General features: G+C 39.7%; 98 protein-coding genes, 1 tRNA gene and 2 riboswitches (1 of these 101 only partly in view). Of the genes, 65 read left to right on the forward strand and 34 right to left on the reverse strand.

Annotated features, from left to right (window positions below):
* Nucleotides 1–851 carry the 5' portion of an electron transfer flavoprotein subunit alpha/FixB family protein gene (locus H9565_RS16015; protein ID WP_215441139.1) on the reverse strand. The gene continues 118 nt to the left of window position 1, outside the view, so the window shows 851 of its 969 coding nt (coding positions 1–851); its start codon is at nt 849–851; its stop codon lies off the left edge, out of view.
* Nucleotides 852–941: 90 nt separating this feature from the next.
* Nucleotides 942–1,682, reverse strand: coding sequence for an electron transfer flavoprotein subunit beta/FixA family protein (locus tag H9565_RS16020; RefSeq protein ID WP_215441141.1), 741 nt, complete (start codon nt 1,680–1,682; stop codon nt 942–944).
* A gap of 174 nt (nt 1,683–1,856) precedes the next feature.
* Here H9565_RS16020 and H9565_RS16025 point away from each other — a divergent pair, with 174 nt between their 5' ends.
* The 4 genes from H9565_RS16025 to H9565_RS16040 all read left to right on the forward strand — a co-directional run bounded on the left by H9565_RS16025 (nt 1,857) and on the right by H9565_RS16040 (nt 8,775).
* Nucleotides 1,857–2,834, forward strand: coding sequence for a pyruvate dehydrogenase complex E1 component subunit beta (locus H9565_RS16025; RefSeq protein WP_215441143.1), 978 nt, complete (start codon nt 1,857–1,859; stop codon nt 2,832–2,834).
* A 220-nt stretch (nt 2,835–3,054) separates the two neighbouring features.
* Complete coding sequence (locus H9565_RS16030; RefSeq protein WP_215441145.1) at nt 3,055–5,556, forward strand: DUF5686 family protein; 2,502 nt, start codon at nt 3,055–3,057, stop codon at nt 5,554–5,556.
* A 207-nt stretch (nt 5,557–5,763) separates the two neighbouring features.
* Nucleotides 5,764–6,291: an inorganic diphosphatase gene (locus H9565_RS16035; protein ID WP_215441147.1), complete on the forward strand. Its 528-nt coding sequence runs from the start codon at nt 5,764–5,766 to the stop codon at nt 6,289–6,291.
* A gap of 108 nt (nt 6,292–6,399) precedes the next feature.
* On the forward strand, nt 6,400–8,775 hold the full coding sequence (locus tag H9565_RS16040) for a sodium-translocating pyrophosphatase (protein WP_215441149.1): 2,376 nt from the start codon (nt 6,400–6,402) through the stop codon (nt 8,773–8,775).
* A gap of 58 nt (nt 8,776–8,833) precedes the next feature.
* Here H9565_RS16040 and H9565_RS16045 read toward each other — a convergent pair whose 3' ends face one another.
* The gene (locus tag H9565_RS16045) at nt 8,834–9,538 is read right to left on the reverse strand and encodes an energy transducer TonB (RefSeq protein WP_215441151.1); all 705 of its coding nucleotides are present in this window, start codon (nt 9,536–9,538) and stop codon (nt 8,834–8,836) included.
* A gap of 189 nt (nt 9,539–9,727) precedes the next feature.
* Between H9565_RS16045 and H9565_RS16050 the strand changes: the two genes are divergently transcribed.
* Nucleotides 9,728–10,744, forward strand: a complete 1,017-nt coding sequence (locus H9565_RS16050; protein ID WP_215441153.1) for an App1 family protein — start codon at nt 9,728–9,730, stop codon at nt 10,742–10,744.
* Here the strand turns inward: H9565_RS16050 and H9565_RS16055 are convergent.
* A complete protein-coding gene (locus H9565_RS16055) occupies nt 10,741–11,355 on the reverse strand; it encodes a deoxynucleoside kinase (protein WP_215441155.1) in 615 nt (204 codons plus the stop codon). The two genes, H9565_RS16050 and H9565_RS16055, sit on opposite strands and share 4 nt — an antisense overlap.
* Nucleotides 11,356–11,554: 199 nt before the next feature.
* On the opposite strand from H9565_RS16055, the gene H9565_RS16060 reads away from it, so the two are divergent.
* The 6 genes from H9565_RS16060 to H9565_RS16085 all read left to right on the forward strand — a co-directional run bounded on the left by H9565_RS16060 (nt 11,555) and on the right by H9565_RS16085 (nt 22,954).
* Nucleotides 11,555–12,412, forward strand: a complete 858-nt coding sequence (locus H9565_RS16060) for a GLPGLI family protein (RefSeq protein ID WP_215441156.1) — start codon at nt 11,555–11,557, stop codon at nt 12,410–12,412.
* Nucleotides 12,413–12,463: 51 nt separating this feature from the next.
* Nucleotides 12,464–15,142 (forward strand): carboxypeptidase-like regulatory domain-containing protein, encoded by a 2,679-nt coding sequence (locus tag H9565_RS16065; protein WP_215441157.1) that lies wholly within the window; start codon nt 12,464–12,466, stop codon nt 15,140–15,142.
* A gap of 299 nt (nt 15,143–15,441) precedes the next feature.
* On the forward strand, nt 15,442–16,698 hold the full coding sequence (gene metK / locus H9565_RS16070; protein ID WP_215441158.1) for a methionine adenosyltransferase: 1,257 nt from the start codon (nt 15,442–15,444) through the stop codon (nt 16,696–16,698).
* 76 nt (nt 16,699–16,774) lie between these two features.
* Nucleotides 16,775–16,886: riboswitch (SAM riboswitch) on the forward strand.
* A 125-nt stretch (nt 16,887–17,011) separates the two neighbouring features.
* Nucleotides 17,012–18,286, forward strand: coding sequence for an O-acetylhomoserine aminocarboxypropyltransferase/cysteine synthase family protein (locus tag H9565_RS16075; RefSeq protein WP_215441159.1), 1,275 nt, complete (start codon nt 17,012–17,014; stop codon nt 18,284–18,286).
* Between the two features lie 74 nt (nt 18,287–18,360).
* Nucleotides 18,361–21,747, forward strand: a complete 3,387-nt coding sequence (thrA, locus tag H9565_RS16080) for a bifunctional aspartate kinase/homoserine dehydrogenase I (protein ID WP_215441160.1) — start codon at nt 18,361–18,363, stop codon at nt 21,745–21,747.
* A 37-nt stretch (nt 21,748–21,784) separates the two neighbouring features.
* Nucleotides 21,785–22,954: a trans-sulfuration enzyme family protein gene (locus H9565_RS16085; protein WP_394370258.1), complete on the forward strand. Its 1,170-nt coding sequence runs from the start codon at nt 21,785–21,787 to the stop codon at nt 22,952–22,954.
* Between the two features lie 72 nt (nt 22,955–23,026).
* Here H9565_RS16085 and H9565_RS16090 read toward each other — a convergent pair whose 3' ends face one another.
* The 7 genes from H9565_RS16090 to H9565_RS16120 all read right to left on the reverse strand — a co-directional run bounded on the left by H9565_RS16090 (nt 23,027) and on the right by H9565_RS16120 (nt 30,181).
* Nucleotides 23,027–23,740: a hypothetical protein gene (locus tag H9565_RS16090; RefSeq protein ID WP_215441162.1), complete on the reverse strand. Its 714-nt coding sequence runs from the start codon at nt 23,738–23,740 to the stop codon at nt 23,027–23,029.
* Nucleotides 23,737–26,478 (reverse strand): T9SS type A sorting domain-containing protein, encoded by a 2,742-nt coding sequence (locus H9565_RS16095; protein WP_215441164.1) that lies wholly within the window; start codon nt 26,476–26,478, stop codon nt 23,737–23,739. The genes H9565_RS16090 and H9565_RS16095 overlap by 4 nt, the downstream gene beginning before the upstream one ends.
* 284 nt (nt 26,479–26,762) lie before the next feature.
* Nucleotides 26,763–27,155, reverse strand: coding sequence for a nuclear transport factor 2 family protein (locus H9565_RS16100; RefSeq protein WP_215441166.1), 393 nt, complete (start codon nt 27,153–27,155; stop codon nt 26,763–26,765).
* A 68-nt stretch (nt 27,156–27,223) separates the two neighbouring features.
* Nucleotides 27,224–28,114 (reverse strand): MBL fold metallo-hydrolase, encoded by an 891-nt coding sequence (locus tag H9565_RS16105; RefSeq protein WP_215441168.1) that lies wholly within the window; start codon nt 28,112–28,114, stop codon nt 27,224–27,226.
* Between the two features lie 86 nt (nt 28,115–28,200).
* On the reverse strand, nt 28,201–28,782 hold the full coding sequence (locus H9565_RS16110; protein ID WP_215441170.1) for a Crp/Fnr family transcriptional regulator: 582 nt from the start codon (nt 28,780–28,782) through the stop codon (nt 28,201–28,203).
* A gap of 135 nt (nt 28,783–28,917) precedes the next feature.
* On the reverse strand, nt 28,918–29,574 hold the full coding sequence (locus H9565_RS16115; RefSeq protein WP_215441171.1) for a DUF1129 domain-containing protein: 657 nt from the start codon (nt 29,572–29,574) through the stop codon (nt 28,918–28,920).
* 190 nt (nt 29,575–29,764) lie between these two features.
* Nucleotides 29,765–30,181, reverse strand: a complete 417-nt coding sequence (locus H9565_RS16120) for a hypothetical protein (protein WP_215441172.1) — start codon at nt 30,179–30,181, stop codon at nt 29,765–29,767.
* A 277-nt stretch (nt 30,182–30,458) separates the two neighbouring features.
* Here H9565_RS16120 and H9565_RS16125 point away from each other — a divergent pair, with 277 nt between their 5' ends.
* The 16 genes from H9565_RS16125 (at nt 30,459) to H9565_RS16200 (ending at nt 47,745) form a co-directional block, all read left to right on the forward strand.
* Nucleotides 30,459–30,869: an RrF2 family transcriptional regulator gene (locus tag H9565_RS16125; protein WP_215441173.1), complete on the forward strand. Its 411-nt coding sequence runs from the start codon at nt 30,459–30,461 to the stop codon at nt 30,867–30,869.
* A 179-nt stretch (nt 30,870–31,048) separates the two neighbouring features.
* On the forward strand, nt 31,049–31,312 hold the full coding sequence (locus H9565_RS16130; protein WP_215441174.1) for a DUF2061 domain-containing protein: 264 nt from the start codon (nt 31,049–31,051) through the stop codon (nt 31,310–31,312).
* 7 nt (nt 31,313–31,319) lie between these two features.
* Nucleotides 31,320–31,943, forward strand: coding sequence for a phosphoadenosine phosphosulfate reductase domain-containing protein (locus H9565_RS16135; RefSeq protein ID WP_215441175.1), 624 nt, complete (start codon nt 31,320–31,322; stop codon nt 31,941–31,943).
* Between the two features lie 70 nt (nt 31,944–32,013).
* Nucleotides 32,014–32,916, forward strand: a complete 903-nt coding sequence (gene cysD / locus H9565_RS16140) for a sulfate adenylyltransferase subunit CysD (RefSeq protein ID WP_155597688.1) — start codon at nt 32,014–32,016, stop codon at nt 32,914–32,916.
* 57 nt (nt 32,917–32,973) lie between these two features.
* Nucleotides 32,974–34,221 (forward strand): sulfate adenylyltransferase subunit 1, encoded by a 1,248-nt coding sequence (locus H9565_RS16145; protein ID WP_155597687.1) that lies wholly within the window; start codon nt 32,974–32,976, stop codon nt 34,219–34,221.
* Between the two features lie 120 nt (nt 34,222–34,341).
* Nucleotides 34,342–36,432 carry a HEPN domain-containing protein gene (locus tag H9565_RS16150; protein WP_215441176.1) on the forward strand — a complete coding sequence of 697 codons (2,091 nt, stop codon included), beginning with the start codon at nt 34,342–34,344 and terminating at the stop codon, nt 36,430–36,432.
* A 2-nt stretch (nt 36,433–36,434) separates the two neighbouring features.
* Nucleotides 36,435–37,229: a uroporphyrinogen-III C-methyltransferase gene (cobA, locus tag H9565_RS16155; protein WP_215441177.1), complete on the forward strand. Its 795-nt coding sequence runs from the start codon at nt 36,435–36,437 to the stop codon at nt 37,227–37,229.
* A gap of 5 nt (nt 37,230–37,234) precedes the next feature.
* On the forward strand, nt 37,235–38,296 hold the full coding sequence (locus H9565_RS16160; RefSeq protein ID WP_215441180.1) for an NAD(P)/FAD-dependent oxidoreductase: 1,062 nt from the start codon (nt 37,235–37,237) through the stop codon (nt 38,294–38,296).
* A 155-nt stretch (nt 38,297–38,451) separates the two neighbouring features.
* Nucleotides 38,452–38,559, forward strand: a riboswitch (SAM riboswitch).
* A gap of 132 nt (nt 38,560–38,691) precedes the next feature.
* Nucleotides 38,692–39,690 carry a homocysteine S-methyltransferase family protein gene (locus H9565_RS16165; RefSeq protein WP_215441182.1) on the forward strand — a complete coding sequence of 333 codons (999 nt, stop codon included), beginning with the start codon at nt 38,692–38,694 and terminating at the stop codon, nt 39,688–39,690.
* A gap of 44 nt (nt 39,691–39,734) precedes the next feature.
* Nucleotides 39,735–42,470 (forward strand): methionine synthase, encoded by a 2,736-nt coding sequence (gene metH, locus H9565_RS16170; RefSeq protein ID WP_215441184.1) that lies wholly within the window; start codon nt 39,735–39,737, stop codon nt 42,468–42,470.
* Nucleotides 42,463–42,714, forward strand: a complete 252-nt coding sequence (locus tag H9565_RS16175) for a hypothetical protein (protein ID WP_246560716.1) — start codon at nt 42,463–42,465, stop codon at nt 42,712–42,714. The genes metH and H9565_RS16175 overlap by 8 nt, the downstream gene beginning before the upstream one ends.
* 142 nt (nt 42,715–42,856) lie before the next feature.
* Nucleotides 42,857–43,810: a methylenetetrahydrofolate reductase [NAD(P)H] gene (gene metF, locus H9565_RS16180; RefSeq protein WP_215441186.1), complete on the forward strand. Its 954-nt coding sequence runs from the start codon at nt 42,857–42,859 to the stop codon at nt 43,808–43,810.
* Between the two features lie 102 nt (nt 43,811–43,912).
* Entirely contained in the window at nt 43,913–44,977 is a 1,065-nt protein-coding gene (locus H9565_RS16185) for an acyloxyacyl hydrolase (RefSeq protein ID WP_246560719.1), read from the forward strand.
* Between the two features lie 79 nt (nt 44,978–45,056).
* On the forward strand, nt 45,057–45,809 hold the full coding sequence (locus H9565_RS16190; RefSeq protein ID WP_246560722.1) for a head GIN domain-containing protein: 753 nt from the start codon (nt 45,057–45,059) through the stop codon (nt 45,807–45,809).
* Nucleotides 45,810–45,895: 86 nt separating this feature from the next.
* Nucleotides 45,896–47,167, forward strand: a complete 1,272-nt coding sequence (locus H9565_RS16195; protein WP_215441192.1) for a serine hydrolase domain-containing protein — start codon at nt 45,896–45,898, stop codon at nt 47,165–47,167.
* A 110-nt stretch (nt 47,168–47,277) separates the two neighbouring features.
* Nucleotides 47,278–47,745, forward strand: coding sequence for a hypothetical protein (locus tag H9565_RS16200; RefSeq protein ID WP_215441194.1), 468 nt, complete (start codon nt 47,278–47,280; stop codon nt 47,743–47,745).
* Nucleotides 47,746–47,804: 59 nt separating this feature from the next.
* Here H9565_RS16200 and gldA read toward each other — a convergent pair whose 3' ends face one another.
* Nucleotides 47,805–48,701: a gliding motility-associated ABC transporter ATP-binding subunit GldA gene (gene gldA / locus H9565_RS16205; protein WP_215441196.1), complete on the reverse strand. Its 897-nt coding sequence runs from the start codon at nt 48,699–48,701 to the stop codon at nt 47,805–47,807.
* A gap of 430 nt (nt 48,702–49,131) precedes the next feature.
* On the opposite strand from gldA, the gene H9565_RS16210 reads away from it, so the two are divergent.
* Genes H9565_RS16210 through H9565_RS16225 form a run of 4 tightly spaced genes read left to right on the forward strand, consistent with a single transcriptional unit; the run spans nt 49,132 to nt 53,067 of the window.
* Nucleotides 49,132–49,959 carry a prephenate dehydratase gene (locus tag H9565_RS16210; protein ID WP_215441198.1) on the forward strand — a complete coding sequence of 276 codons (828 nt, stop codon included), beginning with the start codon at nt 49,132–49,134 and terminating at the stop codon, nt 49,957–49,959.
* Nucleotides 49,956–51,101, forward strand: coding sequence for a pyridoxal phosphate-dependent aminotransferase (locus H9565_RS16215; protein ID WP_215441200.1), 1,146 nt, complete (start codon nt 49,956–49,958; stop codon nt 51,099–51,101). Before H9565_RS16210 ends, H9565_RS16215 begins: the two co-directional genes overlap by 4 nt.
* A gap of 23 nt (nt 51,102–51,124) precedes the next feature.
* Nucleotides 51,125–51,985: a prephenate dehydrogenase gene (locus H9565_RS16220; protein WP_215441202.1), complete on the forward strand. Its 861-nt coding sequence runs from the start codon at nt 51,125–51,127 to the stop codon at nt 51,983–51,985.
* A complete protein-coding gene (locus H9565_RS16225) occupies nt 51,985–53,067 on the forward strand; it encodes a bifunctional 3-deoxy-7-phosphoheptulonate synthase/chorismate mutase type II (RefSeq protein WP_215441204.1) in 1,083 nt (360 codons plus the stop codon). Before H9565_RS16220 ends, H9565_RS16225 begins: the two co-directional genes overlap by 1 nt.
* A gap of 60 nt (nt 53,068–53,127) precedes the next feature.
* On the opposite strand, the gene H9565_RS16230 is transcribed toward H9565_RS16225, so the two are convergent.
* Nucleotides 53,128–53,571: a hypothetical protein gene (locus tag H9565_RS16230; protein ID WP_215441336.1), complete on the reverse strand. Its 444-nt coding sequence runs from the start codon at nt 53,569–53,571 to the stop codon at nt 53,128–53,130.
* Between the two features lie 175 nt (nt 53,572–53,746).
* Here H9565_RS16230 and rsgA point away from each other — a divergent pair, with 175 nt between their 5' ends.
* The 9 genes from rsgA (at nt 53,747) to H9565_RS16275 (ending at nt 64,396) form a co-directional block, all read left to right on the forward strand.
* On the forward strand, nt 53,747–54,700 hold the full coding sequence (gene rsgA, locus H9565_RS16235; RefSeq protein WP_215441206.1) for a ribosome small subunit-dependent GTPase A: 954 nt from the start codon (nt 53,747–53,749) through the stop codon (nt 54,698–54,700).
* Between the two features lie 35 nt (nt 54,701–54,735).
* Nucleotides 54,736–55,188 (forward strand): D-aminoacyl-tRNA deacylase, encoded by a 453-nt coding sequence (gene dtd, locus H9565_RS16240; protein WP_215441208.1) that lies wholly within the window; start codon nt 54,736–54,738, stop codon nt 55,186–55,188.
* 79 nt (nt 55,189–55,267) lie between these two features.
* A complete protein-coding gene (locus tag H9565_RS16245) occupies nt 55,268–57,178 on the forward strand; it encodes a DUF3857 domain-containing protein (protein WP_215441211.1) in 1,911 nt (636 codons plus the stop codon).
* A gap of 29 nt (nt 57,179–57,207) precedes the next feature.
* The gene (locus H9565_RS16250; protein ID WP_215441212.1) at nt 57,208–59,268 is read left to right on the forward strand and encodes a DUF3857 domain-containing protein; all 2,061 of its coding nucleotides are present in this window, start codon (nt 57,208–57,210) and stop codon (nt 59,266–59,268) included.
* Nucleotides 59,234–59,560 (forward strand): nucleotide pyrophosphohydrolase, encoded by a 327-nt coding sequence (locus H9565_RS16255; protein ID WP_215441214.1) that lies wholly within the window; start codon nt 59,234–59,236, stop codon nt 59,558–59,560. Before H9565_RS16250 ends, H9565_RS16255 begins: the two co-directional genes overlap by 35 nt.
* A gap of 103 nt (nt 59,561–59,663) precedes the next feature.
* Nucleotides 59,664–60,893 (forward strand): 3-phosphoshikimate 1-carboxyvinyltransferase, encoded by a 1,230-nt coding sequence (gene aroA, locus H9565_RS16260; protein ID WP_215441216.1) that lies wholly within the window; start codon nt 59,664–59,666, stop codon nt 60,891–60,893.
* Nucleotides 60,894–61,064: 171 nt separating this feature from the next.
* Complete coding sequence (gene queA / locus H9565_RS16265; protein WP_215441218.1) at nt 61,065–62,114, forward strand: tRNA preQ1(34) S-adenosylmethionine ribosyltransferase-isomerase QueA; 1,050 nt, start codon at nt 61,065–61,067, stop codon at nt 62,112–62,114.
* A gap of 85 nt (nt 62,115–62,199) precedes the next feature.
* Nucleotides 62,200–63,240, forward strand: a complete 1,041-nt coding sequence (gene rlmN, locus H9565_RS16270; RefSeq protein WP_215441220.1) for a 23S rRNA (adenine(2503)-C(2))-methyltransferase RlmN — start codon at nt 62,200–62,202, stop codon at nt 63,238–63,240.
* Nucleotides 63,241–63,418: 178 nt separating this feature from the next.
* Complete coding sequence (locus tag H9565_RS16275) at nt 63,419–64,396, forward strand: polyprenyl synthetase family protein (protein ID WP_215441222.1); 978 nt, start codon at nt 63,419–63,421, stop codon at nt 64,394–64,396.
* 62 nt (nt 64,397–64,458) lie between these two features.
* On the opposite strand, the gene H9565_RS16280 is transcribed toward H9565_RS16275, so the two are convergent.
* Nucleotides 64,459–65,067 carry an SIMPL domain-containing protein gene (locus H9565_RS16280; RefSeq protein WP_215441224.1) on the reverse strand — a complete coding sequence of 203 codons (609 nt, stop codon included), beginning with the start codon at nt 65,065–65,067 and terminating at the stop codon, nt 64,459–64,461.
* Nucleotides 65,068–65,123: 56 nt separating this feature from the next.
* Nucleotides 65,124–65,549 (reverse strand): hypothetical protein, encoded by a 426-nt coding sequence (locus H9565_RS16285; protein WP_215441225.1) that lies wholly within the window; start codon nt 65,547–65,549, stop codon nt 65,124–65,126.
* Nucleotides 65,550–65,720: 171 nt separating this feature from the next.
* On the opposite strand from H9565_RS16285, the gene dnaG reads away from it, so the two are divergent.
* Nucleotides 65,721–67,700: a DNA primase gene (gene dnaG, locus H9565_RS16290; protein ID WP_215441226.1), complete on the forward strand. Its 1,980-nt coding sequence runs from the start codon at nt 65,721–65,723 to the stop codon at nt 67,698–67,700.
* 86 nt (nt 67,701–67,786) lie between these two features.
* Here dnaG and H9565_RS16295 read toward each other — a convergent pair whose 3' ends face one another.
* The gene (locus H9565_RS16295; protein ID WP_215441227.1) at nt 67,787–68,416 is read right to left on the reverse strand and encodes a response regulator; all 630 of its coding nucleotides are present in this window, start codon (nt 68,414–68,416) and stop codon (nt 67,787–67,789) included.
* Nucleotides 68,417–68,585: 169 nt separating this feature from the next.
* Nucleotides 68,586–69,374, reverse strand: a complete 789-nt coding sequence (gene nadE, locus H9565_RS16300) for an NAD(+) synthase (protein WP_215441228.1) — start codon at nt 69,372–69,374, stop codon at nt 68,586–68,588.
* A gap of 71 nt (nt 69,375–69,445) precedes the next feature.
* Between nadE and gldB the strand changes: the two genes are divergently transcribed.
* Both gldB and gldC read left to right on the forward strand, forming a co-directional pair.
* A complete protein-coding gene (gene gldB, locus H9565_RS16305; RefSeq protein WP_455436027.1) occupies nt 69,446–70,429 on the forward strand; it encodes a gliding motility lipoprotein GldB in 984 nt (327 codons plus the stop codon).
* 1 nt (nt 70,430) lies between these two features.
* Entirely contained in the window at nt 70,431–70,766 is a 336-nt protein-coding gene (gene gldC, locus H9565_RS16310; RefSeq protein ID WP_215441230.1) for a gliding motility protein GldC, read from the forward strand.
* Between the two features lie 5 nt (nt 70,767–70,771).
* On the opposite strand, the gene H9565_RS16315 is transcribed toward gldC, so the two are convergent.
* Genes H9565_RS16315 through bla form a run of 3 tightly spaced genes read right to left on the reverse strand, consistent with a single transcriptional unit; the run spans nt 70,772 to nt 73,881 of the window.
* Entirely contained in the window at nt 70,772–71,485 is a 714-nt protein-coding gene (locus H9565_RS16315) for a pirin family protein (protein ID WP_215441231.1), read from the reverse strand.
* 4 nt (nt 71,486–71,489) lie between these two features.
* Nucleotides 71,490–73,115: an alkaline phosphatase D family protein gene (locus H9565_RS16320; RefSeq protein ID WP_215441233.1), complete on the reverse strand. Its 1,626-nt coding sequence runs from the start codon at nt 73,113–73,115 to the stop codon at nt 71,490–71,492.
* Nucleotides 73,116–73,140: 25 nt separating this feature from the next.
* Nucleotides 73,141–73,881, reverse strand: coding sequence for a subclass B1 metallo-beta-lactamase (gene bla, locus H9565_RS16325; RefSeq protein WP_215441337.1), 741 nt, complete (start codon nt 73,879–73,881; stop codon nt 73,141–73,143).
* A gap of 49 nt (nt 73,882–73,930) precedes the next feature.
* Between bla and H9565_RS16330 the strand changes: the two genes are divergently transcribed.
* Nucleotides 73,931–74,311: a GTPase gene (locus H9565_RS16330; RefSeq protein ID WP_215441235.1), complete on the forward strand. Its 381-nt coding sequence runs from the start codon at nt 73,931–73,933 to the stop codon at nt 74,309–74,311.
* 2 nt (nt 74,312–74,313) lie between these two features.
* Here H9565_RS16330 and yihA read toward each other — a convergent pair whose 3' ends face one another.
* Entirely contained in the window at nt 74,314–74,925 is a 612-nt protein-coding gene (gene yihA / locus H9565_RS16335) for a ribosome biogenesis GTP-binding protein YihA/YsxC (protein ID WP_215441237.1), read from the reverse strand.
* 33 nt (nt 74,926–74,958) lie between these two features.
* Nucleotides 74,959–75,723, reverse strand: coding sequence for an alpha/beta fold hydrolase (locus H9565_RS16340; protein WP_215441239.1), 765 nt, complete (start codon nt 75,721–75,723; stop codon nt 74,959–74,961).
* 255 nt (nt 75,724–75,978) lie between these two features.
* On the opposite strand from H9565_RS16340, the gene mraZ reads away from it, so the two are divergent.
* The 15 genes from mraZ to H9565_RS16415 all read left to right on the forward strand — a co-directional run bounded on the left by mraZ (nt 75,979) and on the right by H9565_RS16415 (nt 92,118).
* Nucleotides 75,979–76,452 carry a division/cell wall cluster transcriptional repressor MraZ gene (gene mraZ, locus H9565_RS16345; RefSeq protein WP_215441241.1) on the forward strand — a complete coding sequence of 158 codons (474 nt, stop codon included), beginning with the start codon at nt 75,979–75,981 and terminating at the stop codon, nt 76,450–76,452.
* Entirely contained in the window at nt 76,430–77,356 is a 927-nt protein-coding gene (rsmH, locus tag H9565_RS16350; protein ID WP_246560739.1) for a 16S rRNA (cytosine(1402)-N(4))-methyltransferase RsmH, read from the forward strand. Before mraZ ends, rsmH begins: the two co-directional genes overlap by 23 nt.
* A gap of 17 nt (nt 77,357–77,373) precedes the next feature.
* Complete coding sequence (locus tag H9565_RS16355) at nt 77,374–77,700, forward strand: FtsL-like putative cell division protein (RefSeq protein ID WP_215441242.1); 327 nt, start codon at nt 77,374–77,376, stop codon at nt 77,698–77,700.
* Nucleotides 77,700–79,706 (forward strand): penicillin-binding protein, encoded by a 2,007-nt coding sequence (locus H9565_RS16360; RefSeq protein ID WP_215441243.1) that lies wholly within the window; start codon nt 77,700–77,702, stop codon nt 79,704–79,706. Before H9565_RS16355 ends, H9565_RS16360 begins: the two co-directional genes overlap by 1 nt.
* Nucleotides 79,703–81,166 (forward strand): UDP-N-acetylmuramoyl-L-alanyl-D-glutamate--2,6-diaminopimelate ligase, encoded by a 1,464-nt coding sequence (locus H9565_RS16365; RefSeq protein ID WP_215441244.1) that lies wholly within the window; start codon nt 79,703–79,705, stop codon nt 81,164–81,166. The genes H9565_RS16360 and H9565_RS16365 overlap by 4 nt, the downstream gene beginning before the upstream one ends.
* A gap of 37 nt (nt 81,167–81,203) precedes the next feature.
* On the forward strand, nt 81,204–82,424 hold the full coding sequence (mraY, locus tag H9565_RS16370; protein WP_215441245.1) for a phospho-N-acetylmuramoyl-pentapeptide-transferase: 1,221 nt from the start codon (nt 81,204–81,206) through the stop codon (nt 82,422–82,424).
* 1 nt (nt 82,425) lies between these two features.
* On the forward strand, nt 82,426–83,760 hold the full coding sequence (gene murD, locus H9565_RS16375; RefSeq protein ID WP_215441246.1) for a UDP-N-acetylmuramoyl-L-alanine--D-glutamate ligase: 1,335 nt from the start codon (nt 82,426–82,428) through the stop codon (nt 83,758–83,760).
* A gap of 12 nt (nt 83,761–83,772) precedes the next feature.
* Nucleotides 83,773–84,972 carry an FtsW/RodA/SpoVE family cell cycle protein gene (locus H9565_RS16380; RefSeq protein WP_215441247.1) on the forward strand — a complete coding sequence of 400 codons (1,200 nt, stop codon included), beginning with the start codon at nt 83,773–83,775 and terminating at the stop codon, nt 84,970–84,972.
* On the forward strand, nt 84,959–86,062 hold the full coding sequence (gene murG, locus H9565_RS16385; RefSeq protein ID WP_215441248.1) for an undecaprenyldiphospho-muramoylpentapeptide beta-N-acetylglucosaminyltransferase: 1,104 nt from the start codon (nt 84,959–84,961) through the stop codon (nt 86,060–86,062). The genes H9565_RS16380 and murG overlap by 14 nt, the downstream gene beginning before the upstream one ends.
* A 20-nt stretch (nt 86,063–86,082) precedes the next feature.
* Complete coding sequence (gene murC, locus H9565_RS16390; RefSeq protein WP_215441249.1) at nt 86,083–87,435, forward strand: UDP-N-acetylmuramate--L-alanine ligase; 1,353 nt, start codon at nt 86,083–86,085, stop codon at nt 87,433–87,435.
* Nucleotides 87,425–88,144, forward strand: a complete 720-nt coding sequence (locus H9565_RS16395; protein ID WP_215441250.1) for a cell division protein FtsQ/DivIB — start codon at nt 87,425–87,427, stop codon at nt 88,142–88,144. Before murC ends, H9565_RS16395 begins: the two co-directional genes overlap by 11 nt.
* A gap of 3 nt (nt 88,145–88,147) precedes the next feature.
* Complete coding sequence (ftsA, locus tag H9565_RS16400; protein WP_215441251.1) at nt 88,148–89,497, forward strand: cell division protein FtsA; 1,350 nt, start codon at nt 88,148–88,150, stop codon at nt 89,495–89,497.
* A 36-nt stretch (nt 89,498–89,533) separates the two neighbouring features.
* Nucleotides 89,534–91,495: a cell division protein FtsZ gene (gene ftsZ / locus H9565_RS16405; protein WP_215441253.1), complete on the forward strand. Its 1,962-nt coding sequence runs from the start codon at nt 89,534–89,536 to the stop codon at nt 91,493–91,495.
* Between the two features lie 98 nt (nt 91,496–91,593).
* On the forward strand, nt 91,594–92,040 hold the full coding sequence (locus tag H9565_RS16410) for a GatB/YqeY domain-containing protein (protein ID WP_215441255.1): 447 nt from the start codon (nt 91,594–91,596) through the stop codon (nt 92,038–92,040).
* A 4-nt stretch (nt 92,041–92,044) separates the two neighbouring features.
* Nucleotides 92,045–92,118 (forward strand) — tRNA-Arg (locus H9565_RS16415).
* Nucleotides 92,119–92,197: 79 nt separating this feature from the next.
* On the opposite strand, the gene H9565_RS16420 is transcribed toward H9565_RS16415, so the two are convergent.
* Nucleotides 92,198–93,160 carry a tRNA dihydrouridine synthase gene (locus tag H9565_RS16420; RefSeq protein WP_215441257.1) on the reverse strand — a complete coding sequence of 321 codons (963 nt, stop codon included), beginning with the start codon at nt 93,158–93,160 and terminating at the stop codon, nt 92,198–92,200.
* Nucleotides 93,161–93,385: 225 nt separating this feature from the next.
* On the opposite strand from H9565_RS16420, the gene H9565_RS16425 reads away from it, so the two are divergent.
* The 6 genes from H9565_RS16425 to H9565_RS16450 all read left to right on the forward strand — a co-directional run bounded on the left by H9565_RS16425 (nt 93,386) and on the right by H9565_RS16450 (nt 104,542).
* The gene (locus H9565_RS16425; RefSeq protein ID WP_215441259.1) at nt 93,386–93,694 is read left to right on the forward strand and encodes a DUF6660 family protein; all 309 of its coding nucleotides are present in this window, start codon (nt 93,386–93,388) and stop codon (nt 93,692–93,694) included.
* A gap of 127 nt (nt 93,695–93,821) precedes the next feature.
* A complete protein-coding gene (locus H9565_RS16430) occupies nt 93,822–98,159 on the forward strand; it encodes a CusA/CzcA family heavy metal efflux RND transporter (protein ID WP_215441261.1) in 4,338 nt (1,445 codons plus the stop codon).
* A 2-nt stretch (nt 98,160–98,161) separates the two neighbouring features.
* Nucleotides 98,162–99,358, forward strand: a complete 1,197-nt coding sequence (locus H9565_RS16435) for an efflux RND transporter periplasmic adaptor subunit (RefSeq protein WP_215441263.1) — start codon at nt 98,162–98,164, stop codon at nt 99,356–99,358.
* 142 nt (nt 99,359–99,500) lie between these two features.
* Entirely contained in the window at nt 99,501–101,495 is a 1,995-nt protein-coding gene (locus H9565_RS16440) for a heavy metal translocating P-type ATPase (protein WP_215441264.1), read from the forward strand.
* Between the two features lie 134 nt (nt 101,496–101,629).
* Nucleotides 101,630–104,011 (forward strand): outer membrane beta-barrel family protein, encoded by a 2,382-nt coding sequence (locus tag H9565_RS16445; protein WP_246560729.1) that lies wholly within the window; start codon nt 101,630–101,632, stop codon nt 104,009–104,011.
* A 21-nt stretch (nt 104,012–104,032) separates the two neighbouring features.
* A complete protein-coding gene (locus H9565_RS16450) occupies nt 104,033–104,542 on the forward strand; it encodes a PepSY domain-containing protein (RefSeq protein WP_215441266.1) in 510 nt (169 codons plus the stop codon).
* Here H9565_RS16450 and H9565_RS16455 read toward each other — a convergent pair whose 3' ends face one another.
* The 11 genes from H9565_RS16455 to rpsO all read right to left on the reverse strand — a co-directional run bounded on the left by H9565_RS16455 (nt 104,543) and on the right by rpsO (nt 115,292).
* Nucleotides 104,543–105,187: a response regulator gene (locus tag H9565_RS16455; protein ID WP_215441268.1), complete on the reverse strand. Its 645-nt coding sequence runs from the start codon at nt 105,185–105,187 to the stop codon at nt 104,543–104,545.
* On the reverse strand, nt 105,177–106,844 hold the full coding sequence (locus H9565_RS16460) for a tetratricopeptide repeat-containing sensor histidine kinase (protein ID WP_246560730.1): 1,668 nt from the start codon (nt 106,842–106,844) through the stop codon (nt 105,177–105,179). The genes H9565_RS16455 and H9565_RS16460 overlap by 11 nt, the downstream gene beginning before the upstream one ends.
* A 331-nt stretch (nt 106,845–107,175) precedes the next feature.
* The gene (locus tag H9565_RS16465) at nt 107,176–107,670 is read right to left on the reverse strand and encodes a hypothetical protein (RefSeq protein WP_215441270.1); all 495 of its coding nucleotides are present in this window, start codon (nt 107,668–107,670) and stop codon (nt 107,176–107,178) included.
* Nucleotides 107,671–107,771: 101 nt separating this feature from the next.
* Nucleotides 107,772–108,752 carry a YpdA family putative bacillithiol disulfide reductase gene (locus H9565_RS16470; RefSeq protein ID WP_215441272.1) on the reverse strand — a complete coding sequence of 327 codons (981 nt, stop codon included), beginning with the start codon at nt 108,750–108,752 and terminating at the stop codon, nt 107,772–107,774.
* On the reverse strand, nt 108,731–109,411 hold the full coding sequence (rpe, locus tag H9565_RS16475) for a ribulose-phosphate 3-epimerase (protein WP_215441274.1): 681 nt from the start codon (nt 109,409–109,411) through the stop codon (nt 108,731–108,733). The genes H9565_RS16470 and rpe overlap by 22 nt, the downstream gene beginning before the upstream one ends.
* A gap of 97 nt (nt 109,412–109,508) precedes the next feature.
* On the reverse strand, nt 109,509–110,528 hold the full coding sequence (locus H9565_RS16480; protein ID WP_215441276.1) for an adenosine deaminase: 1,020 nt from the start codon (nt 110,526–110,528) through the stop codon (nt 109,509–109,511).
* A gap of 126 nt (nt 110,529–110,654) precedes the next feature.
* Nucleotides 110,655–111,107 carry a tRNA (cytidine(34)-2'-O)-methyltransferase gene (locus H9565_RS16485; protein WP_215441278.1) on the reverse strand — a complete coding sequence of 151 codons (453 nt, stop codon included), beginning with the start codon at nt 111,105–111,107 and terminating at the stop codon, nt 110,655–110,657.
* Nucleotides 111,108–111,115: 8 nt separating this feature from the next.
* Nucleotides 111,116–111,355: a VF530 family protein gene (locus H9565_RS16490; RefSeq protein ID WP_215441280.1), complete on the reverse strand. Its 240-nt coding sequence runs from the start codon at nt 111,353–111,355 to the stop codon at nt 111,116–111,118.
* 221 nt (nt 111,356–111,576) lie between these two features.
* On the reverse strand, nt 111,577–112,440 hold the full coding sequence (locus H9565_RS16495; RefSeq protein ID WP_215441282.1) for a sigma-70 family RNA polymerase sigma factor: 864 nt from the start codon (nt 112,438–112,440) through the stop codon (nt 111,577–111,579).
* A gap of 164 nt (nt 112,441–112,604) precedes the next feature.
* A complete protein-coding gene (locus tag H9565_RS16500) occupies nt 112,605–114,836 on the reverse strand; it encodes a polyribonucleotide nucleotidyltransferase (RefSeq protein ID WP_215441284.1) in 2,232 nt (743 codons plus the stop codon).
* A gap of 186 nt (nt 114,837–115,022) precedes the next feature.
* On the reverse strand, nt 115,023–115,292 hold the full coding sequence (gene rpsO / locus H9565_RS16505; protein WP_215441286.1) for a 30S ribosomal protein S15: 270 nt from the start codon (nt 115,290–115,292) through the stop codon (nt 115,023–115,025).
* Nucleotides 115,293–115,343 lie beyond the last annotated feature (51 nt).

The raw sequence follows: 115,343 nt of genomic DNA on the forward strand, positions 1-115,343 counted from the left end.
TTAATGACCACTTTGGTTTTTGAGGCACTTACTCCTGCCAAATGTTGTATAGCTCCTGAAATACCAATAGCTATGTATAAGTTGGATGCAACCGGCTTTCCGGTTTGCCCAACGTGCTCTCCGTGGGGTCTCCATCCCATATCGGAAACAGGTTTTGAGCAAGCTGTAGCGGCACCAAGAACTTGGGCAAGATCTTCGATCATTCCCCAGTTTTCAGGACCTTTAAGACCTCGTCCTCCGGAAACCACAATCTCTGCGTCCGCAATGGTTACCTGACCGGCAACCTTGTCTATTTCAACGGACTTAACGGAGAAATCAGCATCGCTTAAATCTGCATTAAAAGTTTCAACCGCTGCGGTTGTAGGATTTTCTTTTATGCCAAATGCGTTGTTGGAAACACCAATAATCTTGGTATCCGTAGTAATTTCTGTATGAGCAAAGCCTTTATTACTAAATGCGGTACGCTTTACACTAAATGGAGATGTGCTTTCCGGCGCGGCAACAACATTGGGTACGTATCCTGCTTTTAATTTCGCAGCTAGGATTGGCGCCAAGAATTTGCTGTTGGTGCTGGAGCTTACGATAACTACCTGTGCACCTTCACTATTGGCGGCCTGCATAATACTATTAGCGTATGCGGCGGCACTGAAAGTGGAAAGTTTGTCATCGGCTATGTTCAATACTTTGGAAACACCATAAGTTCCCAAGGCTTCGTTATCACTAGCGTTAAATGCAATTGCAGTAACTGATGAGCCTAACTGGTCTGCCACAGCTTTGGCATATGATGCCACTTCAAAGGCACTTTTTTTGAATTTTCCGTTTTCGGATTCTGTATATACTAATACTGACATGTGGTGTATTGTTTAATTTTTAGAGATAAAGTTAAGCTGAATAGGGTTTTGTGGGCTTGTGGCCCGTGGTTGAGAACCTATCTAGCGTAATTAAATTACCTTAGCTTCGTTGTGCAATAAATCTACCAACTCATCTGCGGAATTCACCAATTTTACACTTCCTTTTGCGGTAGGCTTGTCAAATTTCGCATCTTTGGTCGCAATGGTAGCATCAATAGGCTCCACTGCGGTAAGTGTCTTTTTTCGTGCCATCATAATACCTCTCATGTTAGGTATTTTTAGGTCACTTTCCTGTACAAGGCCTTTTTGCCCACCAATAACTAGAGGTAGGGAAGCCTGTACGGTTTCTTTTCCGCCGTCTATTTCTCTTATAGCCGTTGCCGTATCGCCTTCTATTTCAAGACTTATACAAGTGTTTATAAAATTCATTCCTAAAAGAGTTGCCAGAATTCCGGGAACCATTCCTCCGTTGTAATCAATACTTTCCCTGCCTGCTATAACAAGGTCGTAGGCTCCGTCCTTAACAATGTTGGCCAGTTGTTCGGCAACAAAAAATCCGTCTACCGGAGCGGCGTTAACCCTAATGGCTTCATCAGCGCCAATGGCAAGTGCCTTACGCATAGTTGGTTCTACGCTGGCTTCGCCTACTGTAGCAATGTGTACGGTAGCTCCTTGCTTTTCCTTGAACCACATGGCACGGGTTAAACCAAACTCATCATTAGGGTTTATGACAAACTGTACGCCATTGGTGTCAAATTTTGTATCACCGTCCGTAAAGTTTATTTTTGAGGTCGTGTCAGGAACATTACTTATGCAAACTAATATTTTCATGTCTATAAAGCTATTTATAATCTAGACGAAGATATGGAAACTTTTTCGAAAATACTATGCATGCATAGTATTTTTTATAACTTTTTTTGATTCTGAGAGCCCTTTAATTGATATATATTTTCCTATTTTTGCTTGCGTTTTTAACGATCATAATAAAAAGATACTCCATATAATATGAAGACATTACAATTTAGGGAAGCCATTGTCGAGGCGATGTCGGAAGAAATGAGAAAAGACGAGTCAGTTTATCTGATGGGAGAAGAGGTTGCCGAATATAACGGTGCTTACAAAGCTTCTAAAGGAATGCTAGACGAGTTTGGTGCCAAACGAGTTATAGATACGCCAATTGCCGAACTAGGTTTTGCTGGTATAGGTGTAGGGTCTACAATGACCGGTTGCCGTCCTATAATAGAGTTCATGACGTTTAACTTTGCTTTGGTAGGTATCGATCAGATCATCAATAATGCGGCTAAAATCCGTCAGATGTCTGGTGGGCAATTTCCTTGTCCAATAGTTTTTAGAGGTCCTACGGGTTCTGCAGGTCAATTGGCCGCAACACATTCCCAGGCTTTTGAAAGCTGGTATGCTAACTGTCCTGGGTTAAAGGTTGTAGTGCCTTCCAATCCTGCAGATGCAAAAGGGTTATTGAAATCGGCTATTCGCGATAATGATCCTGTTATTTTTATGGAGTCTGAGCAGATGTACGGAGATAAGGGTGAGGTTCCAGAAGGGGAATATACAATTCCTTTAGGTGTTGCCGATATCCGAAGAGAGGGTAGCGATGTTACTATTGTATCTTTTGGTAAAATAATTAAAGAAGCCGATAAAGCTGCGGACGAACTTCAAAAAGAAGGTATTAGCTGTGAAATCATTGATTTACGTACCGTTAAACCATTGGATTACGAAGCTGTATTAAAGTCTGTAAAGAAAACAAATCGTTTGGTTATTCTTGAGGAGGCATGGCCGTTTGGCAATGTGGCAACGGAATTGACCTTTCATGTGCAGTCCAATGCTTTTGATTATTTGGATGCACCTATAGAGAAAATAAACACTGCCGATACACCGGCGCCATATTCTCCAGTATTGTTGGAAGAATGGTTGCCAAACCATGAAGATGTGGTTAAGGCTGTTAAGAAAGTGTTATACAAATAGATATAACTAATTTGTAAAGGTACTTTTGCTTCACCGACTTAGTGTCGGTGAAGCATTTTTTTTTAGGATTTCAGTTTGGTGTTTTTTGGCTTGGATTTAGATTTTTAGCTTGAAAACAGTAGCGGACTTTATTTTGAATGCAAAAAAAACTAATCAACAATTGTACTATAATCTGTTCTGGTACATTATTTGTTTATAGAGTACAGAGAAAATTTCTTAGATGAAGAACCTCCTTTTATTTGTTTTACTGCTTTTTTCTTTGGTTGTCGGTGCACAAACAAAAGTAGGCGGTACAGTTGTAGACGAAGATAACCAGCCGGTAGCGTTCGCTAATATTCTTTTTAAAGGTTCATATGAGGGTACCATTACGGATGATAATGGTAATTTCTATATGGAGTCGGATGGGGGCCATACCACGCTTGTAGTCTCCTTTATTGGTTATGAGAATGTAGAGATTCCGCTAGAGTCTAAAGTAACCTATAAAATGAAGGTTGTCATGAAAGAGGCCTCCCAACAATTAGATGAAGTTGTGCTTGTTGGAGGAAAACAACCTAAGAAAAACAATCCTGCGGTAGAAATACTGAAAAAAATATGGGCTAAAAAAAGAGAGAACGGCCTGCGTAAGTTTGATCAATATGCCTTTGAGAAATATGAAAAGGTAGAATTTGACCTGAATACGATAGACAGCGCCTTGATGAAGAAAAAAATATTCAAGGGGCTAGAATTTGTTTTTAAGGATTTGGACACTTCGCGTATTACCGGTAAGACTTACCTGCCTATCTTTTTGAACGAAACCTTCTCCAAAGTTTATGGAGACAATCGCTTAGATGAGGAAAAGGAAGATATATTGGGTAACAAAAACTCAGGTTTTGACAACAATCAGGCTATAATCGCCTTTGTGGCAGACCTCTATCAGGAATATGATATTTATGATAATTATTTAAAGTTCTTCGATAAAAGTTTTACCAGCCCACTTTCAAGAACGGGTGTGGATGTTTATAATTATGCACTTAGGGATAGTGCTTTCATAGAAAATAAATGGTGTTATAATATTGTCTATTATCCAAGACGAAAGAACGAACTTACGTTTAAGGGAGACTTTTGGGTAAACGATACTACCTATGCCGTAAAGAATATCAATTTAGAAGTTACCAAAAGTGCCAATATCAACTGGGTAAAAGAAATTTATATTGAACAGGATTTTGAAGTGGTCAATGACTCCGTATTTCTGCTGAAGCGCGATTATATGATGAGCGATTTTAGTTTTCAGAAAAAGGAAGAGTCCAGAGGTATGTACGGAAAGCGTACTACCGTATTTGATAATTATGCCTTTGATCAAAAGAAACCCAAAGAATTTTATAAGACAGAGAGTAACCCGTATGACCCTGTGGTCTTAAACCGGGACAGTACGTTTTGGCAGAATAATAGGTTGGAGAGTTTAAACAAGGACGAAAAAGGAATTTACCAGCTATTGGATACCTTAAAGACGGTTCCTAAATTTAAGTCGTACTACAATCTAGTAAGTATTTTAGGTAGTGGGTATGTAGAGATTGATAAGTGGAATATGGACATCGGTTCGGTATACGATGTTTTTGGTTACAATCAAGCAGAAGGCCCACGTGTACGTATTGGAGCACGTTCCTATTTTGGTGAAAATGACCTTTGGCGTGTTGAAGGATATACCGCGTATGGTTTTACAGATAGAAAGTTTAAACATGGAGTGTCAGGAAAAATATTGCTTGACCAAAAGAGCAGGCTTATTGTTTCTGGGGGCAACCGGCGCGATATTGAGCAGCTGGGGGTAAGTCTAACGGCTACAAATGATGTTCTTGGCCGTAGCATTGCCTCGTCTTCGTTGGTTACCGTTGGTGCCAATAACAGGTTAACGAACATTAATCTAAGTAAATTCAGTGTAGAGATTGAGCCTATTACCAATGTAAGGTTTGGGGTTGGCGGAACGTTTAGAAAATTAAGCTCTGCTTTACCGGATGATTTTAGTTTGGATTATGTAGACCCCGATTCCCCAACGGGAATTTCATCTGAGATAAACCAGTTTGATTTTAATGCAATCATGATTTATACGCCTGGTAAAAGAACCATTGGCTATGGTGTGGAACGTAAGGGTATGAATGATGATTACAGTACGCTGTTATTAAGTTATACCAAAGGTGTAGATGTAGTCTTTGATAGCGATTTTAGTTATAGCAAACTTCAATTTTCATACAGTCAGCCATGGCAAATAGGTGGTTTTGGTAGACTTTTTTCTACCTTGGAGATGGGTAAGACCTTTAATACGGTACCACTTGGGTTGTTGAATGTAGTTCCTGGAAATCAGACATTCTTTTCAAACTACGGTACCTTTCCAAATTTGGATTTCTATGAATTTGTTACGGACACCTATGTGGCATTGCACCTGCAACATAATTTTAACGGGCGAATTTTTTCCCGTATTCCGTTGTTGCGAAAGCTGAATTTAAGGGAGATTATTGGCCTTAGAGGAGTTTGGGGAGATTTGTCAGATGAAAATATAGCTCTAAGTACGCCGGCAACCATAAATACCCCATTGCAGGCACCATCCGATAAAATTTATTACGAATATTCTTTTGGTATTGGTAACATATTTAAAATTCTTAGAATAGATTTTAACTTTAGAGGTAACTATTTGGATGCACCTGATGCACGTCCTTTTAGTGTTACGGGAACATTTGGTTTTGATTTTTAATTGAAGTTTCTAGTCTAGTCGTATTTATGTAGTTCGTTCATTACGAATTATTTATAATTATGCATTTGTTGTTTCTTATTCGGGCCATGGAGCTTGTAAGAATTTCCAAATTCTAATAATTGTCAAAAAAGCCGATGTTTTTTCAATATTTGCGGGTAGACACGTATGCATTTTTGTACCTTCGCAGCTGTAAAATAAACCTAAAAAATGGGAAAAAAAGCTGACATAACTTTTGACGTTTTAATTGAGATTCCAAAAGGAAGTAGGAATAAATATGAATACGATTTTGCACTACATAAGATACGTTTTGACCGTATGCTTTTTTCATCAATGATGTACCCTGGAGATTATGGTTTCATTCCAGAGACTTTAGCATTGGATAAAGATCCGCTAGATGTTTTGGTAATGGGTGCAGAACCAACATATCCTATGGTCGTTATGGAAGTAAGGCCAATTGGTGTGTTTCATATGACCGATGAAAAAGGGCCGGATGAAAAAATTATCTGTGTACCTGTTTCGGATCCTATTTGGAGCAATAACCATGATATAAGTGACCTAAATCCACACCGTTTAAAAGAAATTGAGCATTTCTTTAAAGTGTACAAGGATTTGGAAAAGAAAAAAGTTGACACTGGTGGATGGGGCGATGCCGAAGAGGCCGTTAAAATTTACAAAGAATGTGTACAACGATATGATGAGAGCGATTTAAAAAAGAAGCGCACTTTTACGATATAAATAAAATTCACTCCTTAAAAAGCCTTTTTTAGCAATAAAAAAGGCTTTTTTTTATATGATCAATTTCATTACTTTAGTTGGCATTAGAAATCTTAAACAACAACTCGAATGGAATTAGTAGTGAAATTTCTGCCAGTATTTGGAATATTGGCTTTAGTATTCGTCTTTGCCAAAAACGTATGGGTGAGTAAACAAGACGAGGGTGATGCCAAAATGGCTCGTATTGCTAAGAATATTGCAGATGGTGCAATGTCCTTTTTAAAAGCAGAGTATAAGATCCTTGCAATCTTTGTGTTAGCTGTGGCGGTGCTGCTTTATTTTAAAGGTAGTAACGAGGTAGGCTCGCACGGAATGGTTGCCTTATCTTTTATTGTAGGTGCTATATGTTCTGCACTGGCCGGTTTTATTGGCATGAAAGTAGCTACTAAAGCTAATGTACGAACTACACAGGCTGCGCGTACCTCTTTAGGTAAGGCCTTGGAAGTTGCTTTTGCGGGTGGTGCCGTTATGGGGCTTGGTGTTGTTGGACTTGGTGTTTTGGGGCTTAGTGGTCTTTTTATGGTATACCAAGGTGTTTGGCCTGGTGCGGATAATTTAGGTTTGGTCCTAAATGTACTTTCAGGATTTTCTTTAGGAGCATCTTCTATTGCACTTTTTGCTCGTGTGGGCGGTGGTATATATACAAAAGCCGCAGATGTAGGGGCAGATTTGGTAGGTAAGGTAGAGGCGGGTATTCCAGAGGATCATCCTTTAAATCCGGCTACGATTGCAGATAATGTTGGGGATAACGTTGGGGATGTTGCAGGTATGGGGGCGGATTTGTTCGAGTCTTATGTAGGGTCTATTATTGGAACCATGGTTTTGGGTGCTTTTATCATAACTCCGGAATTTGGGGGTATGGGAGCGGTCTACTTACCGTTAGTGCTTGCGGCTGTTGGTATTGTCATGTCTATAATAGGAACCTTTTTTGTTAAGGTAAAGGATGGTGGAAATCCACAGACTGCTTTAAATATTGGAGAGTTCGGTTCTGCCGGTTTAATGGTGGTTGCCTCTTATTTTATTATAAACGCTTTAATTCCTGAGACTATTGAAGGTCTGCCAATGGGAGCAATGGGAATTTTCATTGCTACTATTGCCGGTTTAGTTGCCGGTCTAGGTGTAGGGAAGATTACGGAATATTATACGGGAACTGGTACCAAGCCGGTTTCTTCTATTGTTGAGCAATCCGAAACAGGTGCTGCAACGAACATTATTGCTGGTTTGGGAGTGGGAATGATGTCTACAATGATTCCTATTTTATTGATTGCGGCCGCTATTTTAGTTTCCCATCATTTTGCAGGTTTATATGGTATAGCTATTGCCGCTGTTGGGATGTTGGCAAACACTGGAATTCAGTTGGCTGTTGATGCATACGGACCTATTTCCGATAATGCAGGTGGTATTGCGGAGATGGCGGAGTTGCCTTCTGAAGTTAGGGAGCGTACCGATAAATTAGATGCCGTTGGTAACACTACTGCGGCCATAGGAAAAGGTTTTGCTATCGCTTCTGCTGCTTTAACGGCTTTGGCTTTGTTTTCGGCTTTTATGAAAGTGGCGAACGTAACTTCAATTGATGTGTCCCAACCTAAAATTATGGCAGGTCTTTTGGTGGGTGGAATGCTTCCGTTTGTGTTTTCGGCCTTGTCTATGAATGCTGTTGGTCGTGCGGCCATGGCAATGATAGAGGAGGTAAGACGTCAATTCAGGGATATTCCCCAGTTAAAAGCGGCCTTGCAGGTCATGCGTGAAGTAGATTCTGATATGTCAAAAGCTACCTCGGAACAAAGGGCTATTTTTGATGCAGCAGATGGATATGCGGAGTATGATAAATGTGTTGATATTTCTACAAAGGCATCTATTAAAGAAATGGTACTGCCCGGATTGTTGGCTATTGCTGTTCCGGTGGCAGTTGGCTTCATTGGTGGAGCGGAAATGTTGGGCGGTCTTTTGGCGGGTGTAACAACCTGCGGGGTGCTAATGGCAATTTTCCAGTCCAATGCCGGTGGTGCATGGGATAACGCTAAGAAGATGATTGAATCCGATGGCCGCAAAGGTACGGATGCACATAAGGCTGCAGTTGTAGGAGATACTGTTGGTGATCCGTTTAAAGATACATCTGGGCCTTCTTTAAATATTCTTTTGAAATTAATGTCCGTTGTGGCGTTGGTGATTGCGCCAAGTATCGCCATGAACGCAACGGGTATGGCCGATGTTGAAAACACGAAGGAAATCAAAATTGAGATGAATGCTATTGATACGAATATGGCCGAGGCAACAATTGCATATACTACAGTTGTAAACGGAGAAAAGCTTGTTCAAGAAAAAGTTTTTAAGGGTACGGAATCAACTGTTAAAAGCCAATTAATGGCTTTTGAAAAAGACGTTGAATTCAATAAAGGAACGGATGCTGAAATCACCATTGAAAAGGTGGATATTCGAAAATAATTTAAATATAGATTGAAATGAAAAGGGGGCTTGATTGCCCCCTTTTTTTATTTGTTTATTAGTGAAGTTTGAATGTAATGGGAATGCTAAAAGGCACCCGTACCGGGGTTCCTCTTTGTTTGCCAGGTTTCATTTGGGGTAGTTTATCAATAATTCTTTTTGCTTCTTTTTCTAAGCTTTTGTCCGGACCTCGTAATTGTACGTTGCCTATGCTTCCGTCTTTTTGAATCACGAACATAATGTTCACTCGGCCTTGAATTCCCATTTCTTGGGCAGATTCAGGGTATCTGAAATTTTTGGCAATATGTCTGTTTATCATTTTCTGGAAACAATCACGTTTGTCTTTTTGGGTTTCACAACCGGGGAAAACAGGAACATCTTCAATGACCATAAAAGACATTTCTTCAGGTTCATCGGTTTCCAAAACTTCAATATCGGACACTTCTAAAATCTCTTCGTCTTGATTGGTCTCGGTAGATTCAAATACATCTTCAACGGCTTCTTCCTCATCGTCAATTATTTCAATTATAGGAGGTGCCGTAATTTGTTTTGGGGGAGGAGGGGTTTTGAACTCCACTAAAATGGGGAGTTCTTCGGTTAGTTGGTCCTCTATGTTCATGGAGACGTCGTAATCATAAGTTTTGTCATAGGTCTTCCATTCAAAGGCCGCAAGGGTTAACATAAGAACGAACAATAGCCCAAATAGAAAATAGATAGGACGGTTTCTGTTTAGGTCTTTTTGTGGGTTTTTCTTTGGTTTCATCTTTTCTGGGTTTAGAGTGGATTTTTAAAAATCAACAGGGTTAAACATGATTAAACTTAAAGCCAACTCTTTTAGTTTGAAACCGGTACTGAGGGAAACGTACCTTTGGGTGCGTGAACGCTACTTTTGATTAGTCATAGATTTTTATTGTAGTCGGTCTGAGCACTATATTTAAGTATATTTGATGTCATGGGTTTATTCGGAAAGAAAGACAAGTTGCAGATTATGGCTTTTCAGGGCTATGGGACCAATTCGCACTTTTATGCGCGTGGCAGGGCTTTGGAAGACGAGGAAATAGATTTGTCAAAAAAGGGTTTCTTCAATTTAATCTGGAACAGTTACAAGCGTTTTGAAACCGATGAAATACGCAATACCTGCGTTAGGATAAAACTTCCTGATGGGAGAACCCTTACCGGAAAAACAGATGGTAGAGGGTATTATACTTTTGATGAGCCGCAAAATAATCTAGAGGAGCTTACCAATGGGGAAGGTTGGTTAAATTATGAGATTTCATACTCGGATGCCTCTCTCCGTAGGGAAGTTCTGCATCAGAATAAGTTTCCCGGAGAATTGTTAATACCTTCCGCTACTGCACAGTTTGGGGTCATAAGCGATATAGATGATACAATCTTGCATACGGGCGTGGTTTCTTCGTTAAAGTGGAAGGTAATCGTAAACACCATTTTTAAAAGGGTCAGTAACCGGAAACCCTTAAAAGGTACGGCAGAATTCTACAATTTACTGCACAGGGGGCAATCAGGAAAGGAGGCGAACCCTATTTTTTATGTGAGCCATAGCCCATGGAACATGTACAGGTATTTAGAACTTTTTCTACAAGAAAACGACTTTCCCAAAGGCCCCATATTGTTGCGAAATTTCCCAAGCTTGGGGCTGCGCAAAAGACCGGACGAAAAACCTCAAAAGCAAAAGGAGATACTCAATATTTTAAAAACATATCCCAATTTAAAATTTATTTTAATCGGGGATAGTGGGGAGCATGATGCAGATATTTATAAGGAAATAGCGGAGTTATACCCAAAACAGATAAGTGCTATTTACATTAGAAGTGTAGCCCATAAACGAAGAATGGAACGGGTTAGAAGTCTCTTTAGCGCATATAAAACAACTCCTGTGCTATTAGTGGAAACTAGTGAACAAGCTATAGAACATGCAAAAGCAAATGGTTTTATTGCTAATACTCCCTAAAATAATCCGTTGATTTCTGCGTCTATTTTATTGATGATAGTTCCCAAATCTTCAGGTTGATCTACAAAATCCAAATCGTCTACATCAATAATAAGGAGGTTCCCCTTGGTGTACCCATGAATCCAAGCTTCGTAGCGTTCGTTAAGTCGGCTTAAGTAATCTATGGAAATACTGTTCTCATATTCGCGCCCGCGCTTATGGATTTGTTTTACCAAGTTGGGAATGGAACTTCTTAAGTAGATAAGTAAATCAGGCGGTTGAACCAAACTCTCCATCAGTTCAAAAAGGCTCTTGTAGTTTTCAAAATCCCTATTGGTCAACAGGCCCATGGCATGAAGGTTGGGGGCAAAAATATATGCATCTTCATAAATGGTCCTATCCTGAATAATTTCCTTGCCGCTCTCCCTAATTTGTAGGATTTGACGGAACCTATGGTTTAAAAAGTAAATCTGAAGGTTGAAGCTCCAGCGCTCCATCTGATTGTAGAAATCATCTAAATAAGGGTTGTCTACTACATCTTCAAAGTTGGCTTCCCAGTTGTAATGTTTTGCTAATAACCTGGTTAAGGTTGTTTTTCCTGCACCGATGTTTCCGGCAACTGCTATGTGCATAGAGCTTTATAGATTAATGGTTGTGTGTTTTTATGCAAGGTAATTAGAAGGTACAAGATACGAGATAACTATAGGAAGTAAAAACATAATTTATTCACAATATGAAAAAAAATGCCAAGTTTCTTGATTTTCTTTTGGATGTTCAATTAAACCAATTGGGATTATAACAGTCTTAAAGCCATATTAATTATCTGGTAGTATGAAAAGTAGACGGTTTATAGGGTTGGTTTTTGTTTTGTTGTGTGGCAGCTTGTATGCCCAAGATTTTCAAGGAAAGGCAACTTATTTTAGTAAAACGCAGGTAAATATGGATTTTGGTAACAGGCAAATACCTGAGGACCGGAAAAAGGAGATGATGGAGCGTATAAAAAGGGCCAATGAAAAAACATTTGTTCTTAATTTTAACCAAACGGAATCTATCTATAAAGAGGAAGAGCAGTTAGAGCAACCCGGAGGTAGGGATGGGGGCAGAGGACCGCGATTTGGAGCTTTCTCCACATCAGGAGGTGATTTGTACAAGAATATTAAAGAAGGGAAATACTTGATCAAGAATGAGCTTTTGGGTAAGATATTCTTGATAGATGATGAATTGGAAAAACTGGATTGGGTGCTTGGTAGTGAAACTAGGCAAATAGGGAATTACACTGCTTTTAAGGCAACGGCTACAAAGACTATAAAACGCCCTAATATGCGGGCTATTTTTCGTAGACGAAATGATGATGATAAAAAAGAAGAGGCAAAAAGAGAAGAAGAATTTGAAATAAAAGAAGTGGAGATAGTAGCGTGGTATACACCAGAAATACCCGTTAACCAAGGTCCTTCTGAATACTGGGGGCTGCCGGGGCTTATCCTTGCCGTAAGCGATGATATAACAACTATAATCTGTTCCGAGATTACCTTGAATCCAAAAGAAAAGGTAGAAATAAAGGCGCCAAGTAAAGGGAAAAAAGTAACGCAGACAGAGTATGATAAAATCTCGCAGGAGAAAATGAAAGAGATGCGAGAAAACTTCAGAAACCGTGGTGGACGTGGGCGTGGAAATGGGCGTCCGCAATAACATTCCTATCTATTTTAAATTAAATACGTTTTCACTTCTAATACTAGAATAATGAGAAATGCATGGTTGCTTATTATGTTTCTTATGGTGGTCGCTATTGGCTTTTCCCAGGAAATTTCATTGACGGGTACGGTTAAGGACAGTTTGGGGACTGGTGTTGATATGGCCAATGTTATCGCCATAAATTCCGAAACCAAGGGCTTGGAATCTTATGGTATTACCAATCATGCAGGGCTATATAAACTAAAGCTGAAAACGGGCCATGAATATACTTTAAAAGTCAGTTACCTGGGATTTAAAACGGAATCGTTCACCTTTACCGCTACCACCAATGATGCCGTTAAGGATATTGTTATGCAGGAGCAGGCGGCCCAGTTAGATGAGGTGGAGGTTACGTATGAAATGCCGGTATCCGTAAAAGGGGACACCATTGTTTATGATACGGATGCTTTTGTTTCGGGTACGGAAAAAAAACTAAAGGATGTTCTTGAAAACCTTCCGGGCATTGAAATCAATGATGACGGGCAGATAGAAGTAGAGGGAAAGACCGTAAGCAAGGTTATGGTAGAGGGTAAGGATTTTTTTGATGGCGATTCTAAGCTTGCCGTTGAAAATATTCCGGCCAACGCATTAAGTAAAGTTGAAGTACTACGGAACTTTAATGAGGTTTCCCAAATGAAAGGGCTTACCAATGATGATGATAATGTGGCTTTGAACATAAAATTAAAAGAAGGGAAAAAGAACTTTTGGTTTGGAGAGTTAACAGCAGGTTACGGTCCTGATGACAGGTATTTGGCACATCCTAAATTGTTTTATTATAGTCCAAAATACAGCATTAATATAATTACGGACCTCAATAATTTGGGAGAGGTTCCCTTTACCCGGAATGATTATAGAAATTTTACCGGTGGCTTCAGAAATATAAATTCTAGGGGCGGAAGTTCAATTGCAACAGGGGTAGATGGCCTTGGTCTTTCTACCGCTCAAAACAATAGGGCCAACGACATAGATACAAAATTTGCTGCGGCAAATTTCAGTTATTCGCCAACCGAAAGTTTAGATTTAAGTGGTTTTGGAATTTACTCCTATACGGGAACCTTAATGAAGTCTGAGCGAAATACCGCTTATATTGCTAGTAATGATGTGGAAAATGCAACCACTAATACAGATCAGACCGTGCACCTTGGATTGGCAAAATTTAGTGCACGGTACAAACCCAATGCCAACTTTCAGTTAGACTATGATGCGCTATTAAAACAGTCCGATGATAATGAAGAGGTAGACGTACTTTCTATATCCAATATAACGGATGAAATATCCGAGGTGAAAAAACAAAAGCCTTTGGCGGTCAATCAAAATCTCAACCTCTACTATACACTTAACGAGAAGAACATATTTGCTGTAGAGGCGCAGCATATGTATCAAGATGAAGATCCGTTCTATGAGGCGATCCGTAATGAATTTGCTTTCGTTGATATTTTTCCCGTTGATGAAACTCAGGATGTATACAATATAAACCAGACCAAAAATGTGGTCACCAATAAAGTGGATGCCAAGGTAGACTATTACCGTGTACTTGGAACAAAGAGCAACCTGAATTTAACTTTGGGAACCACCCAGAGCCATCAGAATTTTAATTCGGGAATTTTTCAGATTTTGGATAATGGGGAAACGTTGGATATGGATGGGAGCGACTTTGGCAATGAGGTTAGCTTTAATGTTTCGGACTTGTACTTAGGGCTACATTATAAAGTTATTTCTGGAATTTTCACTTTTAATCCGGGGCTTACTCTGCATCAGTTTAATGTTACCAATGAACAATTGGGCACGGTAGTAGAGGATGACCTAACAGCTTTATTGCCAGATGTGTATATCAACGCTCAGTTGAAGAAATCGGAGAATTTGCGGTTCAACTATAGGGTAACCCGTTCCTTTACGGATGTAAGTAACTTTGCTCAAGGGTACGTGCTCAATAACTACAATTCACTCTATAATGGTAATAGGGATTTGGAAAGTGCCCTTAACCACAACCTTTCACTGAACTTCTTTAGTTTCAATATGTTCAATCTTACCAATATTTTTGCGAATGTTGCCTATACCAAAAGAATAGATGCATTAAAAAGTAGTGCGGATATCATTGGAATAAATAGGGTAAGTAGTACTATCAACTCTAATTTTGAAGATGAATCTTTATCCGCTAGCGGAAATTATGAGCGTACTTTTGGAAAGGTAAAAGCTTCCGTAAGGGGTAATGTGGGTTGGTCTACTACCAATAATTTAATAGACGGCCAGCAACGCATGTCCAATTCGTTCACACAGAACTATACGGGTGCGCTTAGTACTAATTTTAAGAATGCACCCAATTTAGAGTTGGGATACAGGTATACGATAAACAATTACGAAAACGGAAATTTAGAAACTACATTTTATACCAGTAGACCGTATGCCCGTTTTGATGCCTCTTTTCTTAAAAGCTTTATTTTTAATGTGGATTATGATTTTTATAATTACACGGATAAGGACAATACAATTGACAATACATATAGTTTCTTGGAATCTACCCTAACGTATCAGAAGCAAGGTAGCCGATGGGAATATGGAATTAAAGGCACCAATTTATTGAATACCACTACGCTTAACCGTGACAGTACCAATGATTTATTCTTTACTACGCAGGTTTACTATGTGCAGCCACGCTACCTGCTATTATCGTTAAAATATGATTTGTAATAGTTGATAAACCTGTGCAAAGAGCATGGTATTTACAAAAGGAAATAATAAATAACACGATATTAATATTTTGATCTGAACATTTTTTATACTTTTGCGTCCTAATTAAATTAAAGAGGAGGGATTTGACTGATTGCAACCTCTGTTTTAAACCTGTTTGAATTGCCAATTTAAGATTGGTTTTTGCCAAGCGGGATTGTAGAACAAAAAAATGCTAAAGCAGTTGATGTTGAAAATTTTCACATCATACTTCTTCCGGCATTCTTTCAAATCCTTTTTAGAAAAAATAAAAGTTTGTTATGCCATATTTGTTTACCTCCGAATCTGTTAGTGAAGGACACCCTGATAAAGTTGCCGATCAAATAAGCGATGCCTTGTTGGACCACTTTTTGGCTTTTGACCCAGAAAGTAAAGTTGCTTGTGAAACCTTGGTAACTACGGGCCAGGTTGTTTTGGCTGGTGAGGTTAAAAGTGATACTTATCTAGATGTTCAGACCATTGCTAGAGATGTAATTAATGCTATTGGTTATACTAAGGGCGAATATCAGTTTAGTGGAGATTCTTGTGGAGTTATTTCGTTAATTCATGAGCAATCGCAAGATATTAGTCAAGGTGTGGATCGTGGCGAGAAAGAGCAACAAGGAGCTGGTGATCAAGGTATGATGTTCGGTTATGCTACCAAGGAAACAGAAAACTACATGCCGTTGGCTTTGGATATTTCGCATAAAATTCTTCAGAATTTGGCGGAGTTGCGTAGGGAAGGTAGAATCATAGATTATTTGCGTCCCGATGCCAAATCGCAAGTTACTATTGAGTATTCAGATGATAATGTGCCGCAACGTATAGATACTATTGTTATATCTACACAACACGATGCTTTTCATAATGATGATGAGGTAATGTTGGCAAAAATCAAAGAAGACCTTGTAGAGATTTTAATCCCAAGAGTGGTAGAGCAATTGCCAAAAGCTATTCAGGATTTATTTGATGATAAAATAAAATACCACATCAATCCAACCGGGAAATTTGTAATCGGTGGTCCTCATGGGGATACCGGACTTACCGGAAGAAAAATTATTGTAGATACTTACGGAGGTAAAGGTGCTCATGGTGGTGGGGCTTTTAGTGGAAAAGACCCGAGTAAAGTAGATAGAAGTGCGGCCTATGCAGCGCGCCATATTGCTAAGAATTTAGTAGCGGGCGGTGTTGCGGATGAGATGTTGGTACAGGTAAGTTACGCCATTGGTGTGGTTGAGCCTACCTCTATATATGTAGATACCTACGGAACGTCTAATGTAGACCTTACGGATGGTGAAATTGCCCAAAAGACCAAAGCCCTTTTTGATATGCGTCCGTTTGCTATTGAAGAGCGACTAAAGTTGCGAAATCCTATTTATTTGGAATCTGCGGCATATGGCCATATGGGTAAAGAACCAAGAATGATCAAGAAAGTTTTTGAATCGCCGTATAACGGTCGTATCGAAAAAGAAGTGGAATTGTTCACTTGGGAGAAGTTGGATATGGTAGGTGAGGTGAAAAAAGCGTTTAATTTGTAAATTTTTCAAAAATGTTGGTGAATTTAAATTCACCAACTATATATTTGTAGTTCCAAAAGTTCAAACACGTATTGAATAGTTATCAAGAAAGGTGGAGGGAATAGACCCTTTGAAACCTTAGCAACCCTTTGCCACCTGTGCAGAGAAGGTGCTACATTCTATCTCTATAAAAATGAGACAGATAACAAATCAGATTACTCATACTAATCTTTTACTTTCTTATAACTTTTTTGATATTCTACCTAGCATCGGATTTTCGGTTCAAGGTATCGGGCTTTTAATTATTTTAAATAACAATTAAAAATCAAAGATTATGAGTGATCAAAAATTCTCAACCAACGCATTACATGCCGGACACGATCCCGCGCAAACAGGTGGTACACGTGCCGTGCCTATTTATCAAACATCCTCGTATGTTTTTAATGATACGGACCATGCCGCCAATTTATTTTCATTGGCAGAACTTGGTTTTATCTATACACGATTGAACAACCCTACCAATCAAATTCTTCAAGAGCGTTTAGCAGCTGTTGAAGGCGGAGTCGGAGCAGTAGTTTTCGCTTCGGGAACTTCAGCTATTTCAACGGGTTTATTAACGCTATTGAAAGCGGGAGACCATATTGTAGCTTCCAGTAGTTTGTATGGCGGTACCTTTAACTTGTTGAATGTTACCTTGCCAAGGTTGGGAATCACCACTACTTTTGTTGATGCTTCCGATCCGGAAAATTTTGGTAAAGCAGTTCAGGATAACACCAGGGCTATTTTTGTAGAATCTCTGGGTAACCCTAAATTAGATGTGCTTGATTTGAAAGCTATTTCAAAACAGGCCAAAGCTGCTCAGGTTCCTTTTATTGTTGATAATACGGTGGCTTCACCTGCACTTTTAAACCCTATTGAGCACGGTGCTAACTTGGTAATTCACTCACTTACTAAATATATTGGTGGTCAAGGTACTTCTTTGGGCGGTGCCATTATTGATGCCGGAACTTTTGATTGGACCAACGGGAAATTTCCGGAATTTACAGAACCTTCTGCAGGATACCACGGTTTAGTGTATAGCGAAGCTTTAGGTGCCGCGGCCTTTACTTTTAAATTGATTTTAGAAGGATTGCGTGATTTTGGTGGAGCTTTGAGTCCGTTTAATGCTTTCCAGATTATACAAGGTTTGGAAACTTTGAATGTACGTATAAAACAACACAGTGCAAATGCACTTGAATTGGCTACTTGGTTAGAAGGAAGAGAAGAAGTGGCATGGGTAAACTATCCAGGTCTTAAGAGTAGCAAATACTACGATCTTGCTCAAGAATATTTGCCAAAAGGTCAAAGCGGATTGGTAACATTTGGAATTAAAGGTGGTTTTGAGGCTGCTAAAAAAGTTACGGATGCTACAAAAGTTTTCTCATTGTTGGCCAATATTGGCGATACTAAATCATTGATCATTCACCCGGCCAGTACCACGCACCAACAGTTAAATGAGGAGCAATTGGTAGGCGCAGGTGTAGGTCAGGATTTAATTCGTTTGTCCGTTGGTTTGGAAGATATTGAGGACTTAAAGGCCGATTTGGAAAACGCATTCGCAGCACTTTAATCAATATAAATTTTCTGTTAGAAATTAATAAGGCCTGACCTGTTTAATTAGAGGTCAGGTCTAACATATATCGTATGCTTCATCATTTGAAATTAGCAAACTATACCACGATCAGTGGGGTAACTCAAGATATTGAGCTGTCTTATCAATTGTTCGGTCAAGAATTGCACACGGCGCCCATAGTTCAGGTAAACCATGCCTTAACCGGTAACAGTAATGTTACGGGAGATGAGGGCTGGTGGTCCGCACTTATTGGAGAGGGCAAGTGTATCGATACCAAAAAATATACAATCCTATCGTTTAATATTCCCGGTAACGGATATGATAAATTTGTGATTGATAATTATAAGGATTTCGTGGCAGGAGACATCGCAAGGATTTTCCTGTTAGGCCTTCAAAAGCTTGAAATCAAGAAATTGTTCGCTCTTTTGGGCGGGTCTTTAGGGGGTGGTATTGCTTGGGAAATGGCAGCCATAAACCCAAAGATTATGGATCATCTTATTCCTGTGGCATCAGACTGGAAGTCTACCGATTGGTTGATAGGTAATTGCCAGATTCAGGAGCAATTTTTGGTGAATAGTAAGCAACCGGTTCACGATGCACGCATGCATGCCATGTTGTGTTACCGTACGCCGGAATCTTTCAAGGACCGTTTTAAAAGAAGTACCAATGAGGAACTTCAGGTTTTTAACGTGGAGAGTTGGTTAATGCACCATGGTGAAAAATTACAGGAACGTTTTCAGCTTTCGGCCTATAAATTAATGAATCAATTGCTCAAGACTATTGATGTCATGAGAAATGGCGAACAGAATTTTATAGATCTGCAGAATAGTGATGCGAACATTCATATTATTGGGGTAGATTCTGATCTGTTCTTTACCGCAAAAGAGAATAAGGAAACTTTTAAGCGGTTGGCACAGGCCAATGGAAATGTAACCTATGGCGAAGTGCATTCGCTTCACGGGCACGATGCCTTTTTGATAGAGTTTGATCAGATGGAGCGGTTATTGGAACCCGTTTTCAGTAGAAACGGAAAGTCCAAGAACGCAAAGGTTTTAAAGTTTGGAGGAAAATCTCTTTCCAACGGAGAAGGGTTGGAGCGTGTTTTGGATATTGTTTGCAACAAAGTAAATGAAGGCGAAAATATTGCCGTAGTTCTTTCTGCGCGGGCAAAGGCAACCGATCAATTGGAAGCCATTTTGGAAAAGGCGGCAAAGGGAGAAAATTACTATAAAGGTTTTGAGGCTTTTGAAAAATATCAAAAGCATACCTTCAAAAATGTGAACCTTTCGGCGGAGTTCAAGGATTTGGCAAAATTGCTGGAGGGCGTTTCACTTTTGGGTGATTATAGCTTGAAAATTAAAGACCAATTACTTGCTTTTGGAGAATTGATCTCTGCCAAATTGGTAACTAAATTGCTCATAGGAAAAGGGTTGAATGCTGTAATGTTGGACTCTAGGGAATTGATTAAAACCGATTCTAATTTTGGTGATGCATCAGTAAACGAGGCGTTGTCTAAGGAAAATGTTATTCGCAGTTTTGCAAAACTAGATGCAGATGCCGTGCCCATTATTACAGGTTTTATCGCTTCCAATGAAAATGGGGAAACCACTACGTTGGGAAGGAACGGTAGTAACTATTCCGCGGCCTTGTTTGCCAATTTCTTGAATGCGGAGGAGCTTCAGAATTTTACGCACGTAGATGGTATTTATACCGCAAATCCTGATTTGGTTTCGGATGCCAAGCGTATTTCCCATCTTTCTTATGGCGAGGCTAATGAATTGGCCAACTTTGGGGCTACTATTTTACATGCCAAGACCATCATTCCTTTAATAGAAAAGAACATTCCGCTTCGTATTTTAAATACGTTCAATAATGATAATGAAGGTACGCTGATCAGTGCCAAAACTAAAGAGGGAGGTATAAAGTCGCTGTCCGTTATTGAAAATGTATCCATGATCAATGTGGAGGGAAGAGGACTTTTAGGAAAGGTAGGGATAGATGCCCGTATTTTTAGTGCACTTCAGAAAAGCAATATTAGTGTAAGTATTATTTCTCAAGGGTCATCTGAACGGGGTATTGGCTTGGTAGTAAATGCTGACCGTGCTTTAGATGCTAAAAGAGCGCTGGACAGAGAGTTTGAGAGTGATTATGAGTCTAAGGATATTAATATGATTACGGTCTTGGACGAGGTTTCTGTAATCTCTATCGTGGGGCAGGATTTAAGTACCTTCCATAGACCTTATAATGCTTTGATAAAAAATCAGATTGCGCCTTTGCTTTTCAATAATACCGTATCTGGTAAGAATGTGAGTCTGGTACTCAGAAAATCTGATTTGAACAAGGCATTGAACGTAATGCACGGACAGATTTTTGGCATAAGCCGAAAAGTAAATCTTGCAGTTTTTGGTCATGGAAATGTTGGTGGAACGCTAATCGACCAGATTCTAAAATCTACAAAGACCATTCAAAAACGAAAAGGAATTGATCTAAAGGTTTTTGCCGTAGCCAACTCAAGAAAGATACTTTTAAATAAAAAAGGAATTCCAAAAAATTGGAAGGCTGCCATAGAAGACAAGGGTGTTGCTTACAAGGTGGAGGATGTTATCACCTACGCCAAGGAAAATCATTTGGAAAACCTCATTGTGGTGGATAACACAGCAAATAGTGAGTTTGTGGCCCATTACTTTGAGTTTGTAGAAAACGGATTTGATATTGTTTCCTCCAATAAAATAGCGAATACACTTGGTTTTGATTATTACCAGTTGCTGCGTGAAGAATTGGATAAACATCAGAAGCAATATTTGTACGAAACCAATGTGGGCGCTGGTCTTCCTCTAATAGATACCATTCGTTTGTTGCACTTGTCCGGTGAAAACATTACGGGTATAAAAGGGGTGTTCTCAGGTTCGTTAAGCTATATATTCAATACTTTTTCTGAGAGCAAAGAGCCTTTTTCCAACATATTAAAGGCGGCAATGAAAAGTGGTTTTACGGAGCCGGACCCGCGTGAAGACCTTTCAGGGAATGACGTTGGTAGAAAATTATTGATTCTAGCCAGGGAATTGGATTTGAGCAATGAGTTTTCGGATATCAATATTGAAAATTTAATTCCAGAAGAATTAAGGGACGGAGACGTAAACCATTTTCTGGATAACCTAGATGTGGTCGATGCCAAATTCAACGAAATCAAAAAGAACCAAAAGCCGGGTCATGTTTTACGGTATGTGGGCGATTTACACGGAAACCTTCAGGAAGAAAAAGGTATTCTAGATGTAAAACTAGTATCCGTACCTAAGGAAAGTGCCCTGGGGCAGGTAAAAGGTTCTGATTCAATAATAGAAATATATACGGAATCCTATGGGGAGAACCCATTGGTGATTCAAGGAGCCGGTGCCGGAGCAGCGGTTACGGCAAGAGGGGTTTTCGGGGATATTCTCCGTATAGCCGAAAAAGGATAAATAAAGTAAAAGGGAAAGTTAGCTTTCATCAATTTATATGAACATGGAAAAGAAATTTGAGACGAACGCCATCCGAACGCAGTTGGAACGTACTAAAAACTTAGAGCACTCCGTACCAATGTACATGACCTCTAGTTTTGTGTTTGAAGATGCAGAAGATATGCGTGCGTCGTTTGCGGAGGAGAAAGAGCGGAATATTTACTCGCGCTATTCCAATCCCAATTCATCTGAATTCATAGATAAGGTGTGCCAAATGGAAGGTGCCGAAAACGGTTTTGCCTTTGCATCGGGTATGGCCGCCGTATTTTCTACCTTGGCCGCACTTTTGGATAGTGGAGACCATGTGCTTTCTGCTCGTAGCATTTTTGGTTCGACTCATTCGCTGTTTACCAATTTCTTTCCAAAATGGAATATTGATCATACGTATTTTAAGATAGATGATTTAGATTCTGTTGAGGCTTTAATCACTCCAAAAACTAAAATTATTTATGCGGAAACACCTACGAATCCGGGTGTAGATGTTTTGGACTTGGAAGTATTGGGAAAGATTGCCAAAAAACATAAGTTGATTCTTGTAATCGATAACTGCTTTGCATCGCCTTATCTACAACAACCCATTAAGTTTGGCGCCGATTTGGTCATCCACTCGGGAACCAAATTAATGGACGGGCAAGGGCGTGTTCTTGCGGGTATTACGGTAGGTTCAAATGAATTGATAGATAAGGTATATCGTTTCTCTAGAATAACCGGTCCTGCATTATCGCCATTTAATGCGTGGGTACTTTCCAAAAGTTTGGAAACCTTGGCAGTTCGTGTGGACCGCCATTGCGAGAATGCGTTAAAATTGGCGGAGTTCTTAGAAGGACATGAAAAAGTGAACTGGGTAAGGTACCCGTTTTTAAAATCGCATCCCAAGCATGAAATTGCTAAAAAACAAATGAAAGCCGGTGGCTGTGTGGTTGCCTTTGAGGTAAAAGGCGGCGTAGAAGCTGGGCAGAAGTTTTTCGATTCTATTCAGATGTTATCCCTTTCGGCTAATTTGGGCGATGCACGTAGTATTGTTACGCATCCGGCATCAACCACTCATAGTAAGCTCTCCGTAGAAGAGCGTGCGGAAACGGGTGTTACGGACGGAATGGTACGCGTTTCCGTAGGGCTGGAACACATAGATGATATTATTGCCGATATTTCTCAGGCGTTAGGGTAAAACGGATAATATAAGAATGCACAAAAAAACCGAAGTGTTCTACTTTGGTTTTTTTTATGCATTAGATTAGTTCTATTTGGTCTTGAACTCAAAGACGGGCGATTGTGAACTGGAACCGTTTTCGTCGGTAGTGACCACTCTCCAATAGTAAGCAGTAGCAGGGCTAAGAGCAACATCGTCTATTTTTGAATCTGTTGTATTGGCGTGCAAGGTAACCGGTGGATTGGTAGTGCCTAAATACACCTCATAGGAAGCAATATCATTGTCAACATCACTTCCCTTCCAGCTTAGGGTAAGAGGTTGGTCTACATTGGCGCCCATGGTAGGTGTAAGAACTTCAGCGGGAAAAGGGGCATAGTTTTCATTACCTTCTCCGGCATTGTAAAACTTCCAAGTTTCGCTGGTTGCCGTATCAGTTGTTTCGTTTGATTTTGAGATAATGTTCCAAGAGTAGGGGGTGTTTCTTGAAATAGTCAATGCAAGTGAATTGGTGGTTGCATCATTTTCGGTCGTTTCATTGGTCTCCAGATTTTTTAATGTTAAGGTGTAACTGTCCGTATGTGAGGAAGCGTTCCATTTAAAGGTTACTTTACTTTGGGTGGCGGAGATAATATCACCTTGATTGCACTCTTCGTTATTTTCTGGAAAAACCAAGGCAGAGGCATCGGGCGGTAGGCTTTCTTTAGGGGGCGTGTTATCTTTAGTCCCGTCATCGCCACTGCTACAGCTGCAAAAGGCGCTAAGAAAAAGAAAAAGGGTGAATCGGAGGTGTGTATTGGATATCATTGTTTAACGATTTTAGCTTGGGAGTTGATGTTTTTTGCAGTGATGTTAAGGAAATAAATCCCCGAACTTAGATTGGATGTGTCAACAGTGGCAGTTTGGTTACCTGCAGATTCGGTCTTGGTCAGTACCACCTTCCCTGTAGACGAAATCAATTCAAGGGTAACTAAAGAATCCAGCGCATGGGAAAAAGCAACCGTTAGCTCATCTTTTACTTGATTGGGAAAGACGGTGACACCATCAAAAACACTAATAACCTCAGTGTATTCACCTTGACAAAACTTATCCGCCTGAACGGAAAGTTTGTTTTGACCCTTGGATAGGTCTAGCGTAATTTTATCTTGAGTAGTATGGGTAACGACCCCGTTTAGTTCAATGTTATAATTGTCACTGCCTTTCAAGCTCAGGGTAAGTTGGTTTGTACTGTTGTCTATCTTTGAGGATACGGACAAATCTTCCGGTTCGTCTATGGCTATAACAAAACATTGTTCATAATTGGCATCGGCGGTAGTGGTAATGCATAGCGTGTAAGTTCCCGCGCTTAAGTTGCTGAACAAGGCATCAGAAGTAAAATTCTTTTCTGTTCCGGTCTCCTTTATCTTTCCTTTAAATTGATATGAAGTAACTGTGGAGCTTATAGAAATAGTTCCATCGTCACTATTGCTGCACGATTCACCAGTTCCCTTTATCTTGAAATTATCGGCAGCTAAACTAAAAATAGCGCATCCTTTAGTATCTACCGTGGTGCTTAATGGAGTTTCAGGGCATTCGTCATCGGTATTATTTACGCCGTCATTGTCTTTGTCATTAGGGTCAACTGCAATGCAGTCTTCACCGGGTAATCCGTAACAACCTAAGCCTGCGGCTCCATACAAAGGTTGCCAAGTAATGCCCGCTACCCATTGTTCACCTCCTTTTTCATACGCACCAACATCAGGCTGATCACCCGAAAATCCATCGGTTATTCCTGGGATATCCTTTCCTTGGTCAATGGCAGAAGCACCGTCGTTTAAAATGAAATTGCCATTGGCGACGCTCATGAATGTACTGGCCGGAACAACCAGATTATTTTGTTTGTCCGATTGCGGCTCCCAATTAGAATCGCTTCCGAGGTTGTTCCACACCCGAACGTTAGAAAAGGCAGTTCCATCTTTGTGCCACGCACCCATTACTTCTGAACCGTTCCAAAGCGTATTGTTGAAAATATCAATGTCCGTTCCATTCCAATTGATCTGTACGTTGGTCCATTCAGTATTCCAGACCACATTGTGATGCACCACAAACCCTGCGGCATCATTATCCAAATAAATTCCTGCAGCTTTATATTTCTTTCCGCCAGAAGCGGTATCGTGAAACCAGTTATGGTGTATTTCCGTGGTGTATTGTGCTCCAACAGTATAAAAAAGGGCGCAATCATCCGCAATCAGGTTGCTTCGGGAGATATCGTTAAAAGCAAATTCATTGTTGGAACCATTGTACTGTACTGCGTCTCTTCCTCCTCTAAAAACGGTATTGTTTTTTACCAAACTGTTTTTGATGCCCCTAATGACCAAAGGACCATCGTACGAACCAAGAAAATTGCAGTCGTGAATATAATTGTCTAAAATTTGTTGGTTGTTGCCCCTAACGACCAATCCGGCTCCGGCATTAAATGCAATCTCGCATTTTTCAACCCTATTGTTTGAGCCCTGTACATGAATATTGGCATTGTTGGTGCGTGAGCTGTTAGTGATTCCTTGAGTATGATTGCCAAAAAAGGAGGTTATCCCGTAGAGTAGGTTATTGGTAGTTTTGCTATTGGCATTGGATGCCCACCAAGTAGAGCTGTCTTCCATATTAATACTCCCCCCAAAAACGGCCAAATTCTTTATTTCTATGTATTTTTTGTCCTTAAGGTTAATGGTTTCTAAACGGCGTCTCATCTTAACCTTGCCATCAATAGGAGCTTGACCTTTGGGAAGCTGAACGTACAGGGTGCTTGTGCTTTCATCAAAATACCACTCGTTTTCATAGTCTAAAGCACCTTTTACGCCCTCTAGATAAAAATCGCCTAAATCTGCTGGGGCATGAAAAGTTCTGACCCAAGTTTCATTGGTAGTGGTGGTATGGTCAAAATTTACCCGGCCGGAAGAACTGCCTGTAATCATTCTTTTCCATGCCAACCATCCGCTACCGGGCTTATCGCCATAGAACCAAAGTGCACCTCCGGTCCAGTCAATTCCTGGAATGGAAGCTTCCGCTAAATAAGCTCCGTTAATTACATCGCCGCTGCTTCCGCCCGTATTCCGGATGCTCCCCAAGGCAAAAGGGTCGGAGTCTGTTTTGTTGGGCCATCGGGCCAAGTCCAGTGCGGTGGCATCGTTCATTACAAAGTTCTCTTGTCCTAAAGAAGTGAATGAGATGGTAGTCTTGTAAATGGAGCCACTATCTTGACTCCAGCCAGATAATGCATCCATGGCCGTAATGATTACTTTTTCTCCGGGGAAGGATTGAAAAACAATAGGTTGGCCGGGACTCCCGGAATTAGCCGGAGTCAAGGTCTCTTGGTAGGTGCCCTCCCTAATGTATACAATGTCCCCCGCGGTGGCTTCGCCCGCCGCTTTAGAAATGGTCAAATACGGATTTTCCAGAGTGCCTGAATTGGAGTCGTCTCCATTTTTGGCGACATAAATATCTCTAGAAAAAGTGGTTAGACTAATCAAGAATACAATTACAAAAAGATAACTCTGTTTAGTTGGCATTTGTGTGGATTTAGGTAGGTTAAACAATGGGTGTCCTACCAAATCTAACTGAATAGAGATTTGCTTCAAATAGTAAATGATCAAAACGGTACAACAAATGATTTTTTATGGAGGTGGTAGCTATTTTGTCAAGTTTTTGATCAGTTGCCGTTACTGGTGCTTTTATCTAAAAATCTGAAAATCATTGTTTATAGAGGCGTTGAAGTCTGGGTTAAGTCTTAATTATTTAAAGCAAAAAAGCCTCCCAATTGGGAAGCTTTTTTGTTTTAACTCAACCGCGATTTTTATTTAGTCATGGCATCGGTAACCGTTTTACTGTCCACAATCTGTTCAAACCGGATTATTTTGCTATCCTTTAAAGTCCATAAGTGGGCTACTCGTGCTTCAAATCCTTTGCCTGTTTTTTTATAAACTCCGGTGTAATTACCAATAGCAATGACGGTATCCCCATCAGCTACATATTGTTTTGGGGTAAACTGGTAGTGAATCCATTCAGACCCTAATCTGGAAAATACATTCTTAGTAATCTCTTCTAGTCCTGTATAGGTACCTGCATATGGAAAGCCCTTGGCTTCTGTCCATTGAATATCTTCCGCAACATGCTTGGCTAAATTCTTTCCGTTTTCTTCGGAAGATTTGCCTTCGTAGGTGCTTTTTATGATTTCTAAATTTGTCATTTTATTTTTATTAAAAGAGCTACTTGACAATACCATAAGTATTGCCAAGTAGCCTATTCCTATTGATTTTACCATTTCATTTCGCCTGTATTCACTTTTGCTCCAATTTGAAGTGCGGTTTCAAAAGTAGCGTTTGGGTATTCCTTTTTCATCGTGCTGATTAAGTCCTTTGAAGTGGTATTGGTTTTTAAAGCTTCTTCATAGAACGTAATGTAGTCCTTAGTGTGAGCCACAGAGGTTAAGTTAAGTTGCGTATCCTTATTTCCGTGGGCAGGTATAACTACTTTAGGGTTTAGACTTTCAATTTTGTTTAGTATGGAAATCCAATCTTTTCTCGCTTCTTCAGTTTGGGCGTCTGCCATCCATACATGAAAAGTATTGGAGAAAATATTGATGCCACCAATAACCGCTTCGCTAGAAGGGATGTAAACAAAAGTTCGTTTTGGGAATTCGTCTAAACCAATAATTTCTAGTTTTTCACCTTCTAGATCTAATGCATCTTCTTTAAGAACCTGAGGAAGGATAGCATTGGTGGTAATAGCGTTTCCTAATTTAGCACCCCAAACATCTAGTTTCTTTTGGGCGGTAGCTTTAATGTGCTCTACGGTTGCGGGAGTTGCAAATACGGTAACCTCTGGGAAGTACTTTTTAAATACTTGTAATCCTAAATAAAAGTCAGGATCACCATGAGATACATAAATAGTTTTCAGGTTTTTGCCTGATTCTTTTATCTCTTGCGCTACAGTTTCGGCATCTGCCAAAGTAAACTGGGCATCAATTAAAATGGCATCCTGTTTTCCTGACACCAAAACTGATGCTACACCAAAGCTATTTTCTGATGCATTATAGACTTGTAGGTCAAAATTGTTGGTTTTAATTGTTCTTGTGTTCTGGGCTTGTACTTCCATATTAAATAAGATTATAGTTGTTAATACTAGTGTTGAAAAAATTGATTTCATTTTTACTTGTTTTAATTTGATGGTACAAAGGTGCGTGCCAATGCCATCCAAAACATTGAACTAGTTCAATAAATGAAACACTAGGATTATTTTGAAGCGGTCTTGCTTCTAATCTTGCTTAAAAATTCATGGGATATACCTAAGTAGGAAGCTAATTGCAGATTGGTGAGCTTTTGGGCAATTTCCGGGTATTTTTCAATAAAACCTAGATAACGGTTGTCCGCAGTCTGGCTAAGATTGGCAATCATTCTTCTTTGTAGCGATACTAATGTTTTCTGGGTCATAACCCGGAATAGTTTCTCTACCTGTGGTATTTGTTCATATAGATGTTCCTTATCAGCGTGATTTATGAGTAATACCTCACTATCTTCTAAAGCCTGTATGGTCAAGAACGAAGGGTTTTGGTTTGTAAAACTATCTATATCAGTTATCCACCAGTCCTTGGTAGCAAAATAAAGCACATGTTCTTTACCATCCTCATCTAAAGTAAATACCCTAAAACAGCCTTTAGTTACAAAACCTTCAAATTTGCAGACGTCACCTTGGTTTAATAGGTATTGTTTTTTGGCAATAATTTTAGGGTGAAAAGCATCACAAAAGGTTCGAAGCTCTTCGTTGTCCAATTTGACATTTTTTAGAATATTATCTTTTAGGAGTTTTATAGACATTTTTAGCGCTAACTGAATGTGGATTCCTATACTTTTTAAGGAGGAAAGTCCTATCAAAGATAAACATAACGATAAAACTGCATTTTTAGAAATGAAACCTACAAAGAGAGAGTAGCGTCTTCTTTATATTGGGGGTTATAGTCTTTTTGTAGCCACGGTTTTGGGATTGACCTTTCTCTTCCAATAAATAATGTAGATAGTTCCAAGAACGGTAGGAAGTGTCCATGCAATGAGATTTCCTATGCTGAGACCAGCAATTATAAATGCGGTAATGGAAGCGATCAAAGCACCGATCATCTTACCGATGTGCGAGATTAACCATCCATTTTTGGTCTTCTGAGGGTTTTTGTAAAACTGAAAATCTTTAAAAGTTAGGAGAAGCCCAAACCCTCCAAAGAATACATATAATATACCCATAGTATTCGTATTCAAAAGGGTATACAAACCAATGCCCAGCATTAGAATCGAAAAGAAAAGCATACTCCCTGAAATTACTTTATCTACTGCATCAGCTTCAGTTTTTATTTTGAAAGCCAACGCACGATTACCGATTAAAACAAGATATACAGTGAACAAGCCTATAAGTAGCAAGAATAGATTTTCATGATTGGGCATCATGGCTATTGGCATAGAAATTACTGAGCTACCAACCATACCTATAGAAAATAACTTGCCGAATTTTTTATGCAAGGAGCTGCCTTTTTTTACAATGATGCTACCTATGCCGGTAATCAATCCCACTCCGCCTAAGAAAGCATGGAGGTAAATAAAGAAAATGATAGTTTGTTCCATGGTGTTTGTATTGGTTTTAGGGGTAAAACTCAAACAATACCATGGTTTTTAAAAGAAGATGTTTCTGAACTGTAGTAATTAAGGGGTGAGTTGAAAAAGGTTTAGTAATGTCATTTTTGGATATAAAATGAAATAATTAATCAATTTTCAGCTTATACTCTGTCTAAGATGTTTTAAAAGACAATAAACTTTAAACTGCTCTTGCAAACGGTGTTCTGTCTGCCGGTAATTCTAATTGCTCCAAGACAGCATTTAAATCTATCAACGAATCTGGATCTATTATCTGCGTGTTTATGATCAGTTCTTTCTGACTTGTTTTTAGAATATAATCCCCAGCAAAGTTTTTCACTTGGATAATTTCATTCAAATTCATCTTTTTAGTCTGAAATAGAAGATTTTTTGTAATAGTATCATCGGCGATAGTCAGGTATTGGTTTTTGTATTCATAAATAAAATTGATGGTGTAAAAAAAGAACAATACAATGTTGACATAATCCGTCCATCGTCTTTGGCTAATAAAAAAGGCGGTCAAAACAAATAGAATTCCCCAAGCAATAACAATCAAAAAGTTTATTCTTAACCGTTTCTTTTTGTATCGTATTTTCATTTTCTAGTTTGGTTCTAGTTAATTTTTATGAGACTGAAGCTAAAATAAGTAAAATCTTACAATGTTCAAATTGGCCAAATAACTCAGAGTCTAATACCTTTTTCTATATACCAAGGTACAGATGCCGTACTCATGTTCTGTTGCGGCTTGGGGCTCTTTTTTATTGGTTAAGTAGGCGGGATGAGTAAGAAAGTTGGAGTTGTGGAGCGTAATTTGGATTTTAATGGTACACCTTTTGGGACTACATTCCCGTCCCAAATTTTGCTATATTTACCCCATGCTCTCAAAAAAGACAAAATACGGTTTAAAAGCACTGGCGTACTTGGCTTCGCAAGAAGATATGCAGCCAGTTCAGATTTCTGAAATTGCCAAAGCGGAGAATATCTCACAGAAGTTTTTAGAGAGTATCTTGCTTTCTCTTCGTAAGAGCGGTTTTTTGGGCTCCAAGAAAGGTAAGGGTGGAGGCTATTACTTAATTAAAGACCCAAAAGAGGTTTTAATGACAGATGTCATGCGCATTCTTGAAGGCCCAATAGCTATGGTGCCCTGTGTAAGCCTTAACTTTTATGAAAAATGTGCGGACTGCCCAGATGAGGCCACTTGCTCCGTAAACAAACTCATGCTTATGGTACGCGATGCCAATCTTGAGGTGTACCGCAACCATACTTTGGCCGATTTAATAGCCTGATTATCCGATCATCAGCTAAATACGGTGTAAAATCTTCAATATTTACAGGGATTTATTAAAAATCTACTAAATCTATAGGGTAAAAGTAAATTCTTCTGATTTTAGCCGTCTAACACAATAAAAATATACTACATTTGTTTACTCTATTAGATTGATAGGGTAATTAGATTAACACGAAAATGATTGTAGATCAATTGATTTTAGATAAAGCAGCTTCCAAGAAGAAGTATTCAGAAGATAAAAAATCCGAGAAGCCGATCCGTAGTATTGCAAAAGCGGTAAGCTGGAGGGTGATCGGTACTTTAGATACCTTGCTGGTTTCTTATTTGTTAACTAGTGAAGTGGCCATTGCTGCTTCTATAGCATCCATAGATTTTGTGACCAAGATGTTCTTATACTTCTTTCACGAGCGTTTATGGAATAAAATTAATTGGGGTAAATAAATAGGATATGAGTTTTTCAGAAAAAGAAATCCAAAAGCTTAACGAGCGTTTTAAGGAGGCAGACCCATCAGTTATTATTGATTGGGCTATAGAAAATGCAAAGAATGCCGTGGTGACTACCAATTTTAGACCTTATGAGGTTGCTATTTTGCATGCGGTTACCGATGTGAAAAATGATATTCCTGTTATTTGGTGCGATACAGGTTACAACACGCCAAATACTTATAAACATGCCGAGGAGTTGATAGAAAGATTGGGGCTGCAGATAGATTTGTACGTGCCTAAGCAAACTAGTGCGCACCGTGATAGTGTAATGGGTATACCTCAAATAGATGACCCAAAGCACGCCGTTTTTACGGAGCAGGTTAAATTAGAGCCTTTCAAAAGGGCAATGGAGGCGCATAAACCGGATGTTTGGTTTACAAACCTTAGAAAAGGACAGACTGCGTTAAGAGATTCATTGGATATTCTAAGTGTAAGCAAAGACGGTGTTCTTAAAGTGAGTCCGTTTTACCATTGGAGCGACGCGCAGTTGGATGCTTATTTGGAAAAAAGAGAATTGCCTAACGAGCATAAATATTTTGATCCAACAAAGGTTCTTGAGAACCGTGAGTGTGGGTTACATACTTAAAATACATTCCGCGTTTAGCGAAAAAAATAATAGAAGCATAGCAGTAGCGAAAAATATATATTCAAAAATTATGAGCCAAGATACATCACACATCAACGCCTTAGAAAACGAGGCCATCTACATCTTTAGAGAGGTAGCTGCTCAATTTGAGAGACCGGTACTTTTGTTTTCCGGAGGAAAAGATTCCATTACTTTGGTGCGTTTGGCACAAAAAGCATTTTGGCCGGCAAAAATTCCTTTCCCTTTAATGCATATTGATACAGGTCATAACTTTCCTGAGACTATTGAGTTTAGAGATAGATTGGTAGAGGAGTTAGGTTTGGAGCTTATAGTGCGTAATGTTCAGGATTCTATTGATCAAGGTAAGGTTAAAGAAGAGTCCGGTAGATATTCAAGTAGAAACTCTTTGCAGACCACTACATTGTTGGATGCCATTGAGGAATTCAAGTTTGATGCCTGTATAGGTGGAGCTCGTAGAGATGAGGAAAAGGCAAGGGCAAAGGAGCGTATTTTTTCGGTACGTGATGATTTTGGCCAGTGGGATGAGCGTAACCAGCGCCCAGAGCTTTTTGATATGTTGAACGGTCAGATAGAATTAGGACAGAACGTACGTGTGTTCCCTATTTCAAACTGGACGGAGTTAGATGTTTGGTCGTATATAAAAGATGAGGAAATTGAAATTCCTTCTATCTATTTCGCGCACAAACGTAAGGTGTTCTTGCGTGACGGTTTGATCTGGTCACACTCGGATTATGTGTACCAAGAAGAAGATGAAGAAGTTTTAGAGCGTATGGTGCGTTTCCGTACCGTAGGGGATATGAGCTGTACCGCAGCCGTTTTTTCCGATGCTACCGATATTGAATCTGTTGTTGAAGAGATTCGCGATTCCAGTATTTCTGAAAGAGGAGCCCGTATAGACGATAAAAGGTCTGAAGCGGCAATGGAGAAGAGAAAACAACAGGGATACTTTTAGGATTCTCGTTTAGGGAATTAGTTTAAAAAATTTGATTAAAAATTACAGCCAAATAAGATGGACGTATTAAAGATAGCAACAGCAGGTAGTGTAGATGACGGAAAAAGTACCTTGATCGGTAGAATTCTGTACGACACAAAATCATTGACCAGCGATAAGTTGGAAGCCATAGAAAAGACCAGTAAGAGCAAAGGGTATGATTACCTAGATTTCTCATTGGCTACTGATGGTCTAGTGGCCGAGCGTGAGCAAGGTATTACAATAGATGTGGCACATATCTATTTTTCAACTGCAAAGAAAAGTTACATTATTGCCGATACTCCCGGTCACGTAGAATACACACGTAACATGGTTACCGGAGCTTCTACATCTCAAGCAGCGATTATTTTGATCGATGCTAGAAAAGGGGTTATTGAGCAGACCAACCGTCACTTTTTTATCAATAACCTATTGCGCATCAAAGATGTGGTGGTAGCTATTAATAAAATGGATTTGGTAGATTATTCTGAGGAAACTTATAATGCTATTAAAGCCGATTTTGAGGAATTGATGGCGAAGAGAGATTATCAGGATCAAAAGATTACTTTCATTCCTGTTAGTGCCCTTAAAGGTGATAACGTCGTGAACAAAACGGATAAGACGCCTTGGTATACGGGTCCTACTTTATTGGAGCATTTTGAGGCTTTAGATCGTAAGGATATTTTTAACGTGGGTACACCTCGTTTCCCGGTTCAGTATGTAATTCGTCCTAAGACAGATGAACACCATGATTTTAGAGGTTTTGCCGGTAAAGTTTACGGTGGTGAATTAAGTGTGGGTGATGAGGTTGTAGCACTTCCATCACAGACCAGATCTAAGATTAAGGATATTTACTTCTACGATAAGAAATTCCAGACGGCTTCAAGAAGATCATCGGTAACGATAACTTTAGAAGATGAAATCAATATCAGTAGAGGAGATATGTTGGTACGGGCAGAAGACCTACCTACAATAGATAAGCAGTTTACCGCTACTATTTCTTGGATGGATTCCAATAAATTGACTACAGGTAAAAAATATGTGGTACAACACGGTGTAAATAAAGTGTTGGCCAAGGTGGATAATATCCATCATAAAATCAACCCTGATTATTCAGGTATTGATACCAACGTAGATGGTTTGGGCATGAATGATATCGCTCAGGTAACTTTCAAGTTAAATAAACCAATTTTTTACGACAAATTTAAAGATCACCGTACCAATGGCTCGTTTATCTTAATAGATACGCAGACCAATAGTACAGTAGGGGCAGGCTTCATAAGCTAAGAAGTCCGTTTCTAACCCAAAGGGCAAGGATACTGCTTTAATTATCCCTATAAACCCTATAGGAAAAATATACAATTATTAACCTACCTATAAACGGTAAGAAGCTAGAAGAAATATAGTATGCAAAGTTTCAGAACAGAGATAGAAAACCCGGTTGTTGAAAAGGATATTTTGGCATTGGAGGCTAAAATACGCCAGTTCAAAGAAGGTAATTTAGATGAGGAAAAGTTCCGCAGTTTGCGTTTGGCCAGAGGTGTTTACGGTCAACGTCAACCAGGTGTGCAGATGATTCGTATCAAGTTGCCATACGGTAAGGTTACTTCTAAGCAGTTAAAGCGTATAAGTGATGTTTCTGATGAATATTCTAGAGGTAGATTGCATATTACTACGCGTCAGGATATTCAAATACATTATGTAGATCTTGACCGTACGCCGGAACTTTGGGCAGAGTTGGAGAAGGATGATGTTACCATTCGTGAAGCCTGTGGTAATACGGTACGTAACGTAACGGCTAGTGAAACTGCCGGTATAGATGTAGATGAGCCATTTGATGTTTCGCCATATGCTCATGCACTTTTTGAGTATTTCTTGCGTAACCCGATCAGTCAGGAAATGGGCCGTAAGTTCAAGGTTTCCTTTTCTGCTAGTGATGCGGATACTGGTCTTTCGTACATGCACGATCTTGGTTTTATTGCTAAAATTCAGGATGGTGTAAGAGGTTTTAAAGTAATGTTAGCCGGTGGTCTGGGGTCACAACCACGTCATGCCGAGCTACTTTTTGAATTCCTTGCGGCAGATCAGATCATTCCTTTAATGGAAGGTGTGGTTCGTGTTTTTGACCGTTACGGTGAAAGAAAGAGTAGGGCCAAGGCAAGAATGAAGTTTTTGCTGAAGGACATAGGACTTGATGGTTTTAAGCAGTTATTGGCCGAAGAGCAAAAAGCGATTCCAGTACAAAGTTATCCTATTGATGCCGAAGCCTATCCAAAAGTTGAGGTTGCTAAAGTTGATGAGCCACAAGTGGAAATTGAAGATACGGAAGCTTTTGAAATCTGGAAATCTACAAACCTTATCCCTCAGAAACAGGAAGGGTATTCGGCTATTGGTATTAAAGTACTTTTAGGTGATTTTTATACGGATAAAGCAAGATTATTAGCAGATTTAGTGGAGCAATATGCTGCCGGTGAACTAAGATTAAGCTTGCGTCAGAATATATTGATTCCTTACGTTGCCAATGATTTGGTGCCGTTTTTCTACAATGAACTAAAAAAACTTGGTTTCGTAGAAGCGGGTTATAACAGGGCTATAGATATTACGGCCTGTCCGGGTACGGATACCTGTAACTTGGGTATTGCCAGTAGTACGGGTATTGCTGAGGAATTGGAAAGAATCATGAAGGTGGAATATCCACAGTATACAAGCAACCCAGATGTTGTTATCAAAATCAGTGGGTGTATGAACGCCTGTGGACAGCACAACATGGCCAATATTGGTTTTCAGGGTATGAGTGTAAGAACCAAGGATAAGTTGGTTGCACCTGCACTTCAAGTCTTGTTAGGTGGTGGTAACGATGGAAACGGTAACGGAAGATTTGCTGATAAGGTGGTGAAAATTCCTTCTAAAAGAGGTCCTGAAGCTTTACGATTGATTTTGGATGACTACGACCAAAACGGAAACGGAAAGTCGTATGCGGATTACTACGAAGAAAAAGGTCAGATGTATTTCTATGATTTCCTAACGCCATTATCGGACGTTGAAAATCTTACGGCGGAAGACTTTATTGACTGGGGTAATACGGAACGTTATGAAAAAGCAATCGGTATCGGTGAGTGTGCCGGTGTGGTAATTGACCTTATCGCTACTTTGCTTTTTGAAAGTGAAGAAAAAATACAGAATGCGCAAGAAGCATTTGAAGAAAAGAAATGGGCGGCTAGTATTTACCACTCGTATTCTTCTATGGTGAACTCTGCAAAAGCACTGTTAACTTCAGAAAAGGCTAAAGTAAACACACATGCAAGCATCATTAAGGATTTTGACGCCAAATTTGTTGCCTCTGGTAGAATAGATTTAGGACAAGGTTTTGAAGAACTTGCTTTGCAATTGAATAAAAATGAGCCAACTGAAGCTTTTGCAAAAAGCTATTTGGAAGATGCTAAAGCATTTTTAAAAGCAGTTGAGAAATTTAGACAACAAGAATTGGCAGAAGCCTAAACATGAAATATTCCAACGAAAATAATAACACTTCATCCAATGTAGGCGGTCGCTTTACGGTAATTGGTGCAGGCCCTGGTGATGTTGAGCTTATTACGCTCAAAGCCATCAAGGCATTGGCAAGTGCCAATGTGGTGTTGTACGATGCGTTGGTGTCCGTTGAGTTGCTGGAGTATGCACCCAAAGCCGAACACATTTTCGTGGGCAAAAGAAGAGGGTGTTATGCATACCAACAAGAGCAAATAAACGAGCTTATTGTTAGTAGGGCTAAAACCAATGCTCATGTAGTGCGTCTAAAAGGTGGAGATCCATTTGTATTTGGCCGTGGTGCCGAAGAAATGGAATATGCCGTAAACCATGGGCTAGACGTTGCTATGGTGCCGGGTATATCCTCATGTTTATCGGTTCCTGCATCGCAGAACATTCCGGTTACTAAAAGAGGTGCCGCAGAAAGTTTTTGGGTAATTACAGGAACGACCAAAGAGCACAAACTCTCGGGTGATGTTGCTTTGGCCGCAAAAAGTAACGCCACGGTGGTTATTCTTATGGGGATGAGCAAACTGCCTCAAATAGCGGAATTGTTCAAAGCCGAGGGCAAAGCGGAAACCCCAATTGCTATTGTGCAGAACGGGACCCGAAAAGATGAAAAAATTGCAATTGGTACCATCGCATCCATTGAAGGTGAAGTGGAGCGGCAACAGTTGACCAATCCGGCAATAATTATAATAGGTGAAGTAATAAAACATAGGGCAACCATTTTATCAATTGCCCAGAATCAAGAATTACAGTTAAGTTAATAGTTATGATAAAAACAGATATTCTCATCATTGGCGCAGGCCCAACAGGTCTTTTTACAGTATTTGAAGCAGGCTTGTTAAAGCTAAAATGTCATTTAATAGACGCTTTACCTCAGACAGGTGGCCAATGTTCGGAAATTTATCCAAAGAAACCAATTTATGATATTCCGGCCTTCCCGGAAATTCTCGCAGGAGATTTGGTAACCAATCTTATGGAGCAAATCAAACCTTTTGAAGCGGGTTATACCTTAGGTGAGAGAGCAGAAACATTGGATAAGCAAGAAGACGGTTCTTTTATCGTAACCACTAACAAAGGTACAAAGCACCATGCCCCGGTAGTTGTTATTGCTGGTGGTTTAGGTTCTTTTGAGCCTAGAAAGCCGCCTATTGAGAACATAGCCGATTTTGAGGACAAAGGTGTGGCTTATATCATTAAAGACCCTGAAGTATATAGAGATAAAAAAGTTGTTATTGCCGGAGGTGGTGATTCTGCTTTGGATTGGGCTATTTTCTTGGCCGATGTAGCTTCTGAAGTTTCTTTGGTACACCGTAGGAATGAATTTAGAGGAGCTTTGGATTCTGTTGAGAAAGCGGCAGAATTGGCAAAAGCAGGAAAAATAAAATTATTCACGGAAGCCGAAGTGAAAAAATTGTACGGAGATGACCATTTGGAAGCGGTTGTTATTAAGCATAACGATGCCGAAAAGGGAGAAACCTATGTTGAGGTAGATAACTTTATTCCATTGTTCGGTCTTTCTCCAAAATTAGGTCCAATAGGTGATTGGGGCTTGGAAATTGAGCGTAATGCCATTAAGGTGAACAACGCCAAAGATTACCAAACTAATATACCTGGTGTTTTTGCCATTGGGGATGTAAATACCTACGAAGGAAAACTAAAACTGATTCTGTCTGGTTTCCATGAGGCCGCCGTAATGTGTCAATATGCTTACCAATTAATCAATCCTGGTAAGAGATATGTTATGAAGTATACCACTGTAGGTGGGGTAGAAGGTTTTGACGGTAGTAAGAAAGAGGCCAAAAAAGAGGTCGTTCAAAGTATTTCTTAATTAGCTAATAGTGTACATATAATTCATAAAAACCTTCTGTTATCTCATTTTACGGAAGGTTTTTATCTAATGTAAAGTGCCAAAAACAGGCATGTTTCTTTGGTTTTGAAGGAGATGTGGTGTTACTTTGCAAATCGTTCATTAAAAATATAGGACTGTTATCAAGAAAGGTGGAGGGAATAGACCCTGTGAAACCTTGGCAACCCTTTTCTTATAAAGAAGGTGCTACATTCTATCCTGGTATGTTTTGGGACAGATAACAAAGAGAGGCAATTACAATTGTCCTTATTCTTTTGCTTGATAATTGTTGGTAGGAAGATTTTAGAGTAACATTTTCAATATAATATAAATTGAATTTGGTTGCGTTTGAACACTCAATTAGAGGAGGAAAAGAAATGAAAAACATTCAAGAGATATTAAAAGAACGCATTTTAGTGTTGGACGGTGCCATGGGTACTATGCTTCAACGCTATAAATTTACCGAAGAGGATTTTAGAGGTGAGCGTTTTAAGGATTGGAAAACCCCTGTTCAAGGCAATAATGATTTATTGTCACTAACACAGCCCGAAGCTATCGCGGAGGTGCATAGAAAATACTTTGCTGCCGGTGCGGACATTGTAGAAACCAATACGTTTTCCAGTACAACAATTGCCATGGCTGATTATGACATGGAAGAATTGGTGTACGATCTTAATTTTGAATCTGCACGTATTGCCAAGCAAGTGGCGGATGAGTTTACCGCCAAAGAACCCAATAAGCCTAGGTTTGTAGTAGGCAGTTTGGGGCCAACGAACAAAACGGCCAGTATGTCCCCGGATGTTAATGACCCGGGTTATAGAGCGGTTTCGTTTGATGAATTACGTATAGCTTACAAACAGCAAGTAGAGGCGTTGTTGGATGGGGGCGTAGATATGCTAATGGTAGAGACCATTTTTGATACGTTGAACGCAAAAGCGGCCTTGTTCGCTATAGAAGAAGTAAAGGAAGAGCGAAATATAGAGGTGCCCATAATGGTAAGTGGTACAATTACGGATGCTTCGGGCAGAACGCTTTCGGGCCAGACCGCAGAGGCTTTTCTAATTTCCGTTTCGCACATTCCTATCTTGTCGGTTGGTTTTAATTGTGCTTTAGGAGCCGATCAATTGGTGCCGCACTTAGAAGTATTGTCCAATAAAACGGAGCATGCCGTTTCGGCGCATCCCAATGCAGGTTTGCCCAATGCCTTTGGAGAATATGATGAAACACCGGAACAGATGGCAGCACAAATCAAGGAATATGTAGAGAAAGGACTGGTAAACATCGTTGGTGGATGCTGTGGTACTACCCCGGAACATATTGCCGCTATTGCAGAGTTGGTAAGGAAGTATGATCCACGTGCAGTAGCGGCAGTTTAAATAGGCTACGACAAAGAAAAAACTAAAGAAGTTCATCATGTACTATGAGTAACGACTCAAATATACCAACAACCAATAACCAAAAGCCCGCCAGATTCCTTAAACTATCTGGTTTGGAGCCACTGGTCATCACCCCCGAGAGTAATTTCATAAATGTGGGCGAGCGTACCAATGTGGCGGGGTCCAAACGATTTTTGCGCCTAATTAAAGAGCGAAAGTTTGAAGAGGCGCTGGATGTGGCCCGGGATCAAGTAGAAGGTGGGGCTCAAATCATCGATATTAATATGGATGATGGTTTAATTGATGGTAAGGAAGCTATGGTAAAGTACTTGAACCTTGTTATTGCCGAACCGGATATTGCTAGAGTACCCATTATGATCGATAGTTCTAAATGGGATATTATTGAGGCCGGTCTTCAGGTAGTGCAGGGTAAATGTGTGGTGAATTCTATCAGCTTAAAAGAAGGCGAAAAAGAATTTATCAATCATGCCAAATTGGTAAAACGGTACGGGGCTGCCGTAATCGTTATGGCTTTTGATGAAGTAGGCCAAGCGGATAATTATGAGAGGCGTATTGAGATTTCCAAACGGTCCTATGATATTCTGGTAGACCAAGTAGGTTTTCCTCCAGAGGATATCATTTTTGACTTAAATATATTTCCTGTAGCCACAGGTATGGATGAGCATAAACTTAATGCCATAGATTTTATTAGGGCTACTAAATGGGTTCGTGAAAACTTGCCGTACGCCAATGTTAGTGGTGGGGTAAGTAATGTTTCTTTTTCGTTTCGGGGCAATAATCCCGTGCGTGAGGCCATGCACTCGGTATTCTTGTACCACGCCATAAAAGCGGGTATGAATATGGGAATCGTAAACCCTACAATGTTGGAAATTTACGATGATATTCCCAAGGATTTACTGGAGCACGTAGAGGATGTTATACTTAACCGTAGGGACGATGCCACAGAGCGTCTTCTGGATTTTGCCGAATCTGTAGTAGGTAAGGCTAAAGAGAGCACGGTAGACCTGTCTTGGCGTGAAGAACCTTTGCAGAATAGAATTACAAGAGCCTTGGTAAAAGGTGTTGATCAATATATAGTTGAGGATGTAGAAGAAGCACGTCTTGCCGCCGATAAGCCTATAGAGGTAATTGAAGGCAATCTTATGATTGGAATGAACGTGGTGGGCGATCTTTTTGGAAGCGGTAAAATGTTCTTGCCACAGGTGGTGAAATCTGCCCGTGTAATGAAGAAGGCCGTAGCCTATTTGTTACCATATATTGAAGAGGAAAAATTAAAGAACCCTCAAGTTGGTGACGATAAGGGTAACGGTAAAATATTGATGGCTACCGTAAAAGGAGATGTTCATGATATTGGTAAAAATATCGTAAGCGTTGTACTGGCCTGTAACAATTATGAAATTGTAGACTTAGGGGTTATGGTTCCGCCAGAAAAAATTATAGCGGAGGCCATTGCGCACAACGTAGATGTCATTGGTCTAAGCGGACTTATTACACCGTCTCTGGACGAGATGGTTCATTTGGCAAAGGAGATGGAGCGCAAGAATTTTAAAGTGCCCTTGCTCATAGGAGGTGCAACCACCAGTAAAGCCCATACTGCAGTAAAAATAGACCCACAATACAGTGAGGCCGTAGTGCATGTAAACGATGCCTCGCGAGCGGTTACCGTAGTAGGCGACCTGTTGCAAAAGGAAACATCGGCTAGTTATAAGAAGTCCATTAAAGAGGATTATGACGTCTTTAGGGAAAAATTCTTGAGCCGTACCAAGAAGAAAGAGTATAAAACAATAGGGGCCGCCAGGGAAAACCGATTTAAGATTGATTGGGATGCTACTACTATTGTTAAGCCAAATCAATTGGGTATTCAGGTGATTGAAGATGTAGACCTGGAGAAATTGGTGCCTTTTATAGATTGGACTCCATTCTTTAGAGGTTGGGAGTTACACGGAAAATATCCGGATATTTTAACGGATGAGGTGGTAGGTGTGCAGGCTACGGAACTTTTTGCCGATGCCCAGAAAATGTTGAAGGATATCCTAAAGAATAAAAAGTTGACAGGGAAAGGTGTTTTTGGACTTTTTCCGGCCAATACGCTAGGGAACCATGATGATATTGAGGTTGATGTAGAGGATGGTGCTAACAGCGAAAAATATATTTTTAGGACCCTGAGGCAACAGCTAAAACGTCGTGAAGGTGTCCCGGATTATGCATTGGCAGATTTTATTGCGCCAAAGGAAACGGGTAAGCAGGATTATGTAGGTTGCTTTTGTGTTACCACAGGTTTTGGAACCGATGAACTGGCGGATAAGTACCGCGAGAACTTAGATGATTATAATTCCATTTTGGTAAAGGCCCTGAGCGACCGTCTTGCGGAAGCTTTTGCGGAGTACCTGCATTTGGAAATACGAACAAATCATTGGGGTTATGCCGCTAACGAACACTTGGAGAATGACGAGTTGATAGACGAGAAATACAAAGGAATAAGGCCGGCACCGGGTTACCCTGCCTGTCCCGATCACTTGGAAAAACTTACCCTTTGGGATATGTTAAAGGTGGAAGAACGTATTGGTGTTAAGCTTACGGATAGTTTGGCCATGTGGCCGGCATCATCTGTTTCCGGGTATTATTTTGCTAACGAAGAAGCCCGGTATTTTGGATTGGGTAAAATAAAAGAGGACCAGGTGGAAGACTTTGCGGAGCGAAAGGGAATTCCGTTGGAGAAAGCAACAAAGTGGCTGGCACCTAATATTTCGGATGACTGATATGAAAAAATATGTAGAGATAAGTTTGGGCAGTTTTATGATCAGCCATGGGTACGACCAAAATAACAAGGAGGTTGAGGAAAGGGTTGTGGTAGATGGCTTTTCTAAAAAGCTTGTTGCCGTAGACCGCATAAAATCCGTTAGTGAAAAGTATATCCTTACGGATTACTTGGATGGCAGATGGATTTATTGGGAATATCTGGAAAGCTATGCGGAGGTGAAGCAAATGCTTACGGAGTTGTAATTTTTAAAAGTAAAACCAATGCGTTAGGGATAGCAGCGGTATCTTTTTAAGGCTGATAGGTCTTAAAAAATTTAGCGAATAGCCCGCCCGAACGCCAAAATATAGAATAAACATTAAAATTCCCTTTTTAGGGGCAGCATACATGAAAATAACGGACCACATTACAAATGCAAAGGGAAAAACTTTATTTTCCTTTGAAATTATACCACCGGTAAAAGGGCACCAGATTCAAGAACTTTATGATAATATAGACCCTTTAATGGAGTTTAAACCTCCGTTTATTGATGTGACCACTTCGCGTGAGGAGTACGTGTATATTGATCGTGACGGGCTGTTGGATAAAAAGTTGACGCGTATGCGCCCGGGTACGGTGGGTATTTGTGCATCCATTAAACATAAGTATGATGTAGATACGGTGCCGCATGTGCTTTGTGGAGGTTTTACCCGTGAAGAGACGGAGTACCTATTGGTAGATTGCCATTATTTGGGCATTGATAATATAATGGCGCTGCGTGGCGATGCCATGAAGGATGAGAAGTATTTTCAGCCAACCAAGGGAGGGCATACGTATGCCGTAGATTTGGTAAAGCAAGTGCACGAGTTAAATTGTGGGAACTACTTGCATGATACGGTGGATACGGATAACTGTGCCGATTTCTGCATTGGTGTTGCGGGGTATCCTGAAAAACACTTGGAAGCTCCTTCTTTAAAATCCGATCTAAAAAGACTGAAGGAAAAAGTTGATGCTGGGGCGGATTATGTAGTGACCCAGATGTTTTTTGATAATCAGAAATATTTTGAGTTTGTTGATGAGGCCAAGAAAATGGGTATAAACATTCCTATTATTCCGGGTATTAAGCCCATTGCCGTAAAGAGACATTTGCAATTGCTGCCGCAGGTTTTTAGGATAGATTTACCACAGGATTTAATTGATGCGGTAGATGATTGTAAATCCAACAAAGAGGTGCGTAAGGTAGGTGTGGAATGGGCCATTCAGCAATCTAAGGAGTTAAAGGCGGCGGGGGTTCCCGTATTGCATTATTACTCAATGGGTAAGTCCGATAATATTAAGGCCATTGCCGAGCAGCTTTTTTAGAGAACTGATTTTTGTAAGAAAATAAGTCCAACCTTGGGTTTAAAATAACGAATAGTATTAGTTTTGCGCTCCATGAACCCAAGGGTGTTTTTATTTTTTCTAATGTGTGTAGGGACTTGTTTTTCGCAAGAGACCCGCAGCGTACACAGCTACACATTTGATGCGAACCAATTTTATGGTTCCATTATTTTGCACAATCCGGATATTTCGCATTTGATTACGAACCATCCTGCAGGGGTTATCTTGGCCTATAACCGAAAAACTTACGGCCTGGAAGATTGGCAGCAGGGCTACAATTATCCGGATTTGGGAGGTTCTTTTATCTACCAAAATACGAACAGTTCTACACTAGGAGAGGCCTATGGCCTATATGCCCATTTTAATTTTTACTTCTTAAAACGTAACCTTCAATTTCGTGTGGCTCAAGGTTTGGCCTATATGACCAACCCGTATGACCGGGAAACCAATATCAGGAACAATGCCTATGGAACCAGAATACTGAGTTCTAACTATCTTATGCTTAATTATCACAAAGAGAACTTGTACAAAGGTTTAGGTTTTAAGGCGGGGTTTTCTATCATGCATTATTCCAATGCGAACGTTAAGGCTCCTAATACTTCTACTAATACCTTTGCCTTTAATGTGGGGTTGACGTATACGCTAGAAGGTGAGGAAACCCAATATATTCGGCGTGAAAAGAAAAAAGTTACGGAGCCTATCCGGTGTAATTTAATATTTAGAACGGGAGTGAACGAGAGTGATAATATTGGTCACGGCCAATTTCCGTTTTATATTTTTTCCGGTTATGCAGATAAGCGTTTAGGTCGTAAAAGTGCCCTGCAATTAGGGACGGATGTGTTTTTTAGCAACTTTTTAAAAGAACTGATACGGTACCAATCCATAGCATTTCCTGAAAATAATATTGCTGCAGATACTGATTTTAAACGGGTAGGTGTTTTTGTGGGGCATGAACTCTTTATTAACAAACTATCTATAGGAACGCAGTTAGGGTACTACGTGTATTATCCTTTTGATTTTGAGGGAAAGGTCTATAATAGGTTTAGTTTAAAGCGCTATTTTGGCGAGAAGGTTTTTGGGGTCGTAAGCCTTAAATCTCACGGGGCAGCGGCGGAAGCAGTAGAGTTTGGTATTGGCGTTCGTTTATAAAGAAACACGGAGTATGGTAAGAGAATTAAAAAATAAGGGAATCAAAATCACATGTTTAAACAATAGTGAGGTTTTGCCGATGTCTTATTTTTTTGGAATTCTTTTTTGTCTGGTAGTATTGGTGTCGTGCAATGGAGAAAATGCATCGGATTGTTTTCAAAGTACAGGTGATATCGTTCGCGAAGAAGTAACGGTGTCCGATTTTACTAAAATCACGGTATATGAAAATGTAACCTTGGTTTTAAAGCAGGGTAATACCCATAAAGTAGAAATTGAAACCGGTAGTGTGCTAAGAAATGAGGTTACCGCAGAAGTAGTGGAAGGGCGTTTACTTTTGCGAGACACCAATGATTGTAATTATTTTAGGGATTACGAGGTTACCAAAATTTATGTAACCGCACCCAATATTACCGAAATACGAAGCAGTACGGGCTGGACTATATCTAGTGATGGTGTTCTGGCCTACCCACGATTAACGCTTTTGTCCGAAAGCTTTGCGGATCCGGAAGCTCAAACCACAGATGGAGATTTTGACCTGGAATTGGATGTGCAGACCTTAAGTGTGGTGGTGAACGGTATTGCTTACTTTAAATTGAAAGGTGCTACTAATAATTTGAACTTAACCATTGCCGCCGGAGATTCCCGTATTGAAGCTTCGGGCTTGGTTGCGCAAAACGTAACTATAAATCACAGGGGCTCCAATGATATGTTCGTAAACCCACAATTGTCCATCAAAGGAGTAATCCGTGGGGTGGGCGATGTCTTTAGTGCTAATCAACCCGCAGAGGTTGATGTGGAAGAGTTGTATAAAGGCCGATTGGTTTTTCAGTAATTCTGCATTTGAGTTAAAAAGTTCTGTTGGTGAAATTGGTACGGGCACAGATGCAATCTGTAACTTTGCACTGACCAACATCTGATATGAATCCCATTCTAAAATATATTAAAAATGTATTCGCCAAAAAGCGTATTCTAGGAGATGCACCATCTTTGAATAATCTGGTTACGGCCGATATGCTACTCCAAAATTTGGTCAAAGAAAATAAAGTTCCTGGGCTGGCAATTACCGTCTTAAAAGATGGGGAACGTTTTTTTCAAAAAGGATATGGTTTTGCTGATATGGAAAAGGAAATTCCGGTAAACCCGCAGTCTTCGGTATTTCGGATAGCAAGTGTCTCCAAGCCTATTGCTGCAACTGCTTTGGCTCATTTGGTTGCAGAAGGAACTATTGATTTAGACGCTTCTTTTTACACTTATGTGCCCTATTTTCCAAAGAAAAAATATGACTTTACCATTAGGCAATTGGCCGGTCATACGGCCGGTATTAGAGGATATCGCGGTATTGAATATGGATTGAATAAACCTTATTCCATTAAGGAAAGTATTGAGATCTTTAAAGATGATGAACTCCTTTTTGAACCGGGAACGGATTACCTCTATAACAGTTTTGATTGGGTGTTGATTTCTTTGGCAATGCAGGAAGCCAGTGGGCTGCCTTTTGAGGAATACGTAGCACAGAAAGTATTGCAGCCCTTAGAAATGAACCATACGTTTTGGCCTGATTTAGATTCGACTCAGCTAAATAAAGACCAATCCAACGCTGAATTGGGTACAGCCCAACCAGGTAAAAATGAATCTGCTCCGGAGCTTATAGAGGAGTCAGGTCAAATACAGTTTGGGTTTGAAGAACCCGAGGAATCAATTCCTGTGGCTCAGTCAGATTTGGAAGAGGACAAAGAAATATCCTCACGAACTCAGTCAAGATCAAACAATGTGGTAAAATTCTATTCCAAAAACAGATTGGGATTTAGGGAGGCCATTCCGGTAGACAACTTTTATAAACTGGCCGGCGGTGGTTTTCTGTCTACTGCTGAGGATATTGCCAGATTTGGTCAAGCCTATCTGGATGAAGAAGTATTGACTCCTAATCTTGAAGCCGAATTTCTTACAGCGCAAACGGTCAACAATGGTTCAACCTATTACGGTCTGGGTTGGCAAGTAAGCGAAGATGCTAAAGGAAGACCTTTCTATGGGCATGTTGGCAATGGCGTAGGCGGTTATTCCAACTTCTTTGTGTATCCGGAAGAGCAAATGGTGTTTTCCATCTTAACCAATTGCACGGACCCTAAAATCCAACCTGAGTTGGATGCAATTATAGATAAGTTGATTACTTCCAATAATGTAGTTTCATAGTATTTTTTTCGATTTTAATTCAAACGCATAAAAAATTAATACATCCCGTTTTCTGAGCGTTAGATTGTTGTTATCTAGACTTTAATGCCCTAGCTTTATAAAAAAAAGCTATGAAAAATTTAAAATTAATGGTTTTAACCTTTGGGTTGGGTCTTTTAACTCTGACGATGACCGCTCAGGAAATTACTTCTTTTTCGGGCATGTGGGGCCCAGAATTTTATCAAGATAAAGACAAGCTGACTTGGAAAGAGATTGATAAGATTATGTCGGAAAGTCAAGTTGCTCAGTTAAACTGGGGAAAATCGAAAAAACAAATGGTAGGGGGAATGATTGCCGGAGCAGCTAACTTTGGAACTGCTATTTGGTTTTTGGTCAATGAGAACGACCATAAACCTGTTACGGGGCCTGCAATAGCCTTTGCGGGAACGGGAATAATAGGGTCAATTTTCTTTCATCATGCCATGAAAAACAAAAAGGAAGCAATTTTGAACTACAATGAAAGTGTAGGTAATGGAACTTCGTTCAGGATGGTGCCCGCTGTTAATGAAAACGGAGTTGGGCTAGCTCTGAAATTTTAAAAAAGTCTCACCAAAAAAAAAATCCGGAGGTCAATTATTGATTTCCGGATTTTTTGTTTTCAGGAAGAAGTGAGCTCAGTAAACAAACTCTCCAGGTTTTTGTTTTTACGGCTTAATTGTAGTGTTTTAAGTTCATTGTCATGGGCAAAGTCAAAAACGGCCGGCCGCATATCTTTTGAGGTGTTAAAAGTAATTTCATAAACAAAACCGCCTGTATTCTTTACGTGTGTTACATTGGGTAATTTGTTCAGGAAAGCCTCTTCAACCCTATAATCAAACTCTACTTCAATAATTTGCTCCTCTGCATCACGTAGCTCGCTCAATTTTTTATCGGCTACAAGAACTCCTTTGTTAATTACGAGCACTCGGTCACAGACGGCCTCAACCTCCTTCATGATATGGGTAGAGAGCAATATGGTTTTTTCTTTTCCAATTTCTTTAATGAGTTTCCGTATCTCCAGTAATTGGTTTGGGTCAAGTCCCGTAGTGGGCTCGTCCAAAATAAGTACTTCGGGGTCGTGTAACAGGGCAGCGGCCAGTCCCACACGTTGACGGTATCCTTTAGAAAGTTGGCCTATTTTTTTGTGAGCTTCCGGTGTAAGTCCGGTTTGTTCTATGATTTGGGCTATTCTAGACTTGCCCGTTTTGTACACATCGGCATTAAAGGCAAGGTATTCTTTAACGTACATGTCCAAATATAAAGGGTTGTGTTCCGGTAGGTAACCAATACTTTGCTGAACACTTTTTTTATCGTCTTTAACATCGTATGAATTAACTTTTGCCTCACCTTCATCGGAAGTGTAATAGGTAGTCAATATCTTCATCATGGTTGATTTTCCGGCACCGTTAGGACCTAAAAAACCGACTATCTCTCCTTTTTTCAACTCAAAACTAACATTGTTCAATGCTTTTTGACTTCCAAAATTTTTGGTGATATTACTAACGCTTATAGACATGATGGGGTGTAGTGTGTAATATTAGAATGTTGCTTAATACCGTAGGCTGTTATGTAAAACGATATTGTTCCTTCAAAAATAAGCAATAAAGTAATATTGTATTTTCTTTATAGTAATATCTAAACTGTAGAATTCAAAAAAACATCAATGTCTGACTGCGAGATAACTATAAAATCGAAAAAAATGAGCGCTATCGGTTTTATTTTTAAATAAAATTATTACTTTAGCCCAAGTTTAAGTGTGTTATGACAAAGCAATTCTTTTTTAACGGTTTTTATTTTTACTTCTTTTTTAAGAGAGGTATGGGACTGTTGTAAGATATTGCATGATATAAACAAATTAGAGTCCCGTTATAAACGGGACTTTTTTTGTTCAATACCTATAGAAATTTAAGGATAAAGTTTGTCAGCACAAGGAAGAAAAGTCAATTATGAAGCTAAAAGTAGCTATTCAAGGAATCAAGGGATCTAACCACCATCAGGTGTCTCGGGAGTATTTTGATGATAATGTGGATTTGGTAGAATGTATGTCATTTGATTTCTTGGTAGATCAGTTACTGCAAAAAAAAGCCGATGTTGGGGTAATGGCCATTGAGAACTCTATTGCGGGTTCGATCATACCCAATTATGCACTTGTGTACCACAAAAACCTTCATATTGTTGGGGAGCATTATTTAAACATCAGCCATAATTTGATGGTGCTAAAAGGGCAAAAAATTTCGGATATAGAAGAGGTAAGGTCACATCCCATGGCTTTACTGCAATGCAAGGAATTTTTTGGTGATCATCCGCATATAAAAATGGTAGAAGATGTAGATACGGCGGAAACGGCAAAGCGTATTCAAGACCAACAGTTAAAGCATATTGCGGCAATTGCTCCAGAGGTAGCGGCAGGTTTATACGATTTGGACATCGTAGCAGACAACATACAGACCATACAAAACAATGCAACCCGTTTTATTATTGTAAAGACAAAAAATAAAGAGCTTCCAAAAGGCGAAATCAATAAGGCCTCGGTACGTTTTGTAACGGACCACAAACGCGGAAGTCTTGCGGCTGTGCTTAATGTTATGAGTGATTGTAGGTTGAATCTAACAAAAATACAATCATTGCCCATAATAGAGACACCATGGAAATATGCCTTTTTTGTGGATGTAACTTTTAACGATTATAACAATTTTGATAAGGCAAAATCACTGTTGAACATCATGTCGGAAGACTTTAAGGTGTTGGGTGAATATAAAAATGCGAGAATATGATACGTACGGCCAATCGTTTACATACAGTTGAGGAATATTACTTCTCAAAGAAGCTAAGGGAGGTTCGTGGTTTGATGGCTGAAGGAAGACCAATTATCAATATGGGTATTGGTAGTCCGGATTTGGCACCTTCGGAAGCTATAATAAAAAGCATTCAAGAGGCTGTTTTGGACGGTGGTGCGCATCAGTACCAGAGCTACCAAGGTTTGCCGGAATTGCGTGAGGCAGTAGCCGATTTTTATAGCTTAAAATTTGGTGTTACAGCAGATGCAGCTACTGAAATTTTGCCTTTAATGGGGTCAAAAGAAGGTATTATGCACATAAGTATGGCCTTTTTAAATGAAGGTGATATTGCATTGATACCCAATCCTGGGTATCCAACCTATACATCGGTTACAAAATTGGTAGGGGCAGAAGCAAAATATTACAATCTAACGGCCGAAGGCGGATGGTTTCCTGATTTGGAGGAATTACAGGAACATGATTTGAGCAAGGTAAAAATTATGTGGACGAGTTATCCTCATATGCCAACAGGGGCTACCGCCACAAAGGCACAGTTTGAGAAGCTGGTAGCTTTTGCCAAAAAGAATGATATTCTTTTGGTAAACGATAACCCATATAGCTTTGTCCTTAACGATTCGCCTTCTAGTATTTTGGCTATAGACGGAGCCAAGGATGTTGCTTTGGAACTGAATTCGTTGAGCAAGACTTTTAATATGGCCGGTTGGCGCGTAGGCATGGTCTTGGGAAGTGCAGAGCATATTAATGCGGTACTAAAAGTGAAAAGTAATATGGATTCCGGTATGTTCTACGGAATTCAAAAAGGCGCCATTGAAGCCCTAAAAAGTGGGCAAGAGTGGTTTGATGAGTTGAATGAAGTATACACTTCAAGAAGGGCATTAATGTATCAATTAGCGGATAAGTTGAACTGCACGTATGATACAAAGGCCGTGGGCATGTTCCTTTGGGCAAAATTACCGGAAGGAAGCAAGTCTGCAGAAGAATTTATAGACGAAGTGTTGTATGATAAAAATCTTTTTATAACGCCAGGAACTATTTTCGGAAGCAATGGTGAAGGCTATATACGTTTCTCTTTATGTGTTACGGAAGATAAAATTAAAGAAGCAATTAGTCGGTTTTAAACGGACAAATTAGAGTTTATAAAATGAATGTTTTTATAGTAGGTGTTGGGTTAATAGGAGGTTCCTTTGCAAAGGATATTAAACGTCTACGTCCAGAATGTAAAATTTACGGAATAGATACCAACGAATCGCATTTGAGCGAGGCCTTAAGTTTGGGCTTCATAGATGTAGCCTCTAGTTATGCAGACTTGGCAATTGCGGATATGGTGATTGTTACTATTCCAGTAGGAGTAATGGTTACGGAGCTTCCAAAGATATTGGATGCAGTTAATGATGATTGTGTGGTTTTTGATGGCGGATCAACCAAAAGTTTAATTTGTAAAACATTGGATGCGCACCCAAAGCGAAGAAACTATTTGGCGGCACATCCCATTGCAGGTACTGAGTTTTCAGGTCCGTCTGCGGCAATAGAAAATTTGTATGCAGGAAAGACTAACATTATCTGTGAAGTTGAAAAAACGGCATTTAAGCTTCAGGAAAAGGCTTTAGAGCTTTTTCAACAAATAGGAATGCGGATCCGGTATATGAATCCAGAGGCGCATGACAAACACATTGCTTACGTGTCGCATTTGTCACATATCAGCGCTTTTATGTTGGGAAAGACGGTAATCGATAAAGAGAAAAATGAACGTGATATTTTTGACATGGCGGGGAGTGGTTTTGAGAGTACCGTAAGGCTGGCAAAGAGTTCTCCGGCCATGTGGACACCCATTTTTGAACAGAACAAAGAGAATGTGGTCGAAACTTTGACCGAATATATACAGAACCTTCAGGAGTTTAAACAACTTCTGGAAAAAGGAGATTACACGGGAATTTTTAACGAAATGAACGACACTAATAAAATAAAGGAAATTTTAAACGGAATACCACTAAACAAGAAGTAATGGAGAATTCAAAAGAAATGAGAACATGGTTGGATGATATGGGTTTAGACCATCCACTAGTAATAGCAGGGCCATGTAGTGCTGAAACCGAAGAACAAGTGTTGCGTATTGCTCACGAGTTAAAAGATACCGATGTAAATTACTACCGCGCGGGTATCTGGAAACCAAGAACACGACCAGGAAACTTTGAAGGTGTTGGCGCACTTGGTTTAAAGTGGTTACAAAAAGTTAAGGCGGAAACAGGATTGAAAACAGCCACAGAGGTAGCCAATCGTGCACACGTAGAATTGGCACTTGAACATGATGTAGATCTATTGTGGATCGGAGCACGTTCAACGGTTAGTCCTTTTATCATGCAAGAATTGGCAGATGCCTTGGAAGGTACGGATAAGATTGTATTGGTTAAAAACCCGGTAAACCCGGATTTGGCCTTGTGGTTAGGTGGTATTGAGCGTTTGCATACCGCTGGAATCAGAAAATTGGGAGCTATCCATAGAGGTTTCTCTACCTATGAAAAAACAAAATATAGAAACATTCCTGAGTGGCAATTGGCTATTGAGTTCCAGAACAAGTTTCCAGATTTGCCATTGATCAGCGATCCATCTCACATTACAGGTAAGCGAGATATGATTTTTGATGTATCTCAAACCGCACTTGATCTAAATTTTGATGGTTTAATGATTGAAACACATTTTGATCCAGACAATGCATGGAGTGATGCTGCACAGCAAGTAACGCCAGCTAAATTGGTACAGATCATGAAAGATTTGAAAATCAGAAAAGAATCGGATAGTGAAGCGGAATACAATGCTAAATTAAGCAACTTAAGAGCGCAGATAGATATTCTTGACAATCAGTTGATAGATACTATGGGCAAGCGTATGAAAGTTTCTGATGGTATTGGAGAACTTAAGAAAGAGAAGAACGTAGCGGTATTACAGTCTAACCGTTGGAACCAAATCTTAGGAGCTATGATCTTAGAGGGTGAAGCTCGTGGTTTAAGCGAAGAATTCGTTCTTAAAATGTTCAAGGCTATTCACCAAGAGTCTATCAATCATCAAGAGAAGATTGTAAACGGATAGTGCAGATTATATTGCATATATAAAAAAACGGCTTGTTGAAAAACAAGCCGTTTTTTGTTTTTAATCTCTTTTGAAAACATATCGTGTAATGAAAATTCCTTGAGAATCGCTATCGCCGGCATCGGCCTCTACACCACTGGTCACGAAAATAAGTTCCCAGCCTTCTTTTAACATATCCGTAAGTTTTGATGAGATAACGGCATCGTTGGCAGCTATATTCTGAAAACGGATACCGGCAATATTATAAAAGTTAAGGAGCTTGGTTTCTTCAAAATTCTTTACTCTAATATTACCTCTTTTAGATTTGTTACGGGTATTGTCTTCTTCGGTCTGCTCAGAAGTAAATTCCTCAAAATCCTTATCCTCTTGCGCATCAATAATTCTCGACCTGCCCAATCCACTAGGAACAATGGATTCAACACTGGTAATTATTTTTATCTCCTGCGCGTTTACGTTAAAAGTTGTGGCAATCAAAACAAGGGCTATTACTGCAATTTTTTTCATCATATAAATTTTAAGTTATGCTAATAAGGACAACCGGAACTCGTAAAAGGTTGCATTAAGGAGAAGTAAATTAGGAATGGGTCAAGTAATTTTTTGCGACAATATCCTTTAAGACAGCCTGTTTTACACGGATAGTATGAAGTAAAGTTGTTTCTTTGTAATGAAATTGATAATAATGAAGGGAACTGTATATAAATCTACCGGAAGTTGGTATACCGTAAAGACACCAGAGGGTGAGTTTTACGAATGCCGTATTAAAGGTAAATTTAGAATTCAGGGTATAAAAAGTACGAACCCTATTGCTGTTGGGGACCAAGTAGCGTTCAAAATAGAAAAGCTAGGGGATGATACCGTAGGTACCATTCACGGTATTGAAGATCGTAAGAACTACATTATTCGGAAATCTGTAAACCTTTCAAAACAAACCCATATTATAGCGGCCAATTTAGATCAGGTTTTCTTATTGGTCACCTTAAACAATCCTACTACCTATACCATTTTTATTGACCGTTTTCTGGCAACAGCAGAAGCCTATGATATTCCCGCTATTTTACTTTTTAATAAGGTAGATAGTTATTCTATTGAAGAATTGGCAGAGATTAAATACCTGGCGGAACTTTATAGGAATGTAGGGTATACGTGTATTGGAATTTCGGCAAAGTCCGGTAAAAATGTGGATAAGGTAAAAGAAATGATGGTGGGTAAGACCAGCATGTTCGCAGGTCATTCCGGTGCAGGCAAGTCAACCTTGGTAAACGCATTGGAGCCAAAGCTGGATTTAAAAACTACGGAAATCTCGGGTCAGCATCTTCAGGGCCAACATACCACTACTTTTGCGGAAATGTTTGATTTGGATTTTGGTGCTCGCATCATAGATACTCCAGGCATCAAGGGCTTTGGGATTGTAGATATGGAAAAAGAGGAAATTGGGGATTACTTTCCTGAATTCTTTGAATTGAAAGGGGAGTGTAAATTCAACAATTGTCTTCATCTAGACGAACCCAAATGTGCCGTAAAAGAGGCGCTAGAGGCAGAAGAGGTAGCATGGAGCCGTTATCGTAGCTATGTGCAAATGGTAACGGGAGAAGAAGAGAATTACAGAGTAGATATCCATGACGTAAAAAAATAGCGTCATTAGGAATATCAAATATTATATTAAGAGCAATGCGAGCTATTATTCAGAGAGTTTCTAGGGCCAGTGTAACGGTAGAGGGAAAAAAAATTTCAGAAATACAGAATGGACTTTTAATCTTGTTGGGCATTGAAGATGCCGATGGACAAGAGGATATTGAATGGCTGTCCCGAAAAATTGTCAACCTTAGAATTTTTAATGATGCCAATGGTGTTATGAACGAATCGCTAAAGGAAGTAAACGGCGATGCTATTGTTGTCAGCCAGTTTACCTTGTATGCCGCTACAAAAAAGGGTAATAGGCCGTCATATATAAAAGCTTCAAAACCGGATGTGGCCATTCCTCTTTATGAGAAGTTCATTGCGCAAATTGAACTGGATCTAGGTAAAAAGGTTGGTACCGGTATTTTTGGTGCCGATATGAAAGTGGATTTGCTAAACGATGGCCCGGTTACTATTGCTATAGATACGAAGAGCAAGGAATAGGTTCTCTTTATCGAATTTTTTCTTCAATTTGTAAGAAAAAGATGTGTTTTGTTCTGAATTCTCACGACAATCACAGGCAATGCGACTTTCTCTTTTGATATTTTTATTTTTTACGAGCATTATTTCTACAGCTCAAGAATTAAATTACAATGCCCTCTTATTAAGAAAAGAACTTACGGAGAACGCAAATGCAGTAGTCCGTTTAGATCAAGTTGAGATTGAGCTTCTTTCGCAGCAAAAGATGACGGTTAAAACTAAGCAGGTAATTACTGTGTTAAATCGTCTTGGAGACCGCCGTGCAAGAACCGGTATGGGGTATGACAGTGATAAAAAAATAAAGGATATTCAGGTTCGTGTCTATGATACTATGGGCAATGAGATAGAAAAAATCAAAAAGAAGGATTTTAAGGATGTTAACGCTGCTGACGGGTTTTCTTTATATAATGATTATCGCCATTTATATTATGATTATACCCCTGTTAATTACCCGTATACCCTTGTTTTTGAAAGTGAATACGAGACACCGGATACGGGCACGATTCCATCATGGTTTTTCTTGAATGGCTTTTTGGTAAGTGTAGAAAAAAGTCGCTATAGCATAACCTATGCAAATGCGAATTTGAAGCCAACTATCATAGAGAAAAACTTAGTAAATATTGATTTTGATATAGAGGAAACAAACAACTCAATTACCTATACTGCAAATAATATTAGAGCTATAAAACGGGAAAGCATGAGTCCCTCTTTTGAGAAAATCTGTCCCAGGTTAATGACCCGGATAAAGAATTTTCATTATAAAGGATTTGATGCTTCTGTAGATAGCTGGAAAGATTTAGGTACTTGGGTAGATGAAAAATTGTTGTCCGGCAGAGATGAATTAAGTCCGCAAACTGTTGCAAAGGCCAAGTCATTGGTGGATGGCGTTCAAGATGATCTGGAAAAGGCGAAAATCATCTATAAATACGTTCAGGACAATACCAGATACATTAGTGTGCAAATAGGAATAGGGGGGCTTCAGCCTATAGCGGCTGTTGAGGTAGACCGCGTAAAGTATGGAGATTGCAAGGGGCTTTCAAACTATACCAAAGCATTGTTAAAAGAAGTAGGGGTTACCTCTTATTATGCAGTGGTCCAAGCTGGAGGTGATAAGGTAGATTTTGAAGATGATTTTGCTGATTTGGCGCAGGGCAATCATGTCATTCTTGCCATACCGTATAATGATAGGTACTATTGGGTAGACTGCACATCCCAGATTCTTCCATTTGGTTATGTTGGCAGTTTTACGGACGATAGAAAAGTAATGATCGTAAAACCAGAAGGTGGTGAAATTGTTACTACAACAGCCTACCTTAATGAGAACAATTATCAATCTATTACATCATCATATGAGCTAAAACCTAATGGCAGCATTGTTGGAGAAACGAATCTCATGACCAAAGGAAGTAGATACAATAGTCATTTTAGGTTAGAGGAAGAAACCGAAGAAGAAATTGTAAAAAAGATTAAAAGCAGATGGAGTTCCATAAACAACCTAACCGTTGCCAACTATAACTTTGATAATAATAAAAAAGAAGTTGTCTTTAATGAAAATGTTTCTTTGAGCGCATCTAACTATGCTTCTTTAAGTGGAAATAGAATTTTGTTTACGGCCAATGCCTTTAATAACCGTAATGTTGTCCCGGACCGTTACCGCAATAGAAAGCTGCCATTTGAAATTCAACGTGGGTACCTAGATGAGGATGATTCCGTCATTACGCTTCCTGAAGGATACATGGTAGAGGCGCTGCCTAGCGCTAAGAAAATCGACAATGAATTTGGCGTATACACTGTAGATTTTGATTATAACGAAGCGGAGAATACCGTGAGCTACAAACGAAGTTTTTTCCTGAAAAAGGGATTTTATCCCAAAGAGAAATATAATGCGTATCGCGACTTTAGAAAAGAAGTTGCCAGCACGGACAATGCACAGATTGTACTTCTAAAGAAATAAACAGCCACTTTTTACATAAAACCAATAACATGATGCAAATTAGAACAACCTTGCTAATGGTTCTTTTGACCATAGTATTTACGGCAAATGCCCAGAGTTATAAATTCGGAAAAGTTTCCGAGGCAGAATTAAGAGAAACCTTTAACCCCAGTGATTCCTCAGCAGCAGCTACGGTTTTATACAGAAGTAAGAATGTTAGGTTCAATTATGCTCAAGGAGCTGGTTTTACTATTATTACCGATGTTTTTGAGCGTATAAAAATATATAATAAAGCGGGATTTGACTATGCTACTATTTCACAAATGTTGTATAAGAGTGATAGTAATGTGGAGTCTATTTCTGGGCTAAAGGCATGTACTTACAGTTTAGTTAACGGTAAGATTGAAAAGAGTAAAATGGAAAAATCTGCTGTATTTACTACTGAATTGAACAAGTATAGGAATGAAGAAAAATTTACTCTTCCGAATATAAAGGAAGGTTCTGTTATAGAATTTCAGTATAAAATCATTTCCCCCTTTTACTATTCTATAGACGAAATAGTATTGCAATATGATATTCCCATAAAAAAACAAGAAATAACCATTGCTACTCCGGAGTATTTCAATTTTAAGACAAGTATGAAAGGGTATTTGACCGTAACACCCAAGTACACGGCAAAATCAGGAAATATAAATTTAACAAGTAAAAATAGAACTACTGGTGGTGGGTTTGATGTGACATCTACAAAATATTCAAATCAAAATATTGATTTTAAGATTAATACTACTGACTACATTATGACCAATGTGCCAGCCTTAAAAGAAGAGCCGTTCGTAAACGATATGGACAATTACAGAAGTTCTGTAGATTATGAATTGCAGTATATTCAGTTTCCACATCAGATGATGGAAAATTATGCAACTACATGGGAAGCTGTAATCAAAAAAATATACGAGAGCGAAGGGTTTGGAGTGCAATTAAAAGCCAACAGGTATTTTAAGGACGACCTTGAAGCTATAAAAAGTAAAGCTTCCTCTCCGATTGAGTTATTGGCCGGTATATTTTTTCACGTTCAAAACCACATGAATTGGAACAATATATACGGTTATCATGTAGACAAAGGTGTAAAAACGGCTTATAAAGAGAGAACGGGCAATGTTGGGGATATCAACCTTATACTTACGGCTATGCTTCAGGAGGCAGGTCTAGATGCTAGTCCAGTGTTAGTAAGTACCAGGAGTCATGGTGTGCCAATGTTTCCAACTAGGGAAGGTTTTAATTATGTAATTGCTTCGGTAGAGATAGATGGTGAAATGGTGTTGCTAGATGCTACTAACAAATACACTAGGCCAAACCTTTTACCAACAAGGACATTAAATTGGTTTGGTAAGAAAATAGAAAAAGACGGGTCTTCGGTTTCCATAAATCTTTTTCCTAAACAACTTTCTGAAGATAATATACAAATGAGCGTTAAGCTCAACGATAATGGAAGCCTTAGTGGAAAATTAAGACAGACCAACCGTTATTACAATGCTTATTTGTTCAGAAATAAATATGCAAATAGTAATGAAGAAGATTATTTGGAAAAGTTGGAGAACCGTAACAGTGGCATGGAGATTTCAAACTATGAAATCAAGAATAAAATGAATATAAACAAACCTGTTCAAGAGAGCTATGAGTTTGTTTTGGACAGGCAGGCAGATGTAATTGGCGATAAAATTTATTTTTCACCTTTGTTTCATCTGGTAGAGGCCGAGAACCCTTTTAAACTGGATGAGAGAAAATATCCCGTAGATTTTACATTTCCTAAGCGAAGTAAATATTTGGTGAGCATTTCTATTCCGGAGAATTATGAAGTTATCTCCAAGCCTGAAGATATGGCCATTGGCCTCATTGATGGTATAGGGACATTTCAGTACAAGATTATGGGTAGCGGGCAGAAATTGCAGCTTGTGGCCGACTTAAAATTGAATCAACCGATAATAGGGGCGGAACACTATTCCTATTTAAAAGAATTCTTCAAAAACTTAGTTGAAAAACAAACAGAAAAAGTAGTTTTATCAAAAATTACTTCCAATGGAACTACAGAAAGCACAGGAAAGGGTAGATAAATGGATTAAGGAGCACGGGGTGCGTTATTTTAATGAGCTTACGAACATGGCACAGCTTACGGAAGAGGTTGGTGAAGTAGCGCGTATTATAGCCCGCAGGTACGGTGAGCAAAGTGAAAAAGAATCAGATAAGAACAAAGACCTGGGAGAAGAACTGGCAGATGTGCTTTTTGTAACCCTTTGTTTGGCCAACCAGACCGGTGTAGATCTACAGACGGCTTTTGACAAAAAACTCGATTTAAAAACAAAACGAGATCATGACCGTCATCACAACAATGAAAAGCTCAAATAGTATTATCTTTGGCAACTTAAATTGTGCTCCATAACAGGTGGGGCTGCGGAATGGTTTAAAAACAAACCTGTTCCGTTTAAGAACCTTATAAAGAGAATTACTTTTGAAACTACATTTATCCGCGCCGTCCAATACCTTATTAAAAAATAGCATCCAGATTACGGGCTCAAAGAGTGAGTCTAATCGGTCATTATTGCTACAAGCTTTATACCCGAACCTTAGTATTGAAAACCTTTCCAATTCAGATGATGCGGAGGTGATGCAAAAAGGGCTTAAAATTGAGAATGGAGTAGTGGATATTCACCATGCCGGTACCGCAATGCGTTTCTTAACGGGATATTTTGCTTCTCAAGAGGGAAAAGAAGTAACGCTTACTGGATCACAGCGTATGACCGAAAGGCCGGTAAAGGTTTTGGTGGAGGCGCTCCAGAGTTTAGGCGCGGAAATAGAATACGTGAAAGATGAGGGATATCCGCCAATTAAAATAAAGGGTAAAAAGCTGGTTGAAAGCAAAGTGAGTCTTCCTGCGAATATCAGTAGTCAATATATTTCTTCTTTATTATTGATTGCTCCTAGCCTTAAAAACGGTTTGGAATTGGAGCTGGTAGGAAAAATAACTTCGGTTCCTTATATAAAAATGACTTTGGCCCTGTTGTCACAGATTGGGGTAGAAAATTCTTTTGAGGGCAATACCATAAAAGTTGCGCCAAAGGCTAGTGTAGAGAATGTAAACTTGGTAGTGGAGTCGGACTGGAGTTCTGCATCCTACTACTACAGTATTGTTGCCCTTTCAGATGTGGGAAGCGAAATTACCTTATCGGCATATAAGAATAATAGCTTGCAGGGAGATAGTGTACTTCAAGAATTGTATACTGAGTTTGGTGTGGAAACCCGTTTTGAAGGAAACAATGTAGTGCTACGTAAGGCTAAAAATCCTGCTGAGAAGAAAGTTCAATTTGATTTGAGTAATGCTCCAGATATAGCACAGACCATTGCCGTTACTTGTTTTGGTCTGAAAATGGAATGTCATCTAACAGGACTACATACCCTTAAAATCAAAGAAACCGATCGTTTGGAAGCATTGCATACGGAGCTTTCTAAATTGGGGGCGAATATAGCGGTTACCGATAAAGAATTAACTCTAGGTTTATCCGAAGCATTCAATACAGAGGTTGCAATTGATACCTATAATGATCACAGAATGGCCATGGCATTTGCTCCTTTAGCACTAAAAGTACCTTTGTACATAAACGATGCTGGTGTAGTTTCTAAATCCTACCCTGATTTTTGGAATGACCTTGAGAAATTGGGTTTTGTGTCTAAGGATGTTTAGTGAGCTGGTAATCAGTAATTTGCGAGTTTGTTTTGCTGTTTGTGCTGTAAATTTCCCTGTTAAAGACAGATGATAAATGGGTAAGAACCAATATAATCTGCGTTTTACTTGACAACCCCTATCTGCACATCGTATATTTGCAACCGCAAAACTTTTAACAAAATTTCATAGATGAAACTATCGCACTTCAATTTTGAATTACCAGATAATCTATTGGCCGAGTATCCTGCTGAAAATAGGGATGAGTCTAAATTAATGGTCATTCACCGTGAAACCGGAAAAATAGAACATAAAATGTTCAAAGACCTTATCAATTATTTTGATGAAGGCGATGTAATGGTTTTGAACAATACCAAAGTTTTTCCTGCCCGTTTATACGGTAACAAAGAAAAAACAGGTGCAAGAATTGAAGTGTTCTTATTACGTGAGCTGAACGAAGAACAACGCCTATGGGATGTTTTGGTTGATCCGGCACGTAAAATACGTATTGGTAACAAATTGTACTTTGGAGAAGATGAAACATTAGTAGCGGAAGTTATTGATAACACTACTTCAAGAGGTAGAACGTTACGTTTTCTTTACGATGGTTCGTATATAGACTTTAGAAGAAAACTTCGTGATTTGGGTCAAACTCCTTTGCCTAAATACATAAAAAGAGATGTAGAGCCGGAAGATGAGGAACGTTACCAGACTATCTATGCCAAGCATGAAGGAGCTGTGGCTGCACCAACCGCAGGTCTTCATTTCTCAAAGCACTTGTTGAAGAGATTGGAAATTAAAGGTGTCGACTTTGCCGAAGTTACCCTTCACGTAGGTTTGGGTACTTTTAACCCGGTTGAGGTTGAGGATTTATCCAAACACAAAATGGATAGTGAAGAGCTGGTAATTGATGAAAGGGCTACTGAGGTAGTGAACAATGCCAAGAAGAACAAAAAACGTATATGCGCTGTTGGTACAACGGTAATGCGTGGCCTTGAAAGTGCCGTTTCTTCCGAGCATACTTTAAATACTTTTGATGGATGGACTAACAAGTTTATCTTCCCTCCATACGATTTCAGTATAGCTAACTGTATGGTAACGAATTTTCACTTGCCAAAATCTACGTTGTTGATGATGGTATCTGCCTTTATTGGGCATGATTTAATGAAAAAAGCATACAAAGAAGCCATTTTAGAGCAGTACAAGTTCTATTCGTATGGTGATGCAATGCTAATAATCTAGTTTTACCCAAAAGGTAAAAACATAAATTTAAAGCCCTTCTTTATATTTTATTGAAAGTATAGAAGGGCTTTTTAGTTTTTAGAACGTGAAGACACAAAAAAAGGACATACGGGCACTTACCAAGGAGCAGTTACGAGACTTCTTTGTTACTAATGGAGATAAGGCTTTTAGAGGTAACCAAGTGTATGAATGGCTATGGCAAAAGGCAGCACATTCTTTTGAGGGAATGACCAATATCTCAAAAGAAACAAGAGATATGCTAGAGGCTAATTTTGTGATCAATCACATTAAGGTAGATCAAATGCAGCGCAGTAGTGATGGCACTATAAAAAATGCCGTTCGCTTGCATGATGATCTAGTGGTAGAATCGGTTCTTATTCCAACTAAAACACGAACTACGGCATGTGTTTCCAGTCAGGTGGGTTGTAGCTTGGATTGTAGGTTCTGTGCTACTTCTCGCTTAAAACGTATGCGTAATCTAAACCCTGATGAAATATATGATCAGGTAGTGGCCATAGATAATGAGAGTAGATTGTATTTTGATAAACCTTTGAGCAATATTGTTTTTATGGGCATGGGCGAGCCGCTTATGAACTATAACAATGTGCTAAAAGCTATTGATAAGATTACATCACCGGAAGGTTTGGGTATGTCTGCCAAGCGCATTACGGTTTCTACATCTGGTGTGCCCAAGATGATACGTAAAATGGCCGATGACGAGGTGAAGTTTAAACTTGCCGTTTCCCTGCATTCAGCAGTAGATGAAATACGTACTTCAATAATGCCTTTTAACGCAACCTTTACTTTGGATGACCTTAGGGAGGCGTTGGAATATTGGTATGCAAAAACAAAGAGCAGAATTACCTATGAGTATGTGGTTTGGCAGGGTATTAACGATACCCAGAAGGATGTAGATGCTTTGGTGAACTTCTGTAAATTTGCGCCTTCTAAAGTTAATCTTATTGAGTATAACCCCATAGATGATGGTGAGTTTCAACAAGCGGCCAATAGCGCAATAGAAATGTATGTGGCAACTTTGGAACGTAATGGCATTGTGGTTACGGTTAGAAGATCTAGGGGCAAGGATATTGATGCGGCATGTGGTCAGTTGGCCAATAAACAGTAGGGCGCACAAGATATTTGCTTTTTTATTGGTCTTATGTGATAGGTGTTTTCTTCCCTGAAATTCTCTAAAAGAATTATCTTTTATACTTTTTGCGAATAGTGGTTGAAGCATACAGGGTACTCGCTTGTTTTTTCCTAAATTTATACGCTAAAGCAAGTAGCGAACAAAACACAGGTTTTTGAAAATAGTATCGCAGATAAAGGAGCCGGTAAATCACGAAATGGAACTTTTCGAGGAAAAGTTTCGTGAGGCGATGTCCTCAAAAGTGGCGTTACTGAATCGTATTACTTACTACATCGTAAATCGTAAGGGAAAACAAATGCGGCCTATGTTCGTATTCCTTACGGCCAAAATGCTAAACAACGGAGAGGTAAACGAACGCACATACCGCGGCGCTTCCGTTATAGAGTTAATTCATACCGCTACATTGGTACATGATGATGTGGTGGATGAAAGCAACAAGCGTAGGGGTTTTTTCTCCATAAATGCCCTATGGAAAAATAAGATTGCAGTGCTAGTCGGTGATTATCTATTGTCTAAGGGACTTTTATTGTCAATTGACAACGAAGATTTTGACCTTCTGAAAATCATATCCGTTGCCGTACGTGAGATGAGCGAAGGCGAATTGCTGCAAATTGAAAAGGCACGTAGACTGGATATTACAGAAGACGTCTATTATAACATCATCAGGCAAAAAACGGCAACTTTAATAGCGGCCTGCTGTAGTTTAGGAGCATGTTCTGTTCAGCCAGAATCCCCAAGTGTGGAGACTTTTAGAAGGTTTGGGGAGCTGTGTGGCATGGCTTTTCAAATTAAAGATGACCTTTTTGATTATGGCGAGGATAAAATAGGAAAGCCTACCGGAATTGACATTAAAGAACAAAAAATGACCTTGCCACTGATTCATACGCTAAATACCTGCTCAAAAGCGGATAAAAAATGGCTTATCAATTCGGTGAAAAACCATAATAAAGACAAAAAGCGCGTAAAAGAGGTAATTGCTTTTGTTCGGAATAATGGAGGCTTGGACTACGCTGTTCAAAAAATGCTTTATTTCAAAGAAGAGGCATTAAAAATACTGGCCACATATCCAGAATCTGCCTATAGGGATTCTCTTGAGTTAATGGTAAACTATGTAGTAGACCGAAAAAAATAATCCTCCGTAAAAGAGCCTTTCTTGACTGCTTTACGAAGGACTGTTTTTAAGAACAAGTTATTTTATAATAACTCAAAGGAAACGGATAAGTAATAGTTTCTTTTCTGCTCAGCATTTCCATAGTACATAGATTCGGTTATTTTTTTTACGTTCGTGTCGTTAATGTAAATGGCTTTTCCAATTTTCCTGCCAATTTTTTTAGCAATGGCAGTGGCTTTAATCTTAGCGTCATCAAAAGCTAGTTTGGCATATTCGGCCATTTGAGCTTCACTAAGTTCGGCTTCTAAGTTGGTGTCCGAACGCGTAACACCAATAGCTTTCACACTAAGGAACTTCTGCATTTCCTCTAAAGATTTAGTTTTAAATTCATACACGGTACCTTCCTTCTCATATCCTAGAAGGGCATAATAAAGAGGAGCTTCTACAAGCCGAGATGTATCTATATTGGCCTTTTTGAGTTTCTCCATATATCCGGTCTTAACTTCATCAAGACTCATGGTCTGGGCATCATAGTATACGTTGTTAAGGCTAACAATCATTTTACTTGAGTATTCAGGCGATATACTGTACTCATGTGAGCCATTTACATTAATGTTGTTTTGAAAAGTGCTCTGTGCGAAAGTCATAACTGTACAAGCTAGTAGTGTAATACCTGTTATTAATTTTTTCATGATATTATTTTTAGATTTTTTCTGTTAAGTGATTAACGATTTTTATAGGTGGAAACTTATACTACCGAGTATAAAAATGAAGCAACGATCATCCAGCTGCCAACAACTATGCCCAGAATACCCAATTTTCCTTGTTTCGGGGCAATTTTGGCACGTAATTCTTCGGCTCGTACACGTGCGGCCTGGCTGTTGGACAAGAGCAATTTGTTTATTAAGCCTGATCCCAACATAAAGCCTAAAGCGGCAGATACCAGATTGCCGGCTAAAAACGTGGCCCACCAAATAGGGGAGGTGCTTAACCACCCTAAATTGAGAACGGCTGTGATAAGGCCCCAAACACCCCAGAAACAGAATATAATTCCAATCCATCCTTGGTAAGGCTCAATTTTTTCTAAAAGTTCTCCCGCATTCGGTTTTTTTGATAGCAATAAAGACGGTACGGCTACAATACTTAACAATACTAATGCAATTCCCCAGATCATAATTTTGTTTTTAGGTTTGTAATAGGGTTAAAAATCTATAGGACAAAGTTGCGGCTATATGAGTTGCGAAGTTTCACTTGTAGTAGTGAAAATACCATCCCTGAAAACAGGGAGGCAATCTTTTCTTTTTATCTTTGTTGGATTCACTTCCAAATTAAATTTTCAATTACATTGATTTCAAAAACCACAATAGATAAAGTTTACGAAACTGCCCGTTTAGAAGAGGTTATAGGAGACTTTGTACAATTGAAAAAATCGGGCTCTAACTTTAAGGGGCTCAGTCCGTTTTCAGATGAGCGAACACCAAGTTTTATGGTGTCTCCGGTAAAACAGATATGGAAAGATTTTAGTAGTGGAAAAGGGGGTAATGTAGTGGCATTTTTAATGGAACACGAACATTTTACCTATCCAGAGGCCATAAAATACCTTGCCAAAAAATACAACATTGAAGTAGAAGAGACAGAGCGTACGGATGAGCAAAAGCAAGAAGCCAATGAGCGCGAAAGCATGTACCTGGTCTCGGAATTTGCGCAAAAGCATTTTTCCCATATGTTGTGGGATACAGAATTAGGTAAAGCCATTGGTCTTAGTTATTTTAAGGAAAGGGGATTTGCCGAGGAGACCATAAAAAAATTCAATCTAGGCTATTGTTTGGATCAATGGGACGGTTTTACAAAAGCCGCATTTGATGAAGGGTATAAATTAAAGTACTTGGAGCAAACGGGGCTTACCATTGTAAAACAGGATGCGCAAAACCCTAACAGCCCAAAAACTTTTGATCGCTTTAAAGGAAGGGTAATGTTCCCTATACATTCCATGAGCGGTAGGGTCTTAGGTTTTGGAGGTAGAATTTTAGGTAATGATAAAAAGGCGGCAAAATATCTAAACTCGCCAGAGAGCGATATTTATCATAAGAGCAAAGTGTTATATGGTATTTATCATGCTAAACAGGCTATTGCCAAAGAGGACAATTGCTATTTGGTTGAAGGCTATACGGATGTTATTCAGTTTTACCAACGTGGTATTCATAATGTTGTATCGTCAAGTGGAACGGCACTTACTCCAGAGCAAATACGTCTAATCAACAGGCTTACAAAAAATATAACAGTACTTTTTGATGGTGATGCAGCGGGCCTTAGGGCTTCTTTACGTGGTATTGATTTAATTTTGGAGCAGGGCATGAACGTAAAGGTCTGCGCGTTTCCTGAAGGAGAAGACCCGGACAGTTTTTCTAAAAACAACGCCCTTGAGGATGTTCAACAGTATTTAGAAGAAAAATCGCAGGATTTTATACAATTTAAAGCGGGACTTTTGGCTCAAGAAGCGGCCAATGACCCTATAAAGCGGGCAGATACGGTCAGGGATATTATTCAGAGTATTTCCAAAATACCGGACGCCATAAAGCGGGAAATTTACATTCAAGAATGTGCTAATATCATGAAGGTTTCCGAGGGCGTACTCTTTAGTACGTTGGCACAAATGGGCAAAAAGGGAGCTTCAGCAGATTCTAAAACTCAAAAACCGGAACAAAAAGCTTTTGATGTAGTCAAGAACGAGGCTCCACAGGAGAAAGTAGATGTGCAGTATTTACTGGAACGCAAAATTATTGAACTGTTGTTGCTGTATGGGAATGAAAAAGAAGAGTTTGAGGATTTAGTGCTAAAAGAAAATGAATCTGGAGACCTGATACTGGAGCCTGAGTCGGTTGAAGCTAAGGTGTATGAAAAGATTTTCTTGGATCTACAGGATGATGAAATTGAATTGGCAAATGAACAATTCCGGCAGATTTACTATAAACTTATTGAGGCCTTGAACCAAGATTCCAATTTTACGATAAGTACTTTTTTAAGCGGACTAGAGCAACAGTTGGTTTCTGAAGTGTCTTCTATTTTAATGGAAGAGGAAAAGTATACATTGCACAGTTGGGAAAGAAAGGATATTTATCCTAAAGAAAAAAAGGTAGGCGTGGCGCAATTGGTAAGTGAAACTATCCTGACCTTACGATGTTTTTTAATAAAAAAACGTATGACAGCCTTGCAAGACCATACCAAGGAAAGTCAACAAGATCACAGGGAAACGCTTGAAGAAATCATGAATTATCTTCAATTGAACAAATTGCTCAATAAAAAGTTGAATAGGGTATTCTCTTAAGAATTAGGTGTGAAAGCTTGAGTTTAGGGTATAAAAAAACCCTAACGAAATCATCAGGGTCTATACACGTTACGAATGTTAACTTCTTAATAAAGTTCCAATGCTTTTGCCTGTTGCAAAAGATCTACCATGTTGTCTACGTTTAACTTTTTCATTAAACGAGCCTTGTAGGTACTCACTGTTTTTTCGTTTAAGTTCAAACCGATGGCTACATCTTTGTTACGCTTACCGCTAGCCAATAATTTAAGTACTTCAACCTCACGGGTAGAAAGTTTTCTAAAGAACCTTCTGGGTTTTTGGGTACCTTCATCAAATGCTAAACGTTGTGCAAGTTCATTTGTAATGAACATGTTGCCTTCGCTTACTTTTTTAACTGCTGTTATGATGTAGTCTATGTCTGAGGCTTTTGAAAGATATCCAAAGGCACCTGCGCGAATAGTACTTAGTGCATAAACGTCTTCAGATTGACCGCTATACATTAATACCTTTACACTCGGGTGTTCTTTTTTGATTTTTCGCAGCGTGGCAATTCCGTTAATTTCCGGAATGTCCATCTCCAGCATTACTACATCAGGATTTGATTTCTCCAACTTATCGAAGAGCTCAGAAGTAGTGGATACCGCACCCACTATTTCAAATCCATTAGCAGATTCAAGAACATTAGTCACACCCATTCTAATAATGGGATGGTTGTCTGCAATTAATACTTTAATCATGTTGATAGTTTTAACCTAGATTATAAACGTTCTTTCGCCCGTCTAAAATACTGACATGCAATGTAAGGTTTAAAAATCTAATTACTTAAACAAAATTGGTGTTTTTTTCATAAAAATAGCCTCTTTTATGAATTTATTCGATTAGATTACCTTATTTACGGATATATCGCTAAAATAGGGCGTCAGGAATTTCGCAAACGGGTATCGGATTCATCTTGTGTTGGTTAGCTGAATTAAATTTCGTGTATATTAAGAATACTTCCTTCTCTCTGCCAGTAAAATCGCTCACTTTTTTTCCTTCATCTTGCATTTTCATAGCCCATTCTAGCTCAGGGTAGCTTGCTCCTATCTGGTCTTCATCGGTTCTGTCGTCTCCCCAAAGTCCATCTGTAGGAGCCGCATTTTGAATATCTGTATTGATATTCAGGTATTTGGCTATTTCGTATACTTGAGTCTTTAAAAGGTCTGCAATGGGGCTCAAATCTACGCCTCCATCACCATATTTGGTGTAAAATCCTACACCAAAGTCCTCTACCTTATTTCCTGTGCCTGCTACCAAATAGCCTTCCAGAGCCGCAAAGTAGTAAAGGGTGGTCATGCGTAATCTGGCTCTTGTATTGGCCAATGACATAAAACGTTCTTCTTCATTATCTACTTTTGGAAGAGAGGATACTAGACTGTCAAATACTGGGGTGAGGTTTACCGGTTGTCTTCTTACCTTGTTAAAATTAGCTTGCAGCCAGTCTATATGGCGTGATGCTCGGGTTACTTGGTTTTCAGCTTGGTGTATGGGCATTTCCAAACACATGAGTTCAAGACCGGTTTTAGCGCAGAGCGTGGAGGTCACTGCAGAGTCTATTCCGCCTGATATTCCAATAACAAAACCTTTCATGTTTGCATTTACCGCATATTCCTTTAACCAGTTTACTATATAATCTACTACCTTTTCTGTCTGCATAGGATGTTCATTATGTCTAGATCGACTAACTTTGTGAGCTTAAAAATAACGTCTTGCGGTTAAATATTGAAATGTATCGGAAATTACTTTGCAAACAAACGTCAGTTTTTGCCATTTTTATGATTTTATTCGCCTTTTTTGGTTGTAATGAGGGGCCAAAGGTCTCTGAAGATGTACAGAAAATAAAAGTTGATTTGCAGGTTAATAGGTTTGATACGCAGTTTGCGGAAACAACACCAGAGGATCTTCCCGTTTTAAAAAAACAATACCCATATCTGTTTCCCGCACAATATCCTGATAGTGTCTGGGTGGCCAAAATGAAAGATACCATACAGATGGAGTTATTGTCCGAAGTGCAAAAGACATTTTCGGATTTTTCAGAAGAAGAACAATCTTTAGAACTCCTCTTTAAGCATATCAAATACTATTTTCCAAAGTTTGAGGCACCTAAAGTAGTGACCGTAACTTCGGATGTGGATTACAGTAACAGAATTATCTTAACGGACACCTTGCTGCTCATTGGTCTAGATAATTATTTGGGGCCAGAACATAGGTTTTACCGGGATATCCAAAGGTATATAAGCGCAGATTTGGATAGGAAGTATTTAGCTGTGGACGTTGCTAGTGCTTTTGCAAAAAAGGTGGTGCCCAAGCCACAGGAACGTAGCTTTCTTGCGCAACTTATCTACTATGGCAAGGAACTGTATTTAAAGGATAGGTTGCTTCCTTTGGCTACGGATGCTCAAAAGATAAATTTCACAGAAGAGCAGTGGACTTGGTCGGAAGCCAATGAGCAACCCATTTGGAGGAATTTTATTGAGAGTGAATATCTATACAGTACAGATAATACCTTGGCGAGACGTTTTTTAGACCCGGCTCCGTTTTCCAAGTTTGGGTTGGAGTTGGATAATGAGTCTCCAGGGCGTATTGGTCGCTATATTGGTTGGCAAATCGTGCGTGCCTTTATGGATAAGAATGAGGTAACGTTACAACAGATGTTGAGCTTACCGGCAGATGAAATATTTAAAAAATCTAATTACAAACCTAAAAAATAACATGGCAAATCTTCATACTTCAGAAATAACATTAAAGGTAGGTTTAGATGAAAACCGCGTACCCGAAGAACTTACGTGGTCCGCTCAAGACGGTGGAATAAACAATGAAAAGGCTAAAGCAATGCTATTGTCCGTTTGGGACAGCAAAAACCAAGAGTCGCTCAAAATAGACCTTTGGACCAAAGATATGCCTGTAGACGAGATGAAAATATTCTTTCACCAGACCTTAGTTTCATTGTCCGATACTTTCATGAAGGCTACCCAAGATGAAAAAATGACGGCTACCATGAAAGATTTCTGTGAATATTTTGCTGAAAAATTAGAGTTGAAAAAATAAAAATTCTAATTGGCCATAGGAACTTCCACTAATAGGATTTTTGAATTTTCGCTATAGGTAAAGTCAATTGTCTTGGTGGCTTCAATTCCAAGTCCATCTCTTTTTTCCAATGCGATGCCGTTTGCGGTACATTTACCTTCAAGTAGAAAAACATAAACCCCGTTGTTCGTGTTTTTCAGTGTATAGGTGTGAGTTTTTCCTTTGTGAAACTCCCCTAGATGAAACCAAGCGTTTTGATGAATCCAAATACCGTCATCATCGGGGTTGGGAGATACAATTTGCTGCAAGCGATTGCTTAAACTACCCGAAGCTAGGGTTATCTGATCGTAACGTGGTGTAACATTAACCTTATTTGGAAGTATCCAGATTTGTAGAAACTTTACCTTGTTCTCTCGGCTTTTGTTCTTTTCGCTATGTTGTATTCCGGAACCTGCGCTCATAGCCTGTATGTCTCCTTGGCGAATAATGGTGGTATTTCCCATATCGTCTTTGTGTTCTAGATCACCTTCAAGTGGAATAGAGATGATTTCCATGTTGCTATGGCCATGGGTTCCAAAACCCATTCCCGCAGCAACTTCATCGTCGTTTAAGACACGTAAGACCCCAAAGTTCATACGGTCTGGATTGTGGTAATTGGCAAAGCTAAAAGTGTGATAGCTATTGAGCCAGCCATGATTGGCATGGCCTCGGGTATTGGCTTTGTGAAGTGTATTTTTCATGTCTTTAATTTTTTGGGTATTCCATAGGAATTGTAAAGGGCCATCCTTCAAACTGTTGGGCATCTGGCTGCGTTACATCTACATATCTGGGCCAGCATTCAAATGTGGTTGTTTTATCTTTTTTGTTAAACCGAACCAGACCATAACCACCTCCCTTTGAATTGCTTTCCGGGTTCACATAGGCCATCATGCTTATTTTATTGTTAAATCCGTCTAGATAGTCGCCCGTCCACGGAAGTGATGTATTGGTATTAGGGTTTTTTCCAGCTTTCTCATCTTCTGGCCACCACCAACGACTATAGTAGTCGTTTACGATAGCAGGAACGATAAAGGACCATGGCCCGTCTCCAAATTCATGGATGCCTTGCTTGATTACGGTTGCCAAATGCTGGTCTCCGGCAATGTGAACCGCATTGGCGTTTTTTATAAGTTGTAGGGCTTTGTTTCTCCTTGTCTGCGGCCATCCGTTACTGTCCAAATCGGCATGAAGCCTGTTATCCAAAGAACCGTGAATATGTGCGCCACCGCAGAAACCGGTTTGTGATAAAACTACTTTAAGTGACTTTGTATTTGTTTTTCCCCAGTTGTCCAAAAATGTAAGCTGGCGGTCGCCCAACAATTTAAGTTCGGGCAAATCTATAGATGCCGGGTCATAGTCGGGATTTCTAATATGGTCCGGTCGTGGGCCTTGCTGGGGTATTTTTCCATTAGGTCCAGACTTGAATTTTCGGTCTTCCAGAATGGCAAAGTCTATACCGCCAAGAGGTAAATTGGTATAGTAGACACCAATTCCTTGTTGAATGGGAGTAGGGTCATAAGGGTCTGGTAAATGTGCTGTTTGGCAACGCTCTACCATTTTTACATATTCATGATGGTAGGTGTAGCCGCCATCGTTAGACCCTTTTACGAGTGATATTTTTCCGTTTTCTCCCCAAAGATTTCCTTGCCCAATATCATGGTCGTCCGGAATACTGATTGCGGGGCGGTTGCGGAAAGTTTCCTTGAACTGAAGGCCGAATTTTAACCAAGCTGCCGTATGTTCGGTATGGTCATAGGATTGGTCCCCGGCAAAAAATATCAGATCCGGATTTTGATGATTAATGTTGCGGACATAGTTTTCTCTCATGCCCCGGTCTTGATTAGAGTTGCAGGAAAGGGCAGCAAGAACAATTTCGTCTTTCTCTTTTGGGTCTTTGCGAATCAATCCCTCATAAGTGGCTTGGTTGCCATGCCGTATGCGATATTTTATGTTTTTAGTGTCGTCCCAGTTCTCAATACGAAAAAGAGCGGACCATCCTAAATCGTTTACGTTTTGTTTCTGAAGCTCTTTCCATGAACCATTCTCTTTAATTTCCAATCGTACCACCCGTGTTTCGTTAGGATAAAGAGGGTAGAGCTGTGCGCTGAGTTTCAATGTTTGTTGGGCAACGGTATAGATGCCAAAAGCAACTACACTATCGCGATTTACCTTTAGATTGATAATGGGGGTTTTATCGCGGTTCCACCAATCGTTTGTAGATAGTTTGTCTACATTGTCAAAAGGTGCAATTACAGGAGGTTTTTGCTCTTGTGCCGCTATAGGATTGGTGAAGAACCAGGTTAAAACCAGGATTAGAAGACTCTTTTTCATATTCGTTAAGGTTCTGTAAAGGTTGTTATTCGGTTTTGAATAGTGATATGGTATAGTCCAATAGCTCCGTACCATCATGGTCTCCATGTCCTGGAATGACGATTTTTAGGTCAGGATATGCTGTTTTAATTTTAGAGATAGTGCTGCTCCATTCATCGGTATTAGCATCACCCAGATATCCTTTTGTGGCGTTCAAGGATTTAACGGGGCATCCACCAAAAAGGAGGTGTTCACTTGGAATGTAGCTAACGATATTGTCTCTGGTGTGGGCTTCCCCAAAATGCCGGTTGATTATTTTTTTATTTCCTAGGATAATTTCGTTTACCTGGTCAAAACCTATTTGTGGCAGCGGATTTCCTTCTTTCCTTGCTAGTTCAATGGTTTTATTGTTGGCATAGGATGGGATGTTCAATTGATGAAAAGCGTCAACTCCCCCAAGACAATCATCGTGAAAATGATTTACGACCACTGCTTTAATTTTATGTTCCTTCATTTTTGTGATCCAATCTATAAGTTCGTTAGAAGTCTTCGTGTCTATTGGTGTATCAAAAACTACGGCCTCACCGGCGTTCATGTAAACTAATCCGTTACAAGCTACTTTGCCATAATCTTCTGTTTGCAGGTATGAAACATGAATGTAGCTGTTTTGGGAAATAGGAATTATTTTTAGGGTTTCGCTGCTGTAAGTTCTATTTCCGTTTTGGGACTTACAACTTAGTAGCAGAACAGAAAAGAGCAAAATTATAAGTGGCGATTTGTAGTTCATGAGGTTTTGTTCTTTAAGTTTCATAAATATATAGTTTTACCTTGCACTAATGAAAGATTCAGATATTCAAAAACTCGTTTTTATATATAATGCAGATTCAGGTTTAAAAAACTCTCTATTGGATAGTGCTCATAAAATCTTAAGCCCTAGTACGTATGATTGCAACCTGTGCGACATAACGTTCGGAGTTTTTACGGAGAACAAAGTTTGGAAGGGTTTTAGAGAATCTACAAGTATGGAAATGGAGTTTCTGCACAGGGACGAATACAAAAAACAGTATGCCTCTAAGTTTGGTAACAAGTTTACGTTTCCGATTATTCTGGCCCGGACAAACAATGATTTGGAAGTATTTGTGGGTACTGAAGAGATGAATACGATTGAAAATGCGGAGTCGCTCGTAGATTTAATTACAAAGAGGATGGAAGCCTAGTTTTATTTGTCTTTGAAAAAATCTATGTTTATGTTTTCTATAAAGTCCAGAACATCATCACGGCCATATCCTTTAGAAGATGAGGTTATGAAGTATTTTGGGGCTTCTTCCCAAACACCGTTCAGTAATTCGGTAATGTAACTGTTTACGTTTTTCTCAATGGCGTTAGGCTTCAGTTTATCGGCCTTGGTGAATATAATACAGAACGGAATGCCGTTTTCGCCAAGCCATTCCATGAATTCCATGTCAATTTTTTGCGGTTCATGACGAATATCGACTAAAACAAAAGCGCAGACCAGTTGCTCTCGTTTAAGAAAGTAATCGGTTATATATTTCTGAAATGTCTTTTTGCTCTTTTTTGAAACACGGGCGTACCCATAGCCTGGCAAATCTACAAGGAACCAATTTTCGTTGATTTTGAAATGATTGATTAATTGGGTTTTTCCGGGGCGGCCAGAGGTCTTTGCAAGACTTTTTCTTTCAGTAAGGCTATTTATCAAAGAAGACTTCCCCACATTAGATCGGCCAATAAAAGCATATTCGGGTAGGGGTTCTTTTGGGCATCTTGCCACATCAGTATTACTGATTATAAAATTAGCCGTTTTAATATTCACCTTCGGAAACTATTTAATTGGGTAGTGTGGTTGCTAAAATTTACGTTGGGTCAACCAGTTGTCCAGAACTTCGTTAAATTTATCAGGATGCTCCATCATTGGGGCATGACCACACTTTTCAATCCAATAAAGGTCGGAATCAGGTAGCAATTCATGAAAAAGATCGGCCACATCCGGTGGGGTTACCCCATCGTTCTCGCCCCAAATGATACAGGTTGGTGTATTCATTTTGGGTAGGTCATTGGCCATGTTATGGCGTATGGCACTTTTGGCGATAGCCAATGTTTTTATAATTTTTTTTCGGTCGTTTACGGTTGCAAATACCTCGTCTACAATTTCTTTGGTGGCAATGGCGGGATCATAAAAAACGTCTTGGGCCTTTTTCTTTATAAATTCATAATCGCCACGTCTTGGGTAGCCGTCTCCCATAGCACTTTCATATAAACCGGAACTGCCCGTAATTACGAGGGCTTTTACCAGTTTAGGGTACAGCTTGGTATGGAGTAGACCTATGTGCCCTCCTAGAGAGTTTCCTAATAATATAACATCTTTAAGCTCTTTGAACTCAATGAATTTGGCTAGGAATTTAGCAAATTGCTTGACGTTCGTCTTAAGCATGGGCATATCGTAGATAGGTAATTCTGGAATAAGTACTTTATAACCCTTTTTCGGAAAGTATTCAGTAACACCTTGAAAGTTGCTAAGCCCTCCCATAAGACCGTGTAAAATAATGATAGGTGTACCTTCGCCTATCTCTATATACCGGAATTTTCCTTCCTTAATTAAATTTTCTTCCATTCAAGATACTTCTTGGTCTGTTCGTCAAAGATAGACATAATCCTACAATGACTATTATACAAGTATAGGCCAATAAAGCGAGAATTGCCCATTATTTTTTGATTACGACTAAAATTCGCTCTTTTTTCAGGGCACTAAATTGCCCATAATTTATGCCCAAAAGCCACTAGTTATTAACAAAGTGGTAATTAGTGGTAAAATGTGGTAATAAAATTTGTAGTTTTGAGTTATAGTATTGTAAAACAGCTTTTTTAAGTGATAAATTTCATTGGGACATACGATTGTAAGGCCGATGCCAAAGGTAGGGTAATGATACCAGTTGCCCTAAAAAATCAGATGTCTCCTATTTTAAATCAAAGTTTTGTCATCAAAAGATCTGTTTTTCAGCCTTGTTTGGAATTATATCCTATGGAAGAGTGGAATCTTCTTATGGAGAAGATGAACAAGAAAAACCGTTTCAAGAAAAAGAACAACGATTTTATCCGTCGTTTTTCTGCTGGGGTAAAGGTCATAGAGATCGATGCTACAGGTAGAATGCTAATTCCTAAGAACCTTGTGGAGATTGCCAATATCTCTAAAGAGGTGGTTTTGAGTTCGGCAATCAACATTATTGAAATTTGGGACAAGGATAGTTATGAGAAAGTATTGGAAGAAACTGCAGAGGATTTTGCCGAACTGGCAGAAGAGGTGATGGGGGATGACGGAGATGACGAAAGCTATGTATCATAATCCTGTTTTATTGGAAGAGTCCGTAAACGGTCTCAATATAAAGGAAGACGGCGTGTATGTTGATGTCACTTTTGGTGGCGGAGGGCATTCCAAGCACATATTGAAGCAATTGGGAAGCGAGGGTAAATTGTTTGCCTTTGATCAAGATGAAGATGCGCTTGCAAATACGCTAGGGGACCCAAGGTTTACATTGATCAATGAGAACTTTAGGTTCATAAGGCAGTTTCTTAAGTTCTATGGCATTAGAAAGGTAGATGGAATTTTAGCCGATTTTGGTGTTTCATCACATCAGTTTGATAAAGCTGAACGCGGATTTTCTACCCGTTTTGAAGCGGATTTGGATATGCGCATGAGCAAAAGGAATCTTTTGTCCGCTTATGATGTGGTCAATAAGTATGATTATGACGATTTAAGAAAAGTTCTTTTTCAGTATGGCGATTTAAGAAATGCGAATGCCATGGCAAAGACCATTTTGGCAAAGCGAGAAGAAGAGCCTATAAAGACAACAGACAGGTTGAAAGAGGTGTTGCGCTCATTTCTGCCCAATGCAAAAGAGCATAAAATATTGGCCCAAATTTATCAGGCCATTCGTATTGAAGTCAACCAGGAGATTGCTGTAATAGAGGAATTTTTGTTGCAAACTCCGGAGTTGCTAGATGTAGGAGGTAGGTTGAGTATAATAAGCTATCACTCATTGGAGGATCGTTTGGTAAAACGGTTCATTAGAGAAGGGCAGTTTCAGGGTGAGGCGCCAAAAGATTTTTATGGAAATATAGATGTTCCATTTAAAAAAGTGGGGCCGTTAATTGTTCCGTCCAAAGAGGAAATAGCACAGAATAATCGTGCGCGAAGTGCCAAATTGAGAATTGCGGAGCGCATAGAAAAAGTGAATCTTAAAAATTGAAAAGAGAGAAGAAAAACATGAAAAAAGGATTGTTGAACATACTTAAAGGTAGGTTTTTGGTGAGTGATGACGCGCCTAAGAACTGGTTGTTCATCATTTTCACTTCTTTTCTGGCTACGGTAATGATTGGTAGCTCGCATAGTGCGGATAAAAAAGTACATCAAATTGCCGCTTTAAACGAAGAGGTGAAAGAGCTTCGTAATGAATTTGTAGATGCGCGATCGGATGTTCAGCAATTAAAGTTGGAATCTACCGTGATGCAGATCGTTGCGGAGAAAGGGTTGTTTCCTTCGCAGGTGCCGCCCAAACAGATTAGGGTAATATCAAACAAAGAGGAAGAATAGTGGCTGTAACCGAAAAAAGCATATTGACCCGGTTGTACGTTGTAACGGCGTTCATGTTCCTGTTTGCTGTAGCAGTACTTTTCAAATTGGTGAACATTCAGTTCGTGCAAGGAGAGAAGTATAAGGCTTTGGCTATGGAGCGTACGGAGAAAATGTTCACTATTGCGCCTAATAGGGGTAATCTGTACTCGGATGATGGTAGTTTGTTGGCTACTTCGGTATCGCGTTACACTATTCGTTTTGATGCGGTTACCGTAAGCGATGAGGATTTTAGAAAGAATATTGTGCCATTGTCCAATTCACTTTCAAAAATGTTGGGTAAGCCTTCATCGCATTATCAAAAATTATTGCGCAAGGCTAAAGTGAATAAAAATAGGTATGCACTTATAGCTAGAAACCTGGATTATTCAGAATATATAACGGTTAAGGATTTTCCTTTGTTCAATAAAGGTCCGTACAAAGGAGGATTGATTATTGAGCAGAAAACGGTAAGGGAGCATCCGTTAGGTAAGATTGCCGAGCGTAGTGTTGGGTACGAAAATGTAGATGAGGATGGGTACTATTCCGGTGTGGGGCTGGAAAGGGCCTATGGGGAATATTTGAGAGGTGTAGAAGGAAAAAGACTAAAACAAAAGATTGCCAAAGGCCAGTGGAAGCCAATAGGGTGGGAGAATATCATAGAACCTAAAGATGGGTATGATTTGGTGTCTACCATCGATATTAATATTCAAGATATCGCCCACCACGCTTTGCTGGGGCAGCTGGAGCATTACAAAGCGGACCATGGTTGTGTTATTGTAATGGAAACGGAAACCGGAGAGGTAAAGGCTATCTCAAATTTGGGAAGAACGGAGTCTGGTAAGTATTATGAGCGCTTAAATTATGCTATTGGGGAGTCTAGTGAGCCCGGATCTACTTTTAAGTTAATGTCGCTTGTGGCCGCGCTAGAAGATAAGGTAATTGATACCAGTACCGTAATGGATACGGAAAAAGGACGCTGGAAAATCTATGATAGAATTGTAAAGGATTCCAAGTGGGGCGGTTACGGTAAGATTTCTGCAGGCCATGCTTTTGAGGTTTCTTCCAACACGGCTTTTGCAAAAATGATTCATAACAATTACAAGAACGATCCGGAAAAATATGTCAATCGTCTTATGAGTATGAATCTCAACAAAAAGCTTGATTTGCCTATAAAGGGTGAAGGAGAGCCGGTTATTAGATTTCCTGGAGATAAAGGTTGGTCCGGTATTTCGTTGGCTTGGATGTCCCATGGGTATGAGGTTTCAATGACGCCTTTACAAGTGTTGACATTTTATAACGCTATCGCCAATGATGGTGAAATGGTAAAGCCTAGGTTGATAAAAGAAGTGCGGGAGTGGGATCTTACCATTCAGAAATTTGATAAAGAGGTGATTAATCCATCGGTTTGTTCTAAAGAAACGGCTGCTAAAGTTCAGCAGTTGTTAAAGAATGTAGTGGAGAAAAAATATGGAACGGGTCACGGTCTGTATTCACCTAATTTTTCAATGGCAGGCAAAACGGGTACGGCACAGAAAAATTATGTGTCCAAGGATCCGGACAAATTAAAGTACATATCCTCGTTTGCAGGTTATTTTCCGGCGGAAAACCCAAAATACTCCTGTATAGTGGTTATTCATGAGCCGGACAAGAGTGTGGGGTATTATGGGGCGGATGTTTCCGGGCCGGTATTTAAATCGGTTGCTCAGAAGGTGTACGCTACATCGCCGTTGGTAGATGAGGTAGATATGGAAAAGATGAAAGACCAACGATTGGATAAATCGTACCAGAAATATTATGCAGAGGCCCAAAAGAGCTATAAGCAAGTGCCTAATGTTAAGGGAATGAGCGGTATGGATGCTATTTCCATTCTAGAAAATTTAGGGATTGAGGTAGAGGTAAGGGGCAATGGCAAAGTAAAAAGACAGTCCGTTTCACAAGGAGCGGATATCAAGGATATCAAAAAAATTACGCTAGAATTATCGTGAAGTTGCTAAAAAACATATTGTTCGGCGCAAGCCTCACCAATGTAATCGGTTCTACCGATGTTTTGGTGAACGCTATCTGTTTTGACTCTAGAAAAGTTAAGATGGATGATGTTTTTGTGGCTATAAAAGGCACTGTAACAGATGGTCATTTGTATATAGCTAAGGCTATAGACCTTGGTGCAAAAGCTATTGTATGCGAGACGCTACCAGAGCAAACCATAGATGGGGTTACCTATGTAGAGGTAAAGGACGGCAATACTGCCTTGGCAATGATGGCTTCTAATTTTTATGGTAATCCTTCAAAGAATTTAAAATTAGTAGGGGTAACGGGTACCAATGGTAAGACCACTATTTCTAGCTTACTGTATCAATTGTTTAAAAAAGCGGGATACAAAGTGGGTCTTTTGTCAACTATCAAAATTATGGTAGATGATGAGGTTTATGCAACAAGCCATACCACTCCGGATGCATTGACAATTAATGAGCACCTGTACCTTATGAACGAGGCTGGTGTGGAGTTTTGTTTTATGGAAGTCAGTTCGCACGGAATTCACCAAAAAAGAACACAAGGGTTGGTCTTTGAAGGGGCTATTTTCACGAACCTTTCCCATGACCATTTAGATTACCATAAGACCTTTGCAGAGTATAGGGATACCAAAAAGATACTGTTTGATCAATTGCCAAAAAGTGCTTTTGCCGTTTCCAATATAGACGATAAGAATGGGGCTGTTATGCTTCAGAATACGAAAGCAAAAAAATATACCTACGCGCTAAGAACGTATGCGGATTATCGTGCGCAAGTATTGGAGAGTCAATTTAACGGTACACTCTTAAAAATAAACGAGCATGAACTGTGGTCTAGGTTAATAGGTCATTTTAATGCCTATAATATGTTGGCCATTTTCGCTACCGCGGATTTGTTGGGTATGGAAACTCTGGAAACCTTAAGGTTGCTGAGTGAATTGGACAATGTAGACGGCCGCTTTCAATATTTTATATCTAGTAAAAAGATTACTGCCATAGTGGATTATGCCCATACGCCGGATGCGCTAAAAAATGTGTTGGAAACAATCAGCACTTTGAGAACTGGAAATGAAAACGTCATCACCGTTGTGGGGTGTGGTGGCGATAGAGACAGATCTAAGCGTCCGGTAATGGGTCATATTGCTTCGGCAATGAGCAATAAGGCCATTTTTACTTCGGATAATCCTAGAAGTGAATCGCCATCCTCTATAATTGAAGCTATGGAAGAAGGAGTGGAGCCACAGAACGTAAAGAAAATCCTGTCCATAGAAAATAGGGAACAGGCTATAAAAACGGCGTGCCAATTGGCCAATGCCGAAGATATTATCCTCATTGCGGGTAAAGGTCATGAGACCTATCAGGAAACCAACGGAAAGCGTATTCACTTTGATGATTTTGAAATGGTCAAAGACGTTCTCAAAAGTTTGGATAAATAACAAGGACCAAATAAGAAAAAGACTAGAAGCTTAAAAGATGCTATACTACCTATTCGAATATTTAGAAAAACAATACCAGTTGCCGGGGGCGAGCTTGTTTCAGTTCACCACCTTTAGAGCGGCTATGGCTATTCTATTTTCATTGATAATCGCTACGGTATATGGTAAGCGCGTTATTCTTTTTCTTCAAAAGAAGCAAATAGGCGAAAGTGTAAGAGACCTTGGTCTTGAAGGACAGAAACAAAAGGCGGGAACCCCTACCATGGGCGGACTCATCATTATCATGTCTACTTTAATACCGGTTCTTCTGTTCGCTAAGTTGGATAATATTTACATCATCTTGTTGATTGTCACCACGCTTTGGATGGGTTTCATCGGTTTTACGGATGACTATATTAAAGTGTTCAAAAAGGACAAAGAAGGGCTTAAAGGTAGGTTTAAGGTTTTGGGTCAGGTAGTTTTAGGACTTGGTGTTGGAGCTACCCTATATTTTCACCCTGGAGTAACCATGAGAGAAGACTCCAGCACTATGATTACGGAGGAGCTTCAGGTGCGAGACGTTATGGGTAAGGAAATTCAATCCGTACGGACTACGGTTCCTTTTTTCAAGAACAATGAACTGGATTATAGTGATTTTATTGGTTGGGCCGGAGAAAGTGCTAGGGATTATGCGTGGTTGATATTCATTCCTATCGTAATACTTATTGTAACTGCCGTTTCCAATGGAGCCAACCTTACGGATGGTATAGATGGGCTAGCAGCAGGTACATCGGCAATTATTGTATTTACGCTCGGCATATTTGCGTGGGTATCCGGTAACGTCATATTTTCCAATTATCTAGATATCATGTTTATACCCAATTCAGGGGAATTGGTGGTCTTTATAACTGCTTTTGTAGGGGCTTTGGTAGGGTTTCTTTGGTACAATGCCTTTCCTGCACAGGTGTTTATGGGAGATACCGGTAGTTTAACAATTGGAGGAATCATTGCGGTAATCGCCATTATCATTAGAAAGGAATTATTGATACCCATTTTATGCGGAATCTTCTTTGCCGAGTCTTTATCGGTTATGATACAGGTGGGTTACTTCAAGTATACCAAAAAGAAATTTGGAGAGGGGAAACGTGTTTTTCTTATGTCGCCCATTCATCATCATTATCAGGTAAAAGGGTATCATGAGAGTAAGATCGTAACCCGTTTTTGGATTGTAGGTATCCTATTGGCCATTATTACCATCGTTACCTTGAAAGTAAGATAAGATGAAAAGGTTGGTGATTTTAGGTGGAGGCGAAAGTGGAGTAGGCACGGCCATTTTGGGAAAGAAAAAGGGATACGAGGTTTTTGTGTCCGACAGAGGAAAAATTAAAGAAAAATATAGAAACGTTCTTGAACATTTTGATATTGATTGGGAAGCTGAAAAGCACACCGAGGCGAAAATCCTAAATGCGGATTTAGTAATGAAGAGTCCGGGCATACCTGATACGGTGCCATTGGTTCAGGCCTTGCAGGGAAAAGGTATTCCGGTTATTTCGGAAATCGAGTTTGCATCAAAATATACAGATGCTACTTTAATAGGAATTACTGGAAGCAATGGTAAGACCACCACAACTATGTTGGCAAATCACCTTTTAAAAGAAGGAGGTGCAAATGTAGGAATGGCGGGGAATATTGGTGATAGTTATGCCAAAATGGTAGCGGAGAACAATTTTGATTTCTATGTTTTGGAAATCAGCAGTTTTCAGTTGGATGGCATTTTAGATTTTAAACCGCATATCGCCATTCTAACAAATATTACTCCGGACCATTTGGACCGGTATGATTACAAATTTGAAAATTATGTCGCTTCAAAATTCCGCATAGCGGAGAACCAGACCGAAGACGACTTTTTTATATATGACGCAGATGATCCGGTGATTGTCGCGTGGCTTGAAAAGCACCCCATTAAATCAAAATTGCTCCCTTTTTCCATTATGCGAGAATTGGAAGAAGGAGCTTACTTAAAGAACAATAACATAATACTGAACTCAACTAACGAGACATTGGAAATGACAAAAGAGACATTAGCACTAGAAGGAAAACACAACTTAAAGAACAGCATGGCGGCAATGACTGCTGCAAAATTAGTAGGGATAAGAAAAGCATCAATCCGTGAGAGTATCGCTAATTTTCAGGGAGCGCCACATCGCCTTGAAAACGTATTGAAAATACATCACGTACAGTATATAAACGATTCTAAGGCAACCAACGTAAACTCTGTGTTCTACGCATTGGATAGCGTTAAAACACCTATTGTTTGGATTGTTGGGGGACAGGACAAAGGCAATGATTATAAAGAATTGATGCCGTTAGTGCGTGAAAAAGTTAAGGCTATAGTTTGTTTAGGACTTGATAACGAAAAAATCAAAGATGCTTTTGGTAACGTGGTGGATTTGATGGTAGAGACCTTTGCTATGGAAGAAGCTGTCAAGGTAGCTTATAAGATTGCCGAACGTGGCGATACGGTTTTGTTGTCTCCCGCATGTGCCAGTTTTGATTTGTTTCAGAACTATGAAGATCGTGGCGACCAATTTAAAGCAGCTGTAAAAGCATTGTAAAAAGTATATAGAGTGAACGCATTTTTTCAAAATATCAAAGGAGATAAAGCTATTTGGGCCATTGCGGCCCTCTTGGGCTTGTTTTCGTTTTTACCGGTGTACAGTGCCAGTAGTAACCTGGTGTATGTTGTGGGGAACGGAACCACTTTTGGCTATTTGGTAAAACATGCATTGTTGTTGTCATTGGGCTTTGGTATTATATATGGGGTGCATCGTATTCCTTCGCATTTTTTTAAGGGACTTTCTCTTATTGCCATGCCTATTGTATTGGTTTTGTTAGTGTTTACTTTGGCTCAAGGAACTACTATAGGAGGTGCCAATGCTAGTAGATGGATCAGTGTGCCATTAGTGGGTATTTCTTTTCAGACCTCTAATCTGGCTGCCGTGGTGTTAATGATTTATGTAGCTAGATATCTCAGTAAGATCCGTCTTAAAGACGTGAAATTTAAGGAGAGCATTTTGCCGTTGTGGATTCCTGTTTTTCTAACGGTGGCCCTTATTTTACCGGCAAACTTTTCAACTGCGGCCATTATATTTTCTATGGTGCTTTTGTTGTGTTTTTTAGGGGGATATCCTCTTAAATATCTTATCGGAATTATAGGTGCGAGTGTGTTGAGCCTTGCATTTTTTATACTAACGGCCAAGGCAATTCCTGGTTTGTTTCCCAATCGTGTAGATACTTGGATCAGTAGGGTGGAGAATTTTGTCGATGCAGAAGATACGGAAGCGGATTACCAAATTGAACGGGCCAAGATTGCTATTGCCACGGGCGGTATCGTGGGGAAGGGTGCTGGGAAAAGTATTCAGAAGAACTTTTTGCCACAGAGTTCCTCGGATTTTATTTATGCGATAATTGTTGAGGAATATGGACTTGTAGGTGGTTTTGCCCTTATGTTTTTTTATATGTTTCTGTTGTTTAGAATTGTGGTAGTGGCCAATGGTAGTGGTACTATTTTTGGAAAACTCGTAGCCCTTGGAGTAGGGCTTCCTATCGTTTTTCAGGCATTGATAAATATGGCCGTTGCGGTTGAGCTTTTTCCTGTAACAGGGCAAACCTTACCGCTGATCAGTAGTGGTGGTACCAGCAGTTGGATGACCTGTTTGGCCATTGGTATTATTTTAAGTGTAAGTAATAAAAATTCAAATGCGGAAAAACCATCCGCAGATATAGATGAAACTAATCCTTTAGAAGTACTAAGTGGGCAATTATAGATTCATACTCTCCGGTGGTGGTACAGGCGGGCATATTTACCCGGCAATTGCCATTGCCAACGAATTGAAAAGGAGGCATCCTGACGCACAATTTTTATTTGTGGGTGCAAAGGACCGTATGGAGATGGAGAAGGTGCCGCAAGCAGGTTACGAAATTGAAGGATTATGGATTAGCGGGTTACAACGGAAACTGACCCTTAAAAATTTAATGTTTCCATTTAAAGTAATAAGTAGTTTGTTGAAGTCAGGTAAAATAGTCCGAAAGTTCAAGCCCCATGCCGTAATAGGTACTGGGGGCTTTGCCAGTGGTCCTATGTTGCGCGTGGCCTCTGGTAAAGGCGTACCCTGTGTATTGCAGGAACAGAATTCGTATGCCGGTATTACTAACAAATTACTAAAGGATAAAGTGGCCAAAATTTGTGTGGCCTATGATGAGATGGATCGGTTTTTTCCAAAGGATAAAATTGTAAAGACCGGGAATCCGGTTCGTGGCGATTTAGTGGAAATGACAGCCGATAAGAATGAAGCGTTGGATTTCTTTGGATTGAAAACGGGAGTTCCTACACTCTTGGTTTTAGGCGGAAGTCTTGGTGCACGACGCATCAATCAATTGATAGCGGCTAACCTTGATTTCTTTGGGAAAACAGGTGTTCAATTAATATGGCAGTGTGGTAAACTTTACATAGATGAGTATGCCAAATACAACTCGGAAACGGTGAAGGTGTTGGATTTTATGAACCGGATGGATTATGCATACGCTGCTTCAGATATCATTATATCGCGCGCTGGTGCCGGTTCCGTATCGGAACTGTGCATTGTGGGCAAGCCGGTAATATTTATTCCTTCGCCCAACGTGGCAGAGGATCATCAGACAAAAAATGCACGCGCACTTGCTAATGAAGATGCGGCTATTTTATTGAAGGAAAGTGAGCTTGACGCGAAATTTGAAAACGAGTTTACGCAGCTTTTTCAAGATAAAGCCAAGCAAGCAAGTCTGGCCGAAAATATTAAAAGGTTGGCCTTGCCTAATGCAACTAAGGATATTGTAGACGAAATAGAAAAATTAATTGGGAATGCCGCCGGTAACTAGAGGCATGAAGATTGGTAGAAATGGACTTAAGACACATACATAACGTATATTTTATTGGTATTGGAGGCATTGGTATGTCTGCATTGGCACGTTATTTTAAGTTTATAGGAAAGAATGTTGCCGGCTATGATAAAACCCAAACTCCGCTTACGGAAGAACTTTCCGGTCTGGATATGGATATCCATTATCAAGATGATATTAATGATATAGCGGATTTATTTAAAAATAACGAAAATACCCTTGTAGTATATACACCTGCGGTTTCTGTTGAGCATACGGAATATCAATATTTTCAGAACAATAGTTTTGAAATAAAAAAACGATCCGAAGTTTTAGGGTTGATAACCAAAGGCAGCTTCTGTTTGGCGGTTGCGGGTACACATGGTAAAACTACCACTACAAGTATTTTGGCGCACTTGCTAAAAGAAACAGGGGTTGGTTTTACTGGTTTTTTAGGTGGGATTTCCGAAGATTTCAACAGTAATTTTGTTTTTGAAGGCACGGATTATTCCGTTGTGGAAGCAGATGAGTTTGATAGGTCTTTTTTAAGGTTGTTTCCCAATGTGGCTTGCGTAACCTCTATGGATGCAGATCATTTGGATATTTATGGCAACCCAGAGGAATTACAGAAATCGTTTGTTGAGTTTGCCAACAGAGTGGCGCCGGATGGAGCACTTTTCGTGAGAAAAGGGTTGCCGTTAGCCGGAATTACATATGGGATAGATGATAATGCGGATTACTGTATTACCAATCTAAAAATCGAGAATGGAAGTTATATTTTTGATTTGAAAACTCCGGATGCGACTTTAATAGATGTGAAGTTCAGTAAACCGGGAAGACATAATCTGTTGAACGGACTGGTAGCTTTTGCTATGGCCTTACGCACTGGTGTATCCGCAGATAAATTAGCTGGTGCACTGGCAACCTTTAAAGGGGTGCAAAGACGGTTTTCCTATAAAATAAAAAACGAAGATTTTGTTTTTATAGATGATTATGCGCATCATCCCACAGAAATAGATGCCGTTTATGATGCGGTAGTGGAAATGCACCCGAACAAGAGAACATTAGCTGTTTTTCAACCCCATCTTTTCTCAAGGACTAGGGATTTTGGAGATGAATTTGCGAAAAGCCTTTCAAAGTTTGATAGTATTCTGTTGTTGGATATCTATCCGGCTAGGGAAAAACCTATTGAAGGAATAACTTCGGAATGGTTGTTGGATAAGATGAAGGGAGCCGAAGTAAAAACAATTCAGAAAACCAAATTAATAAACGAAATAAAAGAACAAAATCCGCAGGTTCTTATTACCATGGGTGCGGGAGATATAGGTTTGGAAGTTAGTAAGATCACAAAAGAGTTGCAACATGCGTATTAATTATAACTACATAAAGTTTTTGGCTTTAATCGTTGTAATAACGGGGCTTTACGCATTTTCTAACCAAAGAAGCGCGAAGCGAAATGTAAAAGGAATAACGATTGAATTCGTTGAAAATCAAAATTTATTCATCACCGAGGGCTCGGTTAATAAATTGTTAATACAAAAATTCGGTAGCCTTGAAAACTTGCCCAAAGAAAAATTAGCTTTGAATAACCTGGAGAAGGCCATTGAGGCCAACAAAATGGTGAAAAGTGCCCAAGTTTATCTTACAGTAAGCGGTGAATTAGCGTCGAAAATCATTCAACGCACACCAATCGGACGTATAGAAGGGGATTCAAAATTTTATCTTGACGAGGACGGAAAGCAAATGCCATTGTCAAATAGCTATTCTGCACGGGTACCTATAATTACCGGGCGGATAACGGATGAAGGCTTAGCGGATGTCTACAAAGTTTTGACCTACATCAATACGGACGAGTTTCTTAAGAAAAACATCATTGGGTTACATATCGAAAGCGAGGAGAAATACCAGCTTCGCTTTCGAACCGAAGAGTTTATTGTCAATTTGGGAGATGTAGAAAGGTTGAAAGAAAAGTTTAGCAATTTCAAGGCATTTTACGCCAAAGCAAATAAAGACAAAACTCTGCAGAACTATGATGTTGTTAGTTTAGAGTTTGACAATCAAGTAGTGTGCACCAAAATTTAAGTTATGGAAGTAGGTAATTATTCGGTAGGATTGGACATTGGAACAACCAAAATCGTAGCCATAATCGGTAAGAAAAACGAGTATGGTAAGATTGAGGTTCTAGGCATCGGCAAATCTAAAAGTTTAGGTGTGCATCGTGGTGTTGTAAACAATATTACACAGACTATACAGTCCATACAACAAGCCGTAGAAGAAGCTGAGCTTAACTCAGGTCTTAAAATCGGTTCTGTTGTGGTGGGTATTGCCGGGCAGCATATAAGAAGTCTGCACCATAGCGATTATATCACCAGAGCAGATTCTGAAGAAGTTATCAATGATGACGATTTGGATAAGCTGTGTAACCAAGTTTACAAATTGGTGATGCTTCCGGGCGAAGAGATCATTCATGTGCTTCCACAAGAATACAAAGTGGACGGGCAGGCAGAGATCAAGGAGCCTATTGGTATGTACGGTGGCCGTTTGGAAGCTAATTTTCATGTGGTTGTAGGACAGGTTTCCTCAATCAAAAATGTAGGCAGGTGTATTAAAAGCGCCGGTCTGGATTTAGGTAATATTACATTGGAGCCTTTGGCTTCTTCCGATGCCGTATTGAGCAAGGAAGAAAAAGAGGCCGGTGTGGCATTGATCGATATAGGAGGCGGTACAACGGATTTGGCCATTTTTAAAGATGGTATTATCCGGCATACGGCGGTAATTCCTTTTGGTGGTGGTGTAATAACCGAAGACATTAAAGAGGGATGTTCCATTATTGAAAAACAAGCAGAACTTTTAAAGGTAAGGTTCGGTTCCGCTTGGCCAGGAGAAAATAAGGATAATGAGATCGTTTCTATACCCGGTTTACGTGGTAGGGAGCCTAAAGAGATTACCCTTAAAAACCTATCCAAAATTATTCATGCACGTGTAGTTGAGATTATTGAGCAAGTTTATGCCGAGATCAAAAACTACGGTCATGATGAACAAAAAAAGAAACTGATTGCAGGTATTGTGCTTACAGGTGGTGGAAGCCAGTTAAAGCATTTAAAGCAATTGGTAGAGTACATTACGGGTATGGATACACGTATCGGTTACCCTAACGAACATTTGGCCGGCGATTCAGATGCCGAAATCGCCAGTCCATTATATGCTACGGCAGTTGGTCTATTGATGAACGCAGTGGCAAATGAAAAAAAAGGTAAAGTTGTTGAAGTGGAAGAAGCACCTGTTGTAGACGAAGGAGAACTTGTTATGGCAGGCCATGAGGAAGAAGAACAACACCAGCAACAACAAGCCACGGCAAAAGTTCAAAAAGAACGCAAAACGGTATTTGACAAATGGTCCGAGAAGTTGAAAGACTTTTTGGATAACGCCGAGTAAAGTATGACACACATTAACCAGTAATAAAAATACACTATGAACAACAACACGGAATTTGATGGAATATCCTTTGATCTTCCAAAGAATCAAAGCAATGTAATTAAAGTAATCGGCGTAGGGGGCGGTGGTAGCAATGCGATCAACCACATGTTTCAGTCGGGCATCAATGGCGTAGATTTCGTAATTTGTAATACGGATTCCCAAGCCTTGAACAATAGTTCTGTGCCAACAAAAATACAACTAGGTGTTTCACTAACAGAAGGATTGGGTGCTGGTGCCAACCCTGAGGTGGGTGAACAGGCCGCTTTGGAAAGTATGGAAGAAATCAAGCAGATGCTTGCCACTACTACCAAAATGATATTTATTACCGCTGGTATGGGTGGTGGTACCGGTACAGGTGCTGCTCCTGTAATAGCTAAACAAGCCAAAGAATTGGACGTGCTTACCGTGGGCATCGTTACCATGCCTTTTGAGTTTGAAGGTAAAATGCGTTGCGAACAAGCACGTATCGGTATTGAAAAATTACGTGCCAATGTAGATTCATTGATCGTAATCAATAACAACAAACTTCGTGAAGTATATGGTAACCTAGGTTTTAAAGCCGGTTTCTCTAAGGCGGATGAAGTACTATCTACAGCTGCTAGAGGTATTGCAGAAGTAATTACGCATCACTATACACAGAATATTGACCTTAGGGATGCCAAGACCGTACTTTCCAATAGTGGTACTGCCATTATGGGGTCTGCTCAGGCAACAGGTTCTGCAAGGGCGCATGAGGCCATTACAAAAGCGTTGGATTCTCCATTATTGAACGATAACAAAATTAGTGGGGCCAAGAACGTATTGTTGCTTATTGTTTCCGGTTCTCAAGAAATTACTATTGATGAAATAGGTGAAATTAATGACTACATTCAAGTTGAAGCAGGTCATGGCGCTAACATCATCATGGGTGTAGGTGAGGATGAAGATTTAGGAGAGGCTATTGCCGTAACCATTATTGCAACGGGTTTTGATGTAGATCAGCAAGATGAAATTGTAAATACCGAAACTAAAAAAATCATTCACACGTTGGAAGATGAGCAACGTGCCCAGCATGATTTAATGGCAAGAAAAAACGTAGTTCACCAATTGCCAATTGAAAAAGTAAAGGAAGAATCCCCGGTGATCAAGCACACTCTTGAAGAAGATGCGCCAGAGGAGCTGGGCATGGACTTAATAGAGACTACTAGCTATATTAAAAACTTCAACGTTTTTTATGAAGAAGTTTTAGAAGAAGTGGCAGAGGTAAACACTTCTGAAGACGATTTTGTAATCGTTAATGCTCAAGATGCTATCAATGATATTGAGGTCATAGACCCAATGACGGTATCTTATGATAAACTTAAGGAAGAGCAGATTACTATGAGTTTTGATATGCCTTTCACTCAAAAAGATGAAGTGGAAGACGAAGCACAGGATAATGTTATTACTTTTAGTCTGGATGATGATGTTAAGGATATAGACGTTAACAGTCACGTAGAAGTTATTCCTGTTCTTGAATATAACGAGGAAGGCGAAAAGCGCTATAGTTTGGACGACTATATGGAAATGGAGGAAAAGCTTACCAATGCCAAACCGGCACCCAAGCCTACTCCAAGACCGCAACAACCTAAGCCAGTGGTTAGGGAAGAGCCTAAAATGGAAGTAAAGCGTGTTGAAACACCTCAAAGTGAAGCACCGGCAGAGGTAGACCCAATGAACAGTCCAATTGATGATCTTTTAAGGGAGAGAGCGGATGAGCGAAGAAGAAAGTTAAAGGACTTCAATTATAAGTTTCAAAACAGTGTAAGCAGCATTGACGAAATTGAAAAGGAGCCGGCTTACAAACGTCAGGGTATTGATTTAAGCGATGCTAGAAGAGAAGAGAGCAAGGTTTCAAGAACTACGTTGGGAGAGGATAGCAACGATGAAATTAGGTTACGTTCCAACAATTCTTTTTTACACGATAATGTAGATTAGATATTTTAAAATAAACTAACTAACTCAAGCTTAAACCCGAAAAAATTAATTTTTTTTCGGGTTTATTTTTTATCTTCGCAGTCCTAAATAAAAAAGGGATGGGCTTACAACAAAAGGTGATGGAGCAGATGAAAGCGGCAATGAAAGCAAAGGATAGTGTTGCTTTGGAATCACTTCGCGCTATAAAATCGGCCCTGCTTATGGCACAGACCAGTGGTACGGACAAGGAGATGACAGAGGAAGATGAAATTCAGCTGGTTCAAAAACTTGTAAAGCAACGTAAGGACAGTGCCGCTATTTTTACGGAACAGGGAAGAGCAGATCTTGCTGAACCGGAATTGGCACAGATTGCGGTAATCGAACAGTTTTTACCGGAACAACTTACGGAAGAAGAAATTGAAAAAGTAGTAGTGCAGACCATAGATGCAACAGGAGCATCCGGCATGAAAGATATGGGCAAGGTTATGGGCATAGTGTCCAAAGAATTGGCCGGACAGGCAGATGGTAAAACCATATCTGCCATAGTAAAACAGAAATTAGCATAAAATTGGCCTCGTGGCGCAACTGAATAGCGCATCAGATTTCGGCTCTGAGGGTTGCAGGTTTGAATCCTGCCGGGGTCACAATTTTATCCAAAGCTCTTTAAACATTAGTTTTAAAGAGCTTTTTTATTAGGTGTATTTCGGTTCTTGTTCGGAGTTCCTAAGCTGTTGTCATTCTTTTTTGGGTAGCTATAATTTCCCCTACAGCTTGTTTGTATTTCATAGGGTTTCCTGCTTTTTTTATGGCCTTGTATACTTTTTGGGGGTTGTGTGTAGATTGTGAAAAGAATTCCCAGAAGCCTAACATTTTCATTTTAATTGGGGTAGGTCCGGAGAGCATGGCATCATACTGTTGGTAAATAGTGTCATGGAATTCTCTAAAGATGTCCCATCGTTTGGCAGGGTATGCCGTGGTGTCCGCTTTGATCATGCTGGGCAGGAATGGGTCGGCTATAAGACCGCGGCCTATCATAAAATGTTCAATTGAAGGAAAGCGCTCTCTCATGGCTTTGAATTGTGCTACCGTGGTAATATCGCCATTATAGTATAAAGTGTGCTTGGCAACGTCTATGCATTTCTGAAAAGCTTCTAGGTCTACACCACCTTTATATAATTGTTTTCCAAGACGTGCATGTATCGCTACGTTCTTTAGCGGGTATTTTTCAAGAATGGGGAAGGCATCTAGAATTTCGGTACTGTTTTCATATCCTAGACGCATTTTTATAGATATGGTAACATTGGTCTCACTATGTGCACGATCTAAAATATAATCTATTTTTTCGATATTACAAATAAGTCCTGATCCCATGCCGCTGTTCGTAACCATAGGGTATGGACAGCCTAAATTCCAATTAAGCTCAGTATACCCTAAGGACTCAATGTACTTGATCACGAATAGGAAGTGCTCCACATCTGCGGTCATTACCTGGGGAATCAATTCTAAGCTGGTATTCACCTCCGGGTTTAAATCGCGTTGGTATGACCCTTTAATAATCATTTTCCTATTGAACCTAATGTAAGGGGCGTAAAAGGTATCTATACCGCCAAAGAACTTTTGCTGTGCATTACGGAACGTGGCATCTGTAAAACCTTGCAAAGGTGAGGATAGAAGTGAGTAGGACATGAATTGGTTTTGAGCCCGCAAAGATAAATGAATATGAGCAGTAACCCTAGTGATAAATAAGGGGTGTAATTTTTAGTGTTTTAAGGATTCATGGATTTCTAAAGTGTATTGGATAACAGGAATCTATCCAAGAATCTGTCGTAAATTACTGGGCGCGGACTAGATTACTGCCAAATTAACGGTTTGAGTATCAGTCACCGATCAAAATCTTTCTATCTTTGTATTGTGAGATTATTCGCCATCATATTATCCGTTTACTTCTTGGCACTTAACGTTGTGCCTTGTAGTGATGAAGGTTCCGTTACCGAAGATCAGGTTACGGTATCTGTTGATAATGGTATAGATCACGGACATGAATCTGGTGATTTGTGTTCTCCTTTCTGCATGTGTCATTGTTGCCATACACATACGGTAAATTTTGAAATACTAACATTTGAGCCTTTTCAATCACTAATTTCCCAAGAGGAATTGGCGCATTTTGATAGTCTTGGTAAAGATGTTGTTCTAGACCTTCTGCAACCTCCTAGGGCATAATTCAGTTTTTTATAGGATACCTATATCCCGTTGTAAAGAATCCGTTTCGGATTTCATTACCCTAGTTTTTGTTGTGTTTATAGCATGACGGAAACAGACATTGTCTAACTGAATTATAGCAATCCATATGATCAATAGAATCATTGATTTTTCAATCCATAATAAATTTATTGTGGGTCTATTTACGCTCGCACTCATAGGTGTCGGTGTTTGGAGCATGACCCAAGTACCTATAGATGCGGTACCTGATATTACCAATAATCAGGTACAGGTCATTACGCAGTCGCCCAATTTGGGTACGGAAGATATAGAACAATTCGTGACCTATCCTGTAGAGGTGGCCATGAGCAATTTGCCCAATGTAGAGGAAATACGCTCCGTTTCCCGGTTTGGACTTTCCGTAGTAACCATAGTTTTTAATGACAAAGTAGGAACCTATCTCCCTAGGCAGCTGGTAGCGGAAAAACTACCCGAAGTACAGGAACAAATTCCCGCAGGTTTTGGTAAACCTTTCATAGGGCCAATTTCCACAGGGCTTAGTGAAATTTATCAATATGTACTGGAAGTAGATGCTGCACATAAAGACAAGTACTCCATAACGGATCTGCGTACGTTTCAAGATTGGATCATCCGCAGACAAATGGCCATGGTACCTGGTGTGGTAGAGGTAAATGCATTTGGGGGTAATCAAAAACAATATGAGGTAACAGTTGACCCGGATGAGCTTCGGGCCATAGGTATAAGTATTTCTGAGGTATTTAGAGCGTTGGAAAGGAATAACCAGAATACAGGTGGTGCTTATATTGAGCGTAATCATCAGGCCAATTTCATTAGAGGCGAAGGTCTGGCCAGAAGCATTTCCGATATTGAGAATATGGTGGTCAAATCCGTTAACGGAGTGCCCATTAAAATAAAGGATATAGGAACGGTTCGTATGGGTAGTGCCGTTCGTTATGGGGCACTAACCAAAGATGGTACCGGAGAAGCGGTAGGAGGCATGATTTTAATGTTAAAGGGAGCTAATTCTAATGAGGTAATCGAGAATGTTATCCAACGGATGGAACAGATTCAGCATTCCTTACCGGAGGGTGTCAAGATAAAACCATTTCTTGACCGTAGCGAGCTGATTGCGGAGACCACTGGAACGGTAAGGAACAACCTTTTAGAAGGTGGTTTAATCGTAATTTTTGTATTGGTTCTTTTATTGGGCAATTGGCGTGGTGGTCTTATTGTGGCCTCTACTATTCCTTTATCGCTTTTATTCGCCTTTATTTTAATGAACTTTTTTGATGTCTGGGCAAACCTCATGAGTCTGGGCGCTATAGACTTTGGAATTATTGTAGATGGTGCAGTAATTATTGTTGAGGGAACGGTCTTTCTGATGTATTCCTACGTGGTAAAAAAGAAAACCGTTACTGCGGAAACGCGCGATGAAATTTCAGCCAATGCCTCAAAAAAGATGATGAATGCCGCATTTTTTGGACAGTTGATAATTCTCATTGTATTCCTGCCCATTTTGGCTTTGGAAGGGGTAGAAGGAAAAATGTTCCGGCCCATGGCACTCACCTTTATTTTTGCCATGATCGGGGCCATGATTTTGTGTCTCACATATGTGCCTATGATTTCGGCATGGTTCTTAAGAGCTCCTAAATCTCAAAAACCATCTTACGGAGACCGGTTTGTGCATGGGGTAGAAAGGGCTTACGAGCCTCTGTTGTTAAAATCGTTGACAAAGTCCAGATTGATTATTACTAGTGCGGTGGTACTCTTTCTTTTGGCGGTATTCACTTTTACCCGCATGGGCGGCGAATTTATTCCGCAACTGGATGAAGGCGATATTGCTTTTCATGCCATTTTAAAACCAGGTAGTTCCTTGTCCGAGAGTATTGAAACCACTACAAAAATAGAACAAATCGTAAAGGCTAAGTTTCCTGAGGTAGAACGTGTCATAAGCAGGATTGGTGTTGCAGATGTTCCCACAGACCCCATGCCTATGGACATTGCGGACATTTTTGCCATTTTGAAACCGCAAACTGAATGGGAGTCCGGCCGAAGCAAAGCAGAATTAATACAAGAAATCAAAGAAGCTATTAGTATTCTGCCAGGAGTGAATTATGAATTTACCCAACCCATAGAAATGCGTTTCAATGAACTGATTACGGGAGTTCGTGAAGATGTGGCCATTAAGATTTTTGGTGAGGATATGGAGGTGTTGGCCAGTAAGGCCGATGAAATGGGAAAACTTATTGCCAACATTCCCGGTGTGGCAGATATGAAGGTCGAAGCCACTAACGGGCTGCCACAAATTACAATTCATTATAACCGTAGCAAATTGGCCCAATACGGAGTTAGCGTCAATCAGCTAAATAGTTTAATCCAGACTGCATTTGCAGGCGGCAAGGCAGGTGTAATTTTTGAAGGCGAAAAGCGGTTTGATTTAGTAGTGCGCATGCATGAAGAAAACCGGAACAGTATTGAAGATGTTCAAAATCTGTTCGTGAACTTGGATGATGGCTCTCAGATTCCCCTTCGTGAATTGGCGACCATCAGTTATGAACCGGGCCCAATGCAGATAAGTAGGGACAACACCAACCGCAGAACTTATGTGGGAATTAATATTAGGGATAGAGATGTGAAATCTGTTGTTGAGGAAATACAAGCAAAGCTAGATGCGGAATTTAAATTACCTGCGGGTTATTTTATACGGTACGGGGGCGCTTTTGAAAATTTGGAAAGGGCAAGTGCAAAATTGCAAGTGGTTGTCCCTATTGCGTTACTGCTCATTTTTATCCTAATTTATTTTGCTTTGCAATCGCTTCCTCAGACCATTATGATTTACTTGGCAATTCCTATGGCGACTATTGGCGGGGTTTTTGCCCTTTGGTTGCGGGATATGCCTTTTAGTATTTCGGCCGGGGTGGGTTTTATTGTGCTTTTTGGAGTGGCAGTTCTAAACGGATTGGTCATGATATCCGGATTGAACGAGTTGAAGGAAGAAGGAGTTGTTAATTTAAAAGACCGGATTGTTCAAGGCACAAAAAGACGTATTCGTCCTATCATGCTAACGGCCTTTACGGATATTTTAGGCTTCCTGCCCATGGCCATTTCGGCTTCGGCGGGTGCGGAAGTGCAGCGGCCTTTGGCAACCGTGGTTATTGGTGGTTTGTTGACGTCTACATTATTAACGCTCTTTATACTTCCTATTTTTTATCAATGGGTAGAAAATAGGGAAGAGCGAAAGTTAAGATTGAATCCATCGTTAAAAACAGCCTTTCTTGTTATTGGTTTTATGGCGATGACATTCAATGGATTGGCCCAAGAAACGGAAGCTTCTTTACCTGTTATCTACTTGGATAAAGCGGTAGAGACAGCCAAACAAAATTATCCATTACTGAAATCAGAACAATTGGAAATAGAAAGACAATCTGTGCAAAAGGCCGAAATCTATGATTTGGGAACTACACAGGTGTTTAGCGGAGGTGAGGAAATTTCCGATGACCGTGGGGTGTATACTTTGGTAGGTCTGGGGCAACAAAAGATAGACCTATTTGGGATTGGGGCGAAGAAAAAATTGTACCAACAACGGGTTGCTCTGGCAAAAGCGGCATATAACCTATCCGAACTTCAGGTAGAGCAGGAGGTCAAGAAAGCTTGGGCAAAGGCCTATAAGGCGAAGAAAGGATACCTCTTGTACAAAAAGTTGGATTCCGTCTATGGGCTGTTCAAAAAGGCAATTGAACTTAACTATGAAGTTGAGGCTATTTCCCAATTGGAATATACTTCGGCTATAAACCAGGCTTTACAGATTAGGAACAAATACCAGCAAACACAGGCCGATTATGATATTGCCTTGCAAAGGTTTAACCTTTGGTTGGCTTCTGACACTTTCTATTCTGTTCCTGATGATTTGGGTAATGAGATGGACATGGTATTTGAGGTTCAACCTAATTTGAAAAACCACCCTAAATATCAATTATCACAAAAACGTATTGATGAAGCACAGGCGGATTATAAAGCAGCAAAGGCGGAATTGTTGCCTAAATTCAATTTGCAGGGTGGTCTTCAGAAAGTGAACGGAGCGGATGGTTTTTATAGTTATCAGGCCGGCGTGTCGGTTCCATTTTTTTCGGGAACGGCACGTAGCAGGAAAAAATCGGCTAAAATCCATAGCGAAATTGAAAAGACGAAATCTGATTTTGAGCAGAAACAGCTAAGGTCTGAATATCAACAAGCGTTAGTTTCTTATCAAAAATGGAAGACGTCTTGGTCCTTCTATAAGAACGACGCACTTCCGCTTGCCGAGCAGCAACACCAGGGGGCACTTTTGGCCTTTAAAGAGGGCGCGATAGATTATTTGGGCTTCACTCAGATTATTAGGGATGCCATACAAACCGAAATGGACGCGCTGGACGCGCTGGACAATTACCTAGAATCTATATACGAATTACAATATTTCAATCAATAAACATGAAACATCCATATACATATAAAGTTTTAGCCTTCTTCGTTTTGATGCTTGCAGTTACGTCATGTGGCAAGAGTAAGACAAAAGAAAACACAGAAGAAAATCACCGGCATGAGGAATCTGAAGGTCACAAAGAGGAAGAGCAGGAAGTCAGGCTTAGCCAACAGCAGTTTGAAGCTTTGCAAATGCAGACCGATACTTTGCATATGCGAAATATGAGCGGTTATGTTGAGGCAAACGGGCAATTGGAGGTGCCTCCGCAGAACGAAGCTACAATAACCTCGGTGGTAGGGGCAAATGTGGTGTCCATTGAGGTTATTGAGGGCGATAAAGTTGCCAAAGGTCAAGCGGTGGCCTACTTATCGCACCCCAATATTATTCAAAAACAGACCGATTATTTGGATGCTTTTAGTAATAGTCAGTTTTTGAAAGGGGAATATGAACGACAAAAAAAGTTGTTTGATGCCGGTGTGGGCAGTGGGTTGAATTTTCAGAAAGCGCAAGCCCAATATCAAGCATCGCAAGGTAGGGTCAAAGGTTTGGCGGCTCAATTACGGCAGTTGAATATAAACGCAGGCGGAGTAGAAAAAGGAACTATTTACCAGCGTGTGGCATTGCGTAGCCCTATTGAAGGCCATGTGCAAAAGGTGGAGGTAAAAACGGGACAATATGTAGACCCCCAAACGGACCTGTTTCAAGTAGTGGACACTCATCATGTGCATGCCGATCTCATGGTTTTTGAGAAGGATGTTTTTAAGATACAGGAGGGGCAGAGCGTGAAGTTCTTTGTACAATCATTAGGAGAAAAAGAGTTTGCGGCAGAGATTTATTCTATTGGAAAAACCTTTGAACAAAGTCCCAAGGCCTTACATGTACATGCAGAAATAGAAAATAAGGAGGGAAACCTAATTCCCGGGATGTATATAAAAGGGAGAATCCAGATAGCCGTTAATGAGGTAAAAGCCGTTCCCGAAATTGCTATTGCCAAAGACGGAGATAAAACCTTTGTTTTTACTGTAGAAAAAGAGGCAGATGCGTTTCGTTTTGTTCCACATGAAGTAACTTTAGGTACTGAAGATGATGGTTGGGTGGCAGTCAATTTTTTGGCTCCAATGGCCAATAGTTCCAAGTTTGCTTTCAATAATGCATACTATTTAATGGCGGAGTTGAAAAAAGGAGAAGTGGAACATAGCCACTAAGCCAATAGCATGGTTAATGAACTCGTTTCGCTTAATAATTTTTGTGTTCGAGGTCCTTATTTTACTGGTATTCGTGTTTATTTAAGGTATGTGCCGCTCAGGTGAAGGAGTGTATTTAAGAATTTACAATTTTGAAAAAATCATGAAAAAGAAGAAGGTCAACCTTCAGGATATAGATACTCATCAACATTCAGATGAAGCTGCTAATGGCGATTGTGGGAGTTGTTGTGGTAGTTGCGAAAGTGAAAAGCCCACTAAGTTTTCTCCATATCTTCCAGCTGGTATTAGCTTTGTCTTATTGGTGTCAGGTATTGCTCTGGATGTTTTTAACGTGCCTTTCTTTGCCGATTGGGTGCGTATAGTTTGGTACGGTATTGCTTATGTGCCAGTGGGGCTTCCAGTAATGAAACAGGGCTGGAAGAGCATTGTGAACGGAGATTTTTTTACCGAATTTCTATTGATGACCATTGCAACGGTTGGTGCCTTCGCTATAGGGGAATATCCGGAAGGAGTGGCGGTGATGCTTTTTTATGCGGTGGGAGAACTGTTTCAACATTCCGCGGTAACAAAGGCCAGAGGAAATATTAAGGCGTTATTGGATGTGAGGCCTAAATCGGCGATGGTTCTTCGTGATGGTATATTTGTTTCAGTAGCTCCGGAGGCTGTAGAAATTGGCGAGCATATTCAAGTTCTCGTGGGTGAAAAAGTTCCGTTAGACGGTAAATTGTTGTCAGCTAGGGCCAGTTTGAATACTGCGGCAATTTCTGGGGAAAGTAAACCGTCAAGTATAGTTGAGACTGAGAAAGTATTTGCAGGAAGCATCAATCTGGATGGGGTTATTGAAGTTGAGGTAACCAAAGAATTTAAGGATAGCTCCATTGCCCGTATTTTGGATATGGTGCAGAATGCCACTGCTCGCAAATCAAAAACAGAACTTTTCATCCGGAAGTTTGCTAGAATTTATACTCCAATTGTGGTTTTCTTGGCTATTGGTGTAACCCTGCTACCTTACTTCTTTGTGGAGGAATATATTTTTAGGGATTGGTTGTACCGAGCTTTAATTTTCTTGGTAATTTCTTGTCCCTGTGCCTTGGTAATTTCTATTCCTTTAGGATATTTTGGGGGACTGGGGGCTGCTTCCCGCAACGGTATTTTGTTCAAAGGCGCTTCTTTTCTGGATACCATTACCAAAGTCAACACTTTGGCTATGGACAAAACGGGAACTGTAACTAAGGGCGTGTTCCAAATTAAGGAAATTGTTTTACAGGCTAATGCTCAGGAATCTGGTGCGTCCTTAACCGAAAAAGATTTTATGGAGTATCTCATGGCCATTGAAGCACAATCTACCCATCCCATAGCAAAGGCCATTCTGGAGTATAAGGAGGAAGGAGCAACCAGTAAAGCAAAAGATGTATTTGAAATTGCTGGTAAAGGCTTAGCAGGTACGGTAGCCGGTAAATCCGTTTTAGCTGGAAATAGGGCACTAATGGTTGCTAATGGAATATCAGTTCCAAAAGAGACGAAGGGTATTGTAGAAAGTGTAGTAATGGTTGCTGTTGATAGAAAGTTTGTGGGTTATGTTGTTATTTCCGATGCACTTAAAGAGGGTGCTGGGGCTGCTGTTGAGCGTATACGGAAAACTGGAGTGTCAAAAATTGTAATGTTGTCCGGAGATAAGGATGCCATTACGCAAAAAGTGGCAAACGAACTGCGCGTAGATTGGGCAAAGGGCGGACTTCTACCAGAGGATAAACTCAACGAAGTTGAAAACCTAAAGCGTGTCTCCGGAACAAAAGTGGCTTTTATTGGTGATGGAATAAACGATGCTCCGGTACTGGCCGCAAGCGATGTTGGTATTGCTATGGGCGGTTTGGGAAGTGATGTGGCCATTGAGACCGCAGACATTATCATTCAGACCGATGAGCCGGCCAAAGTAGCACAGGCCATAAAAATAGGGAAGTCTACGAGAAAAATAGTCTGGCAGAATATTGGTCTTGCATTTGGGGTCAAAGCCTTGGTCATGATTCTCGGTGCTGGTGGTATGGCTACCATGTGGGAAGCCGTTTTTGCAGATGTAGGGGTCGCATTATTGGCAATTTTAAATGCAGTTCGTTTACAGAACATGAAATGGGATTAGAGATATGGTTCAAATTCTTGATATTTATAGTGTTTATCAGGCTCATGCAATATTGTTAAAATTGTTAAATAGCAGTTTCTAAGTTTCGTTGGATGATTTTTTTGCGCATTTTTATGTTCCAAACAACTTAGACCATGAATTTGAAAATTACCCGCACATTTTTTGTGTTCGCTTGTATCGTAATGATTTCGGAATGGGGCTTGTCCCAAAACGGAGAAACGGAGATTACCGGTACGGTAGTGGAAACAGGAAGTAAACAACCGGTGGCATTTGCCACGGTACTTATAGGGGAAAAGGCTACTCAAAAAGGAATTACCGGCACCACTACTTTAGATGATGGTAGTTTTAGTATAAAAACAGATGCTCAGGACTTTTTCGTAGAAATTAGTTTTATCGGCTTTGAGAAGAAGCGTTTTGATAATCTCGTGCCCGCCAACGGAAAAATTGAGCTGGGTGTGGTTCAGTTAAATCAAGACGCCCAACAACTTTCCGAAGTGGTAGTGGAGGGCGAGGTTTCTAGAACACAGTTTAAGTTGGATAAACGTGTATTCAACGTAGGTAAGGATATTAGTAGTACCGGGGCAAGCGCTTTAGAAGTGCTGAATAACGTGCCTTCTGTAAACGTAAACATAGAAGGCCAAATTAGCTTGCGCGGTAGCCAAGGTGTGCAAGTTTTAATTAACGGTAAACCTTCAATTCTTACGGGAGAAGGCGGGAATGCCTTGGGTACGATTACTTCGGATATGATAGAAAGGGTAGAGGTCATTACCAACCCATCCGCAAAATATGATGCAGAGGGTACATCCGGAATTATCAACATCGTCATAAAGAAAGAAGAACGCGAGGGGCTTAATGGCTCTATTAGCTTAAATACAGGTTCGCCGGACAATCATAGTTTTGGATTAAGTCTCAATCGCCGCACGGAACGTTTTAATTTGTTCAGTCAGTTGGGTGCAGGATATAGGGAGTTACCTAACGATGTAGAGAATATTAACCGGAATTTGGTTGACGGTACAGCTATTTCTTCAGTAGGTGAGGAGTTTAGAAACGAGGAGTTTTATAATGTTATCCTTGGTACGGATTATTACATTAACGAGAATAATGTAGTAACGCTTTCGGGGAATTTTGCCTATGAAATAGAGGACCAGCCATCCAATACAAATTTTAAGTCATCTGATGCCGGCAACCAATTGGTCTCCGAATGGGAACGTACAGAAACCACCGAAGCTACCAACCCTAAATATCAATATGAACTTCAATATAAAAGCGACTTTAAGGATCATGAAGATCATGACCTTTTATTCAGTGCTTTGGGTAATTTTTTCGGAAAAGACCAGTCTTCGGATTTTGAAGATGTTACTATTTCTGGAGAGGATAATGATGCCTTGCAGCGCACACGTACAGAGTTTAAGGAGGCCGAGTATACTTTTAAGTTAGATTACACCCGTCCGTTCAATGAAGAATGGACTATGGAAGCGGGTGGTCAATATGTTATGAACGATGTAAGTAATGATTATGAAGTAGATGATTTTGTGAACGGAGATTACCAATCCAATCCTGATTTGACCAACGTTTTTGAGTATGATCAAAAGGTGTTGGCAGCGTACGGTACTGCCGCATATGAGGGTGGAAAATGGGGTGTTAAAGCTGGTGTTAGGGCAGAGCAGACCAACCTGAATACGTTGTTGAAAAACACCAACGAAAGAAACGAACAGAATTACACCAACCTTTTTCCAAGTGCACATACTTCTTACAAGTTTAACGATAAGATTTCTATGCAGGCGGGATACTCAAGAAGGGTGTATAGACCGGGCCTGTGGGATTTGAACCCTTTCTTTAATATCAGGAACAATTTTAATATCCGGCAAGGTAACCCGGATCTTCAACCGGAATTTACAGATTCGTATGAAGTGACCAGTATATATGTTTTAGGAAAAGCCTCGTTGAATTTTAGCATTTACCATCGCTACACTACAGAGGTGATCGAGAGCATTTTTACTTTTGAAGATGACGTAAAAATCAGTAAACCGGAGAACATAGGGACCAATAAAGCCACAGGTCTTGAGTTCAATGGAAAGTATAGTCCGGCTAAATGGTTTACCGTTACTACAGACTTAAACTATAACAAGTTTGTTAGGGACGGCAGTCTGGGTACTCAGGTGTTCGATTTTGATGCGGATAGGTGGTCCGCTAAGCTTATGACCAAAATTAAACTGCCTGCAGATGTTGATTTTGAGACAACGGGCAATTATCAAAGTAGTTATGAAACAGTGCAGGGAAAGACCAGCGAAAACGTATTCTTGGATCTTGGAGCGCGTAAGAAAATTTTAAAGGGTAAGGGAGTCGTAAATTTAGGCATCAGGGATTTATTTGCTTCACGTATAGAAGAGTCCGAAACTTTTCAGGAAACTTTTTCAAGTTATAACCGGAGACAAAGAGGTAGGTTTATTACATTTGGCTTTAGCTATGGCTTTGGTAAAGGAGAGGCCATGGAATATTCTGGAAGACGAAGATAAATCAACTAACTACTTTTAAAAATGGGAAGAAAAACTGAAGAAAAAATGCGTACCTATCACAGATACCTAGGCTTTTTCCTAGCGGGTATAATGGCCATGTATGCAATTAGCGGTATTGTGTTAATTTATAGAAATACCGATTTTCTTAAGAAAGAAGTAGCTGTTGAGAAGACTATAAAGCCAAATATAAAGGCCAATGAAGTAGGTAAGGCTCTAAAAATAAAGCATTTTAAACTTCAAAAAGAAGAAGGTAATATGGTTCATTTTGAAGGAGGTACGTACGATAGTAAAACCGGGGTGGCCAATTATACCGAAAAAAAATTACCCTTCGTTTTAGACAAGATGACCAAAATACACAAGGCAACTTCTAGCCAGCCTTTATATTTTCTAAATATCTTCTTTGGGGCTGCGTTATTGTTTTTTGTGGTATCCGCTTTTTGGATGTTTCGCCCTAGTGCACCCATATTTAAGAAGGGCATTTACTTTGCTCTTGGCGGTCTGGTGCTTACCCTTATTTTGCTCTTTGTTTAATCAAGAATCCAGGAGTCCAATTTTAATGGCGTGTTTGGTGAGCCCGGCTAAATTTTTCACTTCTAATTTAGAAATGAGATTTTTGCGGTAGCTCTCTATGGTGTGTTTGCTCAGGAATAGTTCGTCCGCAATTTCTTGAGTGGTATATTCATTGGCAATGAGTTTTAGCACTTCCTTTTCACGGTCCGTAAGGTGAACCTCCTCCTGTTTTTTGTTTTCGAACATAGCATCCGTGTAGGCGCGTTTAATTTCTTGAGAGAAATACTTTTCGCCCTTTACTATGGTTCGCATAGCGGTTAGGAGCTCATCTTTTTCGGCGTTTTTTGGAACATAACCGTCTACATTGTTTTGGATGAGTTTCTCGATCATACCACCATCAATATGCATACTTACGATCAATGTCTTTAAGGTGGGGTACTTTTCTTTAACGGTACGGTTAAGTTCAATACCGTCCATTTCGGGCATGCTGAGGTCGGTAATCAAAAGATGAAGGTCTTTTGTACCGTTAATATCCAGATATTTGATGACCTGTGCCCCGTTTTTGGCCGTTGTTGAAACCGAGAATTCCGGAGCGTCGTTCAATATGCTTAGTAGTCCGTCTATGAACATTTTATGATCATCGGCAATGATGAGGTTATATTTCATGAGATGAGTTTTTTAAAGGGATTTCTATAGAGATTACGCTACCCCTATTTTTAGAAGCGTCTATATGGAGCGAACCGTTCAGTTCCTTGATTCTACTGCGAATATTTTGAAAACCTATTCCTTCTTTTATTTCGGAAGCGTCAAATCCTTTTCCGTTGTCTTCAAAAAGTAAGGATAGCTCTGCGTTAAGTAGGTTTAAATGTATATCTACGGTGCTCGCCTGGGCATGTTTTAACGTATTGGTCATTAACTCCTGAATGACCTTATAAAGCTCCATTTGAATTTTTTCGTCCAATCCGTTTACATCAATCTCCGGGTGTGGATGAAAACCTATTTTTAATTTTCCGCTTCTTGAAATTGATGCAATGTACTCTCTGATTAAATCCGAGAAAGCGTGTTGTTTAAATTTCTTGGGAATAAGGGTGTGTGATATATCTCTTACCAGTTGATAGGTCTCGTCTAATTGACCGTTTATTTCTTTCCATTTGCTGGACTCCGATGTCATGGTAGATACCTGAAGCTTAATTCCTGCAAGATTTCCGCCAATACTATCGTGTAGCTCTTGGGCAATTCTTTTTCGTTCTTCATCTTGTCCTTCCATTGAGGCTTTGATCAGGTCCAGTTCTTGCTTTTGTTTTAAGGACGCTACTTTCTGAAGGTTTATTTCTTCTTGTTTTTTGGAAAGTTCGCTCTGGGTCTGAATTTTTTGGTAATACACATACAGCAAAGCTATTATGGGAATCAATATGATCAGGAAGCCAATTAGAAAGGCATTTTTAATGGTTTTCTGTCGTTCCAGTTCAGCGTTCTTCGCAATTTGTTCCTCCTCTAAAGAAGAAATGGCCTTTTCCTTTTCTAGGGTTTCGTATTGTATCTCCAGTTCTTTAATAATTTCTCGCTGTTGCTTGCTGTTGATTTGGTCGTTGACACCAAACAGTTGGGTCATTACGGCATAGGCATTTTTGTAGTCCTCTAATTTGGCAAAACTTCTGGCCTGTATTACTAGAGCTTCTTTTTGGAATTGTAAATTCTCGCGGTCAATAGCGTTTATATAGGCGAAACTTAAGGCAATGTTGGCCATTTCATATTTTTCCTCTTTATAGCAGAGCTTGGCCAAGCGTAAAGAGCCTTTAAAATAAATGGCGGTAAATCCGTTTGTCAAGGCCTGGTTTCGGATGGATTCATAGTCCTGAAATGCCTTTTCATAATTTTCTTGTGCTTCCGCTAATTTGGCGAGTTCTAACTTTACGGTAAGTTCCTTTTCAAAATTTTTAAAATCTGTAGCCATGCGCAGAGCTTCATCAAACTGAGTTTTGGCCAATTCAAATTCCCCTTTTACCAAGTGTGCATTACCCATATAAATAATTGCTTGCATGGTCAGGTCCGGAAACGTAGTGCCAAAATCTAAAATAGCTTTGGTGAGTACCTCAAGGGCTTTGTCACTTTCTGATTTTATAATATAATTATGGGCAAGACCTATTTTGTTCTTGTACTGAAGCTCATCTGAATTGCAGGCTTCTGCATCTTGCAGGCCTTTAATATGCCATTCTATAGATTTGTCCAAGAGACCATTAAAATGGCTGCCAATGCCTAAAAAGTAATGGGCTTTGGCATAATGCAACTGTTTGTTGGTTTTCGGTTTGTCCCAGTTGCCCAATTCCTTTATATAGAGGTTGCCATAATGTAGGATAGAATCTGTATTTCCTTTTTGGATGTGTAATTCTGCTAGTTGTTCAAATACGGAGAACCGCTGACTCCCGAAATCGGCATTTTTTAAGGCTTTGTAGTAGGGTTCTAATGATGCCTCCCTGTTATTTGGAATGGTGGAAAACGTAATGCGCTGTTGCGTATTGGCATCGCTAGAATCTACACTGTGTTTTTGGGCGTAGAGGTTTGGTGTACCACATAAAAGCAGTAGGCCTAATAGGTTTAAAAGGCTTAGGGCTTTTATGGTGTGAAATTTACGTTTTGTTTTCAGTGGTATGGTTTTATCCTGGTAGGTTAATCCGTTTTAAATCGTTTCCTTCCAATTCAACAACTTTTTTCTCTATATATTTTATGAGGTCAGGGCAATTGGTTTGGTAATCATCGCAAATTACGGTTTTTGATTTTCCGTTGGAGGTCAGGGTAACAATAAGTTGACTGTTACATGAAGTTTCTGAACCGTAATGGGGCTTTAGGTCCCAAAAGCCTTTTGCCTCTATTTTTTTGAAAAAACCTAAGGTTTGCAACGTATCTAAAAAGCTTTGGCTGTTTTTATTATAGGTAGCGGTTTCAAAATTGGACGAAATTCCCGGAATGTGGGAAATTTTATTTTTTACAATTTTGAACGAATCAAAATGAAACGCACCCCTTTGGACCAACAAAGAATAATGATTGGTATGCTCCAAGTTGGAAAGCTGGTCTCTTTTTTGGGATTTATTGTTGCAATAGATAGCTACGGATAGACAGACGAAAAGCAATTTTGGATAAATGTATTTCATTGTTCAGGTTCTTGGTTGGTACAAATTTCATGGTTTGTACCTCTAAGAACTATACCCGTAACAGTGAAATAATACCCCCTGAAAACGGGGGTATGTAAATTTTAAACTTTGCTAACCTCTTTTTCTTTAAGAATGGATGCGATAATTATTTTAGCATGTATCCTTGAATTTTCTATGAACCATTTATGGGTTTCCATACCACCACAGATTACACCGGCCAAAAAAATTCCCGATACATTGGTTTCCATAGTTTCAGGGTCATATTGCGGCAATTTTTTATCATCGTCAGAGAGTGCAATTCCCATCTGGGTCAAGAAATTAAAATTGGGCATATAGCCGGTTAAAGCTAGAACAAAGTCATTATCTAGTGTTATGGCACCTTTTGGGGTATCAACAACAATTTCATTCTGGCGCACTTCTTTTAGCGTAGAATTGTAATACGCTTTTATGCTGCCTTCTTCTATGCGGTTTATAATATCCGGTCTCACCCAATATTTTACCCGAGGCCCTACTTCATCTCCTCTTATCACCAAAGTTACTTCAGCACCTTTTCGCCAGCACTCCAAAGCAGCGTCAATAGCAGAATTACTGGCGCCTACAACGGCCAGTTTTTGACTGGCGTAAAAATGTGGATCGTCATAGTAATGTGCTATTTTAGGAAGGTCCTCGCCAGGTATATTAAGCTTATTTGGTAAATCATAAAAACCTGTGGCCACGATTACCTTGTCCGCTGTATAGCTATTCTTGTTAGATGCTATTGAAAAACCATTTTCAGTCTTTTCAACCTTATCTACCTTTTCAAAAAGCCTAATATTAAGCTCGTTAGAAGTAACGATTCTCCTATAGTATTCTAGGGCTTCGTTACGTTTGGGTTTTGCTTCGGTGCTTATAAAAGGAATGTTGTCTATTTCCAATTTTTCCGAAGAAGAAAAGAACTGCATGTTCTGCGGATAATTAAAAAGGGAATTTACAATAGGCCCCTTTTCCAAAATAACATAGCTCAATCCTTTTTTCTTGGCTTCAAGTCCACATGCAATTCCAATAGGTCCTCCTCCTATAATTACAACTCGAAAATGCTCCATCTATCGGTAGATTTTTTAAGTTCTTGAATTGTTTTTATTGGGTCTTCGGTCTTAAAAATAAAGCTGCCCGCAACTAAAATATCGGCACCGGCCTTGATCAGGGCTTTGGCATTTTTAGAATTTACCCCGCCATCAACCTCTATTAATGTAGAAGCATCGGACTCTTTTATCAATTCCTTAAGGTTGTAAACTTTCTCGTAAGTATTCTCAATAAAGCTTTGTCCGCCAAAACCAGGGTTTACACTCATGATAAGGGCAATGTCTATATCCTTGATAACATTTTTGAGCAGGTTAACATTGGTATGTGGGTTTAAAGCAACTCCGGCTTTCATGCCCTCAGCCTTGATGGCCTGTATAGTTCTGTGTAAATGTGTGCAGGCTTCATAATGAACGGTTAGATGTGTGGCACCCAACTCCGCAAAAGTTTTGATATAACGGTCAGGGTCAACAATCATTAAATGCACATCCAATGGTTTTGTAGCGTGCTCGGCAATAGTTTTGACCACAGGCATACCGTACGATATATTGGGTACAAAAACACCATCCATTACATCAATATGGTGCCAATCTGCATCACTATTGTTAACCATTTCTATATCACGCTGCAAGTTGCCAAAGTCGGCAGCCAAAAGGGACGGTGCAATTTTTGTTTTGCTCATTTTGTGTCAGTTAAATACAATTTATACAAAAGTAATGAATTGTGATTGTACGGGGTAACGCATATGGGCAAAAGACGTCTACTTATAAGAATAGCGGCTAATGGTTTTGTAAGTAGAGGTCAATTTCTTTAATGAACTCCTGTTTTTTCTGATTGGACAACCAACTAGCTTTAAATCCGTTTTTTGCCAATTCCGCGATTTGAGATTTAGAAAGGTTTAAGGCATTGGCTACGCCCCAGAAATTTTCGTTCATATATCCACCAAAATAGGCTGGGTCATCTGAGTGGATGGTAACCAAGAGGTTGTGCTCCATCATTGTAAGCAGCGGATATTCCTTTAAATCTTGAATTACTTTAAGTTCCAAATTTGATAGAGGACAAAGGGTAAGGGGCATTTGTTCTTGGGCTAACCTCTGTAATAGCTTAGGGTCGTCCAGACAGCGATTGCCGTGGTCTATACGTGTAACCTTAAGCAAATCCAGTGCTTCCCATATATATTCGGATGGACCTTCTTCACCTGCATGGGCAACGGTTAAAAATCCTTCTTCAAGGGCCTTTTGAAAGACGTTTTTGAATTTTGAAGGCGGATTGCCTACTTCAGAGGAATCTAGTCCAACCGCTACAATTTTGTCTTTATGGGGTAAAGCTTGTTCTAGAGTTTTAAAGGCCGATGCTTCATCTAGATGCCTTAAAAAACTCATAATTAACTTAAAGCTGATGCCCAGTTTTTCTTGACCATCTTCTAGAGCACTGTAAATACCATTTAAAACGTAGTCAAAAGGAACATTACGATCAGTATGGGTCTGAGGGTCAAAAAATATTTCTACGTGCTTAACATTTTGCTCATGAACTTTTGTTAAATAGGCCCAAGTAAGATCGTAAAAATCTTCTTCCTTAAGCAATACCGATGCTCCTGCATAGTAGATATCCAAGAACTCTTGCAGGTTGTTGAAACTATATGCTTTTTTAACTTCATCTACGTTGGCATATTTGATCTTAAGGTTGTTTCTCTTTGCAATCTTAAACATGAGCTCCGGCTCAAAAGTACCCTCAATATGTAAGTGTAATTCTGTTTTGGGTAGACCTGAGATAAAGTTGTAAAGGACAGAATTTTTCATAGAGCGGTTATGTTTTTATATAGAAACGAGCGGTTACCACCAATTTAAGCGTTTTTTTATAAAAATATAGGCTTTTAACAAGGTCTATTGGGGAATTATGTTTCGGTTCCCCAATGAATGTTGGTTTTACAGTAAGTGTTTCAACCCTTCATAAACTGCAATACCCACGGCATTGGCCAAATTTAGACTACGTACATGGTTGCTATAAAGGGGAATTTTATAGATATCATTTTCATACAAGGAGAGTAGGGAAGAGGGCAAACCTACCGACTCTTTGCCAAAAACAAGAAACTGCCCGTCTTCAAAAGGTATAGACCAATGATTTTCCGCACCATGACTTGAAAATAGTGCCAAATTTTTGTTGCCGTGTTCGGATAAAAAATCTTCAAGACTTTCGTAAATACATAAATCTAAATGTTGCCAATAGTCAAGACCGGCCCGTTTTACACGTTTGTCATCCAATTCAAATCCAAAAGGTTTTACAAGATGAAGTGTAGAGCCCGTTGCCAGCGCAAGTCTGCCAATATTTCCGGTATTGTTGGGTATTTCTGGTTCTACAAGAACAATGTTGAATGGCATAATCTAATCTATTTGTGAAAAGATTTCAAATATAGCTGTTCTACCTTGGTTCTTGCCCATGGTGTACGCCTTAAAAATTTAAGCGAAGATTTGATGGTAGGATTACTTTTAAAACAATTAATATTTATACGGTCTGCCAATTCTTCCCAAGTGTACTTTTCAGTCAACTGTTCCAAAATGTCCACTAATTTTACACCGTGTAACGGGTTGTTAGGTTGGGTGTTGGGTGTTTTTTTGTCAGATTCCATAGTAAAGTGTTGCGTACGTTATTTTAAATGAACCCTTTAAATATAGGGGTTTTAAAAGATTTTGAGGGTCTGTTATAAATGAAAAAACTCCGGTAATCAGCCGGAGTTTATTCATCAATCAAAAAACGAACAGTCATGATAAACTGTTGTCAGTATTAAAATTACAATATATATGCCAAATTTCCAATTTAAGGATTATTTAACGTGTAATTTTAGGGCTATTAGCCCAAATACGTTTTAAGGATTTTACTTCTAGAAGTGTGTTTTAATCTTCTAATAGCCTTTTCCTTAATCTGGCGAACTCTTTCTCTTGTAAGGTCAAAAGTCTCACCAATTTCTTCAAGGGTCATGGAGTGTTGTCCTGCCAGACCAAAGTACAAACGGATTACGTCTGCTTCTCTAGGTGTTAAGGTTTCCAATGCGCGCTCAATCTCGGTACGCAAAGATTCATGCAACAACTCTTTGTCCGGGTTTGGAGATTCTCCACTACGAAGTACATCATAAAGGTTAGAATCTTCACCATCGATCAATGGAGCATCCATAGATACATGACGACCGGAGTTCTTAAGTGATTGCTTTACATCCTCAACCGTCATATCCAGTTCTTTTGCAATTTCCTCAGGAGAAGGCATACGTTCGTGTGCTTGCTCAAGAAAGGCAAAAGTCTTATTGATTTTATTGATCGAACCAATTTTGTTCAATGGCAAACGTACAATACGAGATTGTTCTGCCAAAGCTTGTAATATAGATTGACGAATCCACCACACGGCATAAGAAATAAACTTAAATCCTCTTGTTTCGTCAAAACGTTGTGCGGCCTTAATAAGGCCAAGGTTACCCTCGTTAATTAAATCGGGTAAAGTAAGTCCCTGGTTTTGGTACTGCTTGGCTACCGATACAACGAATCGAAGATTGGCCTTTGTGAGTTTTTCAAGAGCGACCTGATCGCCTGCCTTGATGCGTTGTGCCAATTCTACTTCTTCATCTGCTGTAATCAAGTCTACTTTGCCTATTTCTTGCAAGTACTTGTCCAAAGATGCGGTCTCCCTATTGGTGACCTGTTTTGTAATTTTAAGCTGTCTCATGTAAATAAATTAGGTTCAGTTTGCATAGACTGCATATACTTATACGTAAAAAAGCCAGAAATGTTACAAACGGGCTAAAAAAACTTTATTTTTTAGATGAGTCGCATAAAAAAGCCTCAACTTAACAAGTTGAGGCTTAAAATGTGTGTTAAACTTTAGAAGTATTAGTCTCTTCTAGGTTTACGGTCACGGTTATCTCTACCACCACCTCGTCTATCATCTCTACCACGGCCACGATCTTTATCATTCCGTGGTGGTCTTTCTACAAAACCTTCTGGCTTAGGTAATAATGCTTTTCTAGAAACTTTTTCCTTACGGGTTCTAGGATCTATACCAAAGTATTTTACATCAAAAACATCGCCCATGTTTACTACATCGGAAACATTTTCAGTTCTTTCCCATGCCAGCTCGGATACGTGTAACAATACTTCGTTGCCTGGGGCATCAACATATTCTACAACAGCACCAAAATCTAGCATTTTGATAACTTTTACCTCGTAAGCACTACCTACTTCCGGTTTGAACATCAACGAATCGATTTTTGCCAATACAGCATCGATACCGTTTTGATCTGTACCCAAAATTTCAACGATACCTTCTTCGGTAACAGGGTCTTCATTGATAACAATTGTAGTATCCGTCTCTTTCTGAAGTTCCTGAATTACTTTTCCACCAGGTCCGATCAGGGCACCAATGAATTCGTTAGGAATAGTGCGTGTAACCATTTTTGGAGAATGAGGCTTCACATCTGCATTTGGTGCAGCTATTGTGTCCGTCAATTTTCCAAGAATATGTAAACGGCCGTCTCTTGCTTGTTTCAAGGCATTCACCAAGATTTCGTAAGAAAGACCTTTTACTTTAATATCCATTTGGCAAGCGGTAATACCATCGGCAGTACCGGTTACTTTAAAGTCCATATCGCCTAAGTGATCTTCATCACCTAAAATATCCGATAATACAGCGTACTTTCCAGATTCAGTATCCGTAATTAGTCCCATGGCAATACCTGAAACTGGTTTTTTCAGTTGAACACCGGCATCCATTAGGGCCATTGTACCGGAACAAACGGTAGCCATAGAAGAAGAACCGTTAGATTCCAATACTTCTGATACTACACGAACCGTATAAGGGCAATCTGCAGGAATCATTCCTTTTAATGCCCGTTGTGCCAAGTTACCGTGCCCTACTTCTCTACGAGAGGTACCACGTATAGGTCTTGCCTCACCTGTTGAAAAAGGAGGGAAGTTATAATGTAAATAGAAATTCTCCTCACCTTCGTAAGATGGCATATCTATTTTATTCGAATCTCTAGATGTGCCTAATGTTACGGTAGCCAATGCTTGAGTTTCCCCACGTGTAAATATGGCAGAACCGTGAGTAGATGGTAAGTAATCTACCTCACACCAGATAGGTCTGATTTCATCTGTCTTACGACCGTCTAAACGCAATCCTTCGTTTAAGGTAAGGTCACGAACGGCAGCTTTTTCAGCTTTGTTGTAGTATTTAGAAATCATACCACCAAAATCGGCTTGTTCTTCTTCGGAGAAAGAAGCTACGATTTCTTCTTTTATTTCGGAGAAGGCAGCGCTTCTTTCATGTTTGGCAGAACCTGCTTTGGCAACGGCGTACACCTTGTCGTATGCCATGTCATGAATTTTCTTGGCCAGATCTTCATCTTCTCTTTCTGGCTCATATTCACGTACGTCTTTCTTACCGAAAGCTTCGGCCAACCTTAATTGAGCAGCACATTGTACTTTAATAGCTTCGTGTGCAAATTTGATGGCTTCGGTCATTTCTTCTTCAGAAATTTCGTCCATCTCACCTTCAACCATCATAACAGAATCAGCAGAAGCACCGATCATCATATCAATGTCAGATTCAGCTAGTTGAGCTCTGGTTGGGTTTATAACGAATTCACCGTTTACACGGGCAACTCTTGCTTCCGAGATAGCGCATTCAAACGGGAAATCCGATAATTGAATTGCCGCAGATGCAGCCAAACCGGCCATTGCATCTGGCATTACCTCATCATCATGAGACATTAATTGAATCATCACCTGAGTTTCAGAATGATAATCTTTTGGGAAAAGTGGACGTAAAACACGATCCACCAAACGCATTGTCAATACTTCACCATCACTAGGTCTTGCTTCTCTTTTGAAGAAACCACCTGGGTAACGTCCCGCAGCTGCAAATTTTTCGCGGTAATCTACCGTTAACGGAAGGAAGTCAACATCACTTTGTTTGTAGTTGGAAACAACAGTACACAATAGCATACATTTTCCTGATTGAACAACAACAGAACCGTGGGCCTGTTTTGCCAATTTTCCGGTTTCGATAGAAATTTCCCTACCGTCACCAAGGTCTATGACCTCTTTAAATACTTTTGGAATCATAAATTTTAATTAAATACGCCAGCCGGCGAATTGTTAAACAATGGTCTTATCGGCGTGTTATGGCCGAAGTTGTTGTGTTGTGTTGACCAATGAAAAACTGGGTGCAGCTTTTTGTAAAAAATCCTAATACTTAGGATGACTAATATATATAAAAAAGGGCTGAAAATTTCAGCCCTTTGTAAATACTTATTTTCTAATACCTAATTCTTTGATAAGCTCACGATACTTTACAATATCATTCTTTATCATATAATCTAGTAGGCTTCTTCTCTTACCTACGAGCTTTACCAATGAACGCTCTGTGTTAAAGTCTTTGTGGTTTTTCTTTAAGTGACCAGTTAGGTGATTGATACGGTGTGTAAACAATGCAATCTGACCTTCAGTAGAACCTGTGTTCTCTGCGCTACCGCCGTATTTCTTAAAGATTTCGGCTTTTACTTCTTTTGTTAAATACATTCCAATATTATTTTAAATGATTTTTATGTATATGACTGATTTTCAATCAAG

Source organism: Zobellia russellii (genome assembly GCF_018728565.1).
Taxonomy (GTDB): domain Bacteria; phylum Bacteroidota; class Bacteroidia; order Flavobacteriales; family Flavobacteriaceae; genus Zobellia; species Zobellia russellii.

Coding starts and splice junctions, on each gene's coding strand:
- H9565_RS16020 (WP_215441141.1), bottom strand. CDS start 1,682: ATGAAAATATTAGTTTGCATAAGTAATGTTCCTGACACGACCTCAAAA.
- H9565_RS16025 (WP_215441143.1), top strand. CDS start 1,857: ATGAAGACATTACAATTTAGGGAAGCCATTGTCGAGGCGATGTCGGAA.
- H9565_RS16030 (WP_215441145.1), top strand. CDS start 3,055: ATGAAGAACCTCCTTTTATTTGTTTTACTGCTTTTTTCTTTGGTTGTC.
- H9565_RS16035 (WP_215441147.1), top strand. CDS start 5,764: ATGGGAAAAAAAGCTGACATAACTTTTGACGTTTTAATTGAGATTCCA.
- H9565_RS16040 (WP_215441149.1), top strand. CDS start 6,400: ATGGAATTAGTAGTGAAATTTCTGCCAGTATTTGGAATATTGGCTTTA.
- H9565_RS16045 (WP_215441151.1), bottom strand. CDS start 9,538: ATGAAACCAAAGAAAAACCCACAAAAAGACCTAAACAGAAACCGTCCT.
- H9565_RS16050 (WP_215441153.1), top strand. CDS start 9,728: ATGGGTTTATTCGGAAAGAAAGACAAGTTGCAGATTATGGCTTTTCAG.
- H9565_RS16055 (WP_215441155.1), bottom strand. CDS start 11,355: ATGCACATAGCAGTTGCCGGAAACATCGGTGCAGGAAAAACAACCTTA.
- H9565_RS16060 (WP_215441156.1), top strand. CDS start 11,555: ATGAAAAGTAGACGGTTTATAGGGTTGGTTTTTGTTTTGTTGTGTGGC.
- H9565_RS16065 (WP_215441157.1), top strand. CDS start 12,464: ATGAGAAATGCATGGTTGCTTATTATGTTTCTTATGGTGGTCGCTATT.
- metK (WP_215441158.1), top strand. CDS start 15,442: ATGCCATATTTGTTTACCTCCGAATCTGTTAGTGAAGGACACCCTGAT.
- H9565_RS16075 (WP_215441159.1), top strand. CDS start 17,012: ATGAGTGATCAAAAATTCTCAACCAACGCATTACATGCCGGACACGAT.
- thrA (WP_215441160.1), top strand. CDS start 18,361: ATGCTTCATCATTTGAAATTAGCAAACTATACCACGATCAGTGGGGTA.
- H9565_RS16085 (WP_394370258.1), top strand. CDS start 21,785: ATGAACATGGAAAAGAAATTTGAGACGAACGCCATCCGAACGCAGTTG.
- H9565_RS16090 (WP_215441162.1), bottom strand. CDS start 23,740: ATGATATCCAATACACACCTCCGATTCACCCTTTTTCTTTTTCTTAGC.
- H9565_RS16095 (WP_215441164.1), bottom strand. CDS start 26,478: ATGCCAACTAAACAGAGTTATCTTTTTGTAATTGTATTCTTGATTAGT.
- H9565_RS16100 (WP_215441166.1), bottom strand. CDS start 27,155: ATGACAAATTTAGAAATCATAAAAAGCACCTACGAAGGCAAATCTTCC.
- H9565_RS16105 (WP_215441168.1), bottom strand. CDS start 28,114: ATGAAATCAATTTTTTCAACACTAGTATTAACAACTATAATCTTATTT.
- H9565_RS16110 (WP_215441170.1), bottom strand. CDS start 28,782: ATGTCTATAAAACTCCTAAAAGATAATATTCTAAAAAATGTCAAATTG.
- H9565_RS16115 (WP_215441171.1), bottom strand. CDS start 29,574: ATGGAACAAACTATCATTTTCTTTATTTACCTCCATGCTTTCTTAGGC.
- H9565_RS16120 (WP_215441172.1), bottom strand. CDS start 30,181: ATGAAAATACGATACAAAAAGAAACGGTTAAGAATAAACTTTTTGATT.
- H9565_RS16125 (WP_215441173.1), top strand. CDS start 30,459: ATGCTCTCAAAAAAGACAAAATACGGTTTAAAAGCACTGGCGTACTTG.
- H9565_RS16130 (WP_215441174.1), top strand. CDS start 31,049: ATGATTGTAGATCAATTGATTTTAGATAAAGCAGCTTCCAAGAAGAAG.
- H9565_RS16135 (WP_215441175.1), top strand. CDS start 31,320: ATGAGTTTTTCAGAAAAAGAAATCCAAAAGCTTAACGAGCGTTTTAAG.
- cysD (WP_155597688.1), top strand. CDS start 32,014: ATGAGCCAAGATACATCACACATCAACGCCTTAGAAAACGAGGCCATC.
- H9565_RS16145 (WP_155597687.1), top strand. CDS start 32,974: ATGGACGTATTAAAGATAGCAACAGCAGGTAGTGTAGATGACGGAAAA.
- H9565_RS16150 (WP_215441176.1), top strand. CDS start 34,342: ATGCAAAGTTTCAGAACAGAGATAGAAAACCCGGTTGTTGAAAAGGAT.
- cobA (WP_215441177.1), top strand. CDS start 36,435: ATGAAATATTCCAACGAAAATAATAACACTTCATCCAATGTAGGCGGT.
- H9565_RS16160 (WP_215441180.1), top strand. CDS start 37,235: ATGATAAAAACAGATATTCTCATCATTGGCGCAGGCCCAACAGGTCTT.
- H9565_RS16165 (WP_215441182.1), top strand. CDS start 38,692: ATGAAAAACATTCAAGAGATATTAAAAGAACGCATTTTAGTGTTGGAC.
- metH (WP_215441184.1), top strand. CDS start 39,735: ATGAGTAACGACTCAAATATACCAACAACCAATAACCAAAAGCCCGCC.
- H9565_RS16175 (WP_246560716.1), top strand. CDS start 42,463: ATGACTGATATGAAAAAATATGTAGAGATAAGTTTGGGCAGTTTTATG.
- metF (WP_215441186.1), top strand. CDS start 42,857: ATGAAAATAACGGACCACATTACAAATGCAAAGGGAAAAACTTTATTT.
- H9565_RS16185 (WP_246560719.1), top strand. CDS start 43,913: ATGTGTGTAGGGACTTGTTTTTCGCAAGAGACCCGCAGCGTACACAGC.
- H9565_RS16190 (WP_246560722.1), top strand. CDS start 45,057: ATGTCTTATTTTTTTGGAATTCTTTTTTGTCTGGTAGTATTGGTGTCG.
- H9565_RS16195 (WP_215441192.1), top strand. CDS start 45,896: ATGAATCCCATTCTAAAATATATTAAAAATGTATTCGCCAAAAAGCGT.
- H9565_RS16200 (WP_215441194.1), top strand. CDS start 47,278: ATGAAAAATTTAAAATTAATGGTTTTAACCTTTGGGTTGGGTCTTTTA.
- gldA (WP_215441196.1), bottom strand. CDS start 48,701: ATGTCTATAAGCGTTAGTAATATCACCAAAAATTTTGGAAGTCAAAAA.
- H9565_RS16210 (WP_215441198.1), top strand. CDS start 49,132: ATGAAGCTAAAAGTAGCTATTCAAGGAATCAAGGGATCTAACCACCAT.
- H9565_RS16215 (WP_215441200.1), top strand. CDS start 49,956: ATGATACGTACGGCCAATCGTTTACATACAGTTGAGGAATATTACTTC.
- H9565_RS16220 (WP_215441202.1), top strand. CDS start 51,125: ATGAATGTTTTTATAGTAGGTGTTGGGTTAATAGGAGGTTCCTTTGCA.
- H9565_RS16225 (WP_215441204.1), top strand. CDS start 51,985: ATGGAGAATTCAAAAGAAATGAGAACATGGTTGGATGATATGGGTTTA.
- H9565_RS16230 (WP_215441336.1), bottom strand. CDS start 53,571: ATGAAAAAAATTGCAGTAATAGCCCTTGTTTTGATTGCCACAACTTTT.
- rsgA (WP_215441206.1), top strand. CDS start 53,747: ATGAAGGGAACTGTATATAAATCTACCGGAAGTTGGTATACCGTAAAG.
- dtd (WP_215441208.1), top strand. CDS start 54,736: ATGCGAGCTATTATTCAGAGAGTTTCTAGGGCCAGTGTAACGGTAGAG.
- H9565_RS16245 (WP_215441211.1), top strand. CDS start 55,268: ATGCGACTTTCTCTTTTGATATTTTTATTTTTTACGAGCATTATTTCT.
- H9565_RS16250 (WP_215441212.1), top strand. CDS start 57,208: ATGATGCAAATTAGAACAACCTTGCTAATGGTTCTTTTGACCATAGTA.
- H9565_RS16255 (WP_215441214.1), top strand. CDS start 59,234: ATGGAACTACAGAAAGCACAGGAAAGGGTAGATAAATGGATTAAGGAG.
- queA (WP_215441218.1), top strand. CDS start 61,065: ATGAAACTATCGCACTTCAATTTTGAATTACCAGATAATCTATTGGCC.
- H9565_RS16280 (WP_215441224.1), bottom strand. CDS start 65,067: ATGAAAAAATTAATAACAGGTATTACACTACTAGCTTGTACAGTTATG.
- H9565_RS16285 (WP_215441225.1), bottom strand. CDS start 65,549: ATGATCTGGGGAATTGCATTAGTATTGTTAAGTATTGTAGCCGTACCG.
- H9565_RS16295 (WP_215441227.1), bottom strand. CDS start 68,416: ATGATTAAAGTATTAATTGCAGACAACCATCCCATTATTAGAATGGGT.
- nadE (WP_215441228.1), bottom strand. CDS start 69,374: ATGCAGACAGAAAAGGTAGTAGATTATATAGTAAACTGGTTAAAGGAA.
- gldB (WP_455436027.1), top strand. CDS start 69,446: ATGTATCGGAAATTACTTTGCAAACAAACGTCAGTTTTTGCCATTTTT.
- gldC (WP_215441230.1), top strand. CDS start 70,431: ATGGCAAATCTTCATACTTCAGAAATAACATTAAAGGTAGGTTTAGAT.
- H9565_RS16315 (WP_215441231.1), bottom strand. CDS start 71,485: ATGAAAAATACACTTCACAAAGCCAATACCCGAGGCCATGCCAATCAT.
- H9565_RS16320 (WP_215441233.1), bottom strand. CDS start 73,115: ATGAAAAAGAGTCTTCTAATCCTGGTTTTAACCTGGTTCTTCACCAAT.
- bla (WP_215441337.1), bottom strand. CDS start 73,881: ATGAACTACAAATCGCCACTTATAATTTTGCTCTTTTCTGTTCTGCTA.
- H9565_RS16330 (WP_215441235.1), top strand. CDS start 73,931: ATGAAAGATTCAGATATTCAAAAACTCGTTTTTATATATAATGCAGAT.
- H9565_RS16340 (WP_215441239.1), bottom strand. CDS start 75,723: ATGGAAGAAAATTTAATTAAGGAAGGAAAATTCCGGTATATAGAGATA.
- rsmH (WP_246560739.1), top strand. CDS start 76,430: ATGACGAAAGCTATGTATCATAATCCTGTTTTATTGGAAGAGTCCGTA.
- H9565_RS16355 (WP_215441242.1), top strand. CDS start 77,374: ATGAAAAAAGGATTGTTGAACATACTTAAAGGTAGGTTTTTGGTGAGT.
- mraY (WP_215441245.1), top strand. CDS start 81,204: ATGCTATACTACCTATTCGAATATTTAGAAAAACAATACCAGTTGCCG.
- murD (WP_215441246.1), top strand. CDS start 82,426: ATGAAAAGGTTGGTGATTTTAGGTGGAGGCGAAAGTGGAGTAGGCACG.
- murC (WP_215441249.1), top strand. CDS start 86,083: ATGGACTTAAGACACATACATAACGTATATTTTATTGGTATTGGAGGC.
- H9565_RS16395 (WP_215441250.1), top strand. CDS start 87,425: ATGCGTATTAATTATAACTACATAAAGTTTTTGGCTTTAATCGTTGTA.
- ftsA (WP_215441251.1), top strand. CDS start 88,148: ATGGAAGTAGGTAATTATTCGGTAGGATTGGACATTGGAACAACCAAA.
- ftsZ (WP_215441253.1), top strand. CDS start 89,534: ATGAACAACAACACGGAATTTGATGGAATATCCTTTGATCTTCCAAAG.
- H9565_RS16410 (WP_215441255.1), top strand. CDS start 91,594: ATGGGCTTACAACAAAAGGTGATGGAGCAGATGAAAGCGGCAATGAAA.
- H9565_RS16420 (WP_215441257.1), bottom strand. CDS start 93,160: ATGTCCTACTCACTTCTATCCTCACCTTTGCAAGGTTTTACAGATGCC.
- H9565_RS16430 (WP_215441261.1), top strand. CDS start 93,822: ATGATCAATAGAATCATTGATTTTTCAATCCATAATAAATTTATTGTG.
- H9565_RS16435 (WP_215441263.1), top strand. CDS start 98,162: ATGAAACATCCATATACATATAAAGTTTTAGCCTTCTTCGTTTTGATG.
- H9565_RS16440 (WP_215441264.1), top strand. CDS start 99,501: ATGAAAAAGAAGAAGGTCAACCTTCAGGATATAGATACTCATCAACAT.
- H9565_RS16445 (WP_246560729.1), top strand. CDS start 101,630: ATGAATTTGAAAATTACCCGCACATTTTTTGTGTTCGCTTGTATCGTA.
- H9565_RS16450 (WP_215441266.1), top strand. CDS start 104,033: ATGGGAAGAAAAACTGAAGAAAAAATGCGTACCTATCACAGATACCTA.
- H9565_RS16455 (WP_215441268.1), bottom strand. CDS start 105,187: ATGAAATATAACCTCATCATTGCCGATGATCATAAAATGTTCATAGAC.
- H9565_RS16465 (WP_215441270.1), bottom strand. CDS start 107,670: ATGAAATACATTTATCCAAAATTGCTTTTCGTCTGTCTATCCGTAGCT.
- H9565_RS16470 (WP_215441272.1), bottom strand. CDS start 108,752: ATGGAGCATTTTCGAGTTGTAATTATAGGAGGAGGACCTATTGGAATT.
- rpe (WP_215441274.1), bottom strand. CDS start 109,411: ATGAGCAAAACAAAAATTGCACCGTCCCTTTTGGCTGCCGACTTTGGC.
- H9565_RS16480 (WP_215441276.1), bottom strand. CDS start 110,528: ATGAAAAATTCTGTCCTTTACAACTTTATCTCAGGTCTACCCAAAACA.
- H9565_RS16485 (WP_215441278.1), bottom strand. CDS start 111,107: ATGCCATTCAACATTGTTCTTGTAGAACCAGAAATACCCAACAATACC.
- H9565_RS16490 (WP_215441280.1), bottom strand. CDS start 111,355: ATGGAATCTGACAAAAAAACACCCAACACCCAACCTAACAACCCGTTA.
- H9565_RS16495 (WP_215441282.1), bottom strand. CDS start 112,440: ATGAGACAGCTTAAAATTACAAAACAGGTCACCAATAGGGAGACCGCA.
- H9565_RS16500 (WP_215441284.1), bottom strand. CDS start 114,836: ATGATTCCAAAAGTATTTAAAGAGGTCATAGACCTTGGTGACGGTAGG.
- rpsO (WP_215441286.1), bottom strand. CDS start 115,292: ATGTATTTAACAAAAGAAGTAAAAGCCGAAATCTTTAAGAAATACGGC.